A 115343-nucleotide genomic window follows, 5' to 3' on the forward strand; every position below is an offset into this window, starting at 1 on the left:
CCATGGATACGGACCACCACGCCGCGCAGGCTGGGCTCTTCCGGAATGAGCCGCAGCGAAATTTTACTGGCTCGCGTCAGTTGTTGCCAGTCGACGTAAAACGACTGACCGGAGGTGACAGCCAGTGCCTGTCTGTCTTCAATTAGTTGCTTAACCTGTTGCTCACCTTCTTCAAGCGCAAGTTTGGATGCGTGGTGATAGGTGTGCTTTTCCAGCTCGTTATCCTGACTGTCCAGCAGCCGGTATTCAATTGCATAATTGATAGGCTTATCAAGCACGGTTTGGCTGGCAAAAATGGCATTCGACAGTACTCGAATAGCCACAGTTCGTGACGTTGGGAATGTATAAATAAGCGGTCTATCTGGGCTCAGCCAGTGCACCACAGAGCGGGTTTCCTCTTCGCTGCGTGCAGCTATTCGCTCTGCCGAATTCAACCATACATATAGATGCAGTGCGACCCGATACCCCGCGGCCAGCAAAAGGATGATGAGCAGAACCTGGAGGATGCGTTTAATCCAATACATTCGGGCCTCCTTGCATCATTTCCTCAAGCGCTTCCAGGGTAATAAGCCGGTTACGCTGAGCAAGGTATACTGCAGCGGTTTTACCTGCTTGTTGTACTTGTAACCCAAGCAGCCCATTGTCGGTAAGCCGGATAGCCTGTAAATTGCATCGAGGCAAGTTCTGGCAGAGCGCATTTAACCAAGGCAAGTGCTGGGTTTTTGCATAGCGATCCAGGGTTATATCAAGCCTCTGTTTTTGCTCATCTGATAAGCTGACCCAGTCACCCGGGCCGGTCGCAGCGAGGCGTACTTGTAAGAATTTGGGTTGGGCGGATACTGCGAGTAATCTCTCCTGCAGTGCCTGCTCCGAGACGGCGTAGTGTTGCTTAAAGTCGGAGGCCAGCCAAAGAGTTGCCAGTTCACTGCCCGGGCTAAACAGGCGATAACCCGACTGCGGAGATGAGCCGATTTCCAGTCCTCGAGTAGCAATTTGACCCGCTACTTTCTCAACACTGATCCCAAGCCGTGCCATGGCTTTATGTAGGGCATTAATGGTTGAAGTATGACGAAAATCCGGCTGAGTGAACTGATAGGCGATAGCGCTGGGGCGGATCTGTGATGGTGCGCTGTGACTGCGTACCTGCAAACTTAAAACAGACATACTGGGGTTATGACGTACTGCGCTTTGATGTACCACATTATATAAAGTTCGTGTGTTAGTGGGAGACATCACGTTCGCTTCTTCGCTGGCATAGGGGTGAGCGCCGGCAATGAGCAGCGCCCTGGCACCACTGACCTGAAACAGATCCGTGGCAAATTGCAGGGTGTTACTTTCGAATAGTGGCCTCGGTACCTGAATGGTCAGCGGCTGTGTGGTATTGAGGTTAATGGCATAAAACCCCTGACCCTGTTGATAGTAGCCAATTTCAGGCAACGGGGTGATGACCACCAGGCGTTGAACACTGTTGATGATAAGTTGCAGGCGGTAGCCCACCATGTTGGCGAGTCGGTTTAGCTGTTCCAGTTGGTTCAGATCATCGTCCTCTAATGTTCTAGAGCGCAACTGATGGGACAGCCTGAAGAGGGGCTCAAGTACTTCATACTCCCATAACGCTGCTTCATTTTCTTCAAGCATACGAAAATGGCCGCTGCCTTTGGCACTGATGTGCTGTGAGAACTCGGTGACCAGGTCTTCGAGCGGCAGGTTGAGCCGCTCTACGGGATATTGTGGTGCATTTGCGTTACTCCTGGCGGTGTGCGAGAGCAGCGTAGAATAACTCAGGTTATCGAAAAAGGTCTCCAACATGGCACCCTGATAGCCTGGGTAGGGCAGGTTGTCTTCACTAAGTAGCCCAAACTGACTGCGGTCAAAACCCAATAACCGGGTGAGTTGACGTTGTGACAGTGAATCGGGTAGCTGATTGTAAATCCAAAACTGACTTTGTTCAGTAAACCGGGTAAGTCGGAGCTGGGGGCGTGTATACTGATTCACGGCACGCAGTTGTAATACCTGATCCATGCTCAGTGCCGCAATAAAGGCCTGGTAGTAGGCACTTTGCGGACGTGTTTGTTGGCTGGCAGCCGACGGTGTTACGCGGGTACCAAGTGCCAGGGCGTTGCTGCCTAGAATGGCAAAGAGTTGCCCTGCGGCATCGCCCGCTAAACGCTCACTGGTGGGGTATGGCACAGTTACTATGTGTTCGCGCACCGGCGATTTGGCGAGGGCAAACAAGCCCCTTGGATGCGTTGTCTGGGCGTCTTTAATCACTAAAGTGGCTGGATTATCAATAAGCACAAAGCCCAGCTCGGCGAGTACCTGTGCGGCACGGCGTTGGGTATCCGGATCCTGGCGGTTTTCATTCAATAAGCGAATGGCTCCCCGGAAGCGCTGCAATTGCTGCGCCTGCTGATAATGGCTGAGATTCAGTAAATCATACCGTGCTGTGTACAGATAACTCTTATATTCACTGACATGGTGACTCAGCGGTGCACTTTGGGCTTCATCCACAGAGACAGGCTGTGCCGGGCTCTGCACTAAAGAAGGCACAAACATAATAGCGAAACCAATGCCGAAGGCCAGCAGGCCACCGACCATTGAGGTCTGGAAGGTGGCACGTAGCACCAGACCGAGGGCGTTCTTCTGGAAAATTTTAAGTGCCAGCAAGGTTGATAGCATATAGCCAAAGGCAAATGTATCAGTGGCTTTGAGGGTAGGGAAGTAATCAACCACAAAGTAATTTAAAACCAGTTTATAGACGAAGCCGATGTTAAAAAACAACAATAGTAGCCGAGCACCTTCAAAATTAGCGTGCTTGAGCCGGGTAAAATTGAGCAATATCGCGCCGAGTGACAAAATCACTGTGGTTTCAATGAGCGTTGTTAGTAGCTTGCTGGGTTGCATCAATTGCAGTGCCAGTAGTGCCGGGAGCATAATGCCATTGAACTCCCAGCCATAGCGAATGTTAGCCCGGGAGGCCAGAAATGCGGTGATCACCAAAATGATATAGGCTTTTGGGGCAGCCAAAATGGAAGCGGCAACTGCTTCATACATGATGGCAAGGTTAGCGATACTGAAATTGGTAAACGGCATCAGCACAAAACGTACTAACACAAAGGTAATGGCCAGCTGGATCAGCGTGACGCGCATGCCATAACGAAAGCCGCCATTCCACATTACGTTAGCGGTGAGGGCGATGATCACCAGGCCCAGGCTGTATAGCTGTCCTGCGTAATCAAAAGTAACGTCCCATAACGCCAGTATCTGACCTATCTGAGGCCAGAACAAGGTGTCCATAAACACGCGAACGAGAATACTGATCAAAATAATGGCAAAGAAACGGTCCCGGCCAAACATCTCAGCGTAGCCCAGTCGTTCCATCACCACTTTGGCACTGAAGCGCATCAGCACGTAAACCACAATGGCCTCAATGATGATAACGACGGCTGAGACGGGGCTGACAATCAGCAGAGGTACCAGATAGCCGGGCACCACCAGACCGGTGAGTGGAAAGCCAAACCGCAAGTTCAGCATGCATACAACGGCAATCCCCACCCAAACAGTCGTTATGACAGACTGGCCGAGTCCGCTTCCATCCGGAAAAAGAGGTAACACCCACTCCATTACAGAATGTGCTCCTCGTTGGTGTCTTCACCGCTGTCTGGGGTTGCAGACGCGAGCTGGTCTAACAGCGCATGAGGATCCTCAAGCTGCTGCAATAAAGTGGTAATGTCGATGAACTCAAACAAGATCCCCGCAACAGAGAAAGGTTCGCCTATGGTACTGCTTACCTGACTGGCTGACAGCGAGCGAATATTCAAAATATAGGTATCGTTACCAAGGGTGGCGGGCAAAAATAGCTCGCCTTGTTGTAGGGTTAAATAGCGCAATTTGCCTTTTAGTTTTTCTTTTGACATCGGGGTGATTTTATCCAGCAGATCTAATGCTGTCATCTCGAACAGGGCCAGATGATGCTTTTTAGCCAATTGTTCCAGCGGCTGGTTAGTTTGAACTACCTGGCCAAACAAATTAAACAACACCGCGGCGGTTCGGATCTGATTGAACACTTGCTCGAGCGTGGATAATTTCTGTTCCATTTCGCCAATGGCTGATTTTACTTTCTGGCTGAGTGGTTTCTCCAGTGTCAGCGTTAGTGCCCGGGTTAATGGGCTCAGCGATGCCCGTTGCTGGTTTTGCAGCATTCTGTAATGGAACAATAGCTCGCCAATCTGGCTAGCAAACCGATTGACATTTTTAACAAAGGCCTTTTCATCAAATTGTTCGTTGGGTATCACTGTCATAGCCCAAAAGCCGCGGACATCTCCCGCATACATCAAAGGCACAACAAACTGGCGCTCCAGCTCCTGAAGGCCACTGAAAAAGGGTCGACCCGTTTGTACCGCACCAAACGCTTTGATGGCATCAGAGTAGGGAGGACGTTGGTAATCCCGGCGCTGTTCAACAATGTCTTCAATATGACAGTTAATGGCACGGATCTCTTCGAGTCGATGATCACCTTCAAGACGCGCCAGAAAAATTGAACGATTAAGGGCAAGTTGTTGATTAACGAGTGTAATTATGGCGTCCCAGGGAGTGCTCTCTGTGCTGAACGAGCGGGGCAGGTAGCGCCCCATCATACGTTGATGGACATTGGCAATAAGCTCTAGCAGCTCATTCTCCTCAAGCCATTTGCGCGAGAAGAACACCCACAACATAGTCATCACATTGATCACCAATAGTTGACCAATAGGCAGCAGGTAATGCAGCGATAACATTACCACATAGCTGCTCAGTAGGCCGACAACGGATAAGCTGACCGCGATAATGATGCTCAGGGTAAGCGTATTTTTTTGATAAATAATGAGTAGTAAGGCTAACAAGCTCAGTTGCAAAGCAATAGACTGCCATTGCGCCAAGCGGGTGACTAATTGCCCCTTCTCCAGGCTATCAGCGACATAGGCATGCAGATAAACCGGATTACTGACACCACGTAATTTAGGCGCGCGTAGCGGTACGCTGAAGCCTAACTGTTGCTGGGCGATTAACACGACTTTGCCTTCCAGCTGACTGGGTAGCACATCTCCTTCGAGTAATCGGGTACTCGAAAATTTGGGTAAGGCACTGAGGGAAAGCGCAAAGTTGATTAGTTTACCGATGTTAAGATGCTGCGGCCCATAGAGGCTTTCCCAAACATTCTGACATTGCCCTGCCGGTGCGCTGAGCACCATGTTGTAACCAAGCCAGGGTTGTACGGCTGGCAGGCAATAACGCGGATCGGCAAAGGGGAAGTACACGTTGGCAAAGGACATGCTGTGCTTAGAAGCAACATCAGACAGTACCACGATGGCAGCCACATCCTGTTTGAGCAATTGACTGATCAGATCGGATTGTTGCTGTTGTAAGTGCGCCGATTCGATCACTACAACCTCACTGCTTTGTTGCTCAAACAGTTGATTAAACTGACTATATACATAGGCGTTCAGGCGTGCGAAAGAGCCGTGTACGGCAATCACCAAAACCACCAAAAATAGGAGTAAAATCGACCAAAATGGCTTTTGCCGTTTGATCATAAAAACTTGTTGTTTGAGTGACACACGCCCCCCGAATTAGTATGGCTAATTAGTTGTAAGCAGAAAAATGCAGTGTCACCGTGATGTCACTGCTCGTTTGTAGCATGAGAAAATCCATCCCATGCATACCTTCTGCTTGCCATAACCCATTGTTGAGACTAAGAGGTTTTTGCCAGGAGATCAATGCAAGTTGATCCAGCATCAGGGTTGCTTCGCCTTCTTTCGGCGGTGCGTGTTTGAATGCCAGTTTGACTGCACGAGCAGGCAGCAGCTCCGGCCCCAAAGTTTGGCTGTCATCTGGCAGAGTAATATCATGCCGAAAAGTCTGCCAATCATAGCTTCCTGATCCAATCAGGTTGACTTCTTCGCTGGAAAACTCCAGGTTGTCTTCAGCGGTGACTATGGTCAGTTCGGCGCTGACAGCGCCAGCATTGTCGCCTTTTGCATACCCAAACAAGCTCATGTCATGGTAGGCTTCAAGCGTTGATTCTGCAGGTGTAATGGGCATCGTTCGCAGCGTTTGTTTAAAAGGCATACGCAGGGGACGATTGTTAAACTGGGTGCGTGACAGACACATGCCCTGTAAACCTCGCATCGCGCCCGTCAGACAAGGGGTGATGTCATCGCTCTCATGTTCCCAGCGCGTCACTTCATTGGTGTCGTTGTCATTGTCCCAGTCTTCAAAGTCCCCAAACCACATTAAATCTCGGCCCAGTGTCATCTGAGGAGCACCTGTACTGCTAATTTTACTGACAAAGGCACTGCTTGGTGCATGTTCCCGAAAATCAATAATGTGGTCGCCAGCAGAGAGCGTCAAAGTCACGGTTTCGACCTCTTGCGGGCTGGGTGCGTTCTGAAAATAGACATCGCCAAAACCTGGGCCTGGAACAATCGCGACCTCTGAGCCTGAGAACTCAGCAAGTCGGCGGATCAGGTAATCACTTAAAAACCCACCGACCAGTTTGGGTTGATAATCTTCCAGATAGACAGGATAGGCTTTGGCTGATTGTGTTTTCGGTGTCTGAGTAGGGTCGATACGAACGGAAACGGCGACCCCCAGCAAGGTTTCGTGGCGGTTTTGTTCAAAGACAAAATTCCCTAACCCAAGTAATGTGGGCACACCATTGTAAAGAGCAAAGCCCTGCGCAACATGCGGGTGGTGCGCGATCATGAGATCTGGATCACGACGGCTGACAAACTCAAATCGGTTATCAATGTAGCGAGTTGGAGCATAAGAATATTCATCTCCCCCATGCAACTGGACAATGGCATAATCACTGTTGTCTCTCGCTTGCTCGACGGCGGCTCTGAGCGTTGTACTGTCGGTCAGATCAGCAGCGCCCCCTTTATCGGCGGTGGCGATGTAAGTAATAAGGTGGTCATCTCCAGTGATTGAGGTGGCTGAAACCAGGCCCAATGTGGTGCTTCCTACGTCCACCAGACGGGGGGCATAGGCTTCAGTGGCATCATTACCGGCACCACTGTGGCTGAACCCGGCCTCCTCGACGAATTGTATGGTATCTTCCAGCCCTCGCTGCTGATAGTCAAATACGTGGTTATTACCCAGCGCAACATAGTCGATGCCAATTTCTGTCAGTCCTTGCAACGTTTCGGGCAAAGAGAAAAAAGCAAATTCTTTACTTGGGTGCACAGTCGTTGGTGTCGCCAGTACCGGAGATTCGAGATTCACGGACGCAAAATCGGCACTTGCCATAATGGGTTTCACGAATTGCGTTAAGGCAATGGCACTGCTTGCGGCATTGGAAGGCCGAATAATGGCGTCTTCTACGTCGGGTACCAGATTGCCCATGGTTGTTAAAGAGGGATCCATATAGCGACGACCAAACATAGTGTCCCCACCAAACATCAACTCACTGCTGGTGGCACTGACCTGCTTCAAACGCACGGCTAATGGGGTTTCTTGATAGTCACGGCTGTCAACGGTAATGACGGTCCGCTCATACCCTGACTTAGTCAGGGTCAATGTCACCATCCCAGCATCAAGCTCAGTCAGAGTCAGTTGGCCTTGTTCGTCAGTACGGTACTGTTTACCTGAGAGTTGTACGGTGACATCCGCCAGCACCGCGTCGTTCGCCCCCTGCAGTGCCAGGTTTAAACCTCGAGGCTGCGCTTGTTGTTCCTGTTGCTTTTGTTGCTCTTGTTGTTGTGCTTGTGTTGGGCCTGTCTCGTACGGGTCTTCCACCGAACAAGCACTCAGCAGGTATATGACTGGAACAAATGGAAGTAATTTGTAAATATTCAAGGTGGCCCCTTAACCTGTACGGCTTAATAACTAGGTCTTTAGTATTATAAATTGATTGTTAACCTTACTGCAATCGTTAACTATTAATATTACGGCCTTTAAAGCCTGCATTTTACTGCTTACTTTATAGGAGTAAGAGATTATTTTTATTATAGTTGTTCTAATCAAAATCTCTGTCCAAAATTGTTTACGTTTTGCTAGTCTGGGGTCTATTCTTAGAGTATGATCCCGGCAAAAGGTAGAAAACCGTTTTGAGGAACAAATGCGTTTAGAAATTCACTGTGCCGATCGGATCGGTATTGCGCAGGAAATTTTGAATATCCTGGTCAAGTACCGGGTTGACTTGAAAGGAATAGAAGTTGATTCCGTTAATTGCAGAATGTATGTGAGTTTCCCCCCCATAGAATTTGAACAGTTTCAGAAAATCATGCCTGAGATTCGACTGATAGATGGGGTAGAGGATGTCAGAACAACCGCTTTTCTGCCTTCTGAGCGTGAGCATAATGAGCTTAACACCTTATTAAGTGCGCTTCCCGATGGTGTGATTTCCATTGACGCAAAGGGGTGGGTGCGCCATTGCAACGATGCCGCTTGCCGTGACTTGAATCAGCCTGAGCCCGATATTATTGGCGCAAATATTAATAACCTGCTGAAAGGGTTTAATTTCACCCGCTGGTTGGAAGGCAAAGATGTGCTTGGCCAGACAACGCGAGTGGAAGTCGGCGGGGAAGACTTTATTGCCGATATCTTGCCGATTTCTGTACCGCAAGGCCCTGAGGGTGATGTGCTTGCCGGCGCAGTGATTAATATTAAATCACAAAGCCGCCTTGGTCAGCAGGTCAGTGCATTTCGTCGTTACGGTCAGGAAAGTTTTGCGGCGATCCACAGCCAAAGTACTGCTATGCGCCGTGTCGTGCGTGAAGCCCGTAAAATGGCTCAACTCGAAGCGCCGATATTAATTACCGGCGAAACCGGTACAGGTAAAGAGTTGCTGGCCCGCGCCTGCCATTATGCTTCTAATCGTTCATTAAAACCTTTCATCGCGCTGTCGTGTGCTTCACTGCCTGACGACGTTGCAGAGTCTGAACTGTTTGGGTATGCCGGTTATGAAGAAAACAGCGCGCCTAAACGTGGCGTTTTGGAGCAGGCAGACGGGGGAACTGTGTTCCTCGATGAAGTCGGGGAAATGTCAACTCAGTTGCAAACCAAATTACTACGCTTCTTGCAAGATGGTACATTCCGCAAAGTCGGCGATGAAAATGAAGTTAAGGTAAACGTGCGTATCATTGCGGCGACACAAAAGGACTTGCCTGCTATGGTTCAGGAAGGCAGTTTCCGTGAAGATCTCTATTATCGCATCAATGTGCTGACACTGGAGATTGCACCGCTACGAGATCGTAAAGCTGATATCAAGTCGCTTGCAGAGCACTTTATTCAGAAGTATGCGCAGCAAAGTGGTCATGCGACACCGGCTCTGGATGAGGAATGTTTGCAATTCCTGGAGCAATATCCCTGGCCTGGTAATGTCAGACAGCTCGAAAATGCCATTTATCGGGCTGTATCTATGCTGGACGACAACGAATTGCGCATTGAGCATTTGCAGCTTCCGACCTTTACCCATGACCTGGGCTATCTGGAGTCTGATTTTGAGGGGACGCTGGAGCAAGCTGTTAAACGGTTTGAAGCGACCTTATTAAGAAAGCTCTACCCGGCTTATCCCAGCTCGCGTCAGCTCGCTAAGCGCCTGGGTTTGAGTCACACCGCGGTAGCAAACAAGCTGCGGGAGTACGGGATTAACCGTAAAACTGTCAAGGTATAACAAAAGGGGATGTCAACATCCCCATTTTTTGTTGGATCTTGCGTATAGCTAGTACACCGCTTATTGCTTAGTCCCCATGTTTTTGGTTACGCCATCCAATTTAATATTTTCAATACCTTGCTCAGTAAATTCGACAGTGACGCTGAGGTTGTTGCGAACCAGGAAGTAATCTATGTCATTCAGGCGCAGCACATAGTCTCCTTTCACAGGACTTTTAAACTGCTTTTTGACGAGCTCAAGTTTATGATCACCAAGCTGCCAGCTGAACCCTTCAATAAAACCCGGGTTAAACTCCTGGATCCAGACTTTAGAATCATCTTTACTCAATGTGATAGCAATGGAATACGATTCTGGTAGCTGAGCCATATCATAGCTACGATCACCAATGCGAAACTTTTGTGCACCACTTTGCCAGCCGAAACCAAAGCTGAATTCTTTCTCTATACCGGTAGGGTAGGTCAGTTGCCCTGTACCGGGAAAATCAAAGTCAGCCCAGGCATGGCCAGCACTAAGAAAGATCAATAAATACGCAAGCTTGGTTATATATTTCATAAAGTTACACTCTTATAAGTCTTGCATAAAAGTTAATGCACAAATGCTTTTTTCGCAAGTTGTACACTCATAAGAGGGGGGAATTCTTACTTGTTCTGAAGCCCGGCTATGCTAGACTCGGGTTTTATGTCAACTGGTTGGACCAACAAAATGAATTTGTATTTTCGCCTACTATGGTTGTTCTGGCGGATCCGTCGGAATAAAGCGACACAACCCTTGCTCGATGTCATTGATATTAATTTCAGAGCTTTGCCCAGTGACTGTGATATCAATTTACACCTGACGAATTCCCGTTATCTGGCCATGATGGATCTGGCGCGTACCTGGATGACCGAACGCGTGGGATTGTTTGCAGCCATAATGAAACGTCGCTGGTTCCCGATTGTAAATGCGACAGCCATTACTTATATTCGTGATATCAAGCCATTACAAGAGTTTACGGTATCTACTAAGTTAGTCGGTTGGGATCACAAGTATTTTTATATAGAGCAAAGGTTTCACTCGGAGCGGGGGTTGCACGCCATTGCTTATGTCAGAGGCGTATTTAAAAGTCGCCAGGGCGTGATAAGCGTGGAAGAAATGCTGGAAGTTGCTGGATTTGACGGCGAAACACCTGTCTTACCAGAAGAAATAGTGCACTGGAAAGCCATGCTGGAGCAAAAGAAAGCACGTAACACTAAGGTAGCATAAAGGGCCTGTGTAGTGGCCCCTGGGGATTGAGAAAGTAACTCTGTGGAGTGCCCACACTCTGTGGGCACCTTAAACTGTTAAAACTTGTACTTCACACCAAACATTGCAACAATCGGGTCAAGCTCAACATCGGAAGTTAGTGCTTGCTTACCATCTGCGTAAACGGTTGCATCGGTATTGATGTCCATCTTAGAAACCATACCGTGCAGGCCCCACTTTTCATTCAGGTCGTAGTTGAAACCAACTTGCAGGGCTACGCCAAACGAGCTGTCCAGATCTACTTTAACATCGTCTGTGCCCAATACACCTTTAAGTGCAGCACTGGCTTCTTCGTCAAAGAATACGGTGTAGTTCAGACCAGCACCGATAAATGGGCGGAACTTGTCATTGGCACCAAAGAAGTGGTATTGCGCCAATAATGTTGGTGGTAAGTGCTTCACAGAAGCAATTTCTACGCCGCCTAATTGTGTACTAGGATTGCCTGGAATATAACCTTCACCTTCAACGGTATGAGAAAAAGGTGTGGCTGCAATTAGTTCAAAGACAATATTGTCATTGTACTGATAGTCAAATGTAATACCCAATTGTGTATCTGAGTCCGCTACCAGACCCGCTGTTTTGATTTCGTTGAGCGCTGAGCCTGTGTCACTTGGATTAACGTTAATCGCACCTACATTCACACTGAACTGAGCCTGAGCCAGTGGTGCAGTTAACATAAGTGTAGATAGGATAGCTGCAGTAAGTTTTTTCATTTTCATCTCCTGAACCTGTGCAAGGTAAATCTTTTTGTTGCAGCTATCATAGGGCGATGAGGCTTTTCAAAAGCTGTTCTAGATCAATATTCAAATTGCGAATTTTCAGAAAAAATTGAAAATTTGATTTAGATTAAGTTTTGCCAGCCAAAACGGGAGGCTATGTGCAAAAAACAGCCATTCAATCGGAACTTGCGTGTTGTGTCTGATCTGAATACTTTATGGTATCGAGGTGAATGACAAGCACATTTCTAAAATCTGGACCAAGCTTTTTAAACCGTTTGTACTGAAAGAGAGTGAAAGAGTGGTTGAACAGCTACTGTCTTTGTGATTGAAAGGTGCGAAATTTAAGAGTAGATGTTTGCATGAGGGGGCAATAAATGCCCCTTCAGATACGATTGAGCATTATTTCAGGTATGCGCCAGTAATACGCCCTTGATTATTTGGACTGTTAACACACTTATCAAAGATTACTTGTACTTTTCTGTCGGACAGCTGAGCGGCCATGAGTAGCGAGAAAATCGCATCATATTTTGGATGGTTGCCTTCAAGCAGATAACGAGAACCAGAACAACCAGTAGCTACCAAATCTACATAGGTTGCACCTGAAGTCATGCTATAAATGTGTAGGTTTTTTGGTACTGTAGGTGCCGTTGTGGCAGCGAATGTGCTAGAGGACAAAAATGTGGCGAGCGCAATAAGAGTTTTTTTCATAATAAATTCTTCCAATGAAATTATAATAATGTTCCTTTATTGTACCCGAACACTGCCATTAGGTAAATGGTGGTAGGGCAAGTTGTTATTTAATTATCCTGGATTAGTTCTGTGTCGCATCCCCCCAGGTGTTTTAATAGTTCATTGAGGTGGCTTTTGGTGGCGTCATTAAGCATGTCACGATTGAAACGTAAGGCCAGTTGGCATATTTTTGTGTCGACAAACCCTTCCACTGCAACAATGCGTACAGGCATCGCGTATAACGGCGCAATCAGTAAGTTACCGCCATCCAGATCAAAGACATCCAGCTCCAGCTCGTAGGTACTAAACAAGTGCATTTCTCGACTATAAGGCGATTGTAATAACATGCCGGATTGACTGATGTTTTTCACATGGCCGGATAAGGTTCGGCTGCCAGTGCGGATCCGAACGCTGTGTTCTGGCAGTCCAGATAATCGGATGGCTCCGCGTCGACTGATGGTGCTCCAGGATTTATGAACGGCTTCTTCGAGTTTATCAGCAGTAAAGGGCTTCATCATATATTGCGATACCCCATTTTGGATAGCGCATACAACATGCTCTCTGTCACTCAGTGAACTCATCATAATGAAGGGGGTTTTACTGTGTTTCTTTGACTTTCTGACCCGCTTAAGTAGCTCTTCACCATCCAGGTTGGGCATTTGCCAGTCTGCAATAATGATATCGATATGCCGGGCATCGAGTAATTCGAGCGCTTCTTTGCCATCTTCTGCGGTGTAAACATTTTCGGCACCGAGTCGGTTGACTAAGGTGGAGCGCACTAAATTTCTAACCAGCTGGCAGTCGTCGACGACCAAAAAACTGACATCCTGCATCACTAGTTCCTTATCTCGCAGCAATCATAACGAAAGGGGGAGTTCGTTAAACTAAGGTTAGATTATCAATTCTAACCCTCACATAGTTAGTTCTAGCACACACAGGGCAATTGACAACTCGTTATCGAAATTGACCAATTTATGGCGAGGTCATTGGGCTTTATTGAGTGCTTAGTAATGCGTTTTGTCACAAAACTGCCTTACAGACGACATGAACTGGTCACGCTCAGGCGATGTAATCGAAGTTAAACGAGTCACCATAGGGTACGCAGCGACCCGTCAGTGAATGACTGAACATCTGTTCAAGGTGCTTAAGATCAAAATACAGGAAATGTATGTTATGTCTTCCCACGCAATAAAGCCTTCAGCGAAACCCAATCCCAATACAGTCCAAACCTTGCGACGTCTGATCAATGCGCCATCAGTGACACCTAATGATGCAGGTACAATTGACTACCTCGCAGAGCGTTTGAACCATCAGGGCTTTGAATGTGAGCACCTCGATTGTAATGGAGTACGTAACTTGATTGCCTGGCGTGAATTTGGTCCGGGCCCTGTGATGGCCTTTGCGGGGCATGTTGACGTAGTTCCTGCAAATCCTCAGGGCTGGGTGGCGCACCCATTTGCAGCGGCTGTGATAGAGGACGTGATATACGGACGTGGGGCTGCTGACATGAAAGGGGGAGTTGCAGCCATGTTGAGTGCAACCGAGCGCTTGTGCCAGCAGGCTCAGCAGTGTCGGGGCACACTATTTTGGTTGATCACCTCAGATGAAGAGGGAGAAGCTGAGTATGGCTCAAAAGTGATGGCTGAATATCTGGCACACAAAGGCATAGTACTGGACGCTTGCCTCGTTGGAGAGCCAACCTCACATCAGCAAGTGGGCGATACCATTAAGAATGGGCGTCGTGGTGCTATCTCAGGGCGGGTACAGATCCGCGGTAAGGCTGGACATGTAGCCTATCCGGAGCAGACCATCAATGCGGCACATATCGCTGGCGAGTTGGTAAATGAACTGGCAAATATTAGCTGGTGGAAAGATGTGCGAGGCTCGCAAACCAGTTTGCAGGTAACCGGTCTGACGGTGCCGGATATCGTTGATAACCTGGTGCCGGCTAGCTGTGAGATCACATTCAATGTGCGTTACAGCCATGCCTATAAGAGTCAGGAGATTTATCAGGTCGTTGCGCAGGCACTGGCCCCCTGGCATGACAATGTCAGTGTGCAATGGGAACGTCCTTGCGAATCCTATTACACGGGCAGTCGTGAGTCAGCGTGTTTTCTCAACGTGGTTGAGCAGGCTATTTTACGTGTACGCGGTCAGTTTCCGGCACTGAGTACTGCGGGTGGCACATCTGATGGGCGCTTTTTTGCGTCGACTGACACGCAGGTCATCGAATGTGGTGTAAAGAATGATTCTATTCACCAGGTCAATGAACATGTGTCGGTGGCAGATCTCTACGCCATTGAAGAGATCTACGCGGCTATTTTGCACGATTACTTTGTCGCTTAAAGACACAATCAGTTCGTTGCTATTGCGCTAACTCACGGCGCAATTGTGCCTGCATTGCCCTTAATCCGCGTATTTTATCACGCGCTTCTTGCAATCGCTCAGGTGGCAATTGGTGTCTCACTCCTTTTTTGAGCAACGCCTCCAGTCGCGCTACCTTTTTATCAACAGCGGCAATATAGTCCTGCTTCATTTGTACAACCTGTGCAGATTGATGTGCCAGATAAGCCTGATGATCGGCCAGATCACCGTGGTAAGCTGGCGTAGGGGAGCTGGGAGATATAGGCGGAACATAGGGCTCGTTATCAATTACCTCGGGCAACGCGGAAACAGGCGGCACATCATCGGCGGCAATGTTGACAGGGGCTGGCTCGGCACTGATTGCTGGCAATGTAATATCTGTGGTCTTTTTGACAGGGGCCAAACGGTTTGTTTGCGAAGGAGGGGGGGTTGCCTGTTCGTGACTGAGCTGCAAAGGGGGCAGTGAGTACAGAGCCCAAAATGCGTAGCCCAGCCCCCCCAGGATCAAGACAAGCGCAACAGCCTGTGTCTGACGCATTAAAGTTTTACTCCGTGTTGTTGCTGCCATTGCTTAAACTTATTTTGGTAGGCGGTAATGGCATGTTCTGTGGTGAGAGACTCCAGTGCCTGATAGCGCACGGTCTCACTGTCTTCTGGGTAGTAGGCATATTGAGGTCGCTCAGTATAAACAATCGCCCAGCGTCCTGAAGGTGTACGTACCGGAGCGGTCACCTTACCAGGCTGACTACTAAAGGCCAGTTGTGCAAGCCAACGGTGCGTATGTTCTCGGGTAATGGTCGTCAAAGCAGCAGTGCCATCAGCGGCAAATTCATTTTCACGTTTGGCAGCCTTCAAAGCCGCTAATGGGCTTTTGCGCTGCGCCTGCTTGTAGAAAAGTTTTGCCTCATCCTGGCTGTTGAAGCGAAGAGCCAGCGCTGAAAGTTGATGCTTGTATTTGAAGTCATCACGGTGACGTTTGTAATAGCGCTGAATGTCAGTTGCAGAAATATTGGCTCTGATCTGCTCAAGATAGGCGCTACGTTCTCCATGCAGCTGTGCTTTGATCCCCATGAACGCCAGCATAGGTGGACGCAAAAGCTCTCCCTTTGCCAGAGTTTCCAGGCGCGTAAGTGTTAACCCTTGTGTTGCCAGCAAAGGTGCTGCAGCGTCTGTCAGCTCCGCATAATGGGCGCGCTCATTCAGCAGACGGGTGAGCAACTCAGTATCTCCTTGATGAAGACGAAAGCGATTTTGCATCGATTGGCTGGAAATGAGCTGGCTTAAAGTGATTCTGGGCATCTCAAGTAAGGTGATATTCGCCCAGTGTGTAAGTTGCTCCGTTTGATAGTGACCATCGGCTGGATAGGTGCCGAGTAGGTCAGATAACGCTGCTGTATCAAATGGCACTGTTGTCTGCTTTTTGGGAATAGATTTCAATGCCGGGAATTGGTGTGTGAGCAAGGTAACCATCAGGCGGCGGATATGGTAGTCGTTATCAAATCCAACGCTGGACTGTCGTACCAGAAGTTCGGGATTAAGCTGGCGTGCGGTTGCCAAAAGAAACTGGTTTTCGAGCAAGTGCTTGTTAAGCTTCGCGCTTGAAAGCGGACGGTCTTGCTGCTGATACAGAGACTGCATCAGAGCCAGTTCAGGTTTAGTAAGTTGGGTCAGTGATGCCCAACATGGCAGACTTAAACAGCCTGCCAGAAGTAATACAAGGTAATACATTAACGCGCTACCATCGCATGGTTCAGCATATGCACGACCATGGCAATTGCATGAGGGATAACCTGTCGTGCAGTTGTTACTCGATCATAGTGATCCTCTGAGTTCAGTACGATCCCACCTTGCGAATAGGAATAAGCACCGCCTTGCGTAAGCAGCGGCCGAATATCTTGATTGTTCGCGTCAGGTGCAGAAAAGCTATCCATAGCTTGTTTTACTAAGCTCAGATTATTGAGGTTTTCCTGGTCATAGTAGTCTTTCACCCAGGATTCCCAACCTGCATGGTTAAGGTCAGAGGTGGTCCAGGTATGATGGGGTTGCAACAGATCTGTGGTATGAAATACAAAACCTAGGATCTGTGGGTTACCATTTTGCAGGTAGTTTTGGTACCAGTACTGGCCAAGGTTATCGATAGGCTGGAATGGCATTTCTTCAAAGTCATCATACATGTTATAGGATGAGTGGCTGCCTATACGATAGTTCTTTTCGGTGATGCCATAGCTGTCATATTCGCTGTCGTCCGCACTGAACCAGCCCGTTTCACCGCCTTTGCCATCATCCAGGTAATCGCCTTTTAGCCAGGTGGCTGCCATATTGTCGATAGTGCCCCAAACCGTAAGTTTGTCATAATTATATCCACCAAAATCGTTACCATGGACATCAGCACCTTGAGTATGATTTTGGAAGTGCCAGTAACTGGTGTATTTGACAATACTTTTTGCAGCGCCCCATAGAGGAGCCTGTACACAGTCACCGGTAATGGCACCACAGAAGAAGGTATCTTCAAAGTCATCAACATCATAGGCAGCTTGTCCCATTACTTCGGCAAGCTGAGTCACACTCATACCGTGTGATTGAGCGTAGGCCTGAAGCTTAGCGAATTGAGTTGTTGAAGGGTTTTGCGCCATGTAATTAACTGCATCGATAACGATGCGCTTGTGTGTTTCCTGACTAAATGCCTGCACGCCATTGGCGGTCAGTGTCAGGGCAGAGAGTAATAATAGTTTTCTCATTGTAGTGTTATTCCATAGTTAGAATGTAAGCTCTATTCGAGCAACGGCAATTAAAGTGTGTTAAGGTTACGTTTTTATTAATTTTAGGTTAAATAAAATCTTATTGTCGCTGTCTTGTTGTACAGGTAGAGCTCAGGTATGATGGGGACTGAATTTAGGCACATATAAAAGCCACAATAACGATGAAAATTATAAAGTTACTTTCTGCTGTGCTGTTTTGCTTGTCACATCAGGCTTTTGCCGATGACCATTCAGGTGAGCCTGATGAAGATTTTCTTGAAGACAATGGACTAGAGTGGCAACTGAGTATCGGTGCTTTCTATGCTGATATGGTACTCCCTAAGTTGGTTGGCGCAGATAACTCTCCGGCGCCACCTACCTTGCGAGCTGACATAAAACTACAATATAAGAACTTTTATCTGGTTACTTACTCTGGAGACTTTTTTGGTGGCTCTGACATTGGGTACCAGTTGATTCAGAAAGACGAGTGGGGGCTGGATATCATCTATGGCAGCTATCAGCTGGCTTTCACAGAGACGGGGTACTTTGACACTAAAGATCCGGTCGTAAAAGAGTTGAAAGGGATCAGGGACAGGGATCCTGATCAATCACTTGGCATGGCCTATTATCGCTCTGTGGGTGAGTATTTGGCCGTGGCTGAACTGGTTTATGATGTATTTGGCGATACTAATGGCTGGGTGTTCCATCTTGAAGCGACGCGTAATTTCGAACTGCGTAATTGGGATTTATGGCTCAACTTTGGCGCAAACTATTACTCCAGTAATTTCAATAACTACTTCTATGGTGTGACAGAGGCTGAGCAGAACGATTACCTGACACCTTATGAGCCGGGAAGTGGGGCATCAGCCTTTGTTCAGGCTCAGCTAAGTTATCCGATTGCTGAGGACTGGGAGTTTAGTGCAGGTATGTCATTTTTGGTTGGCTCCAGTGAAGCTAAAGATAGCCCGCTGCTGGAATCGAATCACGCCAGAGTACTGTTTACTGGAGTGAAATATGTATTTTAGACTCGCTTCAGCTATGACTATCGGCGTGCTGTATATGGCTTCAACCGCGCAAGCCGCGACACCAGACGATAGGAAAGGGATATTACAAGCCGCACCAAACAAGTGTGTTGCGCTACATAAAGGAAGAACTTGCTACACTGATGTGACATTTTCAATCTCTGCACCGCAAGTAGGTGACTATTGCATTAGAGACAGTAACTCAAAGAAGATTTTGCAGTGCTGGGCTAATGTGAGCCATTTTGAATACATGCTGGCGTTTGGCTCTGCGGAAAGTGTCAGTTACGAGTTAATTTCTAAAACCAAGCGTGACGTATTGGCTGTAACCACCATAAATGTTAATTGGGTTCATAAAGTACGCAACAAGAAGCGTCGCTGGCAGCGTTTGTTTTAAGCCTCACAATGTGGCAGGCTAGCCGAAGCTAGCCTGCAGTTATCTGTTTTATTGGCACTGTTCGACTAAATTTCTTAGATGCGTGCCTATATCCTCACTTTTATTCTGACCTTGCTCAAGTAGCGTTTCTACTTGTTGTTGTAATTCACTCAGCTCATAATTTGCCAGCAGCGTTTTCAGGTAAGACATGGTGTCTGCGCCAGCTTGCAGTAAGCTTGGCAAACTTTCCATAGAGAGCTCCTGATCGGCCAGGCCAGTGATGGTATCCATTAAATCGGCCAGGTTGGCACTGTCCTGAAGTGCGCCTTCAACTTCAATCATGGCGCCCATAGGATCGCTATTCAGTTGCTTAGCGACACAGCTTGCCAGCGTCCCCGCTTCGGCTGACTGGCTCATTGCTGCCAGACCATGTGCGCGGATATCTTCAATTACCTGCTCCAACTCCTGATTATTTGCCAGGTATTGCTGTTCGATCTTAGCCTTAGAGTCACCAAGAAAATCACAGCCAGACAGTGTAACTAAGCCGATACCGAAAATTAAAAAACGCTTCATATAAGTATCCAAAATCAATCCAATTGACCTCAGTTTACTGCCTTACCAGGCGGTTGTCATTATTGCTGTTTAGCCTGATGCTAGGGACGTAAACGGGCTCTGGCCTGATTGCGATAATGTGCCAGCTCGACGACATTTGAAATGCCAAAGAGCTCTGATTTGATGATGTTGGCAAACACGTGGAGTGCCCGTTTCCATGCATTGCGCACGGCCAGCGTAAATTGTGCGCCTAAATGGAGTTTGAGAACTTCCAGTAAACTATTGCAGAAGGTCGTGATGTCGTTTACCGAGGGGGCAAGTGCAGCTATCAAAATACTTTGTTGGCGCAAAAAGCGAGTTAATTCTTGTTGCCTGGGTAAGTGAACTAGGCATTGTTGCATAAAGTCATTTAACCGATACTCAAGCGACAGCATATGCCGCTCTGACTCGGGCAAAGCCATTGTAACCCGATGCTGTTTTAGTTTGTTATAAAAGCTGACACAGAAGCAATGAAAATTGGGTTTCAGCGTCGTAAAAGACTGGTTTAATAGCTGGTACTGATAAGGTGAAATACTCATAATCGCTCCACATACGATTAGAGCGAGTCCATTTGCTCAAGCAATTGTGCAGACCCAACGACTTGGCCCGTCAAGACAGGTCATCAAGCTCTACAGTAACTTGGGTAAAAGTTGTTATGGGGCACGCTGAAAAAGTGATCAGCCGTACACCAGCTTTATCAGTATAGGTAGACATTATTCTGTAGCGCAAACTTTATCCTGAATATTGCACTATCAAAGAGACAGAAAAGCTACCAGTCGAGCACGATTGCATGACTGGTAGCCTGTTTTGATTTATTTAATCGGTGCGAGTAGTTTCGGATCGGTGACTAGTTGTCTGACACCATGGGCGTGATCTTCTTCGAATACGTTGTCTTCACACCACTGTGCCAGGCTATTGATATCAACTTTCGCACAAGCAGGTCTGACACTCCAGGTGACCTGAAGCGGTGAACATTGCTTATCGTTGTAGCTCGGCCCGGTTGTTGAGCCCAGGAACTCTACCGGTTTGCCTGTGGTTTGTGGGATATATTTCGCCTGATGATATCCATCGACTACGTTACCGTCATAGCTTAAATCATTAAAATCTAGCGCATCTTCATCGTTTACGACGAGGAAAACCTGAGTCTCAACGCGCAGGTCCGGGTTGGCACATTCATTACTTAAACAAGAGCCTAAGCCTTTACCAGGCGCAACGTCACACGAACTGTGTACCCAATGTACTTCTATGGTGTCACCTGGTTTTACGTTTTTACAGACTTTGCCTTTTGGTGCTCGTAATTCAGCCTCTGTCAGTCTGCTGGTGGCGTTACACTGGTAGCCACCATATTTACCATTGCCGGCGAAAACAGAAAAGTCTTTTGCCTTATGCTCTGCGTTTTTATGAAAGTGGATATTACATAAGTTCATTTCACTGGCAGGCGGGGCGAGTGAAAATACGCGTTTGTTCTCCCCATGCAACTGGTCGATATCGCGTGGGGTTTGCGGACCAAACCCTTCGCAGCTATTCGCGAGGGTGTTAAAGGAAAGTAGTGTTAGCGCTGTCATCGAGACGCCTATAAATGCCTTTTTCATGACTGGTTCTCCATCATTTTATATTAACTCGATGGGCCGCCAGTATAGATGTTTAACTTTTAAGAACAAGCTAAATGGTAAAATATTGTGAATGAGTAGTTTTTTATAAGTTAATATCGATGTTTTTGTTCGCTATTCTCGATTGTTTTTATTGTAATGGTAAATTATTTTCGATCTTGTCTGTGGGAATGGTCGGTGTTTATTGACTTGTGGTGTGCAAGATGTTTTTACGCCATAGCATTAGGCATTTTGGTTAAAGGGCCTATCTAAGGTTGCGTATTAATACAACTCTCTCTATAATACACGCCAGTTGATGCAGCCTTGGCTGCACGTTGACGCGGGATGGAGCAGCCTGGTAGCTCGTCGGGCTCATAACCCGAAGGTCGTCGGTTCAAATCCGGCTCCCGCAACCAAGCTTAAGAAATGTTGTCGTTTCTTACAGTTCGCGCATTCCTTGTAATGCGCGTTTTGCGTTTAAGCATTCGCTTAATTTAGGCTGATACAGCCCGCAACCAAGCTCGGCCACTGGCCACACAGTTTGTTTTTGGTGTGACGCCCCGCTTGGTTCGGGGCGTTGTTGTATCTGGAGCTAAGCAACTCAGCCCAGCCCAGAAGCAAACAGCTGAATCATTAGGGCTTTTAGGCCCTTTTTTTGTTTGTATGGAGGTAATTTGTGACAAAACTCGAGCAAGAATTAACGACTATGTTAGAGCCGGCTGTTGAAGCCTGTGGCTTCGAGTTGCTCGGTCTGGAAGTGATGCAAGCCGGTCGTCATTCGACACTGCGCATCTACATCGATCATGAAAATGGTATCAATGTAGATAATTGTGCAGATGTGAGTCGTCAGGTCAGTGCCATTCTGGATGTCGAGGACCCCATTACAAATGAATATAACCTGGAAGTGTCTTCACCTGGTGTAGACAGACCATTATTCAAACAAGCTCATTATGAGCAGGCAGTGGGCGAAGAAGTACGTTTGCGTACTAAGCTTCCACAAGAAGGTCGCCGTAATTTCAAAGGCGACTTGGTTGCAGTTAATGGCGATATGATCACGCTAACCGTCGATGGCCAGGAGCATCACCTTATGCTCAGCAACATCGAGCGCGCGAACATGATCGCAAAATTTTAAAAGTTAGGTGCGAAGGAAAAAAGGGCAAGCGAGGCAATAACTATGGCAAAAGAAATATTATTGGTTGCAGAAGCTGTTTCCAATGAAAAAGCAGTCCCAAGAGAAAAGATTTTTGAAGCATTAGAGTTCGCACTAGCGACGGCCACCAAAAAGAAACATGATGGTGAGATCGAAGTACGCGTATCTATTGACCGTAAAACGGGTGAGTATGACACTTTCCGTCGTTGGATGGTGGTCAACCCACAAGAAGATGGCTCACTGGAAAATCCGTACGCAGAAATCACTTTTGAAGCAGCACAGGTTGAAGAGCCTGACATTCAGCTGGGTGATTTTGTTGAAGAACAGATCGAATCGATTCAGTTCGACCGCATCACGACACAGATGGCAAAGCAAGTTATCGTTCAAAAAGTACGTGAAGCTGAGCGTGCATTGATTGTTGATGCTTACAAAGATCAGGAAGGTGAGCTGGTAACAGGTGTGGTGAAGAAAGCGTCACGCGATACTGTGGTACTGGATCTGGGTAATAACGCAGAAGCCGTGATTTACCGCGAAGATATGCTACCGCGTGAAAGTTTCCGCCCGGGCGACCGTGTCCGTGGTTTGCTTTATGCTGTTAAACCAGAAGCGCGTGGCGCGCAGCTGTTTGTAACACGCTCCAAGCCTGAAATGCTTATGGAGCTGTTCCGTATCGAAGTGCCAGAAATCGGCGAAGAGATGATCGAGCTCAAAGGTGCTGCGCGTGATCCGGGATCGCGTGCTAAAATTGCGGTAAAATCAAATGACAAACGCATCGACCCTGTCGGCGCGTGTGTGGGCATGCGCGGTGCGCGTGTTCAGGCTGTATCTACCGAGTTAGGTGGCGAACGTGTTGATATCGTATTGTATGATGACAATCCGGCTCAATTCGTGATCAATGCCATGGCACCTGCAGAAGTGGCATCCATTGTTATGGATGAAGATACGCGTACGATGGAAATCGCAGTAGAAGCTGACAACCTGGCACAAGCGATTGGCCGTAACGGTCAGAACGTACGTCTTGCCAGCCAGCTGACTGGCTGGGAATTGAACGTGATGACAGTTGAAGACATGGAGCGCAAGAGCGCAGAAGAGTCTGACAAACTGATTAATCTGTTCACTGAAGCATTGGACATCGACGACGATTTCGCAACCTTGTTGATTAACGAAGGATTCTCAACACTTGAAGAAGTGGCCTACGTTCCTGTAGCTGAGTTCCTGGAAATTAATGGTTTGGACGAAGACACAGTTGAAGAACTGCGTAAGCGTGCAAAAGATGCGTTGACTACCAAAGCGTTACGCGACGAAGAAAGCCTTGAAGGGGCAGAACCAGCTGACGATTTATTAAATCTGGAAGGTTTGGATCGCCACCTGGCGTTTGTAATGGCCAGCAAAGGGGTAATCACACTGGAAGACCTGGCTGAGCAAGGCATTGACGAATTAGTCGAGATCACTGAATTATCTGAGCAACAAGCGGGTGACTTTATCATGGCCGCACGTAATATTTGCTGGTTTAGTGAGCAATAGTAGTTTATTAACGGGAGGTAACGCATAATATGGCAGAAGTGAGCATAGAGAAACTAGCCGAAAACATTGGTACAACTGTTGATAAATTACTCCAGCAGTTGGCAGATGCAGGGATCACCAAAGCCACTGGCGACCATGTTACTGAAAACGAGAAAGCACAATTGCTGGACCATTTAAGTAAACAGCATGGCGGTACCGGTTCTGATGGACCGGAGCGTATGACTTTGCAACGTAAGAGCAAGAGCACGTTAAGTGTGACTGGCTCTCATGGCAAAGCAAAATCCGTTCAGGTCGAGGTACGTAAGAAGCGCACTTACGTTAAAAAGAGCGCAATCGAGCAGCAAAAAGAGCAGGAAAGACTCGCTGCAGAGGAAGCTGCGCGCAAAGAAGCAGAGTTGAAGGCTCAGCAAGAAGCTGAGCAAAAGGCCAAAGAAGAAGCCGAGCGTAAGGCACAAGAGGAAGCCGAGCGTAAGGCAAAAGAGGAAGCTGAGCGCAAGGCTAAAGATGAGGCAAAACGTGCAGCGCAAGCTGAACGTCAAGCGAAAGAACAGCAGAGTGAAGAAGTGGATAGCGCCCAACAAGAGAAAGAGAAACTAGAAGCAGAGCGTCTGCGCAAAGAAGCAGAAGCAGCTGCCCTACAGAAAGCAGAAGAAGAAGCCAAGCGTAAAGCTGAAGAAGCAAAGCGTTTAGCCGAAGAGAATGAAGCCCGCTGGAAAGCTGAAGAAGAAGAGCGTGCACGTCGCGAAGCTTCTGCAGATCACCACCTTACGACGTCGACTTATGCGCGTGAAGCAGAAGACGAGTCAGATGCACAGGAAGAAAAAAGTGCGCGTCGTAAGAAGAAGAAAAAGCCAGCTGAAAAAGTGGCTCAGCCAGCGCGTGGTAAAGGTAAAAAAGGCAAGTTGAAGGCGCCTACCTCACTACAGCATGGTTTTAAGAAGCCGGTAAGTGAAGTGAAGCAGGAAGTTCGTATCAGTGAAACCATCACTGTTGCAGAACTAGCATCACGCATGGCGGTGAAAGGCGTTGAAGTCGTTAAGACCATGATGAAGATGGGTGAAATGGTTACTATTAACCAGGTCATCGATCAGGAAACCGCGCAGGTTGTGGCTGAAGAAATGGGCCACAAAGTTGTTCTGGTTAAAGAAAACGAGCTGGAAGAAAAAGTACTGAGCGAGCGTAACGAAAGTGAAGCGCTTGAGCAACGTGCACCAGTTGTTACCGTTATGGGTCACGTTGACCACGGTAAAACTTCAACACTGGATTACATCCGTAAAGCGAAGGTTGCAGCAGGCGAGGCCGGTGGTATTACCCAGCACATTGGTGCATACCACGTTGAAACTGAAGGCGGCATGATCACTTTCCTGGATACACCAGGACACGCAGCGTTTACGTCAATGCGTGCACGTGGTGCTAAAGCAACAGATATTGTTGTTTTGGTTGTTGCGGCGGACGATGGTGTAATGCCACAAACCAAAGAAGCGGTACAGCACGCGAAAGCAGCTGAAGTGCCTCTAATCATCGCTGTAAACAAGATGGATAAAGAAGGCATTGACCCGGATCGTGTTAAGAACGAACTGGCTCAGTTGGACGTTATTCCTGAAGAGTGGGGCGGTGACACGCAGTTTGTTCATATCTCTGCGAAAACCGGTCTGGGCATCGATGACCTACTGGAAGCTATCCTGATGCAGTCTGAATTGCTTGAGCTGAAAGCAGCACATAAAGGCATGGCATCAGGTGTGGTGATTGAATCTCGCCTTGATAAAGGTCGTGGTCCGGTTGCCACTGTACTGGTTCAGTCAGGTGAACTTAACCAGGGTGATATCGTACTGTGTGGTCTGGAATACGGCCGTGTTCGTGCAATGAAAGACGAAAACGGAAAAGACATCACGACTGCTGGCCCTTCAATTCCGGTTGAAATCCTGGGTATGTCGGGTGTACCTGCTGCGGGTGACGAAGCAACTGTTGTTAAAGACGAGCGTAAAGCACGTGAAGTTGCATTGTACCGTCAGGGTAAATTCCGTGATGTGAAACTGGCGCGTCAGCAAAAAGCGAAGCTTGAAAACATGTTTACCAACATGACTGAAGGCGACGTATCAGAAGTGAACGTGGTACTGAAAGCAGACGTACAGGGTTCAATCGAAGCCATCTCTGACTCTTTGGTTAAACTGTCTACAGACGAAGTTAAAGTGAAGATCGTTGGTAGCGGCGTAGGTGGTATCACTGAAACTGACGCAACCCTGGCTGCGGCTTCTAACGCAATTATTGTTGGCTTTAACGTACGTGCTGATGCATCTGCACGTAAAGTGATTGAAGCTGAGAACTTGGATCTGCGTTACTACAGCGTAATCTACGATCTGATCGAAGAAGTGAAGCAGGCAATGTCAGGTATGCTGGCACCTGAGTTCAAGCAAGAGATCATCGGTCTGGCTGAAGTACGTGACGTGTTTAAGTCGCCTAAGATTGGTTCGGTTGCGGGTTGTATGGTTACTGAAGGTGTGGTTAAACGTAGCGCACCTATCCGCGTACTGCGTGACAATGTTGTTATTTACGAAGGTGAACTTGAATCACTGCGCCGCTTTAAAGATGATGTGGCAGAAGTTCGTAACGGCATGGAGTGTGGTATCGGCGTTAAGAACTATAATGACGTTAAGGTCGGTGACCAAATCGAGGTATTCGAAACCGTTGAAGTACAACGTTCGTTGTAAGTCAGTCGGGGTTCAACCTTGAAATGGGGGCGTAAGCCCCCATTTGTGTTTGTGTTTCCTCTAGTGGGCGATTGTATGCATTGCCCGTTTTAATGATTAAATTGAAGTGGTGAAAATGAGAGAATTTTCTCGTACTGATCGTGTTGCACAACAGATCCAGAAAGAAATTGCCGTGATTTTGCAGCGCGAAATTAAAGATCCGCGTTTAGGTATGGTCACTGTATCGGCTGTAGAAGTATCGCGCGATCTGTCTTACGCCAAGGTGTTTATTACGGTTCTTGGCGGCGATGACGACAAAACCAAAGAAAACCTGTCGATTCTGAATGAAGCCACAGGCTATATCCGTTCTTTGCTTGGCAAACGGATCCGCGCGCGGATAATGCCTGAACTGCGTTTTGTTCTGGATAACTCCCTGATGGAAGGGATGCGTATCTCTAATCTGGTTGATGAAGTGATCCGCAAAGACAATGAAAAGCGTGGTGACGAAGAGCTGCCAGATACCAAAAGCGACGACGGAGAAGCCTAATGGCACGTCGTAGTAAAGGCCGTCCGATTGACGGGATCGTGCTGCTCAACAAGCCTCAGGGGATCTCCTCGAATAAAGCGCTGCAACAAGCCAAAGGCATTTATTTTGCGCAAAAAGCCGGCCACACGGGTGCATTGGACCCACTGGCAACGGGTATGCTGCCAATCTGTTTTGGTGAAGCCACTAAGTTTACTCAGTTTCTGCTGGATACTGATAAAACTTACGTGGTGCGTGCCAAATTGGGCGAGCGCACAACGACCTCTGACTCTGATGGTGAAGTGGTCGAAACACGCCCTGTGCAGATCACGCGAGCACAGCTGGAGCAAGATGTCGCCAGCTTCCTGGGGGAGTCTGATCAGTATCCGTCGATGTATTCCGCGCTTAAGTATCAGGGTCAGCCCCTGTACAAGTATGCCCGAGAAGGTATCGAAGTACCGCGTAAGTGCCGCAAGATCAATGTTTATTCAATTACGTTAGATGAGTATGACGATCAGGCACAAGAGATCCAGATGACAGTGCATGTTTCTAAAGGCACCTATATTCGTACCATAGTGGACGACCTGGGCGAGAAGCTGGGGTGTGGGGCGCATGTCATTATGCTGCATCGCTCTGAAGTGGGCCATTATCCGAGTGATAAAATGATCACGCTTGAAGAGCTTGAAGAAAAGCTTCAGCAGGCCAAAGCAGAAGATTTGCCGCCGTCGACTTACATCGATGCATTGTTACTCCCTATGGACACTGCACTGGTTGATTTGCCAGCGGTAGAGATAACGGCCGAGCAAGGTGTAGCATTCAGTCATGGTCAGACCGTGGTGGTTGGTGAGCTACCTGAGGGTGTATTGAAAGTGGTTGCTGATGGTCGTTTTGTCGGGATTGGTGAGCGCAATCAGCATGGGCACCTCAAGGCCAAGCGGGCGCTATCCAGCGCACAATAAAATTTTTTGTCAGCGGGGGTAATTGCTGGTACAATGCCGCCCGCTTTGTCGCTTTGGCTGAATTAGTGATCGGCTGAAGCATTACTTAAACAATTGGAGTTTATTATGTCACTAAGCAATCAAGAAAAAGCAGAAATCGTAGCAAAATTCGCACGCGCAGAAGGCGACACTGGTTCTCCTGAAGTTCAGGTTGCACTGTTAACTGCTGATATCAACAAGCTACAAGGTCACTTCGCTAACCACAAGCATGACTTCCACTCACGTCGTGGTCTGCTACGTAAAGTAAGCCAGCGTCGTAACCTGCTTGATTACCTAAAAGGTAAGAGCGTAGAGCGTTACTCTGCACTAATCAAAGAGCTTGGCCTACGTCGCTAAGAACTTGATTATTTGTCGGATTTTTATCCGATAAGAAAAAAGGGGCTAAATCGCCCCTTTTTTTGTGGGTATATACTCAGTATACTTATGCCCGAGCCGCCATTCTGGGGGTTCAGCGCCAAGTCTGCAGCCAATTGTAGTGCTTAAGCGGATCATCTAGCTCTGTTTGGTTTAATCTTTTTTATCAAATGGTTATTAGTCTCTTTAGTCCCCTTAAGACTGTAATTGGTCGTTGTTGGCGCTTATATGTTATTTTTGTAAGGAAGATATTTGTGCAAGCAATTATTAAAGAATTCCAACTGGGTCAACACACAGTAACCCTAGAAACTGGTGCCATTGCGCGTCAGGCTGATGGTGCCGTTTTGGCCAGCATTGGCGACACCTCTGTACTTGTAACGGTTGTAGGTAAGCGTGAAGCTGCACCTGGTCAGGACTTTTTCCCTCTGACAGTTAACTATCAGGAAAAAATGTATGCGGCAGGCCGTATCCCTGGTGGCTTCCTGAAGCGTGAAGGTCGTCCTTCAGACAATGAAACACTGATCGCGCGTCTGATTGACCGTCCAATCCGTCCTTTATTCCCTGACGGCTTTGTGAACGAAGTACAAGTTATCGCGACAGTGGTTTCTTCAAACCCTGAAATTCAACCAGACATGGTTGCTATGATTGGTACTTCTGCGGCGCTAGCAATTTCTGGCGTGCCGTTCAATGGTCCAATCGGCGCCGTACGTGTTGGTTTCACTGATGGTCAGTACGTACTGAACCCGTCAGTGACTGAACTTGAGCAAAGTAAACTTGACCTGGTAGTTGCGGGTACCGAAGGTGCTGTACTGATGGTTGAGTCAGAAGCTGAAATTCTGACTGAAGAAGAAATGCTGGGTGCGGTTGTGTATGGTCATGAGCAATCACAGGCTATCATCCAGGCTGTGAACGAGTTTGCTGAAGAAGCAGGCAAGCCGGCTTGGGACTGGGTTGCACCAGAGAAAAACGTTGAACTGTCTGACAAAATCGCAGCAATCGCTGAGCAAAAAGTGGGTGACGCTTACCGCATCACTGATAAAGTGGCACGTAAAGACGCACTAAGCGAAGCAAAAGCAGAAGTTGTCGAGAAGCTGACGGCTGAGCTGGCTGAAGACGAAGCGCTGGACGAGCAGGAAGTGTCTAAGCTGTTTAGCTCACTTGAAAAGAAAATCGTACGTGGCCGCATCATTGCTGGTGAGAAGCGTATTGATGGTCGTGAACCAGACATGGTTCGTGCGCTTGACGTGATGACGGGCGTATTGCCACGTACACACGGTTCTGCAATCTTCACGCGTGGTGAAACGCAGGCTTTGGTTACTGCTACCTTAGGTACAGAACGCGATTCACAAATGATGGACAACCTGATTGGCACGCAGAAGCATCACTTCATGCTGCACTACAACTTCCCTCCATTCTGTGTGGGTGAGACAGGTTTCATCGGTTCGCCTAAGCGTCGTGAGATTGGTCACGGTAACTTGGCTAAGCGCGGTGTACAAGCGGTTATGCCAACGCTTGAAGAATTCCCGTACTCTGTGCGTGTGGTTTCTGAGATCACTGAATCAAACGGTTCATCTTCAATGGCGTCTGTATGTGGTACGTCACTGGCTCTGATGGATGCGGGTGTACCAATCAAGTCATCTGTTGCGGGTATCGCGATGGGTTTGGTTAAAGAAGGCGAAGACTTTGTTGTTCTATCTGACATCCTGGGTGACGAAGACCACCTGGGTGACATGGACTTTAAAGTAGCGGGTAACAGCGCGGGTGTAACTGCACTTCAGATGGATATCAAGATTGAAGGTATCACAAAAGAAATCATGCAGATCGCACTGCGTCAGGCAAAAGCAGCACGTCTGCATATCCTGAGCGTGATGGACCAGGCAATCGCCAGCCCATCTCAGGACCTGTCTGAGTTCGCACCACGTATCTACACTATGAACATTCCACCGAAGAAAATTGCTGATGTAATCGGTAAAGGTGGCGCGGTGATCCGTCAGCTAACTGAAGAAACGGATACAACCATCGAAATCGAAGACGATGGTACCATTAAGATTGCTGCAACTAATGGTAACAGTGCTAAAGAAGCGATTGCTCGTATCGAAGCGCTTACCGCTGAGTTGGAAGTAGGTACTATCTACACAGGTAAAGTAAACCGTATCGTAGACTTTGGTGCATTCGTAAACGTACTGCCTGGTAAAGATGGCCTGGTACACATTTCACAGATCAGCAAAGAGCGCGTAAACAACGTAGCTGATCACCTGTCTGTTGGCCAGGAAGTGAAAGTAAAAGTACTAGAAGTAGACCGTCAGGGTCGTGTGCGTCTGAGCATTAAAGAAGCACTAGAGTCAGATGCGGCACCTGCTGCTGAGTAATATCTGACAAAGAAACAATGAGTTTCGATGAAAGGGGCTGAATGGCCCCTTTTTTTATGCTTTAATATTTGCTCGACAGTAATAGCGACAAGCGGATCAGAAATTCGCAACATGCCCAAAAGGGGAAATAGATTGAGACTGTTATTATTACCTTTGCTATGTCTGAGCTTACTCGGGTGTCAGTCAACTCAGCAAGCGGCGGATATGCCCAACGTGACGGTGCCTTTTGCCGTGCCATTGGCAGCTAATTTTCGCAATGAAATAGCCATCGCCAGATACAGCGAGTTGTTACAAAACAAAACGCTGGATAATGACCAACAGGCGCAGCTGTTTTATAACCGGGGTATGCTTTATGACAGCCTGGGATTAACCACGCTGGCACGTATCGACTTTAATCGCGCAGTCAAACTCAAACCAGATTTGGCAGAGGTATACAATTTTCTTGGTATACATCATACACTTCGACAAGAGTATGGCACCGCCTACGAGATGTTTGATGCGGTGCTTGAGCTTAATACAGATCATGAATATGCCTATTTAAATAGGGGTATAGCCTTATATTACGGGGAACGTCCAGCACTGGCAGTAAACGATTTTGAGGCTTTTCTGGCGCGTTCTCCTCAAGATCCGTACCGGCTCATGTGGCTTTATCTGGCAGAATCTAAAGTCGACCCGGTTGCTGCAAAAGCAGCTCTGAAGCAGCACAGCCAGGCCTTGAATAATGATGAATGGGCAACACAATTGGTACAGCTTTATTTGAATGAGCTGTCTCAGCAGGCCTTTCTCGCGCAAGTTGGAGATGGCGTTAAGTCGCAACAGGAGTTTGCAGAGCGCCTGTGTGAAGCCTACTTTTATCTGGCTAAGCGTTATCAGGCTGAGGGTAAAACGGGAAAAGCCATTGAATATTTTAAACTGGCCCTTGCAACTAATGTCTACGAATTTGTAGAACATAAATACGCCCGTCTTGAACTGCAAATTATCGCCGATGAAATGAACCGGGCGGATGTAGGCTGATCTGATGCCTGCTTTGATGCTTCGCTATGTAGTGTTACTGGTCTGTAGCACACTCATAGCGGGCAGCGCCTTCAATCCCTGGCACTTTAACTCTCCCAACGCGCGTCAGGCACAGCTTTCTTTGCTTAAGCGCAGCCCACAGAGCTTTTTCCTTGATGTTCGACGAGCAGGCTTGCTGCTACCTGAGCTCTCTGATGGCACGGTACTGGCGTTACGCAAGTTGGATGAGCCCGCGGCGGCGTTTGAATGGGCAATTCGGCTGATCGAACAGGGGGACTTAGATACAGCGCTCCTGCTGGCCAGAGCGCATTGGGAGGCCACTACCTCGCAAGCGCATCTACGGTTATTGGAGTCCCTGACAACAGCGCATGCAGTGTCTGAGATAAACCTGTTGGCCTCTCATTTTGCGCTGCCTCGACCTTATTATACGCTGTCACGGGTTATGCAGGGCGCTTCTGCCAATGAGCTGGCATCGGATGATTTGCAACAACTGACTATCCGAACTGTGAATGAGCTTCACTGGGATGATGCAAAGTGCATACGTCGGGTGGCCATGTTGAGTGATTCCTGGCTGGGCTTTAAAAAGCTGCAACAGTTGAAAGCGCAATACCTTAGTGCCCCTTTACCTCATTCGGGTAGCTATTGTTTTGCAGATCCTGTGTATATGGGATCTGATCTACAATGTCACCTGAAAGCACAAAAATTTGCTTATTGCGACCTTGCTGGATTGCCCGGCAGCGAGTACTGGTCTGTTGCCGATCATCTTGTCCTGATGACAAAACGTGGCGATGCGAATGTCAGCCGTGGCGTAATGACATTAAACTTGAACAGCGATTATGCTGTGTTTGTCCATGAACTGATGCACTTCAGTGGCTTTGAGGATGAATACGCGATTGATGAGGCAAAAGCACAATGGTTATGCGCAACTCCTGGGCTTAAAGCACCTAACTTATACGTTGGTAATACACCACCTAAGGGGTGGTATCCCAGTCAGAGTTGTGAGGCCGGGTTACTATCTGCTTATAAGCCCCAGCAGGCTATGTCTAACATGCAATATCAGAGTCTGGCGTTGTCCAAACGATACAAGGAGCTCTGGCTATTGGCATTTCAGCAACAGCGCGATAAACCCACAGATTTTCAGCGGTTTATTCAGGTTAAATTAGCTGCCAAGGGTTAAAAGCCCAGTTTATTTATGAATTTAATCTGAATTGTTTGTAAATGTTGGCTAAAATGGCAGCGTATAGAGCGCGAAAGTCTAGACAACTCAAATACTAATCAAGTATAACTGGTAAGCGTTATGTGTGATAAAAACGTGCGCAAAATAAATCAGATAGTCTATGCATAACACTAGCTACACACTGCGCGCTGTTCCGTTTATTTACGGTTATTGAAGATAAAAGGTTTTCTTTATGACATTGCTTTGGATACCCTTGCTATCCTTATTAGGCAGTTTACTCTCATCATTAACAGGTAAACTATCCCGCAATCAATCGACTGCGGTAACTTTACTTGCGCCTGGATTGGCACTTGCGCTGGCTTGCTACATGGCACCCGGCGTGTTTGCCAATGAACAGCTGCGGACCACCATAGAGTGGATCCCGTTGTTGGGCTTAGAACTCTCATTCCGCTTGGATGGTTTGTCTTTATTGTTCGTATTCCTGATCCTGGGAATCGGCATTTTGGTGATCTTCTATGCGCGTTACTATTTAAGTAGTAACGACTCTATGCCTAAGCTCTATGCTTACTTAATGCTGTTTATGACGGCGATGCTGGGCATCGTGATGTCGAATAATATTCTGCAATTATGGCTGTTTTGGGAATTGACCAGTATCAGCTCGTTTTTGTTGATAAGTTATTGGTGGCACAAGTCTGAAGCCCGAAAAGGGGCTAAAATGGCGCTGGCGATAACTGGTGGTGGCGGATTGGCGCTGTTGGCTGGTTTATTACTCCTGGGTGACATTGTAGGTAGCTACGACTTGGATATCATCTTAGCCAGTCGCGAGCTTATCCAGGCGCACGATTTATATGAACTGGCGCTCATCCTGGTATTACTCGGTGCATTCACTAAATCTGCGCAGTTCCCATTTCACTTCTGGTTGCCTCATGCGATGGCCGCACCTACGCCAGTCAGTTCTTACTTACACTCGGCCACTATGGTGAAAGCAGGTATTTTCCTGCTGGCTCGTTTCTACCCTGCGCTGGCAGGTACGGAAATCTGGTTTATTCTGGTTGGCCTCACGGGTCTTGCAACTTTACTGGTCGGTGCTTATATCGCGCTGTTTAAGCATGATCTGAAGGGATTACTGGCATTCTCGACTATCAGTCATTTAGGTTTGATCACGCTGTTATTGGGCCTGGATACTGAATTGGCCACCGTTGCCGCCATATTCCATATCATTAACCATGCAACCTTTAAAGCCTCACTGTTTATGGCAACCGGTATCATAGATCATGAAACCGGCACGCGAGATATGCGTAAGCTCAATGGCATGTGGCGATTTATGCCGTACACAGCAACCCTGGCAATGGTTGCCGCGGCAGCAATGGCAGGGGTTCCTTTATTGAACGGCTTCTTGTCAAAAGAAATGTTCTTCGCTGAAACTTTACATCAGCAGTTGCTTGGCTCAATGTCTTGGTTGATCCCAATCCTGGCAACGATTGCGGGTGCCTTTTCAGTGGCATACTCGGCTCGTTTTATTCATGACGTGTTCTTCAATGGCGAACCCGTTGACTTACCAAAAGAGCCTCATGAAGCGCCACGTTACATGCGTGTGCCGATCGAGGTTTTGGTTGCGCTGTGTCTGATTGTGGGCATGTTCCCAGGCTTTATCGTCAGCGATATCCTAAATGTCGCGTCTGCTGCGGTATTAGGTGGCGAGCCACCGCAATTTAAGATTGCGATCTGGCATGGTTTCAATCTACCTCTGCTGATGAGCGGAATAGCCGTGTGCGGTGGCTTGCTAATTTATACGCAGCGCCGTTACTTGTTTGCATTCCAGGCATCGTTACCGCCTATTAATGCCAAAAAGGGTTTTGAGCATACCATGTCCAAGGTAGTTGGCTGGAGCCGCGCCCGCATTGATGCAATAGAAAATGGTTCCTTGCAGCGCTATTTGATGTTGATGTTAATGGTGGTGCTGTTGAGTGCCGGTTGGCCGCTATTTGAAATGAGCCAGTTGGTTGGCGAAAACAAACCAACCCCCATTGATGTTCACAATGCTATTGGTGCTGGTTTGTTGATGATAGGTGCAATCGGTACTGTGATCTGGCATCGCACTCGTATGGTTGCCTTGTTGATGATTTCGGTGGTGGGCCTGATGGTCGCCGTTGCGTTTACACGCTTCTCTGCACCAGATCTGGCGCTGACTCAGCTGACGGTTGAAGTGGTCACTATCATTCTGCTGATGCTTGCGCTGTTCTTCCTGCCGCAAAAAACGCCCAAAGAAAGCAGCTCTGTGCGTGTGTTACGCGATTTGGGTATCGCCTCTGCGATTGGCGTGATTGTGGGCAGTATTTGTTATGCCTTGATTACACGGCCATTGAATTCGATTTCCGATTTCTTCCTCGCGAATGCGAAGACCGGTGGTGGTGGTACCAACGTGGTCAATGTTATCCTGGTCGACTTCCGTGGTTTTGATACCTTAGGCGAGATTATCGTATTGGGTATTGCTGCGTTGGGCATTTATAAGTTGCTAATAAATCTGCCACTGTTTATGCCGGGCAGTGATTCAGAAGGCCGTCCATGGGCACGCGAACGTTACCCAATTTTGCTGGCATCTATTTCTCAGAGTTTGCTACCTCTGGCGTTAATGGTGTCGGTTTATATCTTCCTGCGCGGTCATAATTTACCTGGTGGTGGCTTCATTGCAGGCTTGGTTACTGCCATAGCCTTTATATTGCAGTACATCGCGCATGGGTCTAATTGGATCTCGGAGCGCTTTACGCTCAATTATCGGAAGATCATCGCGTCAGGTATTGCTATTGCGATGATTTCAGGCTTGGGCAGCTGGGCATTTGACCGTCCATTCCTGACCAGTTGGTTTGATTACTTTGATATACCAGTGATTGGAGAGATAGAGCTTGCCAGCGCATTGGTATTTGACTTGGGTGTATATATTACGGTTGTTGGCGCGACGTTGATGATCCTGGCGAGTCTGGGTAAGTTGACAGCCAATGCACCTAAAGAAGAGGTAAATATTTAATGGAGCTATTGTATTCATCTTGCGTGGGCCTGTTAGTGGCCTGCGGAGTGTTCCTGATTTTACGTGCCCGGACTTTTCCCGTAGTGCTGGGTCTCACTATGTTGTCTTACGCGGTAAACTTGTTTTTGTTTGCCTCAGGTCGATTGACCATGAATAAAGCCGCAGTGTTGGGTTATAGCGACGGTTATGCTGATCCTCTCCCTCAGGCGCTGGTGTTAACTGCGATTGTAATCGGATTTGCGATGACTGCATTCGTGGTCATTCTGGCTATCAGGGGTCGTGCGGACTTAGGCAATGACCATGTCAATGGTATCGAAGTGAATACGGCTACGCGCAACAGTGGTTCCCAGCGTAAGGAGCAGGGTAAAGCATGATACAGCATTTAACTTCCTTGCCAGTACTATTACCTATGCTGGCAGCTATCTTTATGTTGATGCCGCCTTGTGGCAAGAACCTACGAGCACGGCGCATTGTGTCTGTCGGTATGGGGGCGCTCACAACTGTGGCCTCGGTAATTTTATTGCTGATGACCCGCGAGCATGGCACTTCAGTCTATGCGATTGGTAACTGGTCTGCGCCGTTTGGTATTGTGCTGATTGCCGATCCGCTGTCAGCATTACTGGTTACTTTGACCTCTTTCCTTGGTCTGGTGTGTGGCTTATATAGCTGCGCTGGTGACGATGAACGTGGCAGTTTTTTCCACCCGCTTCTGCATTTCCTGATTTTGGGCGTCAATGGTGCGTTTTTGACCGGAGATGCGTTTAACTTGTTTGTCTTCTTTGAAGTCCTGTTGATTGCGTCATACTCTTTGCTGATGCACGGTGGTGATAAGCGCAATACACGTGCCGCTTTACAGTATGTGATCCTGAACCTGGTCGGCTCTTCGGTTTTCCTGATCGCGCTTGGGATCTTGTACGGCACTTTGGGCACATTAAATATGGCGGATATGGCGCAAAAAGTGACGTTGCTGCAAGGTGATGATGTCTATCTGGCCAAGATCGGTGGACTGTTGTTGTTGGTCGTATTTGCGCTTAAAGGTGCATTACTTCCTCTTCACTTGTGGCTCCCTAACACCTATTCTACGGCAATGCCTGTGGTGGCAGCATTGTTTGCCATTATGACCAAAGTGGGTGTGTACTCTATGATGCGTGTGTACACCCTGATTTTTGGCGAAGAAGCTGGTGAACTGAGCCACATGGCGCAAAACTGGCTTTGGTGGCTGGCGATTGCCACTATTGTGATGGGGGCAATAGGGGTATTGGCAAGCCAAGATTTAAGAAAAATGGTCGCCAACCTGGTAGTTGTGTCTGTTGGTACTTTGGTAGCATTGGTCGCAGTACAAACTGTGCAAAGTAGCGCGGCAGCGATTTATTATCTGGTGCATTCGACCTTGGTCAGTGCCGCACTGTTCCTGTTAGCAGACTTAATTGCCCGACAAAGAGGTAAGGTAGCGGATAGGATCACCGCTGGTCGCCCGGTTTCACAGCCGCTATTGCTTGGCGGTGCATTTTTGGTCGCTGCAGTTGCCGTGATCGGCATGCCGCCTTTATCCGGGTTTGTAGGTAAGGTCTGGATCCTGAGGTCAACCTTGGACACACCTTATGGCAACTGGTTCTGGTTAGTTTATTTGGTGGCAAGCCTCGCGATTTTGGTATCGGTTTCAAAAGCGGGTAGCACCGTATTTTGGCATCAGACAGGCAAAGGTGATAGCGAACAGGAGCGAGCACATCCGGCACAAGTTTGTGCTGTGATGCTGCTGGTATTGTGTACACCATTAATGGTGATTTTTGCAGGCCCATTGAGTGAATATGCACTGCTGGCAGCTCAGGAGTTACATGATTTCACAGGACTACTGCAAGACGTGTTGGGAGGAGTACGCTAAATGCGTTTGGAAGCAAAATATAGATGGTTGCCAACGCCGTTCCGCAGCCTAATGTTATTTATCGTGTGGTTATTGCTCAATAATACGGTTGCACCGGGACATTTGATTTTAGGCTCTATTCTTGCTGTCGCAATTCCGCTTGCTACTTTTCCATTTCGTACCAAACAGCCTTTGGTACTGAAACCGGGCAAGGCACTGCAATATTTGTTGCTGGTTTTGTATGACATCTTAATGGCAAATATCGAGGTAGCCATTAAAATCCTGGGACCAACCCGAAAGCTGAAGCCCGGGTTTGTCAAAGTGCCAATTGACTTAGCACAGTCGATGCCGATTACTATTTTAGCCAGCACCGTGTCTCTTACACCAGGCACTGTGAGTGCTGAGGTCTATCCTTGGCCTGAAGATATGGCGGAAGACGCTGAACCACAACAACGTTATTTGTTGATCCATGTGCTTGACCTGGACGATGAGGCGGAGTTGATCGACACGATTAAAACGCGTTATGAAAAACCTATTAAGGAGATCTTTGCATGTTAGAGACGGTGATTTTGATTGTCTTTGCGATGATCGGTGTGTCTTTGTTACTTAATTTGTGGCGACTGGTTGTTGGGCCTTCCATTCCAGATCGCATACTTGCCTTGGATACCATGTACATTAATACCATTGCCTTGATAGTGCTTTATGGAATGAATATGGGCACGTCGCTGTATTTTGAGGCGGCTTTGTTGATAGCCTTGCTTGGCTTTGTTAGCACTGTGGCCGTCTGTAAATATTTGCTGCGCGGCGATATCATTGAATAGGAGCACCGAATGATGGAATGGGTTATTTCAATACTATTATTGTTAGGCGGCAGCCTTATTTTGGTGGGGTCGATCGGTTTAGTAAAAATGCCCGATTTCTTTATGCGTTTGCATGGCCCAACAAAAGCAACCACTCTAGGTATGGCGTGTCTGCTATTTGCTGCCATGGCCTACTATGGGTTTTATGGCGAAGGTGTCAGTGTGAAAGAGATACTGATCTCGATGTTCTTGCTTATTACCGCCCCTATCAGTGGCTATATGTTGATTAAATCAGCTATTCACCATAGATTAGACAGTATTGAGTCGACTCGTGGTAAAGACAATATCGAGGAAGACTGAACCTCCTTTTAATATGAGCCGCTGTTGTACACAAGCAGCGGCTCATCTCGTCGAGTATCCATTCAATTGAAATCTCTGAGCTATAGTTCCTTTCCCGTCACATCGTTATAGCGTCTGTTGCGTGTGCAATGAATGCGCTATTCATATTCTACGTAAAAAAAATATCGGAATAGTGTAGTCATAATTACTTAAAGCTGTCATTTTAGAATACGCAAGAAAGCGTAACTTTTGCTAAAGTTACCCGAATAAACAACCGTTTGTGAGTGTTTTATATGCAGCATATGTCCATCAAGAAAAAGCTCATCCTGTTTGTGATTACTTTGGTTACAGCCCTTGTTGCCTTGCTGGTATCAACCATGTGGATGAACCTGCAAAAAGAAAATAAAGTACAAAGCGCACAGCTTCGAGAGCTGGCATACCAAGAGATCAGAACGGGCTTAACTGCACAGGGGCAATATTATGCTCAGCAGGTTGCCGCATTTATAAACTCGGCATATCGGGTGCCATATACTCTGGCTGGAGCATTGAAAGAAACTTCTGTCCGCGACCCGCTTGAACGCACCCACGTTCAGCATCTGGTAGCAGGTGCATTAAAACAAAATCAATTTGTATCTTCTATGTATGCTCAGTTTGAGCCAAATGGCTATGACCAACAAGATCAGGCCCACACGTCCGGCGCAAGCCACTCAGCTCCGGGGGACGGCACCCTGGAATTATACTTCACGCGAGATTCAAGTGGCATTACTCAACACCAAATCGAGTCAGCGGCCGACAAGTACTTAGATAAACGCAACGAGTTTGGTTTGAGGGAAGCCGAGTGGTATCTGTGCGCACGTGACAATGTTGCCCCCTGTATTATGGAACCCTATCTGTACGAAATTTCCCCAGGTAACAAAATGCTGATGACGTCATTAACGGTGCCGGTAGACATCAATGGGCGTTTTCAGGGATTGGTTGGTGTGGATGTGAATTTACCTGTTTTCCAGCAGTTAGTTGACGAGTTATCTGAATCTCTTTACCAAGGCCAGGCGAAAGTTACTTTACTCAGTAACTTAGGCTTGGTCGTGGGGGCTAGTCACTACGATAAACTAGCCAGACCCCTGAAAGAATCCATTAACTCAGGTGTGGCAGATAAACTGCTGAAATTACATCAGACCGGCGGGTTTAGTGAGATGGATGATATGCTTGCCATTGCAGTCCCTATTGAAATTGAGCTTGCCAATACAACCTGGTCTTTGGTGATTGAATTGCCCAAGGATGTTGCATTGGCCTCAGTAACCCAAATAGAACAGCAGATTGAAGCGTCGACTAATTCATTAGGGCGTTGGATGTTGCTGTTAGGAACATTGGTTGCTGCAGTTGCTTTGGGTCTGGCGCTTGTCTTGATTAATACTATTGTTGGACCATTAACTTATATTGAGGAACGGGTTGAAAGTTTGGCTTCCAGTGAGGGTGACTTGACTCATAAGCTTGAGGTAAGCCACCATGCTGAACTGATATCCCTTGCACATGGTTTTAATCGCTTCACCGAAAAACTAAGAAGCATGATTATTGACCTCAAAGAGTTAGCCGAGGAATCATATACTCAATCACATAAAACCACAGAAGCCGCGATCAATATTAAAAATAAGGTATCGAATCAGCATCTTGAAATAGACAGTGTCGTTACTGCCATCAACGAGTTAAGTGCGACGGCAACAGAAGTGGCCAGAGCATCAGAAAAAGCAGCTTTGAGTACAAATCATGCTGTTGAAACGGTCCAGAGTAGCGAGCGCAGTATCGTCAGAACGACTGAGACTGTGCAGGAAATTGCTGAGCAGGTTTTAGATGCCAAAAATGCATTCGGTAAAGTGTCTGAGCGCAGCGGTGACATCTCCAAAATTTTGGATGTGATCCGAGCGATTGCAGAGCAAACAAATTTATTGGCATTGAATGCTGCGATAGAAGCGGCCAGAGCTGGAGAACAAGGCCGTGGTTTTGCTGTGGTTGCTGATGAAGTCAGGGCGCTGGCCTCGAAAACACAAGCGTCAACAGATGACATCAGCAAGCTGATCGACAATCTTCAAAGTGAAGTGACTGGTTCAGAGCAGATCATTGAAAAAACGGTTAGTCAGGGTGAACAAGCGGTTTCATACTGCCAAGAATCTGCTGGGCTTATGAGTAGCTTAGTAGGTGAGTTAAGCAGCATATCAAATGAAGTAACACAAATCGCCACGGCAGCAGAAGAGCAAAGCATGGTGACTGAGGAAATCAGCACTAACACGACGGGTATATCTGATGCGGCGGCTGAGTTATCTGGTTTCGCGGATGAGGTAGAGCAAGCTGCGAGTGCAATGACTTACATCGTGGAGCAAAAACACAAGCAGTTGAACTTACTTAAAACCTAAGCCCATCCTCAATCTCTTTGTCCGTTTGAGTCAACTCTGGCAATTGCTGCCAGAGTTGACTATCATGACTGTAAATACATACAGTTGTTTTGAAGAATGAAACTTTATATTGCCGAAAAGCCCTCTCTGGGCAGAGCTATCGCAGATGTTTTACCTAAACCACACAAGAAACATGAAGGCTATATTGAGTTAGCCAATGGAGACTGTGTTACTTGGTGTATTGGACATTTGTTAGAACAAGCTGCGCCGGAAGACTATGATCCGAAATATAAGAAATGGCAAATGGCGCACTTACCCATTATACCGGAATTTTGGCAGTTCAAAGCAAAGCCCAAAACCAAAAAACAACTGAGTATTGTGAAGAAGCTTGTCAAACAAGCCGACAACCTGGTCCATGCGGGCGATCCAGACAGAGAAGGTCAGTTACTCGTTGATGAGGTACTTCAGGAGGCGAAGTTATCCGGGCGTAAAAAACAGTCGACTCAACGGCTACTAATCAGCGACTTAAACCCATCGGCGGTAAAAAAAGCGCTAAATCAGATGCGTGCCAATCACGAATTCGTTCCTTTAAGTGTGTCTGCTTTGGCAAGAGCCCGGGCAGATTGGCTGTATGGTATGAACCTGACAAGAGCTTATACATTGGTTGGACAAAAAGCGGGATTTCAAGGCGTGCTCTCGGTCGGTAGGGTACAAACGCCTGTCCTTGGGTTGGTTGTCAGACGCGACATGGAAATCGACAACTTTGTTTCTAAACCTTTTTTTGAGGTGCTGGCGCATGTTCGAAAAGATGATGGAAGTGAGTTCAGTGCGAAGTGGAAACCCAGTGAAGCTTGCCAGCCATATATGGATGAAGAAGGCCGCGTGCTGGTGAAAGGTTTGGCTGAGAATGTGGCGGCGAGGATCCATGCTCAAGATGCGCAAGTCAAGAAAATCGAAGCTAAGCCAAAAAAGCATAATCCTCCTTTGCCCTATAACTTGTCGGCATTACAAATAGCTGCGAATAAACGATTTGGTATGTCTGCAAAACAGGTATTGGATGTTTGTCAGGCGCTTTATGAAAAGCACAAACTGATCACTTACCCTCGCTCTGATAATCGATATTTACCGACAGGTCATTTTGCTGAAGCGCAACAGGTGTTGGGTGCTGCGTTAAATAATCAAGGGTTAACAGAAGAGAAAGTAGCCGACGCCAATCTCAGCCTGAAAAGTAAGTGTTGGAACGACGCTAAAGTTGAGGCACATCACGCTATCATTCCAACAGCAAAGAAATTAAAAACGGCTCAGTTAGGTCAATATGAGCTGCAAGTTTATCAGCTGATAAGTACCCAGTATCTGGCGCAGTTTTATCCAGCCTACCGATATACTGAGACTAGAGTAGAGTTAGAAATTGCCGGCGGTGTATTTGTAGCAAAAGCAGAACAAATCTTAGAGCTAGGCTTTAAGCGGTTATTTAAAGCAGAAGAAAAGAAACCAGCTGTTCTACCCCAATTAGAATTGGGTGAGTTATTACACTGTTTTAAAGGAGAAGTGGTTGAGAAGCACACCCAACCACCCAGTCATTTTACAGAAGCAACTTTGCTAAGTGCGATGACAGGTATCGCCCGGTTTGTCGCCAATGCTGAGATCAAAAAAGTGCTAAAAGAAACCGATGGACTGGGCACGGAAGCAACCCGAGCTGGGATCATCGACTTATTGTTCAAAAGAGGCTTTTTGCAACGCAATGGTAAGAGTATCCGTTCGACAGAGTTAGGAGTGGCTCTGATAAAGACGTTACCAGAAGATGTTTCTTTGCCTGACAGAACGGCTCTGTGGGAATCACAATTGGCAAAAATTGCGATGAAAGAGCAGCCTTACCAAACTTTTATGAGCCCTCTTGAAAAAGAAATTACAGGTTTTATTGAGCGCGCTTGCGTAAGCGACAGCACATTGTTCACTGGATTAAAAAGTAGCAGAACTGGGTCGAAACCTCCATTTTCTAAAAAAAGATCGAAGAAACGCACCTCGACGAAAAGTAGTCGTCGTAAATCGGCAGCGTAATCAGGTTTTAAGCTTGCCTTGCAATTTGTGAGGATGTCACCATATAGATAAGCAAATATCATAGCTGGTTTGAACATGGAAAATAAAATTTCACTTACTCCGGAAAATATCCAACAGGTGTTAGCATCCGGGGACCCAGAAAAACTCGTATTAATGACGTTCTTCAGTGCACAAGAACCCAACTGTCTTGCACAAGCTGATATTCTTGATGCGCTTGCTCAGCAATATCCGAATAACTTAGTGGTAGCGACTGTCGATTGTGATCAGCAGCAAATGCTCGCTTCTCAACTTGCGCAACAAGTCGGCCTTCAGGCGTTGCCGACATTGGTAATTCTAAAAGGGGGAGCTCCTGTCGATGTTCTTCCCGGCGCTAAAACACAGGAAGAGATTTCTAAGGCTCTCTCTGAGCATTTGCCTTCTCCAGAATTGATTTTACTTGATCAAGCTAAGCAAGCTCTGGCTAGTGGCGAGTTGAACGAGGCATTTGCTTTGGCTAAGCAAGCGTATGGCGTAGCAAAAGAAAACCCAAGGGTTTTGTTGGTATTTGCAGACATCTGTATTCAGATAAAGAAAGTAGATGAGGCTGAGGCGCTACTAGGATCTGTACCAGCGGAAGCTCGGGATGCGTATTTTACCAATTTAAGTTCTAAACTTGAGCAAGCAAAAGAAGCTCAGGAATCGCCCGAGCTTAGGCGACTGTTGGCTGAAGTCGAATCTGCGCCGGGCGATCTGTCTCTATTGTGCCAGTTAGCTCAGGCTCAGATCGATGCGGGTAAGAGTGCAGATGCGCTTGAAAGCTTGTTTGCTGTGTTAAGAAAAGACATGAACTTTGGAGAAGCCAAAAAAGGTTACCTGGACATTATTGCATCATTGCCAGAAGGTGATGAGGTAGCAATGCGCTACCGACGTAAACTTTACAGTCTTTTATACTAATAATTCTTACTTTTGAAAATGGCGCTAAAAAAAGCGCCATATTTTCTTGCGTCTCATCTGAAATGTACAATACTTAGATCCCCTAGTAATTGGTTTGTGTCAAATGGGTGAATATTTGATGACAAAACCAGCTGTTTTGATGTGTTTAGTACGCAATTTAACCAAAAGTGTTGTTTTTATCACTTTCCTTCGAAAAAAGGTTGCGTCGGGTTTCGATTTCCCTATAATGCGCATCCACCGACACGGAGCACAACGCTGAAAAGCAACGAGTTAAGTGAAGGGAAAGCCAAACGGAAAGCTTAATTAAGAAAAATTAAATTTTCTAGTTGACTTTAAAAGTGAAGCGGTTAATATGGCGCTCCACTTCGCAGCGAGGCTGCGGTAACTAACGAAGTTTAGTTACATAGTTCTTTAAAAATATGAAGCAATCATCTGTGTGGGCACTCGTACAGATTGAGTTCTAACAGCGAATTTCAGTTTACTGAATGACGCACAAAAATTTAGAGTCTCAACTGAACTGAGTGACTATAACAGTCAATTCGATTCGAAAGAATCAAAATCAGAATTCATTGAGCATGGTTTGAAGTTTACTTCAAACAAAAAACTTTTAATTGAAGAGTTTGATCATGGCTCAGATTGAACGCTGGCGGCAGGCCTAACACATGCAAGTCGAGCGGTAACATTTCTAGCTTGCTAGAAGATGACGAGCGGCGGACGGGTGAGTAATGCTTGGGAACATGCCTTGAGGTGGGGGACAACCATTGGAAACGATGGCTAATACCGCATAATGTCTACGGACCAAAGGGGGCTTCGGCTCTCGCCTTTAGATTGGCCCAAGTGGGATTAGCTAGTTGGTGAGGTAACGGCTCACCAAGGCGACGATCCCTAGCTGGTTTGAGAGGATGATCAGCCACACTGGAACTGAGACACGGTCCAGACTCCTACGGGAGGCAGCAGTGGGGAATATTGCACAATGGGCGCAAGCCTGATGCAGCCATGCCGCGTGTGTGAAGAAGGCCTTCGGGTTGTAAAGCACTTTCAGTCAGGAGGAAAGGTTAGTAGTTAATACCTGCTAGCTGTGACGTTACTGACAGAAGAAGCACCGGCTAACTCCGTGCCAGCAGCCGCGGTAATACGGAGGGTGCGAGCGTTAATCGGAATTACTGGGCGTAAAGCGTACGCAGGCGGTTTGTTAAGCGAGATGTGAAAGCCCCGGGCTTAACCTGGGAACTGCATTTCGAACTGGCAAACTAGAGTGTGATAGAGGGTGGTAGAATTTCAGGTGTAGCGGTGAAATGCGTAGAGATCTGAAGGAATACCGATGGCGAAGGCAGCCACCTGGGTCAACACTGACGCTCATGTACGAAAGCGTGGGGAGCAAACAGGATTAGATACCCTGGTAGTCCACGCCGTAAACGATGTCTACTAGGAGCTGGGGTCTTCGGACAACTTTTCCAAAGCTAACGCATTAAGTAGACCGCCTGGGGAGTACGGCCGCAAGGTTAAAACTCAAATGAATTGACGGGGGCCCGCACAAGCGGTGGAGCATGTGGTTTAATTCGATGCAACGCGAAGAACCTTACCTACACTTGACATACAGAGAACTTACCAGAGATGGTTTGGTGCCTTCGGGAACTCTGATACAGGTGCTGCATGGCTGTCGTCAGCTCGTGTTGTGAGATGTTGGGTTAAGTCCCGCAACGAGCGCAACCCTTATCCTTAGTTGCCAGCGATTCGGTCGGGAACTCTAAGGAGACTGCCGGTGATAAACCGGAGGAAGGTGGGGACGACGTCAAGTCATCATGGCCCTTACGTGTAGGGCTACACACGTGCTACAATGGCATATACAGAGTGCTGCGAACTAGCGATAGTAAGCGAATCACTTAAAGTATGTCGTAGTCCGGATTGGAGTCTGCAACTCGACTCCATGAAGTCGGAATCGCTAGTAATCGCGGATCAGAATGCCGCGGTGAATACGTTCCCGGGCCTTGTACACACCGCCCGTCACACCATGGGAGTGGGTTGCTCCAGAAGTGGATAGCTTAACCTTCGGGAGGGCGTTCACCACGGAGTGATTCATGACTGGGGTGAAGTCGTAACAAGGTAGCCCTAGGGGAACCTGGGGCTGGATCACCTCCTTATCGACTTAGAACTAATTTGTTCGAAGTGTCCACACAGATGATTGTTGCTTGGTAAGGTAACTTACTGAGTGATATTGCTCTTTAAAAATTTGGAAAGCTGATATTAAATTCTCGGAATGACAATGAAAATTGTTGTTCTATAGAGTTTTCGAAAGAAAAATGCCGATTAATCATTTAGTTGATTAATTAGCGTCTACTTTAGTATTACTTAACTTCTGGCGAAGTTAAAACTGTCTTTAGCAGTACAATTCAAAACTATTTTGGGTTGTATGGTTAAGTGACTAAGCGTACACGGTGGATGCCTTGGCAGTTGGAGGCGATGAAGGACGTACTAACTTGCGATAAGCCTAGTTGAGCCAGTAAGAGGCACTTGAGACTAGGATTTCCGAATGGGGAAACCCGGCCCTTTGGGTCATCATGCAGTGAATACATAGCTGTATGAAGCGAACGCGGAGAACTGAAACATCTAAGTACCCGTAGGAAAAGAAATCAACCGAGATTCCGAAAGTAGCGGCGAGCGAAATCGGATTAGCCCTTAAGCTTTAATGTAGTTAGTGGAACATTCTGGAAAGTATGACGATACAGGGTGACAGTCCCGTACACGACAACTTATTTAAAGTGAAATCGAGTAGGTCGGAGCACGTGAAACTTTGACTGAATATGGGGGGACCATCCTCCAAGGCTAAATACTCCCAACTGACCGATAGTGAACCAGTACCGTGAGGGAAAGGCGAAAAGAACCCCTGTGAGGGGAGTGAAATAGAACCTGAAACCGTGTACGTACAAGCAGTAGGAGCCCATCACTAAGTTACTTTGGTGAACTCCTAAGTAAGCACAATGTTTGAATTAGCGTTAACGTCGACCTAACTTGTTAGCCGACGGTCAACCGCCAAAATCAAGCAGAGGTAGCTTAGTGATGGGTGACTGCGTACCTTTTGTATAATGGGTCAGCGACTTATATTCTGTAGCAAGGTTAACCATTTAGGGGAGCCGTAGCGAAAGCGAGTCTTAACTGGGCGCTTAAGTTGCAGGGTATAGACCCGAAACCCGGTGATCTAGCCATGGGCAGGTTGAAGGTCAGGTAACACTGACTGGAGGACCGAACCCACTAACGTTGAAAAGTTAGGGGATGACCTGTGGCTAGGAGTGAAAGGCTAATCAAACCGGGAGATAGCTGGTTCTCCCCGAAATCTATTTAGGTAGAGCCTCGGACGAATACTTACGGGGGTAGAGCACTGTTAAGGCTAGGGGGTCATCCCGACTTACCAACCCTTTGCAAACTCCGAATACCGTAAAGTACTATCCGGGAGACACACGGTGGGTGCTAACGTCCATCGTGGAGAGGGAAACAACCCAGACCGTCAGCTAAGGTCCCAAAGTGTATGTTAAGTGGGAAACGATGTGGGAAGGCTAAAACAGCTAGGAGGTTGGCTTAGAAGCAGCCATCCTTTAAAGAAAGCGTAATAGCTCACTAGTCGAGTCGGCCTGCGCGGAAGATGTAACGGGGCTAAACATACCACCGAAGCTACGGCTGCGAACTTAGTTCGCGGGGTAGGGGAGCGTTCTGTAAGTGGCTGAAGGTGTGCCGGGAGGCATGCTGGACATATCAGAAGTGCGAATGCTGACATGAGTAACGATAATGCGGGTGAAAAACCCGCACGCCGGAAGACCAAGGGTTCCTATCCCATGTTAATCAGGGTAGGGTGAGTCGACCCCTAAGGCGAGGCTGAAGAGCGTAGTCGATGGGAAACGGGTTAATATTCCCGTACTTGGTATAAATGCGATGGGGGGACGGAGCAGGCTAGGCAAGCATGGCGTTGGTTGTCCATGTGAAAGGCTGTAGGCTGGTGACTTAGGAAAATCCGGGTCGCTAAGGCTGAGAGTCGAGACGAGCCACTACGGTGGTGAAGTTGTTGATGCCCTACTTCCAGGAAAAGCCTCTAAGCTTCAGTTTATATCGAATCGTACCCTAAACCGACACAGGTGGTCAGGTAGAGAATACTAAGGCGCTTGAGAGAACTCGGGTGAAGGAACTAGGCAAAATTGTACCGTAACTTCGGGAGAAGGTACGCTCTTACTTGTGAAGACTTCGCGTCGTAAGCAGGCGAGAGCCGCAGTGACCAGGTGGCTGGGACTGTTTATTAAAAACACAGCACTGTGCAAAATCGTAAGATGACGTATACGGTGTGACACCTGCCCGGTGCCGGAAGGTTAATTGATGGGGTTAGCTTAGGCGAAGCTCTTGATCGAAGCCCCGGTAAACGGCGGCCGTAACTATAACGGTCCTAAGGTAGCGAAATTCCTTGTCGGGTAAGTTCCGACCTGCACGAATGGTGTAACCATGGCCACGCTGTCTCCACCCGAGACTCAGTGAAATTGAAATCGCAGTGAAGATGCTGTGTACCCGCGGCTAGACGGAAAGACCCCGTGAACCTTTACTACAGCTTGGCACTGAACATTGACCCTACATGTGTAGGATAGGTGGGAGGCTTTGAAGCGCAGTCGCTAGATTGCGTGGAGCCGTCCTTGAAATACCACCCTTGTAGTGTTGATGTTCTAACTTAGGCCCCTAATCGGGGTTGAGGACAGTGCCTGGTGGGTAGTTTGACTGGGGCGGTCTCCTCCCAAAGAGTAACGGAGGAGCACGAAGGTTGGCTAAGTACGGTCGGACATCGTACGGTTAGTGTAATGGTAGAAGCCAGCTTAACTGCGAGACAGACACGTCGAGCAGGTACGAAAGTAGGTCATAGTGATCCGGTGGTTCTGAATGGAAGGGCCATCGCTCAACGGATAAAAGGTACTCCGGGGATAACAGGCTGATACCGCCCAAGAGTTCATATCGACGGCGGTGTTTGGCACCTCGATGTCGGCTCATCACATCCTGGGGCTGAAGTCGGTCCCAAGGGTATGGCTGTTCGCCATTTAAAGTGGTACGCGAGCTGGGTTTAGAACGTCGTGAGACAGTTCGGTCCCTATCTGCCGTGGGCGTTTGAGAATTGAGAGGGGCTGCTCCTAGTACGAGAGGACCGGAGTGGACGAACCGCTGGTGTTCGGGTTGTCATGCCAATGGCATTGCCCGGTAGCTACGTTCGGAATCGATAACCGCTGAAAGCATCTAAGCGGGAAGCGAGCCTCGAGATGAGTTCTCACTTTGACTTTAAGTTAACTGAAGGGCCGTTGAAGACTACAACGTTGATAGGCGAGATGTGGAAGTGGTGTGAGCCATTGAGCTAACTCGTACTAATTACCCGTGAGGCTTAACCATACAACGCCAAAGTGGTTTTGTTTGTTAGAAGTTAAGAATTAAAGTAGACGAAAGAATTTAATACGCTTTTCCAGATTTTAGTGAGATGTTGATAAACATCTTGCGCAACAGTTTATGCTTGGTAACCATAGCATTTTGGAACCACCTGACTCCATGCCGAACTCAGTAGTGAAACGAAATAGCGCCGATGATAGTGTGGGGTTTCCCATGTGAAAGTAGGACATTGCCAAGCTCCAAATAAAAGAAAGCCCGATTCGAAAGAGTCGGGCTTTTTTGTGTTTATGATTAAAATTAGCGTAGTAGTAGGCATTTTGGAACCACCTGACTGGAAGGCCAGCCCCGCCCATGCCGAACTCAGTAGTGAAACGAAATAGCCGAAGGGTCGGCCCCGGCCGATGATAGTGTGTGGGGCGGACGGCGAGTCTTTCCCATGTGAAAGTAGGACATCGCCAGGGCCTTATAAGAGAAACCCGTTGCAGTAATACAGCGGGTTTTTTGCTATGTGCGATTTAAAAAAGTTGTAGACAGAGCGGTGTTGTCTATTCCTCCATGAAGCTGGTATCTAGCAGTCTTTGGGGACACTTCCCTGTGGAGGGCTCCCGGCTCGGCGTCCATGCCTCGCGTTCATTGCGCTGCGAAGCGGTGCTTCGGTCACAATTCACCCATGTGAAAGTAGGACATTGCCAAGCTCCTAATTAGAGGTCGACGAAAGACATTCATCCATGAATATCATCGACATTCGTACTTCCATGTACGTCAAACCCGTTTCAGCAATGCAGCGGGTTTTTTGCTTTGTGCGATTTAAAAAGTTATATAACTTCCCAGTCACAAAGCCCATACCACCGTTATCCGGCACTTGATGCGGAAACTGCTCACAGGCCACGCGGAGAGTATAAATGGCAAATCACTGCCAAGCGACTAATTAAGTTATTTTCGCCCTGTGCGTCTATGTAACCACATATCCAGATGTCTCTTATGACGAAGCGCGCTGAAGCTTTCTTCAGGTTCAAGTAATACAGAGAAAATGGTTTAACTGCTAACAGGTCAAACAGTAAATTTGAAAAGCACTACGGCCTGGCGATCATGGCAAGACACTTCGTTAAATTATTTTAAACAAGACAATCAAGCATGCATTATCGGGGAAGCGCACAAGTGTAGTATTATCGATATCCACCCGGATGAGTTTTCACACTTGTGCATGTTTCGCCTGAGGTTGTTTCTGGATGTCTAATGGCAGCGAGCGGTTAAATACAGTAGTAAGTCATGCATGGAAGCATAGAAGTGGGCGTGCAATTCTCACTGTCACAGAAATGACTGGGAGGTGGCAAAGCACCACAGATCTGAGGTGTTACAAGTTCTGGTACTGTTTTTAAGTCTGCAGATAAGCTTTTGACCTGCTTTTTATTGAGTTTTAGCTTCATCGTTCTTTCCTTGCAAAGATTAATTATCGTTGTGATTAAAAAGTGTACAGTTGGTTTTCGCTTTTGGCAATGCTTTTTATCATTACGCCTGACATTCATTATAAGCAAGGCCGGTGATATCGATGATTCTCCACATACTCAATACAGCTCCCAGCGCCCCTTCAGAATTGCACTCTATTGGCCTTCGCTGGGTAATAACAGCGTAAGACCGTAATATCGATTATGAAACCGCTATCATAACGACTCTTTACTCTCCTGAGGTTAAATGGCTGGGCACATTGAGGGGCAATAATACGTCGCTTTTTAAGATGAGAGGATATGGCAATTAGTATTTCTGGCTGGTTTAAAGTGTAAATAAACCTGATAACCAGTTGCTCAATGATCAAATCCAGCTCAGATCACCAGCTGCGCTGGTGATCTTTAATTGCAGTATAAAGGCTAAAAAGGGGCCTGATGCATTGGCTTATAGGTTTTTGGGTATAGCGCAATGCCTGGTTTTTGGCGTTCAGGGGCTGTACTCTCTTCAATCGTAAATCATACCACTTTCCCTCACGGTGTCATATATCACAACAAGTCGAAGCCACATTTATCCTCTAGGATTTGGCTCCAAGGAAGATTAAAAGCTATTTGATTAATATAAAGAAATTAGCCAGTGCTGTGGTTTAGTCTCTTACTAGATACCTTGTAATGGTGATATCGGCAATGCGGCAATTTTCCGCCACATAAATATTGGCCTCATTCTTGCTTTTATTTCATCAAGTCAATTTTTTGGAGTCGGGTTATGGCAATTAGTTTTGATAAAGCGTTGGGGGTTCATCCTCACACTATGCTGATCCGCTCTCAGCGTGCTGAAATTTTAGCAAGTAACATAGCCAATGCAGATACCCCTGGATATAAAGCTAAGGATATCGACTTTGGCCAGGCTTTTAAAGCGGCAAAATCGGCACAGCTAAGCGGCAATAAGATGGTCAGAACCAATGAGAATCATCTTAGTGGTGGGACTCAGCTGAACAATGGTGTTGAACTATATCGCACGCCAAATCAAGCAGATACAGGCGATGGTAACTCAGTGGATATACAAGTGGAACGAAACTTGTATGTACAAAACGCATTAGAGTACCAAGCTAGTTTGAATTTTTTATCTGGTAAATTTAAAGGGCTGAAGAAAGCCCTGAGTGGTCAAGGTGGCTAATCATGAGTTTATATAATGTTTTTGATATAGCGGGCTCAGGCATGAGCGCCCAAAACGTCCGTTTGAATACGACCGCCAGTAATATTTCTAATGCAAACAGCATCAGTTCTAGTCAGGATAAGGTGTATAGAGCTAGGCACCCAGTTTTCGCCGCGGAGTTGAATAAGGCTGCGGCAGCTCATCCGAATACCATGGGGTCTTCGGTAGGGGTGAAAGTACTGGGGATCGTAGAAAGCGATAAACCACTGCAGGTTGAGTACAATCCCAACCATCCAAGTGCTGACAAAGACGGGTACATCTATAAGCCAAATGTGAATGTGGTTGAAGAGATGACAAACATGATCTCTGCATCGCGTTCGTACCAAACGAATGTTCAGGTAGCGGATGCCGCTAAGCAGATGCTTAGCAAAACCTTGCAACTTGGTCAGCGCTAAGTGGGAGTATAGCCAATGAGTAACGAAGTCAATTCAGCAACCTCGACCTATGTCGATTCATTGCGTTGGCCTGACAAGCAGGTTCCGACAGAAAAGAATGATGAGTTGAAGCAGGAGGATTTCTTTGCGTTATTGACTCAGCAGTTGTCTTATCAGGACCCGAGCAAACCGGCTGATAATGATCAGATGATTGCACAAATGACAAACTTCACCATGGCCGAGGGTATCTCTGACCTGAACACGAAGTTTGAATCATTGGCTGATTCTATGACCTCGAATTCTGCTTTGCAGGCGTCGACTTTGATCGGCAAGAAAGCCCTACTGGAATCAGACACAATTGAGCACGGCCCGGACATGCAGTCGCGGGGTTCTATTATTGTGACCGAGCCTGTAGAAAAACTGACGGTCAGTATTCTTAATGATAAAAACGAGCTGGTAAGAACCATAGATCTTAAAGATCAAAATGCTGGTGCAGTTCGCTTTGACTGGGATGGTAAAAACACTGATGGTGACATGTTACCGCCTGGAGATTACACAATAAAGGCTGAGGGCTCTGTAAACGGTAAGTTTACAGCCTTGCCTACAGCGACTTTCAGAAATATTGAAAGCGTCAATGTCAATGGTGCAAGCGGCATCGTTATCAACACTAAAGCGGGTGCCGTGCGGCTTACTGACGTCGCGGAATTAGCCTAATTAAAAAGATTTAACCTTAATCGCAAGAGGTGAGAGTATGAGTTTCAATATTGCATTAACTGGTTTAGCTGCGGCTCAGAAAGACCTGGATACCACAGCTAACAATATCGCTAACGTTAATACGACGGGCTTTAAAGAATCGCGTGCTGAATTTGCATCTGTGTATGCATCTTCCGTATTTAGCGCTGGTAAGACAAAAAATGGTGATGGTGTGCAAACCACTATGGTTGCGCAGCAGTTTCACCAAGGTTCTTTGAACTTTACGCAGAACTCGCTGGACCTGGCGATTACAGGTGAAGGTTACTTTGCGATGAGTGAAGAGCTGGGAGCTCAGGACTTCACTTACTCTCGTGCAGGGGCCTTTAAACTTAACAAAGACAACTTTATCGTTGATGCTCAGGGTAATTTCTTACAGGGTTTCCCTGTTGACCCAAGTACCGGTGACACGACCTCAATCAGTTTAAGTACATCATCAGCACTGCAAATCCCAGATGCTTCTGGTTCACCACGCGCAACCACCAGTGTGTATTCATCTTTCAACTTGGACTCGCGTGCTTCAGCGCCAACGTTGGCATTTGACCCAACAGAAAGTGCAACTTACAACAGTTCTACTTCAACAACGATTTACGATAGCTTGGGTGAACCGCATATTCTTCAGCTTTATTTTGTAAAAGAAGATCCTGCAACCAACCCCAATGAATGGCAAGTGTATGCAACGCTTAATGGTACACAGTTTAATACATCGGGAGCCAGTGGCGCACCACTTGAGCCGATAACTGAGTTTCAGTTTGACCAAAATGGTTTGCCATCCACGACAGGTAACCCGCAAGTTGCGAACACAGGCACAACTTTTAACTCGTTTGCAATCCCAGCGGGTGCAGGTGCTGGTTTATCAACTTTGCTTACAAACGGCGCAACATTCCCAAGTAACGTGGAACTGAATTGGCGCGATGAAGCAAACACGTCAAACAAACTACCTACACAGTTCGCCAGCCGTTTTGAGGTTAAAGCGCTTGAACAAGACGGCGCTACAACGGGCCGATTGGCGGGGATTGATATCGGCGGTGACGGTAAAATTGTCGCATCTTACAGTAATGGTGACTCAACCTATTTGGGTCAGGTTGCCATGGTGCGTTTTTCTAACTCTCAGGGGTTGCAGCAAGTGGGCAATACCGGATGGAAAAAGAGTTTAACATCAGGTGAGCCTATTGCGGGAGAGCCTGGTTCAGGAACACTGGGTTCAATCAACTCCTCAGCATTGGAGCAGTCCAATGTTAACTTAACAAACGAGCTGGTAGACCTGATAAGTGCGCAGCGAAACTTCCAGGCAAACTCGCGGGCACTGGAAGTCAACTCAACACTTCAGCAGAATATCCTGCAGATCCGATAATCAAATCCAATCACCTCTTGAGGCCGCATTTAGCGGCCTTTTCATTTTCTTGACGATCATCTTGGCATCTATATTGCTTTATTCAGTATAGATTGAACAATTTTTAGGTCGTTCCCATGGATAAAATGCTGTATGTCGCTATGTCAGGCGCCAAACAAAACCTGGTTGGTGTCGGGCTGAAGGCAAATAACCTGGCTAACGCCAATACTACCGGGTTTAAGGCTGACTTTGCACAGGCCCGTTCAATGCAGGCATTTGGCGAAGGGCTACCGACACGCGTGTTTGCGATGCAGGAGCGCCCAGGCACTATGATGACAGGTGGTGCCATTACTGAAACCGGCCGGGATCTGGACATTGCGGTAGATGAGAAATCCTGGATAAGTGTTGTAGATGCCGCAGGCGATGAGGCTTATACGAAAGTTGGCACACTGAACATCACGGCAGATGGTGCACTGGTTACCAGTCATGGTCGTCAAATAATTGGCGAAGGTGGGCCCATTATATTGCCTTTGCCAGTAGAGAAGGTGGTGTTCAGTGATGATGGCTCAATTCAGGTGCGCCCTCAGGGGGCACCTGCCAACTTTTTAGAAGTGGTCGACCGGTTAAAGATTATTAGCGCAGACAATAGCAAACTTGAAAAAGGCAATGATGGTTTGTTCAGACCAAAAGAGGAGTTGCTCGAAGACGGCGTATGTGGGTTTTGTGAAATTTCACCTACCGCCAAAGTCATGAGTGGCTATTTAGAAATGTCCAACGTGAACCCGGTTCACGAGATGGTAGACATGGTAAACCTTCAGCGTCAGTTTGAAATGCAGATGAAACTGATGAAAACAGCTGAAGAAATTGATGAGCGACACACTTCGCTCCTGCGTATCGTTTAAGAGAGTGAGGTATAGATTATGAACCCAGCATTATGGATCAGTAAAACCGGCCTAGATGCCCAGCAAACTGATATTTCGGTGATTTCGAATAACCTGGCGAATGCCAGTACTGTGGGCTATAAGAAAAGCCGCGCAATATTTGAAGACTTACTCTATCAGAATATTAACCAACCAGGCGGTCGTTCTTCTCAGGATACCGAGCTTCCATCAGGCTTGATGCTTGGCGCGGGCGCCAAGGTGGTGGCCAACCAGAAGAACTTTTCGCAAGGTAACATGCTGAGCACTGAAAACTCATTGGACTGGATGGTTCAGGGACCGGGTTTTTTCGAAATTCAGATGCCTGACGGCACCATTGCATACACGCGAAATGGCCAGTTTACCACTGATGAAGAAGGTAGGATCGTGACCTCTGGGGCAGGCTTTCCGGTGCAACCTGAAATGAATGTTCCGGATAATGCAAATTCCATCACCATTTCTCAGGATGGTGAGGTTTCTGTCAGTATTCAGGGTGAAGCTGCCAATACGGTTATCGGCCAGCTGGTAATAAGCGATTTCATTAACCCATCTGGTCTTGAACCGATTGGTCAGAACCTCTACACCGAAACTGCTGTCAGCGGAGCGCCAGTTCAGGGGAACCCGGGTGTTGAAGGGCTTGGTTCTATTGTGCAGGGGGCGCTGGAAACTTCGAACGTTAACGTTACCGAAGAGCTGGTCAATTTGATTGAAACACAACGGGTTTACGAGATGAACTCGAAAGTAATCAAGTCAGTTGATGAGATGCTTAGTTACATTAATCAGCAGCTTTAAAAGATTGGGGGTAGTATGGACAAGTTACGTACACTAGGCCTGTTTGCGGCAGGCTGTATAGCACTTAGTGGTTGTACAACAACGCAAAATAAAGATGTTAAGCGGGACGATCCTTACTACGCGCCCATGTATCCGGAAGCTGAAGCTGCGCCAGTCGTGCCAACAGGTTCGTTGTTCAACGCTTACGCCAACGATCTGTACTCAGATAAAAAGGCGCTTCGAACCGGGGATATCATTACGGTGGTGTTACGAGAGTCAACTCAGGCTTCAAAAGCGGCCAATTCTAAACTGGATAAAGATAGTGAAGTGAATGTTGATCCTATTCTGGGTTTAGGCGGCGCTGCGGTCAACTGGGGAAGCAAAAGTATTCAGTTAGATGCAGGCTCAAATTCTTCATTTCAGGGGGATGCGCAGGCCAACCAGTCGAATAGTCTTATTGGTAATATCTCGGTCAATGTGATGCGGGTGTTGCCAAATGGAAACCTGGTGATAAGAGGCGAGAAATGGCTGACACTGAATACCGGTGAAGAGTTTATCCGTCTCGAGGGGTTAGTCAGACCACAGGATGTCAACGCTGATAATACCGTGGAGTCAAACCGTATTGCCAATGCACGTATTCAGTACTCAGGTAAAGGTGATACGCAGGAAGTGCAGAGTGCAGGTTGGCTGACTAAGTTCTTTATGAGCGCCATAATGCCATTTTGAGGAAGCAAACTATGAAATTATTTAATGTGCTCGTGCTAACGATGGCACTTATTGGCAGCCAGTTTGCGCAAGCAGAGCGTATCAAAGACGTGACCATGGTTGAGGGAGTTCGTTCAAACCAACTGGTTGGTTATGGTTTGGTAGTGGGCTTACCCGGTACAGGGGAGCAAACTCGCTTTACAGAGCAAAGCTTCAAGGGCATGTTAAACAGCTTTGGTATTACTATGCCTGCCAACCTAAAGCCGAAGATCAAAAATGTGGCAGCCGTAGCCGTTCACGCAGAGTTACCAGCCTTCGTAAAGCCAGGTCAAACTATTGACGTCACGGTGTCATCTATTGGTAGTGCGGGCAGTTTGCGTGGCGGGACTTTACTGCAAACGTTTCTTAAAGGTGTAGATGGTAATGTCTATGCGATTGCTCAGGGCAGTATGATCGTGGGTGGTCTGGGTGCTGAAGGGCTAGATGGCAGCCGGGTTGTAATCAACACGCCAACAGTTGGTCGTATTCCAAATGGTGGTACAGTTGAACGTGCTGTCAGGAGCCCGTTTACCCAGGGAGATCATATTACCTTCAACCTGAATCGACCCGACTTCACAACCGCGAAGCGTCTGGCTGATACAATCAATGATCTGGTGGGCCCACAAAGCGCACAAGCAATGGATGCCGCATCCGTGCGAGTCATTGCACCTCGCGACCCTTCTCAACGCGTTGCTTACCTGTCGACTCTTGAAAACCTGGAGTTCACACCAGCGGATACCTCAGCCAAGATTATTGTTAATTCACGTACTGGTACCATAGTGATTGGCAAAGAAGTGAAACTGCAGCCTGCGGCAATAACACATGGCGGATTGACAGTGACCATTGCTGAACAAATGAATGTGTCTCAGCCGCAGCCTTTGACAGAGGGTGATACTGTGGTGACGCGTCAAAGCATTGTCGATGTTGACCAGGACGATTCGCGGGCGTTTGTATTTGACCCCGGTTCAAGCCTGGATGATTTGGTCCGTGCAATCAATGCAGTGGGTGCTGCTCCTGGCGATCTGATGGCGATACTGGAGGCATTGAAAGAAGCCGGTGCAATACATGGTCAATTAGTCGTCATTTAATGCTTCTTTTATAATCAATTAGTTAGCCCCATTTTATGGGGCTTTTTTTTGGCTCAATAATTGCATTGTAATTGGTTATGTATATTGATGTGATTTCGAGCAATGAATACTGATCCAACTCGCAACCAAAGTTTCTATGACTTAACTGATCTGAACTCGTTAAGACAGGATGCACTGAAAAGTACCGGAGACGCCAATGCCTCTGAAGAAGCGTTGCGTAAGGCGGCTCAACAGTTCGAGTCAATTTTCACTCAAATGATGTTGTCCAGCATGCGAAAGGCCAATGAGGTTCTGGAGGACAAAGATAGTCCGTTTAATTCCAGCAGCGTCAAATTTTATCGTGACATGCATGATCAGCAAATGTCTATGCAGCTCTCCAGCGAAGGGAGCTTGGGTCTCGCAGATCTGATTGTGCAGCAATTATCGCCTAACCGGGATGGGTATATGCCCAGCTCTGTACTGCGCACCGGTGCGGAGCTACAAAGCGACCGGATCGCCAATGGTGAAGCTGCACAGGTGAAAGCTGAGCAACAGCCTGAGGTGATGGAAAGTGCATCTAAAGATGTTCAATTCGATGATCCAGAGTCCTTCGTTAGCCAGCTCTGGGAGCATGCTAAGTCAGCAGCTGCCAAGATTGGTTTGAATCCAGCTGTCATGGTTGCTCAGGCTGCACTGGAAACAGGTTGGGGCAAGCACATCATTGCCCGCCAGGACGGTGAAAGCAGTTTAAACCTGTTTAACATAAAAGCCGATAAGCGTTGGCAGGGTGACAGCGCCAGTAAAATGACGCTGGAATTTGAGCAAGGTTTACCAGTGAAAAAGCAAGCGAGCTTCAGAGCGTATGATTCGCTGAAAGATAGCATCAATGATTATGTCGATTTCCTGCAGTCCAATCCTCGTTACCAAGAGGCTTTAACTAAGACAGATAATCCGGACCAATACCTGGATGCGCTGCAACAGGCAGGGTATGCAACCGATCCAGATTATGCAGAAAAAATTAAACGTGTGTTGGACAGAGGAGAATTTCAGTCCATGTTGTCAGCGTCAGTGCATCAGGGAGTAAATTAAGATGTCATTTAATCTTATGAATATTGGTACTTCCGGGGTCAGGGCCAGCTCTGAATTACTCCAGACGACCAGTAAAAACATCGCAAACCTGAATACCAAAGGTTATGTTCGCGAGCGGACTGAACACACCACTATGGTCAACAACCAGGTGGGACGTGGTGAAACCGTGCGCCTACTCAATGAGTTTGCTCAGAAGCAGCTTAATCGTGATCTTTCGAGTGAGGCTTACTACGAACAGTTTGTGACGGAAGCCACTCGGGTTGATACCTTGTTTGGTGAAGAGTCTAATAATCTGAATCAGAGCATCAACTCGTTGTTCAATAATATGCAGGAAGCGATGAATTTACCTTCCTCAACGGTTGCGCGCTCCCTGTTTTTGACGGATGCACAGAACTTAATTGATCAGATGGATCGATTATCAGGCATTGTGTTTGATCAGAGCAATATCGTAAATGAGCAATTGTCGATTTATTCTGATGAAGCCAATAACCTGATCCAGAAGATCAGTGACATGAACGCCCAAGTTGCGGCGCTCAATGGTAATAACAGCGATGGCAGCGGCAGCTCCTTGCTTAATCAACGAGATCAGGCCATCAGAGATCTGGCTGAATTGGTAGACATCGAAACCCTGGATGGCAAGAATGGTGAAAAACTCGTTTTTCTTGGCTCCGGGCAATCTTTGGTCATGGAAAATGGCAGTTTTAATCTCTTCTCAATGGATGGCGACCCCGATCCGAACCACAAAACGTTGACGCTGGATGTGACTGATGGTGCCGCTGTGGCGTTAGAGGTGGATCATGTCAGTCTTAGAGGAAAGATTGGCGGCCTGATGGCATTTCGTGATGATATTTTGGTGCCAGCACAGACTCAGCTTGGTCAAATCGGACTATCACTTGCCGATGCTTTTAACCAGCAAAACCAGCTGGGTATGGACCTGGATGGTAATCTTGGCGGTAACATATTCACGCTACCAACGGTCGGCGGATATCCGTATGAAAGCAATACCAGTACCGCACAGTTAACGGCTACGGTTGAGCCTGGTAAAGGTAAAGAAGTCCCGGCGACGGATTTCAGAGTCACTTATACCGCAGCAAACACCGTCGAAATTGCAGCGGTAGACAGTAAGGGCAATGTTCAGGGAACGCCCGTAACTGCAAACGTGATTGGCGGGGTGATAGATTCAAACTCCGTTGCGGCAGGTGTCGACATGTTTGGTTTGCAAATGAACCTGACAGGGACCGCTAATGTGGGTGACAGCTTCCTGGTTAAGCTTAACTCGGGAACTGCGGGGAATTTACAACTTGCAACTGATAGACCTGAAAGTTTAGCACTGGCTTCACCAATACGGACGGAGACTGCGGCCAGTAATGTGAGTACGGCAAACATTTCTGTAGGCTCTGTTACCAACACAGATCCTGCTACGAGTAACTTTACAGCGGCACCACCGAGCCTGACCAATGGCACAATCACACTGACTAAAACGGCAAACGCCAATGAATATCAGATTGTCGATGGCAATGGTACTAATACTTTTACCATTACACCGCCAGCTGAAAACTTGCTTGCCCAGGCGGGTGGTGCGTATGCCAGCTATGGCTTCGATTTTAATATTGAGGGGACGCCAGCGACGGGTGACACATTCACCATTGAGTTTAATACCGGCGGTTTTGATGATAACCGTAATGGCCTCGAGCTTAGTAAGTTACAAAGCGCGGAACTGGTGCGTCAGAACGTAGTGACGACTGCAACCGCAGATAATCTGAAAACCTTTAATGAAGCGTACGCCGGACTGGTAACGGAAATTGGTGTTGTGGCCAATCAGGCCAAAACCAATGGTGCGGCTTACGAAGCACTGGCAGCCCAATCTGAAGCTTGGTATGAATCTATGGCGGGCGTTAACCTGGATGAAGAAGCGGCAAACTTGCTGCGTTTTCAACAATCTTACTCAGCAGCGGCACAAGTACTTACTGCAGCAAGAACTGTGTTTGAAACCTTATTAAGTGCGGCGAGGTAATTATGCGTTTATCTCAAAATATGATGTATCAGAATAACCTGAACTCAATTCTCGATAGTCAGCAAGATGTGAATAAAGCCATGCAGCAGGTCAATACGCAAAAGCGTGTTTTGACTGCATCAGATGATCCTTCTGCAATGGCGCGGGCCTTATTGTACACAGATAGGATCCAGACCAATGAACAGTACACAAAAAATCTGACCATGCTTAAAGGTCGTCTGGATACACAAGAGGGTGTGCTGGATAACATTAAAGACTCATTAACGCGTGCTTTGACCCTGACCGTTCAGGCCGGTAATGGCTCTTTGGTTGATGTCGACAGAGCATCGTTGTCTGAAGAGCTAAGCGCTATCCAAACGGCAGTGCACGATTTGATGAATGCGAAAACGGAAGATGGCCGATACATTTTTTCCGGTTATCAGGATAACACAGAAGCCTATTCGTACAACAGTACACAACAGCGTTATCAATACAACGGTGATCAGGGGCAGCATAAAATTAAGGTTGCCGAAGGGGTTGAAATTAAATCCAGTGATAATGGGTTTGATGTTTTTGAGAGCGTACCAACACGGCTCAATGTGGCCTCCAATACTGCGACTGTGTCGGGGGGGGTCGTGAGCTCGGATGTGTATGTAACCAAACAGGGACCATTTGACCAATTTCATCAAGCCAATTATAACCCGGACCCAACAGCGCCAGCCGGCTCGAATACATTTAGTCTGGTACTTACAGCGGGAACACCTAATACCTATTCCTTACAGCAAGGTGCAACGGTATTGGCAACGGGTAGCTATGAAGAAAATCACATCGAGGTTGAAGGAATGGAGTTCAGCTTTACGGGGAATGCGCCCGCGCAGATTGACTTTGATCTTGAAGCACCAGAGCGAGATAACGTACTCAATATGCTGGATGACCTGGTTACGGCATTGAATGATACGACACTCAGTGAAAAAGATTATCGCCAGGTACTGGCTGATTCGATGATTGGTATAGATAACGCAAAAAACCGCGTTTCACAGACTCAGTCTGGTCTGGGGGGCAGGCTCAACACCGCAACGCGTATCACCGATGCGAATGCTGATCTGGATATTAACAATAAGATTGCAAAAGCAGAGCTGGTTGAGCTGGATATGGCCGAAGCCATTACCGATCTGACCAAACATGAAACTGCACTTCAGGCATCGCAGGCCACCTTTGGCCGGTTGTCTAATCTATCTCTACTCGACTACATCAGGTAATCCGTCCTGGAAGCGGCTTTTAGGGTTTACCCCTACCGCTTCCATTTTCCCTCTCTTTTATTCAATTTAGATTCTAACCTGCTCACTTTTATAGACTTTGTTGCAGTGCTTCAGATTTATCTGGGTAGTTTAGGGTGGCAATTTATTTCCCACTTTATGCCACTTTAGAAATTAAAAATCTTTAATAAACATATGGATGAGATTTTTTTAGAAAAATTTCTAAAGTATTTTTGCCGCTGCCCGATAACTTAAGTAACCAAGCCGGAGAGTGAAAACAAACCTCGAAGGCTATGAGAGAAAGTTTTAGAAGTTTGAGAGTGGGCACTTACAGAGTAAGCACTCAAAGAGTAAGCACTCAGATTATAGTGGGAGAATCACCATGGCACTTTATGTAAATACTAACGTAAGTTCATTGAATGCTCAAAGACAATTAAACAATTCAGGCAACTCGCTGGATGTTTCCTTCAAGCGTTTATCATCGGGCTTTCGTATCAACAGCGCTGCTGACGATGCAGCAGGTCTACAAATTTCAGACCGTTTGACTTCACAAATCAACGGTTTAAACCAAGGTAACCGAAACGCAAACGACGGTATCTCGCTAGCGCAAACCGCTGAAGGTGCGATGGACGAAGTTACCTCAATGTTCCAGCGTATTCGTACCCTGGCACAACAGGCATCAAACGGTTCAAACACAGACGAAGACCGTTTGGCAATCCAGGAAGAAATCCGTTCACTGTCTTCAGAAGTGAACCGGGTAGCAGCAGATACAACCTTTGGTGGTCAAAACCTACTGGACGGTTCTTACTCTGCAAACTTCCAGGTTGGTGCTGATGCAGTACAAACCATCGGCTTCAGTATGCAAAATGTTGCCGGTACGGCCAACGACATGCAGGCAAACGGCGGTTTCACACTATCAGGTATCGCAGGTATTGCAAGTGGCGTAACTGGTGTTGCACTGAGTGCGACTACAGCTACCATCAGTACAAACATTGGCACTGAAGCGGATGCAAAAGTATTCTCTAACGTATTCACTGAAACAGGTATTTCGGTATCATCTCAGGCAAATGCGCAGGCAGTACTAGCTGGTATGGATAACCTGATTGCGGTTGTTGATAAGAAACGTGCAGAATTAGGTGCGGTACAAAACCGCTTCCAGTCTACGATTCGTAACCAGTCGAACGTTTCTGAGAACCTGTCAGCTGCGAAATCACGTATCAAAGATACTGACTTTGCTCAGGAAACTGCAAGCTTGACTAAAATGCAGATTCTGCAACAGGCGAGCCAGACAATCCTGAGTCAGGCTAACCAGCGTCCTCAGGCTGCACTAAGTCTACTGGGATAAGTTAGGTAGGAAAACAGGTGCCCGGACTTGATGGGGTATTAGCCAGGGCACCCAATTGGATGATAAAGCGGAGGAGCTTAAATCCAATTACAGTTCATCAAAACAATGAACACGTTAATATTAGCACTTTCCGTGCCAATATTATGAAAAAATATTGACACCCACTCTCAAACTTCAAAAAAAGAGGCTGCCAGGCCTCTTTTTCTTTATATTTATTATTCAGATACGTGGGGTGGTTTGTGGTATAACACCGTTCAATACATCTGAAAGGCCCTTCCTTACAGGCATTACACTGATGTTAGCTTTATATAGAGTATAGTTCAGTTCACGATATTACGATTCCCTGGCACGACATTCACTTTGTCAAAATTTGTTGGCACACACTTTGCTTTATTCATTCCAGAAGAAATTTAGTTTGTACAAGCGGCATTGGATTGCCCCTTCACTGAGCCCCGGCCAGTGATAACAATTGCCTCCTTGTACGCCAATGAACAGCTCAATGCTGAGCATTTGTATAGAGAGAGTGAATCATGGCTTTATTTGTAAATACCAATGTCAGTTCCATTAATGCGCAACGACAACTACAAAATTCCGGTGTTGAGCTGGATACGTCCTTCAAACGCCTATCTTCTGGTCTGCGGATCAACAGTGCGGCAGACGATGCAGCAGGTTTGCAAATCTCGGACCGACTACAATCGCAGATCCTGGGTCTTAATCAGGGTAATCGAAATGCTAACGATGGTATTTCACTTGCCCAGACAGCGGAAGGGGCAATGGATGAAATTACCTCTATGTTCCAGCGGATCCGGACCTTGTCACAACAAGCAGCGAACGGCTCGAATACGGATGAGGACCGTCTGGCAATTCAGGAAGAAATTCGTCAGCTGGCGGCAGAAGTAAATCGGGTTGCAAGTGATACCACGTTTGGTGGTCAAAACCTGCTAGACGGCTCGTACTCGGCTAATTTCCAGGTAGGTGCCGATGCGGTACAAACCATTGGCTTTAGTATGCAGTATGTGGGTGCTACAACTAACTCTATGGCTGATAATGGTGGCTTTACCCTGTCAGGTGTGGCGGGTGTTGCTAGTGGAGTATCGGGCGCTGCACTGAGTGCGACGACAGCAACCATCAGTACAAATATTGGTACTGAAGCGGATGCCAAAGTGTTTTCAAACGTCTACACAGCAGCTGGTATATCAGTGTCATCGCAGGCCAATGCTCAGGCTGTTATGGCAGGTATGGATGCTCTGATTGCGGTTGTAGATAAAAAGCGGGCTGAGCTGGGTGCGGTACAAAACCGATTCCAGTCGACAATCCGAAACCAGGCCAATATTTCAGAGAACCTGGCTGCTGCAAAATCTCGGATCAAAGATGCGGACTTTGCGATGGAAACAGCTAAACTAACTAAAAACCAGATCCTACAGCAGGCCAGCCAGACTATACTAGGTCAGGCAAACCAGCGTCCGCAGGCGGCTCTGAGCCTATTACAGGGTTAATAACACAAAAAAAATAAAATAATTTGCAAATAAGGCTAAAGCTTTCGCTTTATCAGTCGATAGCGGACTTAGAGAACTATAAATCTAGGACTCTAAATCATCGCTGCTGGCAGGGTAGGGGTATCCCGTCTCAGCGAGTTATATTGATAAAGCGGAGGCTATTATGGCTTTATATGTAAATACCAATGTGAGTTCATTGAACGCACAGCGGCAATTAAATAAATCCTCAGGAGCGTTAGATACGTCTTTCCAACGCTTATCATCGGGTTTGCGCATTAACAGTGCAAAAGACGATGCTGCAGGTATGCAAATCACCAACCGTCTAAACGGTCAAATCAATGGTCTGAATCAAGGTATCCGAAACGCGAACGATGGTATCTCACTAGCGCAAACCGCAGAAGGTGCGCTGGACGAAACCACTCAGATGTTCCAACGGATCAGAACACTTGCGCAACAGGCATCTAACGGTTCAAACACCGATGAAGACAGACTGGCACTGCAAGAAGAAATTCGCTCTCTTTCACAGGAAGTAAACCGCGTTGCAGCTGACACCACCTTCGGTGGTCAGAACCTGCTTGACGGTACATACGACGCGAACTTCCAGGTAGGTGCCGACGCAGTACAAACCATCGGCTTTAGTATGCAAAACGTTGCTGCTACAACCAACGACCTGCAAGCCAACGGTGGGTTTACCTTGTCTGGTATTGCGGGAATTGCCAGTGGTGTAACCGGAGTGGCACTGAGTACCACCACAGAGACCATCAGTACGACGGTAGGCGCAGCTGCGGATGCTAAAGTGTTCTCCGATGTGTTCACTGAGGCGGGAATTTCGGTGTCTTCACAGGCCAATGCACAGGCAGTACTGGCTGGTATGGACAATCTGATTGCGGTTGTAGATAAAAAACGTGCGGAGCTGGGTGCGGTGCAAAACCGATTCCAGTCAACCATTCGTAACCAGTCAAATGTTGCGGAAAACCTGACTGCTGCACGTTCTCGTATTCAGGACACCGACTTTGCTGCAGAAACGGCGAGTTTGACCAAGATGCAGATCCTGCAACAGGCAAGTAGTTCAATCCTGAGTCAGGCTAACCAGCGTCCTCAGGTCGCCCTGTCGCTCTTAGGCTAATAACAGTGTAACGTCAAGTTTGCATGAGAAATCGCGAAACTTGGCGTATACTTACAGTTAGACTAGAGATTGGAGGTGTATTGTGAAAGAGATTCAGGCAACATTAGGGCTTGGTTCGAATAATGCGGTGCTCACTCCTGGTCAAATTAAGCCTGAGGAAAGTGCAGAGACGCTTCGGGCTGTGGAAAAGTTAACCAAGTTGGTTGATAACCCCTCAGTGCGGGCTCAGGACAAGCAAAAGGAAGAAGCTGACCCTGATGCACAGGACAAATTATTCGCCCAGGTGAAATCTGATCTGGCAAAGCTGAATGACTTTATACCGGTCACGGCAACTAATTTGTCGTTTGAGTTTGATGATAAAGGCAATCCGCCTTTCATCAGAGTCATCGACAAAGGCAATGATGAAGTGATCCGGGAAATTCCCTCAGAGGAATTTCGCGAAGTTGCTAAGGCTTTGGAGGAATTTGCCGATAAAGTATCAGGAAAAGGTTTGCTGTTTGACAGGACAGCATAAATGAAAGTGAATTGGAGGTAGCAAATGCCACTTATAACGTCTGCAGGCGTCGGCTCAGGTCTGGACTTGGAGAGTATTATTAAAGCATCGGTTGATGCCGAAAATATTCCCAAGATGCAGGCCTTCGTCAAGAAAGAAGAGTCTTTGAAAGTAGAGCTCTCTGCCTTGGGCGAGGTTAAGTCTGCTATCTCCAAACTCAATGACACAGTTAAAAAGCTAGCTGACCCTGAAAACTTCGGTAAAAGGGTCGCTAATATCACGCAGCCAACATCTGGTGACATCATCAGTGTGACGCCGACTTCAGAAATTTCAGTTGGTAACTTTGATATTGCCGTCAAACAATTGGCACAGGGGAGCCGTGCCGTTTCGGCAGATGGTGCTTACACGTCAATTGACGATGTTGTGAGTGCCACCGGAGGTACGTTAACGTTTGGCGCCGGGGCCGATAATAATTTCACGCTGGATGTGACAGCGGGTATGACGCTGGGTGAATTACGAGACGCGATAAACGCGTCTGAAACAAACTTTGGCGTGACAGCCAACATAGTAAACACCGGTACAGCAGCAGGGTCAAAGTTGATATTGACATCCAATGTTAGTGGTACAGGCAATGACCTTACCGTGACGAATGACAATGCAGAGCTGGATAAAGTATCGATTGGTACCACTGGCGGGATGACCATTGCCACAGACGATGCTGCGCGTAACTCAATCATCACGGTTGATGGTTTGGAAATACAAAGCGATACCAACACCTTTAAAGACGCGGTTCAGGACATGACTATCAAGGCGTTGGCAAAGAGTGAAGGGAACGATACCGATGGCTATGATACGGCGAGTCTCAATGTCGACTATGACAGAGACTCAGTGAATACGCTGATTGATGAGTTTATCTCGAACTATAACAACCTGATTGGGAATATCGGTTTTCAGACTCGGATTGGTAAACCGCTAAACGGCGATTCATCGATGCGGACGCTTAGTGACCAGTTGATTACTACCTTATCCACTAACCTAACCGATGCGGGTCCATTTGAAACCATATTCGATATCGGTTTAGGGGTAGACAATGATGGTTACCTTGAAAAATCGTCGTTAGTACGTAGTCTTAATGATGCAATGGATAGTAACTTCGATGATATTGGCACAGCGTTTGCAGGAGATAATGGTGTCGCCAAGCAGCTAGAGTCGTTGCTTGACAATTATGCAAGCTCGAGCGGTTTGATTAAAGATCGAGAAGATGGTTTGAACGGCCAGCTCAGCGATTTAGAAGACGATGTGGAGAATCACGAATTTCGCATGGCGTCTTTAGAAGAGAGATTACGAAAGCAGTATGCGGGGCTGGATGTATTGATTGCCCAGATGCAGCAAACGCAATCTTATTTGGGCGCTCAGCTCGCGAATTTGCCAGGGTTCACCAAGTCTAAGTAAGGAGCCATTATGTACAACGCAAGAGTTAAAAATTATCAGAAAGAAGCACTGAAAACGCGTGTAGCCGGTGCTGATCGGTACGAAATTATTCAAATGCTAATGGCTGGCGCAGTAGAGAAAATGGTACTAGCCAAAGTCTCAATTGAAAAGCGTCACCTGGAAGCAAAAGCAGAGCATATTTCAAAAGCCTCTGCGATTTTAGAAGCACTTCGTGGCTGCCTGGATTTTGAAGTAGGCGGAGAAGTGACCGAGAATTTATACGCTTTGTATTCTTACATGATAGACCGGCTACTGGATGCAAGCATTCAGAATGATCCAGCGATCATTGACGAAGTGTCAAATCTGTTAAAGGAAATTAAATCAGCCTGGGATGCTATCCCTGTCGACGTTCGTCAGCAGACATTGAATGACAATGGCGCTGATGCTAATGTCGGTTAACTTTGCGGATATAGAAGCATCTTTAGAAGCGGTAGATGCGGCTTGCCAGGCCGGCGAGCTTGAGGAGGCGCAGCGCCTTTTTAAACAGTTTGACGAACAACTCCGCTCAACATTAACAAGTGACATGCTAGCTGAATCAGAAACAATTCAGCAGGCAGCGTTGACGCTTTTTAACCATATCCAGACACTCACCGCCACACTACAGCAAAATAAAACGACAGTCGCAAAAGAGCTGTCGCAGTTTGTTGGTAACCAAAAAAAGATCAAAGCGTATAAAAGTACTTAATACGACATTGGCTGATGTATGAACAAAGACCCCATATCACAACAACTAGAGTCCCTCAGCGAAAAACTCTCCGAAACAACAGCGCACCAGGCTCGCGAGGCGAAATTCGCAGAAGAAGCTAACGTGCGTTTCAGCAAAAACCTGCAAAGTTTTGAGAAATACTATCCAGATATTGCTAAGGCCATTAACAATCACAGTGTTAGAGAGGAGTTTTGTCTCCATGTGACCACGTCAGGTCATGGTAACTTCGTCCCCAAAGACAGCGATGCGCCCATTTATTCTCAGTCGCCGATAGAGCAAACCACAGAGCAGGTTGAACGACAGCTTCGCAAGCCCGTTTTGAGCCTGACCGATTATACTGGGTACGGCGAACATCAGGAAGATGAGCGTTTGCATGTTCGCTACATGACTGAGCTGACGAAGCTCATGATCGATATCCGCGAACAAGGGGCTGCCCCGCTCAGCACCATGCCTGAGCATTTTCCCAGTGCCATTATTTTCGGCATTGGTCTGGGCTATCATGTGCCATTGTTGCTTGAGCGAACCCAGTTCGATTACATCTTTCTGATTGAACCTGATTTTGAGCAGTTTTTTGCCAGCCTGTTTTGTACTGACTGGTTCCAGATTATTGCCGATATCGATGAACAGGGTGGGTGTTTATTCTTCCATTTAGGGATAGATCACAGTTTATTTATTCAGGACGTAGAGAAAGTAGCCGAAGACGTAGGGGCATTTGCCCTGGTGCGTAGCTTTTGCTATCAACATACTCCAGGAAAAGAGCTTAATACACTGATAAAACAGTGGATTAAGGATTATTTTCGCTTCCAGTTTGGACATGGCTTTTATAATGACGCCGTGACAGGCCTGGCACATGGTATCCATCATATCCGTAATCAGGCTGCCTGGCTTACCAAAGAAGCCCAAGATCTGAACAAGGATACGCCTGTATTCATCATTGGTAATGGACCGTCACTGGACGAAGCTGAGGCGTTTATCAAGCGCAATCACAAAAAGGCCATTATTATTGCTGCGGGCACCTCTATTGCGACCCTGTACAAAAAGGGGATCCCGGTTGATTTTCATGTACTTGTCGAGCGGCCTTATTCCAACTACAAGATCTTTGGTGAAATAGTGCCACCGGAGGTGTATGCCAATACTAATTTGGTTGGTCTGAGCACGCTATACCCTGATACAAACCATAGATATAAATGGTCTGGCATTGCCGCAAAAGGCTCAGAAGCAGGCACGTCTCTGCTAGATATATTGGCCTTACAACATCTTTCTCAGACCTTACCTAAGATCCCATATAGTAACCCGGTCGTTGCAAATGCAGCGTTATCGTTCGTGTTATATCTGGGATTTCGTAACGTGTATCTGTTTGGAGTGGATAATGGCAAGGCGCCGGGTGGTGCACATCACAGCAAAGACAGCATCTACCGGGCACGAAATGACGACACCGAGGGGGAAGGCTTTTACCACCTCGAGATAGAAGGACACTCGTTACCTGGCAATTTTGGTGGCCATGTTCTGTCGAATGACCTGTTTATGATAGCCCATGCTCAGCTGGAAAAATTGCTGAGATATTATGATGTAACGACATGCCTCAATGTGGGGAGCGGTGCAAAAATTGATAAGGCGATGGCAGTACATGCAGAAGATCTGCTCGATATTGAAGGTCACTATGATATTGAAACCACGGTTGAGCAGATAAAAGCAGAGTGCTTTAGTACATTCCCGCTTGACGATGTTAGCGAAGAGGCCATTGCGCTGGATGGGCTAAAAGAACTGACCGAGCATATTTGCAGTATTGCTGCAGAGCCTGTTACAAGTCGCCAAGAAGCTGCTGATCAACTCAGACGTCAAGCGCGCTATTTGTACGCTTACAAGCAGTCGAAATGGGGCCACTTATTTCACGTAATTCGAGGGTCGTTGCTGTATTATCATTGCCCGTTGATAACGCTGTTATATACCTATGAAGACGAAGCATTTTGTCTTGAACAATATCAACGATTAAATCAGCTTTGGATGAACTATATCAAAGAAATCTATACACATTTTTGTGATCATTACACTGAGAAGTGTGATCTGGGACTGGAGTAACTCAAGTGTCGTATCAAGAAACAGAAGCGTTTTTTAATGACCTTTACGATGAGCTGTTTCCTATCCTCAGATCGATCACCGGTCCCGGGCTGAGGCAAAGCTACGATATTTTTGGTCGATACCTGCCTCTGGAGCGACTCTCAATTCCTTCCGGAACCGCGCTGTTTGACTGGCAGGTTCCGCAGGAGTGGCATTGTGATGAGGCATATTTACTCGGTCCAGATGGTGAGCGCATAGCGGATATGCACAGACTTAACCTGGAAGTTGTCAACTATTCTGAGCCGGTGGACACCACACTGTCTCTGGAAGAATTGCAATCTCATTTGTACAGTTTGCCTGAGTTACCCGAAGCCGTCCCTTATGTCACCAGTTACTATAAAAAGCGCTGGGGATTTTGTCTTAGCCAGACACGTCGTGATCAGCTCAAACCGGGTCAATATCGCGCGGTGATCAAGAGCCGCTTTGTAGACGGACACCTGGATATAGCTCAAACCGTCCTTGAAGGACAGTCAAAGCAGGAGGTGTTACTTAGCTCCTACCTGTGTCATCCCTCAATGGCGAACAATGAACTGAGTGGGCCACTGGTATTACTGGGCCTTTATCACAGGATAAAACAGTGGCCTAATCGCCGCTATACATATCGATTTATGCTGCACCCGGAAACCATAGGGAGCCTGGGGGTGCTGCATTTGATGCAGGAGCATTTTCGCCAAAACTTGGTGTCAGGATTGGTATTGAACTGTTTAGGGGGAGACCCTCTGGAGCTGGTGTTTAAACATAGCCGTAATGACAACGGGTTACTAGATAAACTCTTGTATCACCTGAGTGAACAAGGTCATGGCCATAGTAATATCCCTTTTAGTCCGCTCAGTGGCTCTGATGAGCGCCAGTATAATGCGCCCGGTTTCCAGTTCCCCGTATGCTGTGTGAGCCGCAGTTTTCATACTGGTTATAAGGAATATCACACCTCATTGGATAATAAATCGTATATGGGGATCAAACCACTGCTGGATAGCATTGATAAGCTTGAAAAGATTTTCCTGGCGTTTGAGCAAAGTGCGCGCTTTGAAAATACCCACCCCTACGGTGAGCCTAATCTGGGGAGTCGGGGCTTGTACCCGACGTTGAGCTTTTTCAGTGAAGAGCGGACTCGTCAGCTGGATGAGCTGAATCATATTAAGATGCTGCTGTGTTACAGCGATGGGCAACATGACACCATAGACATCGCGGGTAAGTACAATCAATCTGTCACGGAATTTGCAGGTGCAATCAGTAAACTGGAGGCGCATGGTTTGTTAAAAATGTTGCCACCCCAGAGTCAGTTGGAGGCGTAGTTATGGCAAATAATCAGGCAGTTGTAGTAGGCGGTGGCATTTGTGGCATGGTTGCGGCTGTGCTTTTAAAACAACGATTTGATCAGGTGGTACTGATTGAACAGGCCGACACTGTGGGGGGGTTGTTTTGCTCTGTTAAAGACAGCTCTGGCGCTGCCTATGATATGGGCTCACACATTCCCAACGCGACAGGTGTTGCGGAGCTGGATGACATTTTGTTTGCCGATGCGGATACTGACAGCTGGCATAAAATTGCCAGGTTGTGCTCAGGGAACTACTTTGCTGGTAGCTGGGACTTGAATAGCCCATTTCCGGATGCGTCAAAACTCCCACAAGATATCTACCAGAAGGGCTGCGGCGAGCTTATCAATCATACCGACTTGCCAGAGTCTGGCTTGATTTATGAGTATTGTGCCAATTCTTTGGGAATTGTGTTCACAGAAAGCATTGTCGTGCCGATATTACGCAAACTCTATGGTCAGGATGCTCCCCTGAAGCGTCTGACTATGGCAGCAGGGTTATTTGGCTTTACCCGCATTCTGGCGTTGCCAGCCGATGTCGCTGCAACCCTTAAGCAGCTACCGGCCTTCGATGCCAAGCTGGGGTATCAGCGAGAATCTGATTTTCAACAGCGCAAAGCACAGGATAACCTGAGTGAGGTAACGTACTATTACCCGACGACCGGAGAGGGGATTGGTTACTGGGTCACGCAGCTACAAAAACGTGTAGAGCAGGCTGGTGTTGAAATCATCACATCAGAACGCGTTGCACAGATAGTTCACCAGAACAACAAGGTAACGAGTCTGACCCTGGCGAATAGTGCGCGCACTTTGGCATGCGATTTTCTATTCTGGAGCGCGCCTCCTTTTATCGCACTGGGTGCGATGGGACTGACGCCAGCCAGAGGTCAGGTGACCTTGCGTACCGCACTTATTTTCCACCTCAACTTTGATCGGCCTTTGCTGGATAAAAAGTCACATTATTTGTGGGTCTGGGACGCGAACAGCGCTATTTTTCGATTGACTTTGTACCCTAATCTAACCGGGCAAAATCAACACCATCATTTATCCGCAGAAATACTATGCAGTCCTGATGAGGTGGCGTCCTTTTCAGAATCTGAGATCATCGAACAGCTAAAATCTATGGGCATCGTCGATCCGCACGCGCAATGTGTCAGTGGGCAGACTCAGGTCATTAACAACACCTTCCCCGTACCGACAACAGAATTCCAGGCTGTCAATCAGCAGAACTATGAGACCTTGACAGGATGCGTTGATAACGTCGTTGTCTCGGGTCGTTTTAGTGGTAAGTGCTGGCGTCAGGCAGAAGTATTGGTTGAGGCGTACGAGTCAATTATGCGGGCAACCGACGCAAATTAAGCGTCGGTTTTGTCCAGCCGGATGTGAAAATACGGTTCGACGTTACCACCAAAGCTCAATTTGAACCACCCCCGCTGTGGACTGTTGATCCCCTCTAAGTCTAACTTTGACACGCCTTTTTGGGCGAGTAGCGGAAAAGCCTGCCATAACACCGCGGTGCCAGTATGGCTGTCTCGCATTTCAGGGTGATTTGCACCATAAAAATAATAGGCCGTATCCCCCTGGAGTAAGTAGGTCGCAAAGCTGCCTATTTCCTGGTTACTGGTGTGTGCCTGATACATACAGAGCAGGCCCTGTTGTGCCAGGCTTTTGATTCTCACCGCGAGCGTATCCAGTTGGGCTGGGCTAATTTCAATGCCCTGGCGTGCCATGGTGAGGCCGTAATAATGGGCAAATAGTGTAAAGTCGTACGACTCACTGAGCGTCACCTGTTTCTTAATACCGTAGCGGATCTCCTGTCGCCTTGATACCGAGCTATTGTTATAGTTGTCTGAGTGCTCAAGTGCTGACAAAGGCGCGGCAAACTCATCTAACTCAAGCACGGACGTGTAGCGAGGCGTGACAGCATATTTAGGGCCATCGTTGTGGTAGTTAACCCATAAGAATGCGCGAATGTCCTGGATGGCCGGATGTAGCTTCAGGGTTACCTGAGCATAGCGCTCAGCAAGGTACTCAGCAATGTACTCTTGTGCAGCAAATAACTCCGAATGACGCTGGGCGCGATTCAGGTGATCTATATTGCGATGCATAATCCCGTCATGGATCACGTCATGATGACCGACGACGCGTTGTTCATGCTCATCCACGATCAGTAACACCGCGGCAATTTTCTCGTTGCCCTTACAGCAGTAATAAGCGTGGTATTTAACGTCCAGTAAAGCGATAAATTGGCTGTGAACAAACGGGGTACCATGGGGTGAAGTTGCAATGAAGCTGTCCCAGTTTTGGTCCAGCTCACACGGCTCAAGGCTAAACTTATTCTTCATGAGCGGGCTTTTTTAATACCATACTCCACGCTGCGTGGACGCCATCACTGCCATATTCACTGGATTGACCGTGACTGAGCGAGACAATATCAAATTTTGCGACGAGCTGGTGGATCAGCTCAGCGTCGAAAAAGTTAACATTGCCGACATCAGCAAACGGGCCCCAGGTGTAACCGGTTTTGGTATAGTGATCGACCGACTCTGGTGCTTTGGCGTAGTCAGAATGCTCAGTGCTGAACCAGTCTGTGATCAGTATGACACCACCGGGTTTGAGTCGGTCATACGCCTGTTCAAGATAGCGTTGAATACTGCTGGCCGGATTATGCACAGATGCGCCCCGGTCAACAATTAAGTCAAATTGTGCCTCAAAAGGCCAGGGTTGTGTAAAGTCGCCGACATATAAGTTATCAGCAATGTCACTGAACCGCTTTTTTAGTTCTCCGATGATAAAGTCACTGCCATCAATGCCATACACGTTTGGGCAATAACTCAAGAAAAATGGAAAATTTGCGCCAGCACCACATCCTACTTCCAGAATAGTAAATGTTTCATCGCCGTCTCTCAGGCGGGTATTACGCAACGCACCACTGACAACTTCACTCCATGGCCACACGGACATGTGCTGATTGCTGCGGTAGAGTTGATCCCAGTTTTGACAAAATGACATATGTAAATCCTTCGAAGTAACTATGCTGTGATTAAGCAAGGTTTGAGCCAGTATTGCAGGTGTGATGCGCAGTCTGTTTGGCTAGGTTTTGCGCGTGTGCGTAGCTTTGTGGAGTACCAATATCAATATAGTGGTCGTCTACTCGCCAGCCTTGCAGTTTGCCAACCATATTCGGCACTATATCGATACTCAGCTCATAATGCTGATTGGGTTTTAGGTCAGAAAAGTACCGCTCGTATACCGCGGGTCCAAATATAAACAGGGCACCACTGGCAAGATTTCCGGGTGGGTTTGCGACTTTCTCATGAAACTCCTGGATGACCTGATATTCGTCCAGCTGCACAATGCCGCAGCTTTGCGGTGTTGGTGTTTCAAACAGTAACAGAGTTGCATCGGTGTTTGCCTGGCGCTGGTGATGTGCTTCAAGCATGCCTTGTAGCGAGCTTTGACAATAGTTATCAGCATGGATCACCAGGCAAGTTTCTCCCTGCCAGAACCTTCGGTTAGCGACCAGCGTCCCGGCTGTACCCAGCAGTTCAGTTTCATAACTTAATGTGATGCGGGCATTGTGAGGGTGCGCAGCCACATAGGCTTCAACCTGCTCACTGAAATAGTGTGTATTGATCAGGATCTCTTCTACCCCTAGTTGAACTAGCTTGTTTATCCACAAGCCAAGCAGGGGCACATCATTAATGGGAACCAGGCACTTTGGCAGTGTGTTGGTAATGGGCTGAAGGCGGGTACCAAGACCAGCAGCGAGTAAAATGGCTTTCATATTAACTAAATGAGTCCTTGACGGCTTTTTCCAGTATTTGACAGGACAACGGGGTGTTGCCCAGAGATGCAACCTGACAAGCGGCTGCCAGACTCCCCAGATAGCAGGCTTGCCATATGTTGGCACCTGCAACCAGTGCTAAAGAGCTGGCTGCCAGCAGGCAGTCGCCAGCGCCCGCAGGGTCAACGGCGTTTGGGTTCAGTGCTGGCAGGCGATCATTTTCCCACTTTTGCAAGGGCAGATCGGGTTTATGCACCAGTATCCCTTCCTCAGCCAGCGTAATCACCAGATTCTGACTTTGTGTTTTCTCGATCAGTTTTTGGGCCAGGACCACCAGGCCATCATCGGTATTATTCAGTGCAACGCGCACTTCTCTTTCTGTCGGCGTTAGCAGGTCCATTCCACAATACCGTGAAATGTCACCCACCTGAGAGGAGGTCTGGCTGTCCGCGACCATACGAATGTTACGCTGCCGACACGCCGTACTTAAGCGTTCAACAAGCGGTTGAGGTAATACACCATAATTAAAATCGGAAAAGACCAGCAGATCTGTCGAATCCAGCTTTTGTTCTATGGCACTGTAAATTTGTTCCTGTAATTCACGGGCAATTTTGTGCTGCCTGACCTGATTAACACGCAGCAGTGTTTTGTTACCTGCCCGATATCTGGTTTTTAGTGGGGTAGGGCGGCTTGTGTCGGTAAAGAACAAGGGCTCGACCTGATAACCTGAGATATTCTCAGTGGCGTAGAAGGCCGTATTATCCTCACCCAGCACCGAAGCCAGTGTCACCTCTTTGGCACCCAGTGCTTTGATATGCCCGGCAGTGATGGCTGCCCCACCCAGAAACCTGTCTTTACGGTTAGGTGTCATCACTATGGTGGGGTCTTCCTGAGATAATCCGACGGCTGTACCTTGCACGTACTCATCGACAATGACCTCACCAATCACGAGTACCCGTAAGGCCCGCATACTTTCAAACAGGCTGACTAAGTCGGATTGTGTGATGCCATGACGCTGTGCAAATTGCTTGGCTTCCTGGTAGTCAAAGTTTCGTCCAACTGAGGTGGTGCGGCGAATATAATGGTCAGCATTGGTCTCAAATTCACCAGAGCCGAACACCAGTTTACCACCATATTGCTGCAGCGCGCTCAACTCGGCATTGTGCCGGGTTTCAAACTCTTTCCCTTTAACTACAATGGCCGGTTGGTGTTGCTCTACGACCTGCTCCGGCGGCTGATCGGTCAGAAAAGCCTCGTCAACACATTCAAGCGACTGCACAATTTCCAAACGGTGTTTTTCTTTTACCCGGCTTTTTACGGCCATTGCTGAATCAGTATTGATTGCGACAATGAGCTCATCACCGCAATCCCGGGCGAAATTGAGCAATCTGATGTGACCCGGATGGAGCACATCAAAATTGCCCTGTACTAACACGCGCTTTGGCTTATGAGTCATTTTTTCCATTGCCCGATACCGGTTTCAATACAAGTTTGCACAGAGGTAAAACTAAACTCAGAGAAGCGTGCAGAGTTTATCATGGTTGTGTTCAGAGGGCGCTTACCACTTGGGTCCAGCTCTGAAAAACGGATTTTCTGAAGCGGTGTACCACTTTGTAGTGCCGTGGCTATCATTTTAGCCAGGTCATAGCGACTGAAGGACTCTGGGTTGCAAAAGTTAAACACACCTTTAACGTTTTGCTCTACCAGGAAGTCGACAGCACGGACAATATCCTTGACGTCAGTCGGATTAAAAATCAAATCCGTGGCGGCTTTGACCGGATCCCCCGAGTTTATCTGGCCTGCGATATCATTGAGGATCGTTCCGTCAGCGCCAGGGCTACCAATGATTTTTGCCAGCCGTATGACAGTGGCCTGACCTTCAGTGAGTGACATCAAAGCCGTCTCTACACGGCGTTTTTGCTTGCCATACTCAGATACGGCAGGGGCTAGGCTATCATCGGTATAGCCTCCCTGATCACCGGTAAAAACATTGTCAGAAGAGACAAAGATAATCGGGATCTGCTGTTCATGGAGTTCGTTGATCAGGGCAAGTGTTGCGTCAACATTCACTTTGGCTGCTTTTTGGGGATCCGCGTTAATTGCACCAATGTTGGTGAGCGAAGCACAAATGATGGCTATATAGTGACACGACGAATTCAGTGTTAGATCGGCCAGCGTGTTTTCCTGAAGCTGAAACTGTTGCATGCCTGGTTGTGGATTACGGGCATAGGTGCCAATTGAATTCGGCCGTGTCTTTATGAAATGGCTAAACAAGTGGCTGCCCAGTAACCCGCTGGCACCAAATATAATTGGCGTTAATTGTTGATCTTTTGCCATATTGCCTCTGCAAGTTGAATGTCGGATAGTGCCGCACTAGCAGCGATTGGGCTGCTAAGATTATGCTGTTGCAATGCATCAAGAAACGCCTGAGCTTGCTCTTTAAATGCCCAGGACCAGGGAACCTGATACTGGGTTTTTTCGCTGATCTCACCGTTGCGCTGCAATTCGACCCGGGCAGGGACATTACGTAGCAGAGCGGGTGGCAAAGTAAGCTGCAACTGACCATGTTCAAACACAAATGTGCACTGTTCCTGCCAGTCTTTTTGCTCGACTTCACCCGTATGCAAAGTCACGAGCTGGCGGTCAGTCCGCATAACACACACATGGGCTTTTGCCGATACAAAGTTAAAGTACTCGACGCCCAAGTCACAGTCTAGAAAATACCTGAGTAAATTCAACAAGTGTGAGTGTACATTGACATAGCGCGCGAACAGCGGACGATGTTCATTAGTGAGCCAGTCAGGTGCAAAGTCGGCCTCATCAGGCATTTGCGGCCGCGCCTGTTGTGAGTGAATATAGCCACCGGCTTTGCAATAACTATCACCCATGTAGCAGTGTGCGTTGACCTGCAGTAATTCGCCTAACTCTTTAGTGTCGATCAGCTGTGAAAAAACGGCTTTTGCTTTTATTACACCGGCATCAAAGCGTTTCATGTAACCCACGCAGTAAACGAGCCCTCGGGCTTTGGCCAGTTCGACTAACGCACTGGCATCTTTACTGTTACCAGCCATGGGCTTTTCACTGAATACATGCTTCCCGGCGAGCAGACAATCTCTGACCACTTCTACGGTGTGAGCACGTGCTGTTACGACCACAACGGCATCAATGTCATCGTCTTCAAGCAGCGCATGATGATCGGCATAGGTGTGATTAAAACCAAACTTGCTGGCAACTTGTGCCAGCAATTCTGGGCGCAGATCCGCTATTCCGTGCAGTTCACAGTCAGTCAGTTGAGCATAGTTCTCAATATGCGCAACCTGGCCGATGAAACCGGCGCCAATGAAGCCCAGTTTTATTTTAGCGGATGAAGTCTGCATAGTTCTCTTTCGTGATGAGTACGACCTGAGGTGTCAAGGTTAAAAATGCACCGCCTTGTTCGAGATAATCCAGGTGCTTTCTGACAATGGCTTTGGCATGGATCCAGGCCAGTATCACGGTTAATTTTGGCATTGTGTCCATTAGCTTTTCGGTTGGCTCAACTAAAATGCTGTCGCCGGGTGAGTAGCGTCCAACTTTTTGTGCGTGGTCATCATAAATTTCTGTGATGTCAGCGCCAATGTCATATTGAGTTAACAGCATAGGGCCACTACGTGCCGCGCCATAAGCTGCGATGATACCAGGTTGGTGCTTAGCAATCAGGGCTTTGGCTTGCTCCTTCATGGTGTCAAAGCGCGCAACGAATGCATTCATTGTGGTCATGCTGTGCAAGTCACTGGCGTCCTCTTGTTTGACCATCTCAGCAACAGAAGGCTGAGTCGGGCGAGGGCCTGATTTGTGCTGAGCGAATCCGATAATGGAACCACCCTGGATCGACACATGCTCAACATGGATCACTTCCAGCCCTTCTGCGGCAAGAAAGTTGATCATAGGTTTAAGAGAATGGTTGCATAAATGTTCATGGAAGATGGTACCAATAAGCATCTTATCTATGATGTCTTTGAGATAGGATACTTCAAACACAAATAACCCATCGGCTGCCAGGGTTGTTGCAATTCCTTTGAGCAGGTCACGCATTTCGTCCGCATGTGCAAACACGTTAAAAGCGGTTACTAAAGAAGCCTGACCGTGCTGAGCAACGATTTTTTGGCCGTTTTCGGCAGTCATTAAGTCCGCGATTGTTTCGATCCCATTGCGGGTTGCCTGGGCTGCAATATCGCTGGCCGGATCAATGCCTAGTACTTTGAAGCCTTTTTCTTTAAAGCACTTTAAGAAGGTCCCGTCATTGCTGCCTACATCCAGCACGAAGGGCTTAGGAAGCGGACCATATTTGTCGAGGATCAGTTCTGAAACGTCTTTAAAGTGATCGATGATCCCCTGAGTCTGACCTGAATGGTAAGTGTAATCAGCCCACAGGTACTCAGGTGCAATCACATCTAATATTTGCACATGGCCGCAATCCTGACAGATATAGAGATCGACAGGAAACAGTGGGCAGGTATCTTTTTGTTGTGAGTCACTGTACTTTTCAGCAATCGGTGTTGGCTTGAAAGGGATAGCTTTGACCACGTTTTCGCTGAGGCATAATCGACAGTCATTTCTGTGATGAAAATACTGCTTTGCCAATTCACTCTGACTTTGGTTCATAAGGGTTCTCATTATTTTAAATCAGCTTTCATTGAATCTAAAAAGTAGGCTTCTACTTTTAGGAACGCTTCATAAATGATTTGCGCTGTTTCGATTGTATAATTTTCATTTAGATAGAGATTAAAAGAGGCATCTCTTGCTGCAATAGCGTTAGGTGTTTTTTTGTCCGGTATCAGGTGTTTTTTCGCCCAGGGCCACTGGGATACCACAAAACGGTAGTGTGGGTTTAGTTCAACCCCTTCTCCGAGCAGTGCATTACAGAACGCGTCTTTATCCAGAGTATGATCATCTGTGTTTAAATACACCGTCAGGAAAAAAGGCGAGGTGCCATCAATAAACGCCGCTGCTGTGCACAGTTGCGTGGAATTGATGAGTTCTATCATCCGTGAGCAGAATAGCGCTCTTTTTTTGATGGTGTCGTCTAACCTCATCAATGAGGCGATGCCGATGGCGCAAGAGAGCTCGTTGGTGTTCCAGTTAAGGGCGGGGAACATGTACGTTTCTGCATTGCGTTCCTGATAATCTTCACTGGCAAAATCTTTCCCTCTGTCGCCGTGGGCAAGGACTTTATAGTACAAGCTTTTATCTTGGGTATAAATAAGCCCGCCACTTCCCCCGGAAGCCAGACTTTTTCTGTACATGGTTGACAGTGCTGCAATATCGCCAAATGTGCCGAGTTTTTTCCCTTTGCAGTGTGCGCCGGGAGATTGTGAGCAATCCTCCAGTAACTTGATACCCCTTGCTTTTGCTTGTTCAGCAATCAGTTCGATATCTGCGGCAATGCCAGCGCAATGGACGAGCAAAATAGCGCTTGTTTCGGGTGTGATGACTTGTTCAATCTGAGCCCATGAGGTATTCAAACTACCTGGCTCAGTGTCTGCCAGAGATACCTTATAGCCGTTCAAAATTGCCGCATTCAAGGAGCCAGGATCTGTAATTGGCGACATGACGATATGGCTACCTTCAGGCAGCTCTAATGCAGCAAGTGCCACGAATAAGGCGCCTGTACCCGTTGCTACAGCAGCCGTAAAGCCACCGCCCATATACTCGCTGAATTTCTCACAGTAGCTATTTTCAAATGGGCCAAAGTAGCCCGGGTCAACATCAGAGTTAGAGTAATAGCTGACCGCTTCATTTAACGCGTTCACCTCTGCCTCACCAAAAGCGACACGCTTTGGCATTCCCTGGGTGATCAGTTTCTCACCCCCATGAATGGCTAGTATTTGTTTATTACGTTTCATCGTTCTTATTTTCTAAATAGGTATCTTGCAATGCTTGATAGAATTGCTTTAAAGCAGTTGGCTCTTGTGGTTGCGGTGACCATGGTGGTATCGCCACATCTTGCTCTTTGTCATAAGGGCCAGCATATATTTCATGGTAGATGGCGTACTCACTTGTGCAAAGTGGCAGATGCCAAATATCTCCATTGATACGCTGGATCAGTGATCGGTTTGGATTTTTACTGTTAGAGCTAAGATGCATGATGTCGATTACGGTGCCATCATCATCAAACAGGAAAGTGCTAAGCTCACCGTCAATTAAATGGATCGACTCACTCTTGCCGGGTGGATGTTTATGCACCGGAAATAATGCACCTTTCAATACCACAATGATCATTTCCTGAATAAGGCTGTTAGTGTCCTGATGCAGACAAAGTCGATAGTGATTGCTGCCCGATGATTGCGCCTTGAGCAATAGTTCTTTAATTTTTTCCTGGCCAATAGCTAAGTGAGGCGATGTATTGAATTCAGCAAGTTGACTCATATTGTTGACCGCTCCATATATGAGTATGGCGCAAGAGTTGCGTGCGACGAGGATGCAAATGCCTGTTTGACAACGTGTGACAACACACTGACATTCACCAGCGTGACATCATACTGACCAAAGTGGAAAACATGTATGCCATCAGAGCGATGTAACCGTGAACCAAACTGATGAAAATCACGCACTCGCTTGGTATGTCTGTGTAGCCGATACTCAGACGGGTTGCCTGATTTATCCACCAGGGTATAGTTTTCCAGGTTTTGTGCCAGATAGATTTCAGGCGCAAACATCTCTTCGAAATGGTGGATATAGGTGCAGCTCTCCAAAGCTACACCCAGGTGCAATATGTAGCACTGATCGCGTAGCGCTGAGTTTTCTATTATGCCGTATGGACTATGCACAGAGCATGGGCCAGGGTCCAGATGGTGGGCGGCTGTTATCTCGTAGGCATCTCGTCCTATTGCCGCTACTGAATGGGTAGGGTGAAGGCTTCGGTGAGTTGCGAATTGAGTACGAAATAACTCAGTCATAACACCGGTATGTGAGCGTGTCTTGTGCCAGTCAAATACCGGATTTTGCGGTGTGACAGTGCGCCAGCTCATGGTTGGCATGATGACGTTGCCGGTTTTGCAGTGTTCCACCAGGGTTTCACACAATGCAGCAGGGTCAACCTGATGTTGGGCAAGGGGCCTAAAAGCACTATGCACGATTAAAGTAGCGTTTTGTGTCACTCCCCCAGTGCGCAATGCCCGGGTAAGAAAGTCATAAAATTGCACTAGTTACTTCCTTCCAAACGGCTAATTTGAGTGTCAAAAGCAGTGGAGATAGACTCATAGGTCTCCTGCTCCAAAATAACCTGATGAAGGCCATTGTGTGCAAAAAACTGCTCGCGCTTACTGGTGCTTATCCCGGTTTTTTCCACATTGGATTTGCTGGTGGCAAAATGGCTTTCACTCACGGGCGTGAATCGAATAGAAGAACATCCAGGAATGAAGTAGTAAGCAAAACTGGGCCCGGATGAGGCGCTAAAGTTAATGTAGGCTGCATCGTAAAACGCGAGCCTTAACGCAAAATTGATTGAAGCGGCAGGCAGCTCAATCACTTTATCCGAAAACACTGGCTTTGAAGTACATTCAATCGTATCTCGCATCACCACTGGCAGGTATTTGTCGAAATCTAATTCTTCTATGAACGTTTGCCATGGTGCAGTATCTGAGTTTCTCTCTGGATGAGTCTGGGTATTGCGAAACGTGAAGGTCAGCAGCTTCTTGTTCTCGGCACCGTAACTTTGTATCAGGTTGTTCACTAGCTGTTTGGCAAACGCACTGATACTGAGTTCTGGCATGTTAGTTTCAATGTTGTCGTACTGCTGGAGTTTAGCCAGGCCAAAAGCAATACCTGTGTCGGTTGCCAGAAATTCATCCGGGAAAATGAATTTTTTATCGCCGAGTATATGTTTTGATTCCTGACGCGAGGTAAGCTCAGTGACCCCAACCACGGACCCCAGGCTTTCAAATATTGGTTTGACAATATTTCTGATCCGCCACGTATGTTCTTGTAGCGGGTAGTTACTGCAAAATGCCAGTTTATCGTCAGTGCTATATTTTGGGATGATCACAAAATGTATGTGCTTGAGGCCGAGGCGCTTGCGCTCTGCCTCAGCGACTGCGGTAAAGCTTAGCGCATCATAGCAAGGGAGGTTCAGTTTGGTATCGTAAACAACATACAGTGTGCTATCCGTATTGATTTGGGGAGATACCGCGTCAATACAGCTTTCTATCTGACAGCTAGCGATGTTGTAAAAGAATAGTTTTTCCAGCGGAAATCCCGCATCCAGCAAAGTGTTGGCAATATCGTCAACAAACATCGAACAGATAATCACTTTGTCAAAAGACGCAATGCCTGACGCCTGGATTTGCTTGATACTGACAGCCATTCTGTTTTTTGATAATTCACCGCCTCGCGTTGTAACAAGCGTCGCGTTGGGGAAAGTCCCCAACAGCTGTTCTGTAATACTGTTAACGCCGTACAGAATGACATTTTGTTTACCCATATTGTTAGAAATCGCTCCCTAAGTAGATAAAGTGATCACTATCCAGCGGCAGTCTGGCTTGCTCTTTTTGAATAGGTGCCTTTAGTTTAGGTCTGGCGGATTGTACAAATTTTTGATAGTTAACACGCCAATCCACGGCATTTTCATCAAGGTATTGCATTTGGATCGGGCTCTTATTTGCTGTTGAGTTTTCACCTTTTTCAGCAACAACAATAACATGCATTAATCCATTGATAGATTTACAGGCATCAATGTAATTGTAAGCTCCCCCTCTGGTGAAATCAGGCTTCCATTCGTATAAGTCAGTTTTAAACTTATAGACGCTATCAGATGCATCTCTTGCAACTGTCACGTAAACCTTGCAATCGCGGAATTCATTGATTGAGTAGTAACTGAAGAACCATTCGGGCGAATACATCAGGTAAGCACCGGCAACTGAACTGGCACACTCTATGTGTATGATCCTGCCACCAGGCTTGAGCAGGTGGGTGGTATTTTGTAAAAAGGAGACGGGGTTAAAGATATTATCCATACAGCTGCCGTTGTATATGGCATCAAATTTACCCACTAACTCGGCGCTCAATGGCTCATTCATATCTTGAATGATATCCGCCCCTTCATAATCAGAGCGATCCAGGCAATGGTAGTTGAGATTTGGCGACAGGGCACTGAGCAAGTCGTGATCATACAATGATTGATTGCCATGGCGTGTAGCGGAATCAAATTTTTCATCAGAGATCAGAGACTTTACCTTGCTGGTGTCTAGTTGATGATCTTCCATCAACTGCACAATATCATTCAACTCAACATTGACCGTTTGTTTTCCAATACACAGAAAATCACCCGCAAGTTCTTTGAACTGGTTTTCCAACAGCATCAGTTGAAAAGTTTGTCGATTTATACCCATAATTTATGCCTTAATTTTTGGAAGTGCATAGAGCACTGTTTCTACGAGCCCACCATCGTGCTGCCGTAAATAAAACTGGTAGACACCCGGCGCAATCGCTTCAACCTGTTGTTGCAAAGAGAAAATGTGCTCGGGTTGGTGGTACGCTGAAATTGCCAGCGCAGGCGTCTCTTTTGCAATGAGCGTTTCTGCGCCTGCCAGAGCAAGAGGCTCAAATGCTTCAATGTTCATTTTGATTAGTGTCGGGGTTGCATCAGCGAGCTCTGTATCTAAATTGGTAATATCCACGGCGACTTCTCCTGCATCGGTAAACAGCGATGCCCGCTCTTTGTTCGCAGAGAAATACAAGGTGCTGACTTTGTCACCAACGCCTTTGTTGATACATGTGACTTTGCCTGACTCCGAGGTGTTAGCAACCAGTCTTTCGAATGTCGAGGGATCCGGTTCAAAAGCGAACACTTGTTTAACACGCTCTGTGTATCTGGACAAATGCAGCAAGACACTGTCGCCATCATAAGAGCCGCAGTCGACGTATACTTCGGCAAAGGGCGTGAGATCGATTGCTCTTGGCTCATATAACTGCCAATCGACAATGGGATCGAAAACGGTGGGTACACCAAAGATACGATAGTTTAAACAGGCTTCTAAAACCTGCACTGAGGTTTCATCAACCAGGGTATCAGCAAGCTGCGTGATATCATCTACACCTGATTTGAGGATTTCCAGCATGTTTTTATGAAAGAAATGGGGCTCAAAGGTGTCAGGGTAAAGCGTTTGCAAATGCAAAAACGGGGTAACGGAGCGTGCTTTTGACTCCTGACAAAGCTTATAGGCATTCAGCGTTCTGTGAGTGGCGAGAATGACGTGTGCATTGCAAACGATTGGATCCGAAAAGGGCTGAACCAGATACTTACCCAACAAGCATTGTCCTTTTTTGGCTGGGTTCATATCAACTATGGTTACGTCGGATGCCCCCATAGCGTCTAAAATCTCTAATAATCTCACGCCTTCGTCTGCGGCACCTAAAATTACTACGGGTTCTGACTGTAGTTGTTTAAGGGTGACACAGTTTTTTCTTTGTTCAGCTCTGATAGCCTCAATGTCATTGTTTTTCAGGTATTGGCCGAATTGTGCCAAGTTTAAATAGTCTTGCATCAAATTACCTGCTTTTCCAAGTGTTTAGCCTGTCGATTCGGTTGTAAAAAGTGAATTCTGCGGATTGGCGAATCAGTAAGTTTCCTTCTTGTCTCTCTGTGAAGCTGTTTGAAGCCCAGCGGTCACAGTTTTCACAAAAAGGCACTTTACTCCAGTCACCATTTTCATGGTGTTTGCGGATTTCGTTTAACTTGTCGCCTTGCCATACGTTTTGAACGCCTTCTTCCACGGCATTACCCACCACTACGTCTTTAAATCCGTCCAGACAACAAATTGAGACATCACCATTGGTGTGTATTGTCATCGTCTCATACAACTCTGCGCATGGAATTCTATCTTCAGGGTTAATTTTAATATTGGGGAATTTACCGTTTTCGAAAATCTCACCCACCCGAACAAAATCCGCTATTTCGGTCCACTTTTCTATGAATTCTTGTTCTTCATGCTGATTTTCTGGTTGTTTTGTGAAAGAGACGCCTATTCTTGGTACTGCTGAGTCGCCACGTATGGCTAGTAACTGCAAGACGTGGTCCTGGATCTTTTCAAGCTTTTCGACGCCACGAATTTTGCTCAACGTTTCGTTCGTTGTTGAGTCAATACTGATGGTTATGCTGTCAACGCCGATTTCCACTAAATTGGTTGCGGTCTTTTTGTTGAGCAGCAGTGCATTGGTATTCATAGACAGCGTAAAGCCGCGACGTTTCATACTTCTCAGGTGCATCATGATGTCCCGACCCATAAGTGGTTCACTCCACAATCCAGGTCCGATGGTGGTTGTATGACCAACTATCTCATCAAGTATTTGCTTCGCGTCCGTTGCCTTCATTTGTTTTTTTATGATGGCATTAACTTTGGGATTATCGGTATCACCATGAACGACACACATCGGACATTTCAGATTGCAGTCCGAGCTCAGATCCATCAGAACACGTTTTGGATACTTGGTTAGCTTCGGTTTATTGGTACTCATAATGACCTCCCCGGTAATCAGCTGGCAATTTCGATCACGGCCCGGATAATTTTTTTGTTTTTCAGATCTTCCAGGGCTTCATTTACTTCATCCAATCGATACACTCGACTAAGCAGGGCTTCCAGGTCGACCTCATTATTCTGGTATAGTTTGATAAACTTAGGAATATCGACATCTGGCTTGGAGCCGCCACCCCAGCTACCTCGGATCGATTTACCTCTGTGGAATGCATGTGGTTCCAGTGCTATCTTTTCTTCAGCACGAGGGTGTGAGGCGAATATACACTGGCCTCCATTGTCCTTCACAGACTCAAAAGCTTGCTCTATGGTGCGTGTGGTACCACCTGCTTCAATACTGTAATCAACACCGACGTTGTTTGTCAGTTTAATGATTTCAGAGACCGGATCGCAGCTGCTGGCATCTATGGTGTGTGTGGCACCAAGCTGTTTGGCTATCTCAAGTTTTTGCGGGCTGACGTCCACGGCAATCAGCTTCGTAGGAGAAAAGAGTTTCGCTGCAAGTAACGCACTCATGCCGATCCCACCCATGCCAAAGATGGCGATGTGTTTTTCTGGTTCAGGCTTTAATTCGTTAAACACAATACCCATGCCTGTAGGGAGTGCACAGCCAAACAGGATCGCGATTTTTTCCGGAAAGTCAGCAGGAAGTTTCACCACTCGGTTTTCGGCAACGATGCTTTTTTCACTCAGGGTGGTGGCGCTGCCTGAATTGATGAGGTAACCATCATGCGGGTATTTTCCGCCAGGTGCATCAAGGCCATCGCCTTTGAGCCAGCCTATTACGACTTTATCTCCGGGTTGTACTTTGGACACTCCCTCTCCGACGCTTTCGACAATGCCTACGCCCTCATGACCGAGCAGATGAGGAAGGTACTTGTCTTCACCCCGGCCGCCGCTGACTTCCATTAATTGTGAATGACACAAGCCGCTGTATAGGATTTTGACCTGAACCTGACCTGTGGTTAATTCCGGAAGCGCAATGCCATCAACAATTTTTAAGGGCTGACCTGTTTCGAATAATATAGCTGCTTTCATTTAACTGTCTCTAAGTAGGTTCTGTAATTGATGTATTTTATGGTCAATTTGTTCAAAATAGCGTTGGCTCTTATTGAGTTGCTGTAACTGCATCTGCTGCAGTTTTGCTTCCTTTTCTTTTAAGCAAGAAATGTTCCAGGAAAACGCTCTGCGCATTTGTACATCGGGTAAAAATTCATTGAGCATGATCAGGCACCACTTGAGCAAGGTGAGCTCATAGATGGTTTTGAGTGTGGCAGGCTCTGATGCTTGCGCCTTAAATAATGGCGACTGCAAAAATTGTGGCAAATAGGAGAGTGCAACAGGCAATGCTGGCTGAGCAAAGAAGTCGCAAAGCAGTTTCCAGCTGCTGTCTGTGCCCGCATACTCAAAGTCAATAAAGTACATTTGGCCTGCACTTTTAAGTGCGTTGTGAAAGCCAAAATCGGAGGGCGAAACCACATCTTTAGGGCATGCTTGTTGCCAATCGATGCCAGGTGTCGCGCTAATGAGCTGGGTGCGGGTTTCTATTTGTGTCAGCAGTACATCCAGGTCCTGATTGCCTCTGTGCGCTTCAAATCGTGTCAGACGGTTCGTGATCAGATGAATAAAATCTGCCAAAAGGGCAGGGCTGTCTGTCGCTTCATTCAGTGCAGCACGGGCAATATTTGGCCCATTAATGGCCTGAATAAAATCATAGGCAGCGCTGATGTCATGCTGTGTGATTTGTTCAACAGCCTGGCCATCAATAAATTCATAAATGGCAGAAAGTGTTGCCGGGCAATAGTTCAGGGGTCGAGCGATCTGAGTAATGCCTGCTGCAGACAACTGACAGCTAAACTGATATTCATTGTGAAGTTTGTTGAGTGCTCGTGCGCCTGGTGCAAAGCACTTCAGGAAATATGGTTGGCCGCCCGCACTAAGCTTGTAGCCCTGATTATTTGCACCCTGAGGCAAGTCTGAGCAGTGCCAGTCTTCCTGACCCAAAGTGCAGCTAATAAAGTGTGTTAGTTCGACTGAGAACATAGCCAGGCATCCAGAGCTTGCCACTGGTTAATATACGCGCCGTCGTGGTCCGGGTGTTTATCTGGCGCAAACAAAACGCCCTGGCATTGGGCGGGAAAATCGCTGTGAGTCAGAATGCTGGGTAAATCATCGATAAATACGGCGCAGTCGAGTTGTGCAATACGCGCGATCTTTTGCTCTTTGGTCTCATTGAAGAAAACAGCTTCAGAACAAACAGGTGCATCAATTGAGCCGATAAACTTATGGCTTATGAGCCACTGGGTCGCCGCTTCATGAAAGTCGACCCGTTTTCCGATAATCGGGTATTTCGTTTTATGTGATACTATGGCCAGTTGGTGACCATGAGCTTGCAAGCGCTGCATCGCATCGAGTGCGCCTGGATACGGCTGTGCCTGAGTAATTTCTTTGCCGTAGACGATGCCTTGTAACTCAGTCCATCTGGCTTCGTTATCCTGGCTGATAAAGTATTGCTTGACCTCATTTTTACTTTGGCCAACCGACTCAGGTAACCAACCAAGCGCACAGCCGACGCGATAAAACACGCCGGTGTAGTCGGCAATGGTGTTATCAAAATCAATACCGATGATCACACTACACCTCGCTCTGATAAGGTATTCATAATATCAGTCACAGTCAGGCCTGCTTTCGCTCTGGCATCCGCGGTAGAGTGCACCTGATCGATAAAGCGGTCGGGGATCCCGAAACGGTGTACCCGTGGCCAGTTTACCTGTTCGCTAAAGTATTCCAAAACCGCACTACCGAAGCCACCATTGACATTGTGCTCTTCGAGTGTGATCACGTGGTCAAAACGTGTCATTGCGTCGTTGAGGTAATCCTGGTCCAGTGGCTTAACGGTGTGGAAGCTCACCAGCTCAGGTGACACACCACGTTCGTTTAAGGTGTGCACTAATTCCTGTGCCAGTGGCATAATGGTGCCGCTACTGAGTACGGCAATACGCTCACCGGGGCGCATCACATGCACCTTGCCAAAGGTAAGAGCAGGTTTACCCTCGTGTACTGCTGGCTCGTTCTTTTTACCGATCCTGAAGTAACAGGGCGCATTGAGCTTGATTAGCTGTGGCATCAGTTGCTCTAGTTCATAGGCATCAGCCGGGCAGATCACGTGCATATTTGGCAAGGCACGCATCAAAGCAATGTCTTCGAACGAGTGATGAGTCGGGCCCAGGTTGGCATACGATAAGCCAGAGCCGGTACCGACGATGATCACAGGTTGATTCTGATAGGCGATATCAATCTTGATCTGCTCAAAGTTCCGTGACGTGGTAAACGGGGTGATAGTATAAATAAAGGGTTTGTGGCCCATCATTGCGCTGCCTGCGGCCATAGAAGCCATATTGGCTTCGGCGATCCCGGCATTGATGGTACGATCTTCTGCAAACTCTTTTAACGGGTTAAACAACCGATTGCCGATATCTGCATAATAAAGCAGCAGGCTGTTGTCATCTTTGGCAAGCTCAGTCAGGACTCGTGCAAATGCGTTTCTCATGATAATCCCAGCTCCTGTTTCGCGTGCGCCACTTCTTGTTCTGTTGGAATACGGTAATGCCAGTTATTGTCGTTTTCCATAAATGACACACCTTTGCCTTTTATAGTATCCGCGACAATGCATACAGGTTGTTGGATGGATTTTGCGGCTTCCAAAGCCTGTACCAGCGCACTGAGATCATGACCGTCGACACGCATTGTATGCCAGCCGAATGCACGCCATTTCTCTTCCAGTGGCTCCAGATGCATAATTTCGGTACTTTCACCAGTACCTTGTAACTTGTTAAAATCGACAATGGCAACCAGGTTACTTAAGTGCTTGCCGGCCGCAAACATCGCCGCCTCCCAGACCGTACCTTCATTGATTTCGCCGTCGCCCATGAGCACATAAAAACGGTTATTGGCCCCCTGGAGCTGTTTACTGAGTGCCATACCTGTTGCCAGAGACAGCGCATGGCCCAGAGATCCTGAGACTGTTTCTACACCATCAGGGGCATGGATCCCCGGGTGCTCCTCAAATCGACTGCCGGTGCTGCCGTGCTGATATAAATCTTCAACAGGAAAGAACCCGCGGTAGGCCAAGCTTGTATATAAAGCGCTGGCGGCATGGCCTTTACCAAGTAAAAAATAGTCTCGCTCCGGATGCGTTGGCTGATCAGGGTATATGTTCATCACGTTCCAATATAAGGCTGTGAGAATATCTACACATGACAGGCAGCTACCCAGGTGAGGGGTTTTTGTTTTGTTTGAAACATCGCACAAAGTATGGCGAATTTGAGCTGAAATTAAATGGGTCATATTAATTTACTTTCTTACTTATTAATTGCTCAAAGTACTGCAAAGTCGACTTGGGCGTATCGTGAGCGCTTTGTCTTTTACAGGAGGCGAAGCAGTTGGAAAATGCCATGACTCGTTTATCAGGATTGTTAATCCGCAGATAATCGGACCATACTAACGCAAAGCACCCGTTGGTTGACATTGTGTCAGATAATACAGTTTGCATACTGCTTCTCCTCTTCAAGAAAAACGTCACTTATTTAGTGAGATTACTTTGGTTGGTATGAGTGAATCACTTTCACATGAGAGCCAAATCCATAGTATTCTCTGTCGTTAAACACTATCTGGTATTTATCACAAATATCAGTCCATGCTTTTTGTTGTCCAAACAAAGGTGAATTGTTGTTACAACTCCAATCGTCAAACATTAATACCGCACCTGCTGATAGCATATTGTTGGCTAATAAGTGCTCAAGTACTTGCATTGTGGATTCATACAAATCACAATCTAAGTGTACTAAGCTAAATTGCGTGCCAGAGGCAATAGTGGGTAGCGTTTCGTTAAACCAACCTTCGTAAGTTTGAAAGTTGTTAAAATCAAGCTGTGAGCGTATGGTATCGCTCAGCGTGTCCGCACTGATTGAAGCACAAGCACATTCACCCCATACACCCGCTTGCACTAGCGGAGACTCCAAATCAACTTCACTTTTAGAAACGGGCAGTCCTTCAAAACTATCGAACAAATGCAGTTTGCTATTTGTTCCGTAGTAATTATTACAATCGCGCATTGTTTTGCTGAGCATGTAACTAGACTGGCCAGTACCACATCCAAACTCTGCAATGTCACCTTTGATATCTCTCGAAATAACCAGTTCGGTATATTTCGCAAGCGTTCTAAAGGTTTCTTCTCTGAGCGACACATAAGGTTTGTAATCTGGCTCTTTATGGTCTGAGTAAACGTGGAAAATATTATCGTTTACGCTGGTTCCGTCCATCAGGTTTTGATGGGCAACTTCAATTTTGTCAGGTGAAATACCGAGTGACTCTAACTGTGGTCTTATTTGTTTTCTATACTGACTGGCAATGATTATTTTATCAAAGTCCAGCCCTTGGAGTTGCTCTGGTGCCATAATCTCAACACCAAACATCTCGGTATACCAAATAGACTCATTGTTATCGGAAAAAGCAACTACGTTTATATCACTCTGGGTTTTTAAGAGTTGATATGTATTGCTTCCGCCTTTTCCTGCTCCAAATATTACTACTTCCATTTTTTTGTCCTTACAGCTTATTGGGTAATTCACACAAGTTTGGTTTGTTCCGGTTAAGGAATAAACCAATAAAAATCGCCACTATATCCGTTGTCGCGGAAGAACTGCTTCCAGTCATCCACATGCATTATTGTTTTGGCGGTCAGAGCCCATTCCATCATGCGCTCTTTTTCTTCGTTGTTGCGATATGCATCAACGGTAATAAAAGATTTGCCACGGCTGACGCGCTCAATTTCACGCAGTGCCATGGCGCACTCATTTTCTTCCAGGTTATGAATGGTGTTGATTGACATCACGACGTCAAAGCTATTGTCTTCGTAGGGCAGGGCTTTGGCATTGCCTTGCGTCAGTAGATCTTTGACTTCTTCTTTGGCATGTTCCAGTGCGTATTCTGAAATATCCAGTCCGCGCAATGTCATACCTGGGATCAACTGTTGCAGGTCGTACAGCATAAAGCCTTTTGCACATCCCACGTCCAGCAGGCTGGAGCCTGAATCGAGGCCGAAGTGTGCTTTGAGATCCGGTACCACGGGTTGCCAGAAACGGGGTAAGTAACTAAAGCCACCATAACCATAGGTACGATCGCCATCAAAGAAGTCCTTGCCGTATTGTCTGGCAATTTCACGGTCCGCTTCGGTGATTACGTTGGCGCGGCCTTTGGTATCGCGCTTAGATTTAGGGTAATTTCTTAATAAATCGATTTCTTGTCCGGACATGGGGATCTCACGCTTTATGAATGTAGTCATGGGGTAATGTGCCAAGTTCGCTCTGGTACTGTTTCACCCAGGCGATGGTGCGCTCCAGGCCGTTTTCCAGCGAGACTTGATCCTGCCAGTTGAGTTCTGAGCGGACCTTGTTGCTGTCCAGCAGGTAAGCTGCATCTTTGCCGAGGCGGTCTTCTGTGACAGCGCAGACCTGCTCAAAGGGCACTTGCAGCATATCGCAGATAAGCTCAACTAATGCGCGAATGGTGATCATGCGCTCGGTCGAAATATGATACGTCTCGCCCAGTGTGCCGTGATTGCCTATTTTCAGTGTGGCATCTGACACATCATCGATATGAATAAATGAACGGGTAGAGTGACCGCCGCCATGCAGGGGTAATACCTTACCTAACAAGGCAAACAAAATGGTTCTTGGGATGATGCGATAAAGTTGTTGGCCTTCACCATACACATTCGCTGCACGGGTAAATAATACAGGGAATTTGTAGACATCAAAAAACGTATGCAAGCTCATATCTGCTGCAGCACGAGACACCGCATAAGGAGTGCTCGGTTGGTAGTTACGGTGCTCTTGGACCAGGCCTTCGCAGCTACCGTAGACCTCAGGCGTGGAGATATGCACGTACTTGTCGAGGTGATCTAGGTCCTTGAGCTGATTATGCAGCTTGATGGTCGAGACTGCGTTGGTCATAAACCAGTGTTCTGGATATTGCCAGCTTTGTCCCACCATGCTCTGTGCAGCAAAGTTATAGACAGTATTAACTTTATGGCGTTTGATGAGCGCCATAATGTCGTCCAGCTGGTGGTTCAGGTCGAGTTGATGAAAGTCTGGCTGGTTTGCCTGCCACTTGTAGGGCAATAGCGCGCTATGTGGTTCTGCTGAGCGGCTGACAGCCAGCACTGAATGTTCTTGTTTTAGTAAATGGGCGCAAAACGATGCGCCCGAAAAGGAGTTACTACCGAGTACAAGGATTGGCGCATTAGCCATGATTGAGCTCCTGATAAAGGGCTTTCATTAAAATATGTCCGATCACCACTTGGGTATCCTCAGAGATCTGCATGTCCTGGATCGCAAAGTGAAATGCCTGGTCGACCAGTGGCTTGGCTTTACCACCATCAAAACCGAGTATCCCGACGGTATGCATACCGAGCAAGTGAGCTTGCTCTATAGCACGAATGATATTGCCTGAATTGCCGCTACCTGAGAGCACCATCAGCACATCGTGCTTACTTGCTTTTACCTTAAGTTGATGGGCAAAAATGTTGTCGTAACCGATGTCATTGCCGAGGCAAGTTAACACTGAACTATTTGCTGCCAGCGCCTCAACTTTGAGGGCATCTCCTTGAGGGTGAACACCAAATGTAAAGTCGTTCGCAAGGTGGATGGCGTTGGCCGCAGACCCGCCATTACCACATAAATACAAGGTACCGCCTTTGGCTTTCATATCCAGTAAAGTACTGACCAGCTGTTTAATTTCATTGCCATCGAGCTGCGTCAGCACCTGACTCAGTGTATGCACATAGTCTTCGGTCAGGGCGACAATGGGATCCCGGCGAGGGATTGGGGCGACGATGCCTTGTTGCTTGCTCATAATACTTCCCGCTGCATCCATTTAAGGTTATAGAAGCGATCTTCATTTTTTAACTGGCCTGCGCGATACGCGGCGATCAGCTCTTCAATCGCAGTGGCGACATTTTTAGTTGGCTTAAAGCCGGTCTCAAGGAGTTTGTCTGAGTTGATGCGGTAACACCTTGGGTCGTTTGAAGGTGTCACTTCAATGTCGCACTCCACCTGAGCTTTTACCATGTTCGCGATATCCATGATGGAGATATTCTCAAAGCCTGCATTGAACACCCCACTGGTTTTCTCTGGGTGTTCCAGCATATAGATATACAGGTCAGTAATATCGTCAATATGGATGTTTGGCCTTACTTGCGCACCACCAAAAACGGTGATTTTGCTATTTTCAAGTGCCTGCATCGTCAACATATTGACGGACACATCCAGTCTTTGACGGGGCGATAAACCACACACGGTGGCAGGGCGAACAATTTGTACAGCCATATCGTCGGCATAGCTTAGTAGCACACGCTCGGCGACCATTTTGGTTTTGTTATATTCTGAGATGGGCTCTAAAGTTAAGTCTTCAGTGACCTGCTCTTCATCTTTCACACCGTAAACACTGCCTGAAGAGGCGTAAATGAATTGCTTGATACCGGCACGTTTCGCTTTGTCTGCCAGCTGCATTGTGGCCAGTGCGCTTACTTCCCAGGTCAGTTTAGGGTCCAGGTCTCCACAGGGGTCATTGGCAATCGAGGCCAGATGAATAATGCTGTGTACACCACCCAGTTCAATGTCTGAGGTATGACGCACGTCACCTTTAATCACAGTGAGGTTTTCGTGTTCAGGCAGGAAGTTACCGAACCATTGGGTGTCCAGCGCGATAACCTGGTAGCCTTTGGCGAGCAGCTTAGGTACTAATACCGTGCCCTTATATCCGGTGGCACCGGTCACTAAAACGGTTTTATTGCTCATTTTTCTCTCTTTTTGAATATTTTAATCACCCGGTATGACAATGCTAACGCAAATATCGTGCCTAAAATGCAGGTGTCAAAGACCTACTCTGTGCTAAACAGTTTTTTGTTCAACGTGCTTATTTATATCGGCAAGGTGGGGATGATTCTTTAATGTTTCTAACAACTCGCTGTAACCAAAGTCGAGGCGGTTATCCAATTGCTGATATATTGCCTTAATTGCGGTGTAGTCGTCCGGCTCGTCTAGTGTCAGCCGATAGTGGCTGTGGTCGTCGCCTGCACTGATGATGTGGCTATTCATGGTATTGAACTTTGCCATACCTAAAGTGACATGCTCTCTGTCTGGTGCGCTTGTTGCGAGCTGGTGTGTGCGCGCCAGCAATCGAAATGCGAATACACAGGTATCGAGACCGCGAGGAAAACCGCTATGTGGGCCGAGGCTGACCATATCTACGTCATGATTATGGTAGTAAGTGATGGCTTGACGAACCAAATCAGCATCAATGAGAGGACAGTCACTGGTCAGGCGTACAATGGCGGTATTGTCTTGTGCACCAAACTGACGGGCTGCCAGATAGTAGCGACTCAGTACATCTTCAGTACTGCCCCGAAAATACTTCACTCCAAGACGTTGACACAGAGCGACAATAGGGTGTTCGCTGCCATCGTCGGTCGTTGCTACGATCACATTTTCCGTCAAATCTTGAAGTCGCTCCAACATCACTTGCAGCACAGTGCTAGTACACAGTGGCAGCAGTACTTTGCCGGGTAGACGAGTAGAGGTCATTCTTGCCTGAATAATGATCTGAACTTTATTCATTGAAGTCATTGTTATCATTGTAATTGAGATCAATATAGCAAATGATTACACTCAAAGACAGAGACAAAGTGGCGTTGAAGCGCGCGAACCTATTGACTTTGGACAATGTTTATTCATTTTTTCAAAAAGGGCGCACTTTTTGCTTAACTTGATAGAGATGCCAGCGTAAAACAAGAAGGCGTACAGTGAATTTTCAGAAACAGATTACCATAGTAGGTGACCAAGTTGGCCATGACCAGCCCTGCTACATCATTGCAGAAATGTCTGCAAATCATGGCCAATCTTTAACCAAGGCCAAAGAGTTGGTTTATGCGGCAAAAGAAGCAGGAGCCAATGCGATTAAGCTGCAAACCTACACCGCAGATACCCTGACCATGGATTGTAAATTGCCACATTTTGAGGCTACGGGCCCATGGCAGGGGCAATATTTGTATGACCTCTATAAAGGGGCCTACATGCCCTGGGACTTTCATGCTGAGTTATTTGAGTTGGCTGAAAAAATTGGTATTACCTGCTTCTCATCCCCTTTTGACAAAACGGCCGTTGATTTGCTGGCTCAGCTGAATGCGCCGGCCTACAAAATTGCCTCGCCGGAGTTAATTGATCATCAACTTATCCGCGATGTGGCAGCAACCAACAAGCCTGTGATTATGTCGACAGGGGGAGCGACTTTGGTTGAGATTGCTGAAGCCGTAAAGGTGGCTGAGGAAGCGGGTATTAACGAGCTATGTTTGATGAAGTGCACCAGCACTTACCCTGCGCCCGCTGACAGCATTAATCTGCGTACCATTCCGCACATGCGAGAAGCTTTTGGTTGTCCTGTTGGCTTGTCTGATCATACCCTAGGCAATGACGTTCCATTGGCGTCGGTGGCTGTGGGCGCTTGCATGATTGAAAAGCACTTTGTGATGAGCAAAGAGGACGATACCGCTGACAGCTTTTTCTCAATGACACCTGATGAACTAGCAGCCCTGGTGCATGGCGTGCGGCAAATAGAAATGGCGATGGGGCAGGTTCATTACCCGAGTGAGGCGTCCAAAGCACGCCGCTGTGTTTACATCGTTAAAGACATTCAAGCAGGTGAGCGGATCACTGCAGAGCATGTGGCACAGATGCGTCCGGGTGGCGGCGAGATCATGCCCAAATCGTTACCAGATGTGATTGGCCGCACGGTAAATAAGGCGCTGATACGCGGGATGCAGTTGAGCTGGGGAGATATGCTATGAGCATACAGCGTGAAGCCGTAGTGGTTTTGTTAAAAGAGTTTTTCGAAGTGCGCGCTGTGGTTGTAAGCGAAGCGGACTTTGAGTCCTTCGACTTTATTGCCGCAGGGGTGCTGGACTCTTTCGAAGTATTGTCGATGATCATGCATATTGAAGCGCATTTTGGGTTGTCTGTCCCACCGGAATTGCTGCTTGAGTCAAGCAATGCACAAGTGGGTAATTTTGTTGATGCCATAGTGGCACTCGCATGATAGCAATTCGTGTGGATACGCGCTGTGGCCTGGGTCACTTTATGCGCATGAAGTGGCTGGCCAAAGCGCTGATTGAGCAACATCAGCAAGTGGTAATGCTGGTGGACGAAAACACGGTGCCCGCGCGCTTTTATCAAGATATGAATATCGTATTGGTTGAAGTACCGCAGCAGCCGGATCCGGTCAGTGACGCGCAGTTTGCACTGGATATTTTGGCGCATCGAGGTGATTTGGTCAGTCGCTGGGTGGTCGATGGATATGGTTTCGATGTGCGCTGGGAATCACGCATCCGGCAAAGTGGCGTGCCGTTGTTGGCAATGGATGACTTAGCCCGGGAGCACGTCGCCGATTTAGTGGTTGATGCTAAATGGCAGGGGTCACAAACCGCTGTGCGTTATGATGGAAAGCTGGCAGCACACAGCCAGACTTTACTGGGGCCGGATTACAGTATTTTGGCACCAGAATATCACTGTCCAGCGGCTCAAACGCGTGATGGCGGACTATTATTTTCGCTGGGTGGCGGCGGAGATTGGCATGTGCCAGCTGCATGGATAGACCGTTTACTTAAAACGCCTCCACAAGGGCTTGAAACCACAGCGATAAAAGTGGTGATTGGACCTAAAGCGACAGGCACTGAACAACTGCGCTCTTTGGCAGCACAACACCCACGGCTGACTTTAATTGAACAGGCAACTAGTCTCGCACAATATTATCAGCGCTGTGGCCTGTTTGTGGGGGCGCTCGGGACATCCCTATATGAACTGGCCGCAACACAAACGCCTGCGCTGAGTTTTAGTCTGGCCGATAATCAGAATAATGCCCAGGCAGATTTGGAAGCGCTGGGTCATTATCTCCATATTCCCAACCTGTTGACACATGCTACGCATAAAGTGGTTGAGTTGATCGCCTCGTTATTCAGTGCACATACTCGGGTGCAACAATTGTGTTCAGAGGCTTCTGTCATCGTGGATGGGATGGGGGCTAAACGTATCGCGTCTGTACTCTTAGGCAACGCTGTATCGGGTTTGACATTGGCGCGTAGCGCTTCGAGCGAGCCTGGAGTGAGCTGGGCGCTTGCAGATAACTTACACTTGTATCCTGTGATAGATAAACACATCAACAGCTACCTTAACGCACGTAATCGCAGCGACAATGCCTGGCGTATGACTATTACCGATCGCATTGATAAAGTTGATCATTATCGCTGGTGGTTCCGTCAAACACGTGACTCATTTGTGCTGTCGCAAGACGGTGAACCATTACTCTATGTTTGGCATCAATGTGCGGAAATAGCAGGGCAGACTTATCTGTTTGGTGGCTGGTTTGCAGCCAGTGATAAGGTGAATTTTGTGCATGCGCAACTGATCTTGCAATGGCAGCTATCACACACGGCTCAGGTTTATCCTGATGCAATTTGGGTGGCAGTGATCAACAAGCAAAACCGGTTTGTCAACTTGCTGAACGAGCGCGCCGGCTTTGTTGCGTTGACTGAAAATGAGCCCGGTCATGACGCCGCGCGGCTGCTTTTTCCCAATGCCAGTCCCGCAGACTTTAATTTTGTTGCCAAATATCCATAGAGGACAGATTGTGAGTAATATCTATCAAATTTTTGCACAGCATGTGCAGTCTCAGCCAGATAAAACCGCATTGGTGTTTGAGCAACAGACTTTGAGTTATCAGGCGCTGAATGCTCAGGTATTGAAGCTTTGCGTGCATTTTGATCGTTTAGGATTACGGCCTGGTCAACGGGTGGCGTTGTTTGCTCCGAATGGCCTTGAGTATCCGGTTGTGATGCTGGCGGCGGCCCGCCTGGGCCTGGCCATTGTGCCTTTGCCTATCAGTCTCAAAGGTGATGCGTTGTCGGTGGCGCTGAAGAAAACGCCGGTTGCGGCAGTGATCGCTTGGCCTTCTATTGGTCGAACTTTACTGGCAGACGCCGTCATTGACCCCACTAACTTAATCAGTTTGTCACAGCCTGTTGCGGATGAGCCCTGCTGGCACGACATTATGTCAGAGGAGTCGGTGGTGCAGTCGGTGAGTGCACCAGCGCAAAAGATTGATGTCAATGACCCCTATATACTAACCATGACATCCGGCTCCACAGGTCAGCCCAAACCGATAGTACTAAGCCAGCAATGTAAGATCAGCCGTGCCTATGACGCCACGATAAATTACTACGGGTTAACCCCAGACGAAGTCGTGCTGGTTGCGACGCCACTGTATCACTCACTTGCCCAGCGGGGGGTATTGATGCCCCTGATGTTAGGCGCAACCAGTGTGATCTTGCCTAAGTTTACGTTATCAAAGTGGCTCTGTGCTATTGAGACGCATCAAGTTAGTTTTCTGTTTGCGGTATCGGCTCAATTAGAGAGTTTGTTAAGCAGTGACGAAGAGGCTGATTTGAGTTCGTTGCGTTGTGTGGTGTCCTCCTCGGCGGTGCTGTCAGCTGAGTCCAAGCAGGCTTTGTTGCGCAAGTTACCCTGTCGTTTTCACGAGTGCTATGGTGCTTCTGAAGTGGGTGTGGTCAGTGATTTTTGTGTTAGTGAACGACGAGATAAAAACGGCGCCGTCGGTGAGGCTTTGCCGTTTGTGCAGGTTAAGATCCTGGATCAGCAGGGACATGCCGTGGATGAGGGGGAAGTGGGCGAAATTGCGTGTCAGACGATAACTGGCTTCAGCGGTTATCTGAAAATGCCTCAGCAAACTCAGGATGCATTTGATCCGCAGGGCTATTTTCTGACCGGCGACTTGGGTTATCTGGATGAAGATGGCTTCCTGTATTATGTTGGGCGAAAAAAAGAAGTGATCTCCAGTGGGGGGATCAATATTTTTCCTCAGGACATTGAGGCGGTTTTCAGAAAGCATCCGAAAGTGGTGGATTGTGTGGCTTTTGGTTGTGCAGACAGGCAGTTGGGTGAGTACATCAAAGTGGTCTATGAGCAACAGGATGACACGGATATCAGCCGTGAGTTAAGGCTACTGTGTTTGTCTGAGCTGACGGACTATCAGCAACCGCGCTCGCTCGAACGCATTAGTGCGCTGCCAAGAACGCCGATGGGGAAGGTTCTCAGAAATGATGTGAAAACACGTTTTTCAGAAGTGTGATCCGGGTGTCAGGCTCAAACCTGACACCAACTGTGTTGCTCATTCGAAGTGACTGCTGCTTCAAACAGCGCCATACTTGCCTGAGCCTGAGCGAATCCAAACACATACTCGTTCTTAGGGGCTGTGCCTGCCAGATGTGCAGATAAAGCCTGATGAATGTCAGTGTATAGATTTGCAAACGCTTCAACAAATCCGGTCGGATGACCTGGTTTCATTCGATTGTACCGGAACTGGTTGGCATACTGACACTGACCTGCACGGTCCAGTATCTCACGTCTACCATCACTAAACTGCAGCTGTAATTCATCTGGGTTGAGTTGTACCCAGGTAGCACTACCCGTTGTACCATAGACCCTAACCTGCAACCCATTTCGGTGGCCGATGGCGGTTTTTGACATCCACATGCTGCCGTGGATCCCGTCAGGGTATTTTAGGAGCATTTGCACATCGTCAATCAATCCCGGATAGTCTGAGTGATTGGCAAACTGAGCACAGGTTTCTGTGGGTTCCCGTTCCAGTAAATAGCTCGACAAGTGATGTAAATGGACGCCCAAGTCAAGGCAGATAGTAGGGACCTGATAGTCCTGAAGTCGCCACGCCTGAGGCTTGGCTGGTTTGCCTGCGATATCGGGCGGGCGCTTGAAGCCTTCCTGGGGCATCTCCAGGTGAATTTTTTGGATCTGACCTAACTTTCCCTGAGCAATTAGGTGCTTGAGTTCACGAACCATAGCATAGCCACTGTAGTTATAGGTTACAGCCAGGAAATGTTTAGCCGGGTCATACACAGTAGCCAATGCTTGTGTTTCAGAGGTACCACAGACCAGTGACTTTTCGCAAATGATCGGAATATTTTCATTCAGTAATGCCGTTAGCACCTCCAAGTGATGAGGCGTGGGCGTAAGCACCACCACGGCGTCCACCTGATTTTTTTCTTGTTTAATAAGCGTGCGCCAGTCGCTATAGGTCCGCTCAGGGGCAATGTCCCACTGCTGTGCGGTCGCTTCATTGGCGCTATGATCGCGACTGAAGGCACCTGCAACCACTTTGAAGCGATTGTCTAGTTGTGCAGCGGTAAAATGTACGTAGCCAACGGCCGAGTTCGTTCCTCCACCGATAAAGGCAAGGTTTAAAGGCTTAGTTGTCATGGGCTGCTACTCCTTCAGTGCTGTTTGAGTGTGTTGCCAGTCGCAGAGTAGCTGACTAAGGGTGTCAACGACCTGTTGTTGCTGTGGTGCTGTTAAAGACGGAAATAAGGGTAGAGTGATGGCACTGTGATAGTACGCTTCGCTGGCCGGGCAATAACCAGCCTTAAACCCTTGTTGTTGATAGTAAGGCTGCAAATAGATCGGGATATAGTGCACATGAGCAAAGACCCCTTTTGCTCTCAGCTGGGAGACCAGATACTGGTGTAATTGCCGGGTACTGTCAGCAATTCTGACGACATAGAGGTGATAGGCGCTGTATTGGTTTTCTGATTGAGCCAAAGGGGTTACGCCTTCCACCTGCGCAAACAGAGCGTCGTAGTGTTGTGCCAACTTGTTACGCGTGGCAACAAATTGATCAAGCTGCGCTAGTTGGCTCAAACCCAATGCAGCATGTAGATCGGTCATCCGATAATTGAATCCTAGTGCTTGCTGTTGATAATACCAGGGCCCATGACTTGGCTCGGTCAGCAGCGCCGGGTCTGCAGTAATACCATGACTACGCAATGAGCGCATACGCTGCGCAAGCGCCTCATTTTGTGTGACGGCCATTCCACCTTCTGCCGATGTAATGATTTTTACCGGATGGAAGCTGAATACACAAATATCCGAATAGTCGCAGTGGCCGACAGGATTACTCTGATAGCGTCCCCCGATGGCATGGGATGCATCTTCGATGATTTTAAAACCATACTGCCTGGCCAACTTCGCGATGGCTTCCATGTCACAAGACTGGCCTGCAAAGTGTACGGGGATAACCACATCGGGTAAGCGGTCGGTTTCCTGTGCGTGCCGTAACTTTTCTGCCAATGCAAGTACACACAGGTTGCCCGACGTCTCATCGATATCCACGAAGTCGACGGATGCGCCGCAATAGAGCGCACAGTTTGCCGAGGCAACAAAAGAATTTGGCACCGTCCAGACCAAACTGTTTTGTGTGACATCGAGTGCCATACAGGCAACGTGTAAAGCCGACGTGGCACTATTTACTGCCACGGCATGTGGCGCTTGGCAATATCTGGCGACGGCTTGTTCAAACTGAGGTACAACCGGTCCTTGGGTCAAAAAATCAGACTGCAACACCGCGACGACTGCGTCAATGTCCTGTTGTGCGATGTTCTGTTTGCCATAAGGGATCATGCTGTCCTCCTGGCGTATTAAGCTAATGCCTGAGCATTGAAAGCTTTTATTTCTTCTATAGAGAGATAGTCTGGATTACTGAGCGAATTATACTCAAAGCCTGGTGCGACAGCATGGCCTTGCTCGCCCAGGGCATTGGTATCGAAATCATTGCTACGGCTACTGAATTTGATACCGGGTGCAATTACAAAATGGTCACTAAATTCAAAGGTGTCAAAACAAAGGTCTTCGGGACACATCACTTCGTGCAATTTTTCTCCAGGGCGTATACCCACGATCTTATGCGGCAGTTGCGGTGCCATTGCAGTGGCAAGGTCAACAATACGAATCGAAGGTATCTTAGGTACGAAAATCTCACCCCCCATCATTCGTTCAAAATTCTTCAGTACAAAGTCGACACCTTGCTGGAGACTAATCCAAAACCGGGTCATGTCAGCATGGGTAATAGGGATATGGTCACACCCTTCATCGATAAAACGCTGAAATACGGGGACAACCGACCCTCGAGAGCATACCACATTGCCGTACCGGACAACTGAGAATAAGGTCTTATGACCACCGGCGATATTATTCGCAGCAACAAATAGCTTATCAGAAGCCAGTTTAGTTGCACCATATAGGTTAATTGGGTTTGCTGCTTTATCTGTTGACAGGGCGATCACTTTTTCAACATTGTTGTCCAGCGCTGCTTCAATGACGTTTTCAGCCCCATTGATATTGGTTTTGATACATTCCATGGGATTGTATTCAGCTGCTGGCACCTGCTTGAGTGCTGCCGCATGGATCACATAATCTACACCTTGCATCGCTCGATAAAGGCGGCTTTTGTCTCGGACGTCACCGATAAAGTAGCGCATACAGGGATCGTTGAATATCTGCTGCATCTCAAACTGCTTTAATTCATCACGAGAAAAAACAATAATTTTCTTTGGCTTGTATCGGGTTAAAAGCGTTTTGACATACTTTTTACCAAATGAGCCTGTGCCGCCTGTGATGAGAATAGTCTTATTGTCAAACATAAAAGTCCACCTAAAGGTGCATTGAATTCTTTACAGTATAGAAAAAGGTATGACTGTAACAAAATTCCCTTAAAAAGATAAAAAAGCGATTACTCAATACTTTATATCAGATATTGATAATTTGCAGTAAATATACATAGACTGCTATTCAATTTCTGACAATAGATGACTTTTTGAACACAAAGGGGTAGACTTAGAGGTAATAACACCTGATGGGGAGGCGTTATGCAGATAAATTCTCAAAGTACTAGTTTTTTTAACCGGGTTGATCAAACCAATAACAAGCTTAATCAACAGCTTGCAAGTGGTAAAAAGGTCAACTCAGCAGCCGATGATGCAGCAGCGTTGCAGATAATCAACCGTCTGACATCTCAGCAGGAAGGCTACAATCAGTCTATCCGCAATGCTTATGATGGTATTTCTTATTCGCAAACAACCGATTCTGCCTTGTCTGGCGTGAACGATGCTGTATCGCGGATCCGAGAGTTGTCACTTCAGTCTGGCAGTGGTGCGCTGACAGACAGTGACAGGCAAGCTTTGCAAGACGAAGTGTCGCAGCTTCAGTCGCAGATCTCAGATACCTTCGCTAATACAACGTTTGGGGGACAGGCACTGTTTGATGGTAATCAGACAAGCTTCCAGGTGGGGCCAGATGCAAATACAACGCAAGGTTTCACGGCGTCTGATGGCAGTTTCGCTAACCCGATCCTGAGTGTAGACATTTCGACTCAGGCTGGCGCACAAACGGCGATTGATGCGGCAGATCAAGTGTCGGAGGCGCTCAATACACAAAGGACTCAGCTGGGGGCGTTTGAAAACACACTCAATAGCACCATACGTGGCCTGGGAACACAAAGAGACAATATCGCAGAAAGTCAGAGTCGTATTCAGGATACTGACTACGCAAGTGCGGTTGCCGAACAAACGGCCAACGATATTTTATCTCAGGCGTCCATTGCATTGCGCGGACAGGCAAACCAGTCTGCTTCATCGGTGCTCGGGCTGTTGTAAGTCAAACGTTGGTTAGTACAGTGTTTTAAAAGAGCCGGCAATTTAATGCTGGCTTTTTTATTGTTTTTCGCGCCTCAGACACGTTGAGCTTAGCGTCGTCAGCATGCGGCTGTTTTTAAAATAGTACCAGGTTCCAGAACGCCATTGTTGCGACGTTATAGGTTATTCTGAGGCGTTCATCTCGTCCCTTATAAAAGTACGCCTCTCTGATTTTTCTAAATTTTAATCCTTAAGTATTGATTTGGCGCATAGGCAGCGGCGTTTTTTTGGCGTTGATGTCAAAAACTTGCCACTTAGGTATTGCATCCCCATGTCACTGACTTACAATCATTACTATTGATATATACGAAGAAGTTGGATCTTGCGGGCATGATTACGATCCTGGATAACAATAATAACAGAGCAGCCGGACTGGCAGCGGCATTGAGTTTCGTTGGACAGCCAGCACAGGTGATTGCGGAGTCGGAATTTTCCGCCGATCTGTTGAATAACCTACAAGAGCCAGTGGTTATCTTGGGGGCTCTGTCACAACTAAATCATGAGGCGTTGATCAAATCTTTGCCCGCAGTACCGTTTTTGCTGATTGGCGAAACTCTAAGGCCGCTACTATCGTTGGCAAACGTGATTGGTCTTATCACGGAGCCATTTAGTCAGGAAGTGACCATGCAGCTATTGCATGATTGTCAGCAATACCAGCGCATGTTGCCGGGTAAGTCGACTCAGCTGAATGATGCGAAATCGTTTGACGGCCTGGTGGGAGATACAAAAGCCGTCAAAGAAGTGCGTTTTTTGATTTCTCAGGTTGCGAAAACAGACGCCAATGTCCTGATCCTGGGCGAATCCGGAACCGGTAAAGAGGTGGTTGCGCGAAATGTGCACTTGCTATCCAACCGCAATGCAGGTCCCTTTGTGCCTGTTAACTGTGGCGCTATTCCCGGAGAGTTACTTGAGAGTGAGTTGTTCGGACATGAAAAAGGAGCCTTCACCGGTGCTATTTCTGCACGTAAAGGGCGTTTTGAATTAGCGCAAGGTGGTACATTATTCCTCGATGAAATCGGCGATATGCCTTTGCAAATGCAAGTTAAGTTGTTACGTGTCTTGCAGGAACGCAGTTATGAGCGTGTTGGTGGTACTAAGCCTATCCAGGCGGATGTACGAGTTATTGCTGCAACGCACCGTAATCTGGAAATCATGATTGAAGAAGGTAAATTCCGCGAAGATTTGTTTTACCGTTTAAATGTGTTTCCCATTGAAAACCCCTCCCTGCGTGAACGTGCTGATGATATTCCTTTGCTATTAAAAGAGTTATTACGTCGTGTTGCAGAGCAGGGCGGCAGCACGGTGAAGTTCACTGATCGCGCGATTGACAGTCTCAAAGCACATAGCTGGCCCGGGAATATTCGTGAGCTTGCAAACCTGGTGGAACGCATGGCGATTATGTTTCCTGAAAAAGTGGTCGATGTGACCGACTTGCCCAGTAAGTATCGTTATATCGAAGTGGAAGCCTATGAGCCGGAATATCCGGAAGAGCTGCTTGAAAAAGACGTCTTTAATGAGTTGTTCAGTGATGGCTTCAGTGACTTTGACGATGAAGAAGAAACACTCGATCAGGATAATATGGAACCGGGCCTGGGGTTACTGCCTGATGAGGGTATCGAGCTCAAAGAGTATCTGGCTGAGATGGAAATTAGTCTTATTACTCAGGCTCTTGAGCGTTACGACTATGTGGTTGCCAGAGCGGCTGAGATCCTCGGTGTGCGCCGTACAACCCTGGTCGAAAAAATGAAGAAGTACAATCTGAATCGCGATTAGAAAGAGTGACTAATTGCGTAATTACGGCACCCTGGAGGTGCCGTTTTTTATGGGGGCTAAAATGTGATGTGCCACACTTATGTGTTTGTTATAGTGTTTGTGAGCTAAACACAAAGAGCTTGGCTGCGGTTAAATGATAAGGCGCCTCACATCATAGCTTGCTAAGCTGCGCTTTAATATCCAGCGTCTTGTTTGCCTCTAATATGGGTGCCTTGCAAAAACAGTCATCATGATGATCATTGACCATGCCACAGGCCTGCATATGCGCATAGACTGTGGTGGGCCCAAGAAATTTGAAACCACGCTTTTTTAAATCTTTGGCAAATTGTGCGCTTATCTCTGTGGTTGCCTGATAGTCTTCGGGACTGTGAATGGTGTTTATGATTGGCGTAAAGTGGACAAATTGCCACTGATAGTAAGCAAAGCTGCCGAACTCCTGTTGAATTTCGATAAATCGTTTTGCGTTATTAATGGTTGCCTGGATCTTCAATTTATTGCGGATGATCCCGGGATTGTCCATCAGCCTGGTCACATCGTCCTCTGTCATTGCTGCAACTTTGTGCGGCTCAAACTGATGAAACGCCGCTCGATAGTTATCACGTTTTTTTAATATGGTATACCAACTGAGTCCAGCCTGAGCAGACTCCAGAGTAATAAACTCGAACAGTTTATCGTCATTCAGTACCGGCTTTCCCCATTCTTCGTCGTGATACGCAACGTAATCAGGCTTGCTTAAATCGACCCAGTGACAACGTGTGGTCATGATATTGTCCTTAATGTTGACAGTGATTAGAGTCAGTTTAGCGCATTATTAATCGCTGTACAAATAAACAGTGTCAAACTTTTGAAGGCATCCTTACGATTTTAATTTATTGAATATATTGAGTTTTAAAGTTGGCATGGAGATTGCTTTTTCTGTATATCTAGATTTATGAGAGCAACGTCATGGCATTAGCAAAAGTGATTAATCCACAATTTGTGCCAACCACTCAATACAACCCTTGCTTATTACAAGAAGCGTATATGGGTGAGTTGAGCGATTTGCGGCAACAGGCCAGTTGGCTGAGTCATCTGGTCGATACCATGCCAGCGGGTGTGGTGGTATTAGATGGGCAGGGTATGATAGCCAAAGCCAATCAGATAGCCATTGATATGCTGGGTGAGCCACTGGAGGGGGAGAAGTGGTTTAATATTATCCAGCGTTCTTTTTGTCCACAGCAGGATGATGGCCATGAAGTGTCTCTCAAAGACGGACGTCTGATCAAACTTGATATTACCGCCCTGACGCCGGAGCCCGGTCAACTGATCCTGATGACGGATCTGACAGAAACGCGACGCCTTCAGGCACGTGTTGCACATATGCAGCGTCTCAGTGCTTTGGGCAAAATGGTGGCGTCTTTGGCCCATCAGGTACGTACACCTTTGTCAGCAGCGATGCTGTATGGTGCAAACCTGGGCAGCAGCAAACTACCTGCACAGTCACGAGATAAATTTCACACTAAGCTGATGTCGCGCCTAAAAGACCTTGAAAATCAAGTTAACGATATGCTGCTGTTCGCAAAAAGTGGCGAACAGCAGGTCATTGAACGTGTGTCGATGCAACAGCTATTGAGTGAGGTCAAAGCCGGCGCAGATGCGATGGTGTCATTGCACAAAGCCGAATTGACAGTGACTTTACCTGAGCCGGATATTGAAATTCTGGGTAATAAAACGGCACTGGCAAGCGCTATTCAGAATCTGATCCATAACAGTGTGCAACACATTGGCGCAGGGGCCGAAATAGAGATTTGCGCCCAGCGTGATGCCGGAACAGACATTGTGCGCATCAGTGTGTCTGACAATGGCCCAGGTGTTGACCTGAGTCAGGCAAGCAAACTATTTGAACCTTTTTACACGACTAAGTCACAAGGCACAGGCCTGGGGTTAGCCGTTGTGAATTCTGTCGCCCACTCCCATAAAGGTCGGGTTGACGTTAGCAATAATGAAACCGGAGGCGCATGTTTTAGCATGTTATTGCCTATTACCAGCGAACATTCATCATTACAGGAGGCCGTATGAGCAACAAAATTTTAGTTGTCGAAGACGATGCCGGATTGCGCGAAGCACTTATCGACACACTTGAAATGTCGGGGTTTGAGTGCGTCGAGGCGGATAGTGCTGAACAGGCAGTGATATTGTTAAAACAACAAGTGTTTTCACTGCTTGTCAGTGACGTACAAATGGGCGCTATGAGTGGCTTAGACCTGCTCAGGACGGTGAAGCTAAATTACCCAGATTTACCTGTGCTGATGATGACGGCCTACGCCACCATAGACGATGCGGTTGAAGCGATGCGCCTTGGGGCGATTGACTACATGGCAAAACCTTTTGCGCCCGAAGTATTGCTGAATATGGTTAGCCGCTACATGCCTGAAAAAGCGAAAGAAACCGATGGTCCGGTAGTGGCAGATAGTAAAAGCCTGGAGTTACTTGAACTTGCCAAAAAAGTGGCGCGCTCAGATGCCAGTGTGATGGTGCTGGGTCCCAGTGGTTCTGGTAAAGAGGTTCTTGCGCGTTATATTCATGACCGTTCAGAACGTGCTGATCAGCCATTTGTGGCAATTAACTGTGCTGCCATTCCCGAAAATATGCTTGAGGCTACACTGTTTGGATATGAAAAAGGGGCTTTTACCGGTGCGATTACAGCTTGCCCAGGTAAGTTTGAACAGGCACAGAAAGGAACTATATTATTAGACGAAATCACTGAGATGGACCTGGGTCTGCAAGCTAAGCTGTTAAGGGTATTGCAGGAAAGAGAAGTCGAGCGGCTGGGTGGTCGTAAAACCATTGAATTGGATGTTCGGGTTCTGGCAACCAGTAACCGTGATCTTAAAGAAGCCGTGAATGACGGTGTTTTCCGGGAAGACTTGTATTACAGATTGAACGTCTTTCCATTGACTTGGTTGCCGTTGTCAGAGCGCAGCGGAGATATCGTCCCACTTGCAGCGCACTTGTTACAGCGTCACTGCGATAAAGCCGGTAAAGAGACTCCTGTATTGTCTCACTGTGCCAAAGACAAACTACTTAGCCACGCTTGGCCTGGTAACGTCAGAGAGTTAGATAATGTAGTTCAGCGGGCGCTTATTTTGCAGCAAGGGTCGGTCATTGCAGCAGACGATATTTTTATCGAGAATTTTGCGCCAATGCTCACAACCGCAACACAACCGTCACTTACGGAGCCTGCTGAATTTACCACAGGTGTTCTTGAACCGGCTGGCGAGATCACAGTGAACATGAACGAGGATGCAGAGGGGCTGAGCTACAAAGAAGAGCTGCAGGATAAGGAACATCAAATTATTCTCGATACGCTGAACCGTTGTAATGGCAAGCGCAAAGACGTTGCTGAGTTACTTGGGATCAGTCCCAGAACACTCAGATATAAGCTGGCCAGAATGCGCGATTTGGGTTTACCTGTGCCGGCCTAAGTATTTAACTAAGACATCCGGGCAACTACTTGCCCGGATTCATGACCTTCCTGTGACCGGTTTGTGTCACTGTCAAAAATTCGACCCTTAAAAACCTTTCATAACCTATTGTTTTAATTTAAGTTTAATTTGGCATGCTTTGTGCATTATTCATGTTATGTATAACTCACAAAGTGAGCCAGATCATGAAAATTCAATCTACCGGACTTTATCAGGAAATGCAGGCAATGGCCTCAGAGGCCGGCCGTGTCAGACCCCAGGACCCGAATAAATTGCCTGTCCAGGCAACGGCGGCAACCTCAAGTGCCCAGTTTGGCGATTTACTCAGTGATGCACTTAATACGGTTGCAGGACTACAGCGGGATGCCAAAGAGAAAGTGACCGCGGTTGAAATGGGTGACCGCAGCGTCTCTCTGGCGGAAGCAATGATAGCTAAAAACAAATCATCAGTGGCCTTTGATGCAACCATGCAGGTCAGAAATAAGCTCATAGAAGCATATAAAGACATCATGAGCATGCCGGTATAAACAGAGTTTAGTGGAGAGTAATCGTGGCTACCAATCAATCAACCGATCTGGCACTTGCTGATGGACAATCCGTTCCAGGAGCTGGTGCTGATGCAGATACGCAACAAGAGCAAAAATCAGGCTACTTTAGTGCTTTGAGCGGTGTTGATATGCTCCGCCAGATTACTTTGGTGATCGCACTTGCTATCTGTCTGGCAATCGCTATCTTCATCATTATCTGGGCACGTCAGCCAGATATGCGTCCGTTAGGTCAGTACCCAACCGAAGAGCTGGTTCAGACACTGGACTTTCTGGATGCACAGAAAATCGAGTATGACCTGGATGGCAATACCATCATGGTTGCAGAGTCTGACTATCAAGATATTAAGCTGAGAATGGCCCGTGACGGGTTCAGTCAGGCACCGAGCAGTGGTACTGATATCCTGATGCAGGATATGGGGTTTGGCGTGAGCCAACGTCTTGAACGTGAACGTCTTAAGCACAGCCGGGAACAACAGTTAGCGCGTACCATCGAAGAGCTGCAAGATATTAACCGTGCGAAAGTCCTGCTGGCGATTCCAAAAGAAAACGTATTCGCGCGACGTGAAAAGCAGCCGTCAGCGACAGTGGTGCTCACATTAAAACGTGGTCGTACACTGGATAGTGAAGAAGTTGATTCAATCGTTGATATTGTTGCTTCAGCGGTACAGGGCCTGACGCCGGCACGTGTTACTGTGACAGATCAGAATGGTCGTTTGCTTAATTCTGGCTCCCAAGACTCTCTGGCTGCACGCTCTCGTAAAGAATATGAAATCGAGCGTAAGCGTGAGCAGGAATATCTGGAAAAAATTGACAGCATCATGATCCCAGTAGTGGGGCTGGGTAAGTATACCGCTCAGGTTGATCTGACGATGGACTTCAGCGCGGTGGAAGAAACCCAAAAACGTTTCAACCCCGACTTACCCGCGGTGCGCAGTGAAACCACCTTTGAAGAAAATAATGTCGGTGGCCTGGCTGTAGGTATCCCAGGTGCACTTACTAATCAGCCACCGGTGAACTCCAATATTCCTGAAGTGGCAGGCCAGGGCAATGGTTCCGGCACGACACCGTCACGTGTCCACAAAGAGGCCACACGTAACTATGAACTGGATACCACCATTTCACACAAGCGTCAGCAAACTGGCGTGATCCGTCGCATCAGTGTTTCAGTGGCGGTGGACTACATGAATAAGCCAGATGCCGAAGGCAACATGGTAATGACTGCGCGCTCACAGGAAGAGCTCAACAACATACGTCGTTTATTGCAAGGTGGCGTAGGCTTCGATATGCAGCGTGGTGATGCGCTGGAAGTGGTGACCGTACCTTTTGTACGTGAAAATATTCTTGAAGAGAGTGACTTGCCACTGTGGGAGCAGGAATGGTTTATGAAAACCATCCGCCTGGTTATGGGCGCGCTGGTTATCATCGTACTAATACTGGCGGTTGTCAGACCTATGCTGAAGCGTCTGATTTATCCAGAGGATACGCTGGAAGATTATGATGAAGATGCGCTAACCTCAGGTGTAGACCTTGGCGACAGTACTTTAGATATGCTAAACAATGACTTTGATGAATCAGCAGTTGGCTTCTCTTCCGATGGTACATTACAATTGCCAGACTTACATGGCGATGAAGATTTGCTTAAAGCTGTTCGTGCACTGGTTGCTAACGAGCCAGAGCTGTCTTCTCAAGTAGTCAAAGCATGGTTAACTGAAGATGAGTGATGAAGAACAAAAACAACTGCCGCCGGCGTTTGATGTAGATAAACTGGATGGGGTCGACAAAGCCGCTATCCTGCTACTCAGCCTGACGGAAGAAGATGCCGCCCAGATCCTGAAGCATCTTGAACCGAAGCAGGTTCAGAAAGTGGGTATGGCGATGGCGGCACTCGATGACTTATCGCAGGCCAAGATCAGTGCGGTACATAATCTGTTTATCGAGCAGATCCAAAGTTTCAGTACCATAGGCTTCCAGTCAGAGGACTTTATTAAGAAGGCACTGACCGCCGCACTTGGTGAGGACAAAGCCGCCAGTCTGATCGATCAGATTGTGATGGGCTCTGGCGCCAAAGGTCTGGACTCTTTGAAATGGATGGATTCTAAGCAGGTGGCGAATATCATCCGTAACGAGCACCCGCAGATACAAACCATCGTACTGTCTTATCTCGAACCGGAGCAGTCAGCTGAAATATTGTCGCAGTTCCCTGAGAAAGTGCGGCTTGACTTGACAATGCGGATAGCAAATCTTGAAGAAGTTCAACCTGCGGCATTGCAAGAACTGAACGAAATCATGGAGAAACAATTCGCAGGTCAGGCTGGTGCGCAAGCTGCGAAAATGGGCGGCCTAAAAGCCGCTGCGGATATCATGAACTATCTGGATACCAACATCGAAGGTCAGCTCATGGATTCAATCCGTGAGCATGACGAAGAAATGTCTCAGCAAATTCAGGATCTGATGTTTGTCTTTGAGAACCTGATGGATGTAGAGGACAGAGGCATTCAGGCTATTCTGCGCGAAGTTCAGCAAGACGTCCTGATGAAAGCCATTAAGGGTGCCGACGATTCGCTGAAAGAGAAGATCATGAAGAACATGTCTAAGCGTGCAGCTGAAATGATGGCTGACGATCTGGAGGCAATGCCACCGGTACGGATCAGTGAAGTTGAAGCAGCGCAGAAAGAGATCCTGGCAACAGCCAGACGTCTTGCCGACTCGGGTGAAGTCATGCTCGGTGGTGGTGGTGGTGAGGAGTTCTTGTAAGCCATGGCTGAGAAGAAGTTATATCGTGGTAAGCCAGTGAGCTCAGAAGCACTGGATGAGCTGCTTGAAAACTGGCCAATCCCTAATGTGGATGAGGATCTGAGTAAGTACTCCGGACGTTCGACCGCCATGGGTACCCCA

Annotated in this window: 99 protein-coding genes, 1 tRNA gene and 3 rRNA genes (2 of these 103 only partly in view); 60 read left to right on the forward strand and 43 right to left on the reverse strand. The window is 47.3% G+C overall.

Annotation, left to right across the window (positions count from 1 at the left end; translation table 11 throughout):
- The 4 genes in view from CWC22_RS06085 to CWC22_RS06100 are tightly spaced (at most 49 nt apart) and all read right to left on the reverse strand, a layout consistent with a single transcriptional unit that may run on beyond the window.
- Positions 1–524: the 5' portion of a hypothetical protein gene (locus CWC22_RS06085; protein WP_138539361.1), read on the reverse strand. It extends 1774 nt beyond the left edge of the window; 524 of the gene's 2298 nt are visible here — the first part of the coding sequence; the start codon lies at positions 522–524; its stop codon lies beyond the left edge, outside the window.
- Complete coding sequence (locus CWC22_RS06090; protein ID WP_138539360.1) at positions 511–3624, reverse strand: poly-gamma-glutamate biosynthesis protein PgsC/CapC; 3114 nt, start codon at positions 3622–3624, stop codon at positions 511–513. Before CWC22_RS06090 ends, CWC22_RS06085 begins: the two co-directional genes overlap by 14 nt.
- The gene (locus CWC22_RS06095; RefSeq protein ID WP_138539359.1) at positions 3624–5570 is read right to left on the reverse strand and encodes a hypothetical protein; all 1947 of its coding nucleotides are present in this window, start codon (positions 5568–5570) and stop codon (positions 3624–3626) included. The genes CWC22_RS06090 and CWC22_RS06095 overlap by 1 nt, the downstream gene beginning before the upstream one ends.
- A gap of 49 nt (positions 5571–5619) precedes the next feature.
- A complete protein-coding gene (locus CWC22_RS06100; protein ID WP_138539358.1) occupies positions 5620–7833 on the reverse strand; it encodes a CapA family protein in 2214 nt (737 codons plus the stop codon).
- A 262-nt stretch (positions 7834–8095) separates the two neighbouring features.
- On the opposite strand from CWC22_RS06100, the gene tyrR reads away from it, so the two are divergent.
- Positions 8096–9652 carry a transcriptional regulator TyrR gene (gene tyrR, locus CWC22_RS06105; RefSeq protein ID WP_010385077.1) on the forward strand — a complete coding sequence of 519 codons (1557 nt, stop codon included), beginning with the start codon at positions 8096–8098 and terminating at the stop codon, positions 9650–9652.
- Between the two features lie 60 nt (positions 9653–9712).
- On the opposite strand, the gene CWC22_RS06110 is transcribed toward tyrR, so the two are convergent.
- Positions 9713–10204, reverse strand: a complete 492-nt coding sequence (locus CWC22_RS06110; protein WP_138539357.1) for a hypothetical protein — start codon at positions 10202–10204, stop codon at positions 9713–9715.
- A gap of 150 nt (positions 10205–10354) precedes the next feature.
- Between CWC22_RS06110 and CWC22_RS06115 the strand changes: the two genes are divergently transcribed.
- Positions 10355–10894, forward strand: coding sequence for a thioesterase family protein (locus tag CWC22_RS06115; protein ID WP_138539356.1), 540 nt, complete (start codon positions 10355–10357; stop codon positions 10892–10894).
- A 77-nt stretch (positions 10895–10971) separates the two neighbouring features.
- Here the strand turns inward: CWC22_RS06115 and CWC22_RS06120 are convergent, their stop codons facing one another.
- The 3 genes from CWC22_RS06120 to CWC22_RS06130 all read right to left on the reverse strand — a co-directional run bounded on the left by CWC22_RS06120 (position 10972) and on the right by CWC22_RS06130 (position 13214).
- Complete coding sequence (locus CWC22_RS06120) at positions 10972–11646, reverse strand: OmpW/AlkL family protein (protein ID WP_010385072.1); 675 nt, start codon at positions 11644–11646, stop codon at positions 10972–10974.
- A 405-nt stretch (positions 11647–12051) separates the two neighbouring features.
- Positions 12052–12360: a hypothetical protein gene (locus tag CWC22_RS06125; RefSeq protein WP_125562437.1), complete on the reverse strand. Its 309-nt coding sequence runs from the start codon at positions 12358–12360 to the stop codon at positions 12052–12054.
- An 89-nt stretch (positions 12361–12449) separates the two neighbouring features.
- The gene (locus CWC22_RS06130; RefSeq protein ID WP_138539355.1) at positions 12450–13214 is read right to left on the reverse strand and encodes a response regulator; all 765 of its coding nucleotides are present in this window, start codon (positions 13212–13214) and stop codon (positions 12450–12452) included.
- Positions 13215–13554: 340 nt separating this feature from the next.
- Here CWC22_RS06130 and dapE point away from each other — a divergent pair, with 340 nt between their 5' ends.
- Positions 13555–14727: a succinyl-diaminopimelate desuccinylase gene (dapE, locus tag CWC22_RS06135; protein WP_138539354.1), complete on the forward strand. Its 1173-nt coding sequence runs from the start codon at positions 13555–13557 to the stop codon at positions 14725–14727.
- A gap of 19 nt (positions 14728–14746) precedes the next feature.
- On the opposite strand, the gene CWC22_RS06140 is transcribed toward dapE, so the two are convergent.
- Genes CWC22_RS06140 through CWC22_RS06150 form a run of 3 tightly spaced genes read right to left on the reverse strand, consistent with a single transcriptional unit; the run spans position 14747 to position 17483 of the window.
- Positions 14747–15283: a hypothetical protein gene (locus CWC22_RS06140; protein ID WP_138539353.1), complete on the reverse strand. Its 537-nt coding sequence runs from the start codon at positions 15281–15283 to the stop codon at positions 14747–14749.
- Positions 15283–16473: a peptidyl-prolyl cis-trans isomerase gene (locus CWC22_RS06145; protein ID WP_138539352.1), complete on the reverse strand. Its 1191-nt coding sequence runs from the start codon at positions 16471–16473 to the stop codon at positions 15283–15285. The genes CWC22_RS06140 and CWC22_RS06145 overlap by 1 nt, the downstream gene beginning before the upstream one ends.
- Positions 16473–17483 (reverse strand): phospholipase, encoded by a 1011-nt coding sequence (locus tag CWC22_RS06150; protein ID WP_138539351.1) that lies wholly within the window; start codon positions 17481–17483, stop codon positions 16473–16475. Before CWC22_RS06150 ends, CWC22_RS06145 begins: the two co-directional genes overlap by 1 nt.
- Before the next feature lie 182 nt (positions 17484–17665).
- Between CWC22_RS06150 and CWC22_RS06155 the strand changes: the two genes are divergently transcribed.
- Both CWC22_RS06155 and CWC22_RS06160 read left to right on the forward strand, forming a co-directional pair.
- Positions 17666–18508 (forward strand): MipA/OmpV family protein, encoded by an 843-nt coding sequence (locus CWC22_RS06155; RefSeq protein WP_125562448.1) that lies wholly within the window; start codon positions 17666–17668, stop codon positions 18506–18508.
- The gene (locus CWC22_RS06160) at positions 18498–18899 is read left to right on the forward strand and encodes a DUF3019 domain-containing protein (RefSeq protein ID WP_138539350.1); all 402 of its coding nucleotides are present in this window, start codon (positions 18498–18500) and stop codon (positions 18897–18899) included. Before CWC22_RS06155 ends, CWC22_RS06160 begins: the two co-directional genes overlap by 11 nt.
- 48 nt (positions 18900–18947) lie before the next feature.
- Here CWC22_RS06160 and CWC22_RS06165 read toward each other — a convergent pair whose 3' ends face one another.
- The 3 genes from CWC22_RS06165 to CWC22_RS06175 form a co-directional block, all read right to left on the reverse strand.
- Complete coding sequence (locus tag CWC22_RS06165) at positions 18948–19451, reverse strand: hypothetical protein (protein WP_125562452.1); 504 nt, start codon at positions 19449–19451, stop codon at positions 18948–18950.
- 80 nt (positions 19452–19531) lie between these two features.
- The gene (locus CWC22_RS06170; protein WP_125562454.1) at positions 19532–20008 is read right to left on the reverse strand and encodes a globin; all 477 of its coding nucleotides are present in this window, start codon (positions 20006–20008) and stop codon (positions 19532–19534) included.
- Positions 20009–20281: 273 nt separating this feature from the next.
- On the reverse strand, positions 20282–21061 hold the full coding sequence (locus CWC22_RS06175) for a delta-class carbonic anhydrase (protein ID WP_138539349.1): 780 nt from the start codon (positions 21059–21061) through the stop codon (positions 20282–20284).
- Between the two features lie 336 nt (positions 21062–21397).
- On the opposite strand from CWC22_RS06175, the gene CWC22_RS06180 reads away from it, so the two are divergent.
- From CWC22_RS06180 to CWC22_RS06390, 43 genes are all read left to right on the forward strand, one after another.
- Positions 21398–21474: transfer RNA gene (locus CWC22_RS06180), tRNA-Met, on the forward strand.
- Positions 21475–21734: 260 nt separating this feature from the next.
- Positions 21735–22190 (forward strand): ribosome maturation factor RimP, encoded by a 456-nt coding sequence (gene rimP, locus CWC22_RS06185; protein WP_010385057.1) that lies wholly within the window; start codon positions 21735–21737, stop codon positions 22188–22190.
- Positions 22191–22232: 42 nt separating this feature from the next.
- A complete protein-coding gene (nusA, locus tag CWC22_RS06190) occupies positions 22233–23732 on the forward strand; it encodes a transcription termination factor NusA (RefSeq protein WP_010385056.1) in 1500 nt (499 codons plus the stop codon).
- Positions 23733–23761: 29 nt separating this feature from the next.
- Positions 23762–26440: a translation initiation factor IF-2 gene (infB, locus tag CWC22_RS06195; RefSeq protein ID WP_049865303.1), complete on the forward strand. Its 2679-nt coding sequence runs from the start codon at positions 23762–23764 to the stop codon at positions 26438–26440.
- Positions 26441–26555: 115 nt separating this feature from the next.
- On the forward strand, positions 26556–26966 hold the full coding sequence (gene rbfA / locus CWC22_RS06200; RefSeq protein ID WP_138539348.1) for a 30S ribosome-binding factor RbfA: 411 nt from the start codon (positions 26556–26558) through the stop codon (positions 26964–26966).
- Entirely contained in the window at positions 26966–27901 is a 936-nt protein-coding gene (truB, locus tag CWC22_RS06205; RefSeq protein ID WP_138539347.1) for a tRNA pseudouridine(55) synthase TruB, read from the forward strand. The genes rbfA and truB overlap by 1 nt, the downstream gene beginning before the upstream one ends.
- A gap of 105 nt (positions 27902–28006) precedes the next feature.
- Positions 28007–28276, forward strand: a complete 270-nt coding sequence (rpsO, locus tag CWC22_RS06210; protein WP_010385052.1) for a 30S ribosomal protein S15 — start codon at positions 28007–28009, stop codon at positions 28274–28276.
- A gap of 272 nt (positions 28277–28548) precedes the next feature.
- Entirely contained in the window at positions 28549–30663 is a 2115-nt protein-coding gene (gene pnp / locus CWC22_RS06215) for a polyribonucleotide nucleotidyltransferase (RefSeq protein ID WP_138539346.1), read from the forward strand.
- Positions 30664–30774: 111 nt separating this feature from the next.
- Positions 30775–31677 carry a lipoprotein NlpI gene (gene nlpI / locus CWC22_RS06220; RefSeq protein ID WP_125562464.1) on the forward strand — a complete coding sequence of 301 codons (903 nt, stop codon included), beginning with the start codon at positions 30775–30777 and terminating at the stop codon, positions 31675–31677.
- Positions 31678–31681: 4 nt separating this feature from the next.
- A complete protein-coding gene (locus CWC22_RS06225) occupies positions 31682–32854 on the forward strand; it encodes a hypothetical protein (RefSeq protein WP_138539345.1) in 1173 nt (390 codons plus the stop codon).
- 232 nt (positions 32855–33086) lie between these two features.
- The gene (locus CWC22_RS06230; protein ID WP_138539344.1) at positions 33087–35879 is read left to right on the forward strand and encodes a monovalent cation/H+ antiporter subunit A; all 2793 of its coding nucleotides are present in this window, start codon (positions 33087–33089) and stop codon (positions 35877–35879) included.
- Positions 35879–36253 carry a Na+/H+ antiporter subunit C gene (locus CWC22_RS06235; RefSeq protein ID WP_010385046.1) on the forward strand — a complete coding sequence of 125 codons (375 nt, stop codon included), beginning with the start codon at positions 35879–35881 and terminating at the stop codon, positions 36251–36253. The genes CWC22_RS06230 and CWC22_RS06235 overlap by 1 nt, the downstream gene beginning before the upstream one ends.
- Complete coding sequence (locus CWC22_RS06240) at positions 36250–37761, forward strand: monovalent cation/H+ antiporter subunit D (RefSeq protein WP_125562470.1); 1512 nt, start codon at positions 36250–36252, stop codon at positions 37759–37761. Before CWC22_RS06235 ends, CWC22_RS06240 begins: the two co-directional genes overlap by 4 nt.
- Complete coding sequence (locus CWC22_RS06245; RefSeq protein ID WP_138539343.1) at positions 37762–38298, forward strand: Na+/H+ antiporter subunit E; 537 nt, start codon at positions 37762–37764, stop codon at positions 38296–38298.
- Positions 38292–38561 carry a K+/H+ antiporter subunit F gene (locus CWC22_RS06250; RefSeq protein ID WP_010385043.1) on the forward strand — a complete coding sequence of 90 codons (270 nt, stop codon included), beginning with the start codon at positions 38292–38294 and terminating at the stop codon, positions 38559–38561. Before CWC22_RS06245 ends, CWC22_RS06250 begins: the two co-directional genes overlap by 7 nt.
- Positions 38562–38570: 9 nt before the next feature.
- Positions 38571–38900 (forward strand): Na+/H+ antiporter subunit G, encoded by a 330-nt coding sequence (locus tag CWC22_RS06255; protein ID WP_125562472.1) that lies wholly within the window; start codon positions 38571–38573, stop codon positions 38898–38900.
- A gap of 272 nt (positions 38901–39172) precedes the next feature.
- Complete coding sequence (locus tag CWC22_RS06260) at positions 39173–41287, forward strand: methyl-accepting chemotaxis protein (RefSeq protein WP_138539342.1); 2115 nt, start codon at positions 39173–39175, stop codon at positions 41285–41287.
- 96 nt (positions 41288–41383) lie between these two features.
- Positions 41384–43324: a DNA topoisomerase III gene (locus CWC22_RS06265; RefSeq protein ID WP_138539341.1), complete on the forward strand. Its 1941-nt coding sequence runs from the start codon at positions 41384–41386 to the stop codon at positions 43322–43324.
- Between the two features lie 75 nt (positions 43325–43399).
- Positions 43400–44257, forward strand: coding sequence for a tetratricopeptide repeat protein (locus CWC22_RS06270; RefSeq protein ID WP_138539340.1), 858 nt, complete (start codon positions 43400–43402; stop codon positions 44255–44257).
- A 608-nt stretch (positions 44258–44865) separates the two neighbouring features.
- Positions 44866–46398: ribosomal RNA gene (locus tag CWC22_RS06275) — 16S ribosomal RNA — on the forward strand.
- Between the two features lie 271 nt (positions 46399–46669).
- Positions 46670–49663 (forward strand): 23S ribosomal RNA (locus tag CWC22_RS06280).
- Between the two features lie 117 nt (positions 49664–49780).
- Positions 49781–49895, forward strand: a 5S ribosomal RNA gene (gene rrf, locus CWC22_RS06285).
- Together the 16S, 23S and 5S rRNA genes form the textbook arrangement of a ribosomal RNA operon.
- A gap of 1970 nt (positions 49896–51865) precedes the next feature.
- On the forward strand, positions 51866–52276 hold the full coding sequence (gene flgB, locus CWC22_RS06290; RefSeq protein ID WP_125563915.1) for a flagellar basal body rod protein FlgB: 411 nt from the start codon (positions 51866–51868) through the stop codon (positions 52274–52276).
- A gap of 2 nt (positions 52277–52278) precedes the next feature.
- The gene (gene flgC, locus CWC22_RS06295; RefSeq protein ID WP_054015564.1) at positions 52279–52710 is read left to right on the forward strand and encodes a flagellar basal body rod protein FlgC; all 432 of its coding nucleotides are present in this window, start codon (positions 52279–52281) and stop codon (positions 52708–52710) included.
- Positions 52711–52725: 15 nt separating this feature from the next.
- Positions 52726–53403, forward strand: coding sequence for a flagellar hook assembly protein FlgD (locus tag CWC22_RS06300; protein WP_058797709.1), 678 nt, complete (start codon positions 52726–52728; stop codon positions 53401–53403).
- Positions 53404–53440: 37 nt separating this feature from the next.
- Positions 53441–54793: a flagellar hook protein FlgE gene (gene flgE / locus CWC22_RS06305; protein ID WP_125563913.1), complete on the forward strand. Its 1353-nt coding sequence runs from the start codon at positions 53441–53443 to the stop codon at positions 54791–54793.
- A gap of 116 nt (positions 54794–54909) precedes the next feature.
- A complete protein-coding gene (locus CWC22_RS06310) occupies positions 54910–55674 on the forward strand; it encodes a flagellar basal body rod protein FlgF (protein WP_010385603.1) in 765 nt (254 codons plus the stop codon).
- A gap of 18 nt (positions 55675–55692) precedes the next feature.
- Positions 55693–56481, forward strand: a complete 789-nt coding sequence (flgG, locus tag CWC22_RS06315) for a flagellar basal-body rod protein FlgG (protein WP_010385605.1) — start codon at positions 55693–55695, stop codon at positions 56479–56481.
- A gap of 15 nt (positions 56482–56496) precedes the next feature.
- Positions 56497–57186: a flagellar basal body L-ring protein FlgH gene (gene flgH / locus CWC22_RS06320; RefSeq protein WP_125563909.1), complete on the forward strand. Its 690-nt coding sequence runs from the start codon at positions 56497–56499 to the stop codon at positions 57184–57186.
- 11 nt (positions 57187–57197) lie between these two features.
- The gene (locus CWC22_RS06325) at positions 57198–58292 is read left to right on the forward strand and encodes a flagellar basal body P-ring protein FlgI (RefSeq protein WP_125563907.1); all 1095 of its coding nucleotides are present in this window, start codon (positions 57198–57200) and stop codon (positions 58290–58292) included.
- 102 nt (positions 58293–58394) lie between these two features.
- Complete coding sequence (gene flgJ, locus CWC22_RS06330; RefSeq protein ID WP_138538129.1) at positions 58395–59360, forward strand: flagellar assembly peptidoglycan hydrolase FlgJ; 966 nt, start codon at positions 58395–58397, stop codon at positions 59358–59360.
- Position 59361: 1 nt separating this feature from the next.
- Positions 59362–61374 (forward strand): flagellar hook-associated protein FlgK, encoded by a 2013-nt coding sequence (flgK, locus tag CWC22_RS06335; protein WP_138538130.1) that lies wholly within the window; start codon positions 59362–59364, stop codon positions 61372–61374.
- 2 nt (positions 61375–61376) lie between these two features.
- The gene (gene flgL, locus CWC22_RS06340) at positions 61377–62612 is read left to right on the forward strand and encodes a flagellar hook-associated protein FlgL (protein ID WP_138538131.1); all 1236 of its coding nucleotides are present in this window, start codon (positions 61377–61379) and stop codon (positions 62610–62612) included.
- A gap of 379 nt (positions 62613–62991) precedes the next feature.
- Complete coding sequence (locus CWC22_RS06345) at positions 62992–63954, forward strand: flagellin (protein WP_138538132.1); 963 nt, start codon at positions 62992–62994, stop codon at positions 63952–63954.
- A gap of 530 nt (positions 63955–64484) precedes the next feature.
- Positions 64485–65450, forward strand: coding sequence for a flagellin (locus tag CWC22_RS06350; protein ID WP_010385617.1), 966 nt, complete (start codon positions 64485–64487; stop codon positions 65448–65450).
- A gap of 163 nt (positions 65451–65613) precedes the next feature.
- Positions 65614–66576, forward strand: a complete 963-nt coding sequence (locus CWC22_RS06355; RefSeq protein ID WP_138538133.1) for a flagellin — start codon at positions 65614–65616, stop codon at positions 66574–66576.
- An 82-nt stretch (positions 66577–66658) separates the two neighbouring features.
- On the forward strand, positions 66659–67090 hold the full coding sequence (locus tag CWC22_RS06360) for a flagellar protein FlaG (RefSeq protein WP_010385619.1): 432 nt from the start codon (positions 66659–66661) through the stop codon (positions 67088–67090).
- A gap of 24 nt (positions 67091–67114) precedes the next feature.
- Positions 67115–68521, forward strand: a complete 1407-nt coding sequence (gene fliD / locus CWC22_RS06365; RefSeq protein WP_138538134.1) for a flagellar filament capping protein FliD — start codon at positions 67115–67117, stop codon at positions 68519–68521.
- A gap of 9 nt (positions 68522–68530) precedes the next feature.
- Positions 68531–68959, forward strand: coding sequence for a flagellar export chaperone FliS (gene fliS / locus CWC22_RS06370; protein ID WP_010385621.1), 429 nt, complete (start codon positions 68531–68533; stop codon positions 68957–68959).
- Positions 68934–69245 (forward strand): hypothetical protein, encoded by a 312-nt coding sequence (locus CWC22_RS06375; protein ID WP_230090626.1) that lies wholly within the window; start codon positions 68934–68936, stop codon positions 69243–69245. The genes fliS and CWC22_RS06375 overlap by 26 nt, the downstream gene beginning before the upstream one ends.
- Positions 69246–69263: 18 nt before the next feature.
- Positions 69264–71345, forward strand: a complete 2082-nt coding sequence (locus CWC22_RS06380; RefSeq protein WP_138538135.1) for a 6-hydroxymethylpterin diphosphokinase MptE-like protein — start codon at positions 69264–69266, stop codon at positions 71343–71345.
- Between the two features lie 5 nt (positions 71346–71350).
- Complete coding sequence (locus tag CWC22_RS06385) at positions 71351–72679, forward strand: DUF4910 domain-containing protein (RefSeq protein ID WP_138538136.1); 1329 nt, start codon at positions 71351–71353, stop codon at positions 72677–72679.
- A 2-nt stretch (positions 72680–72681) separates the two neighbouring features.
- A complete protein-coding gene (locus CWC22_RS06390) occupies positions 72682–74058 on the forward strand; it encodes an FAD-dependent oxidoreductase (RefSeq protein WP_138538137.1) in 1377 nt (458 codons plus the stop codon).
- Here CWC22_RS06390 and CWC22_RS06395 read toward each other — a convergent pair.
- The 25 genes from CWC22_RS06395 to CWC22_RS06515 form a co-directional block, all read right to left on the reverse strand.
- Positions 74055–75044 (reverse strand): GNAT family N-acetyltransferase, encoded by a 990-nt coding sequence (locus CWC22_RS06395; RefSeq protein ID WP_138538138.1) that lies wholly within the window; start codon positions 75042–75044, stop codon positions 74055–74057. The genes CWC22_RS06390 and CWC22_RS06395 overlap by 4 nt on opposite strands.
- The gene (locus CWC22_RS06400; protein WP_138538139.1) at positions 75034–75711 is read right to left on the reverse strand and encodes a class I SAM-dependent methyltransferase; all 678 of its coding nucleotides are present in this window, start codon (positions 75709–75711) and stop codon (positions 75034–75036) included. The genes CWC22_RS06395 and CWC22_RS06400 overlap by 11 nt, the downstream gene beginning before the upstream one ends.
- Positions 75712–75742: 31 nt before the next feature.
- Positions 75743–76486: a nucleotidyltransferase family protein gene (locus CWC22_RS06405; protein WP_138538140.1), complete on the reverse strand. Its 744-nt coding sequence runs from the start codon at positions 76484–76486 to the stop codon at positions 75743–75745.
- Position 76487: 1 nt separating this feature from the next.
- A complete protein-coding gene (locus CWC22_RS06410; RefSeq protein ID WP_138538141.1) occupies positions 76488–77951 on the reverse strand; it encodes a PfkB family carbohydrate kinase in 1464 nt (487 codons plus the stop codon).
- Positions 77939–78823 carry an SDR family oxidoreductase gene (locus CWC22_RS06415; protein ID WP_138538142.1) on the reverse strand — a complete coding sequence of 295 codons (885 nt, stop codon included), beginning with the start codon at positions 78821–78823 and terminating at the stop codon, positions 77939–77941. The genes CWC22_RS06410 and CWC22_RS06415 overlap by 13 nt, the downstream gene beginning before the upstream one ends.
- Positions 78802–79863, reverse strand: coding sequence for a Gfo/Idh/MocA family protein (locus tag CWC22_RS06420; RefSeq protein WP_138538143.1), 1062 nt, complete (start codon positions 79861–79863; stop codon positions 78802–78804). The genes CWC22_RS06415 and CWC22_RS06420 overlap by 22 nt, the downstream gene beginning before the upstream one ends.
- Entirely contained in the window at positions 79844–81130 is a 1287-nt protein-coding gene (locus tag CWC22_RS06425) for a class I SAM-dependent methyltransferase (protein WP_138538144.1), read from the reverse strand. Before CWC22_RS06425 ends, CWC22_RS06420 begins: the two co-directional genes overlap by 20 nt.
- Before the next feature lie 11 nt (positions 81131–81141).
- Entirely contained in the window at positions 81142–82371 is a 1230-nt protein-coding gene (locus tag CWC22_RS06430; protein ID WP_138538145.1) for a DegT/DnrJ/EryC1/StrS family aminotransferase, read from the reverse strand.
- Entirely contained in the window at positions 82361–82894 is a 534-nt protein-coding gene (locus tag CWC22_RS06435) for a WbuC family cupin fold metalloprotein (protein ID WP_138538146.1), read from the reverse strand. The genes CWC22_RS06430 and CWC22_RS06435 overlap by 11 nt, the downstream gene beginning before the upstream one ends.
- Positions 82891–83670: an AAC(3) family N-acetyltransferase gene (locus CWC22_RS06440; RefSeq protein ID WP_138538147.1), complete on the reverse strand. Its 780-nt coding sequence runs from the start codon at positions 83668–83670 to the stop codon at positions 82891–82893. The genes CWC22_RS06435 and CWC22_RS06440 overlap by 4 nt, the downstream gene beginning before the upstream one ends.
- Positions 83670–84947, reverse strand: coding sequence for a hypothetical protein (locus CWC22_RS06445; protein ID WP_138538148.1), 1278 nt, complete (start codon positions 84945–84947; stop codon positions 83670–83672). Before CWC22_RS06445 ends, CWC22_RS06440 begins: the two co-directional genes overlap by 1 nt.
- 4 nt (positions 84948–84951) lie before the next feature.
- On the reverse strand, positions 84952–85854 hold the full coding sequence (locus tag CWC22_RS06450) for a class I SAM-dependent methyltransferase (RefSeq protein ID WP_138538149.1): 903 nt from the start codon (positions 85852–85854) through the stop codon (positions 84952–84954).
- Positions 85855–85857: 3 nt separating this feature from the next.
- Positions 85858–87009: an FkbM family methyltransferase gene (locus tag CWC22_RS06455; RefSeq protein ID WP_138538150.1), complete on the reverse strand. Its 1152-nt coding sequence runs from the start codon at positions 87007–87009 to the stop codon at positions 85858–85860.
- 4 nt (positions 87010–87013) lie between these two features.
- Positions 87014–87979: a radical SAM/SPASM domain-containing protein gene (locus CWC22_RS06460; protein WP_138538151.1), complete on the reverse strand. Its 966-nt coding sequence runs from the start codon at positions 87977–87979 to the stop codon at positions 87014–87016.
- Between the two features lie 17 nt (positions 87980–87996).
- Positions 87997–89034 (reverse strand): zinc-binding dehydrogenase, encoded by a 1038-nt coding sequence (locus CWC22_RS06465; protein ID WP_138538152.1) that lies wholly within the window; start codon positions 89032–89034, stop codon positions 87997–87999.
- Positions 89035–90039: a phosphotransferase gene (locus CWC22_RS06470; protein ID WP_230090627.1), complete on the reverse strand. Its 1005-nt coding sequence runs from the start codon at positions 90037–90039 to the stop codon at positions 89035–89037.
- Positions 90021–90629: an HAD family hydrolase gene (locus tag CWC22_RS06475; RefSeq protein WP_138538153.1), complete on the reverse strand. Its 609-nt coding sequence runs from the start codon at positions 90627–90629 to the stop codon at positions 90021–90023. The genes CWC22_RS06470 and CWC22_RS06475 overlap by 19 nt, the downstream gene beginning before the upstream one ends.
- Positions 90626–91546, reverse strand: a complete 921-nt coding sequence (locus CWC22_RS06480; protein ID WP_138538154.1) for a transketolase family protein — start codon at positions 91544–91546, stop codon at positions 90626–90628. Before CWC22_RS06480 ends, CWC22_RS06475 begins: the two co-directional genes overlap by 4 nt.
- On the reverse strand, positions 91543–92343 hold the full coding sequence (locus CWC22_RS06485; RefSeq protein ID WP_138538155.1) for a transketolase: 801 nt from the start codon (positions 92341–92343) through the stop codon (positions 91543–91545). The genes CWC22_RS06480 and CWC22_RS06485 overlap by 4 nt, the downstream gene beginning before the upstream one ends.
- Positions 92344–92591: 248 nt before the next feature.
- Positions 92592–93593: a TylF/MycF/NovP-related O-methyltransferase gene (locus CWC22_RS06490; protein ID WP_138538156.1), complete on the reverse strand. Its 1002-nt coding sequence runs from the start codon at positions 93591–93593 to the stop codon at positions 92592–92594.
- 53 nt (positions 93594–93646) lie between these two features.
- Complete coding sequence (locus CWC22_RS06495; RefSeq protein WP_230090628.1) at positions 93647–94339, reverse strand: class I SAM-dependent methyltransferase; 693 nt, start codon at positions 94337–94339, stop codon at positions 93647–93649.
- A complete protein-coding gene (locus CWC22_RS06500; RefSeq protein WP_138538157.1) occupies positions 94317–95306 on the reverse strand; it encodes a GDP-mannose 4,6-dehydratase in 990 nt (329 codons plus the stop codon). Before CWC22_RS06500 ends, CWC22_RS06495 begins: the two co-directional genes overlap by 23 nt.
- Entirely contained in the window at positions 95299–95910 is a 612-nt protein-coding gene (locus CWC22_RS06505; RefSeq protein WP_138538158.1) for an SIS domain-containing protein, read from the reverse strand. The genes CWC22_RS06500 and CWC22_RS06505 overlap by 8 nt, the downstream gene beginning before the upstream one ends.
- Positions 95907–96854 (reverse strand): NAD-dependent epimerase/dehydratase family protein, encoded by a 948-nt coding sequence (locus tag CWC22_RS06510; RefSeq protein WP_138538159.1) that lies wholly within the window; start codon positions 96852–96854, stop codon positions 95907–95909. Before CWC22_RS06510 ends, CWC22_RS06505 begins: the two co-directional genes overlap by 4 nt.
- A 93-nt stretch (positions 96855–96947) precedes the next feature.
- Positions 96948–97673, reverse strand: coding sequence for a cytidylyltransferase domain-containing protein (locus tag CWC22_RS06515; protein ID WP_138538181.1), 726 nt, complete (start codon positions 97671–97673; stop codon positions 96948–96950).
- 185 nt (positions 97674–97858) lie between these two features.
- Here CWC22_RS06515 and pseI point away from each other — a divergent pair, with 185 nt between their 5' ends.
- Genes pseI through CWC22_RS06535 form a run of 4 tightly spaced genes read left to right on the forward strand, consistent with a single transcriptional unit; the run spans position 97859 to position 102252 of the window.
- Positions 97859–98899 (forward strand): pseudaminic acid synthase, encoded by a 1041-nt coding sequence (gene pseI / locus CWC22_RS06520; RefSeq protein WP_138538160.1) that lies wholly within the window; start codon positions 97859–97861, stop codon positions 98897–98899.
- Positions 98896–99147, forward strand: coding sequence for a phosphopantetheine-binding protein (locus CWC22_RS06525; protein ID WP_138538161.1), 252 nt, complete (start codon positions 98896–98898; stop codon positions 99145–99147). Before pseI ends, CWC22_RS06525 begins: the two co-directional genes overlap by 4 nt.
- On the forward strand, positions 99144–100724 hold the full coding sequence (locus CWC22_RS06530) for a pseudaminic acid biosynthesis protein PseG (protein ID WP_138538162.1): 1581 nt from the start codon (positions 99144–99146) through the stop codon (positions 100722–100724). Before CWC22_RS06525 ends, CWC22_RS06530 begins: the two co-directional genes overlap by 4 nt.
- Positions 100725–100734: 10 nt before the next feature.
- Positions 100735–102252 (forward strand): class I adenylate-forming enzyme family protein, encoded by a 1518-nt coding sequence (locus CWC22_RS06535; protein WP_230090629.1) that lies wholly within the window; start codon positions 100735–100737, stop codon positions 102250–102252.
- A gap of 14 nt (positions 102253–102266) precedes the next feature.
- On the opposite strand, the gene CWC22_RS06540 is transcribed toward CWC22_RS06535, so the two are convergent.
- The 3 genes from CWC22_RS06540 to pseB are packed head-to-tail and all read right to left on the reverse strand — an operon-like array spanning position 102267 to position 105613.
- Positions 102267–103397, reverse strand: a complete 1131-nt coding sequence (locus CWC22_RS06540) for a Gfo/Idh/MocA family protein (protein WP_138538163.1) — start codon at positions 103395–103397, stop codon at positions 102267–102269.
- A gap of 6 nt (positions 103398–103403) precedes the next feature.
- Positions 103404–104594, reverse strand: coding sequence for a UDP-4-amino-4,6-dideoxy-N-acetyl-beta-L-altrosamine transaminase (gene pseC / locus CWC22_RS06545; RefSeq protein WP_138538164.1), 1191 nt, complete (start codon positions 104592–104594; stop codon positions 103404–103406).
- 17 nt (positions 104595–104611) lie between these two features.
- Positions 104612–105613: a UDP-N-acetylglucosamine 4,6-dehydratase (inverting) gene (gene pseB / locus CWC22_RS06550; RefSeq protein ID WP_138538165.1), complete on the reverse strand. Its 1002-nt coding sequence runs from the start codon at positions 105611–105613 to the stop codon at positions 104612–104614.
- Positions 105614–105838: 225 nt separating this feature from the next.
- On the opposite strand from pseB, the gene CWC22_RS06555 reads away from it, so the two are divergent.
- On the forward strand, positions 105839–106624 hold the full coding sequence (locus CWC22_RS06555) for a flagellin (RefSeq protein ID WP_125563834.1): 786 nt from the start codon (positions 105839–105841) through the stop codon (positions 106622–106624).
- 369 nt (positions 106625–106993) lie between these two features.
- Positions 106994–108436 carry a sigma-54 dependent transcriptional regulator gene (locus CWC22_RS06560; RefSeq protein WP_138538166.1) on the forward strand — a complete coding sequence of 481 codons (1443 nt, stop codon included), beginning with the start codon at positions 106994–106996 and terminating at the stop codon, positions 108434–108436.
- A gap of 151 nt (positions 108437–108587) precedes the next feature.
- On the opposite strand, the gene CWC22_RS06565 is transcribed toward CWC22_RS06560, so the two are convergent.
- Complete coding sequence (locus CWC22_RS06565; protein WP_138538167.1) at positions 108588–109199, reverse strand: DNA-3-methyladenine glycosylase I; 612 nt, start codon at positions 109197–109199, stop codon at positions 108588–108590.
- A 182-nt stretch (positions 109200–109381) separates the two neighbouring features.
- Here CWC22_RS06565 and CWC22_RS06570 point away from each other — a divergent pair, with 182 nt between their 5' ends.
- The 6 genes from CWC22_RS06570 to fliH form a co-directional block, all read left to right on the forward strand.
- The gene (locus CWC22_RS06570; protein ID WP_138538168.1) at positions 109382–110494 is read left to right on the forward strand and encodes a sensor histidine kinase; all 1113 of its coding nucleotides are present in this window, start codon (positions 109382–109384) and stop codon (positions 110492–110494) included.
- Positions 110491–111900, forward strand: coding sequence for a sigma-54-dependent transcriptional regulator (locus CWC22_RS06575; protein ID WP_138538169.1), 1410 nt, complete (start codon positions 110491–110493; stop codon positions 111898–111900). Before CWC22_RS06570 ends, CWC22_RS06575 begins: the two co-directional genes overlap by 4 nt.
- Before the next feature lie 185 nt (positions 111901–112085).
- Positions 112086–112427, forward strand: a complete 342-nt coding sequence (gene fliE, locus CWC22_RS06580) for a flagellar hook-basal body complex protein FliE (protein WP_010385672.1) — start codon at positions 112086–112088, stop codon at positions 112425–112427.
- Between the two features lie 20 nt (positions 112428–112447).
- Positions 112448–114169: a flagellar basal-body MS-ring/collar protein FliF gene (gene fliF / locus CWC22_RS06585; RefSeq protein ID WP_125563826.1), complete on the forward strand. Its 1722-nt coding sequence runs from the start codon at positions 112448–112450 to the stop codon at positions 114167–114169.
- Positions 114162–115202, forward strand: coding sequence for a flagellar motor switch protein FliG (gene fliG, locus CWC22_RS06590; RefSeq protein WP_010385674.1), 1041 nt, complete (start codon positions 114162–114164; stop codon positions 115200–115202). Before fliF ends, fliG begins: the two co-directional genes overlap by 8 nt.
- A 3-nt stretch (positions 115203–115205) precedes the next feature.
- Positions 115206–115343, forward strand: partial view of a flagellar assembly protein FliH gene (gene fliH / locus CWC22_RS06595; RefSeq protein ID WP_138538170.1) — the start only. Its footprint extends 678 nt past the window's final position; the window shows 138 of its 816 coding nt (coding positions 1–138); its start codon is at positions 115206–115208; its stop codon lies off the right edge, out of view.

Source organism: Pseudoalteromonas rubra, assembly GCF_005886805.2.
In the GTDB taxonomy this organism is placed as follows: domain Bacteria; phylum Pseudomonadota; class Gammaproteobacteria; order Enterobacterales; family Alteromonadaceae; genus Pseudoalteromonas; species Pseudoalteromonas rubra_D.

Bases quoted from the DNA above. Each gene is read 5' to 3' on its own strand.
- fliE (WP_010385672.1), top strand. From the start codon at position 112,086: ATGAAAATTCAATCTACCGGACTTTATCAGGAAATGCAGGCAATGGCC.
- CWC22_RS06430 (WP_138538145.1), bottom strand. From the start codon at position 82,371: ATGAAACGTAATAAACAAATACTAGCCATTCATGGGGGTGAGAAACTG.
- fliG (WP_010385674.1), top strand. From the start codon at position 114,162: ATGAGTGATGAAGAACAAAAACAACTGCCGCCGGCGTTTGATGTAGAT.
- CWC22_RS06470 (WP_230090627.1), bottom strand. From the start codon at position 90,039: ATGTTCTCAGTCGAACTAACACACTTTATTAGCTGCACTTTGGGTCAG.
- CWC22_RS06245 (WP_138539343.1), top strand. From the start codon at position 37,762: ATGCGTTTGGAAGCAAAATATAGATGGTTGCCAACGCCGTTCCGCAGC.
- flgC (WP_054015564.1), top strand. From the start codon at position 52,279: ATGAGTTTATATAATGTTTTTGATATAGCGGGCTCAGGCATGAGCGCC.
- nusA (WP_010385056.1), top strand. From the start codon at position 22,233: ATGGCAAAAGAAATATTATTGGTTGCAGAAGCTGTTTCCAATGAAAAA.
- CWC22_RS06510 (WP_138538159.1), bottom strand. From the start codon at position 96,854: ATGAGCAATAAAACCGTTTTAGTGACCGGTGCCACCGGATATAAGGGC.
- CWC22_RS06380 (WP_138538135.1), top strand. From the start codon at position 69,264: ATGAACAAAGACCCCATATCACAACAACTAGAGTCCCTCAGCGAAAAA.
- CWC22_RS06155 (WP_125562448.1), top strand. From the start codon at position 17,666: ATGAAAATTATAAAGTTACTTTCTGCTGTGCTGTTTTGCTTGTCACAT.
- CWC22_RS06355 (WP_138538133.1), top strand. From the start codon at position 65,614: ATGGCTTTATATGTAAATACCAATGTGAGTTCATTGAACGCACAGCGG.
- CWC22_RS06130 (WP_138539355.1), bottom strand. From the start codon at position 13,214: ATGCAGGATGTCAGTTTTTTGGTCGTCGACGACTGCCAGCTGGTTAGA.
- CWC22_RS06230 (WP_138539344.1), top strand. From the start codon at position 33,087: ATGACATTGCTTTGGATACCCTTGCTATCCTTATTAGGCAGTTTACTC.
- rbfA (WP_138539348.1), top strand. From the start codon at position 26,556: ATGAGAGAATTTTCTCGTACTGATCGTGTTGCACAACAGATCCAGAAA.
- flgK (WP_138538130.1), top strand. From the start codon at position 59,362: ATGTCATTTAATCTTATGAATATTGGTACTTCCGGGGTCAGGGCCAGC.
- CWC22_RS06445 (WP_138538148.1), bottom strand. From the start codon at position 84,947: ATGGGTAAACAAAATGTCATTCTGTACGGCGTTAACAGTATTACAGAA.
- CWC22_RS06435 (WP_138538146.1), bottom strand. From the start codon at position 82,894: ATGAGTCAACTTGCTGAATTCAATACATCGCCTCACTTAGCTATTGGC.
- CWC22_RS06160 (WP_138539350.1), top strand. From the start codon at position 18,498: ATGTATTTTAGACTCGCTTCAGCTATGACTATCGGCGTGCTGTATATG.
- CWC22_RS06485 (WP_138538155.1), bottom strand. From the start codon at position 92,343: ATGACCCATTTAATTTCAGCTCAAATTCGCCATACTTTGTGCGATGTT.
- CWC22_RS06505 (WP_138538158.1), bottom strand. From the start codon at position 95,910: ATGAGCAAGCAACAAGGCATCGTCGCCCCAATCCCTCGCCGGGATCCC.
- CWC22_RS06570 (WP_138538168.1), top strand. From the start codon at position 109,382: ATGGCATTAGCAAAAGTGATTAATCCACAATTTGTGCCAACCACTCAA.
- CWC22_RS06480 (WP_138538154.1), bottom strand. From the start codon at position 91,546: ATGAGAAACGCATTTGCACGAGTCCTGACTGAGCTTGCCAAAGATGAC.
- CWC22_RS06325 (WP_125563907.1), top strand. From the start codon at position 57,198: ATGAAATTATTTAATGTGCTCGTGCTAACGATGGCACTTATTGGCAGC.
- CWC22_RS06310 (WP_010385603.1), top strand. From the start codon at position 54,910: ATGGATAAAATGCTGTATGTCGCTATGTCAGGCGCCAAACAAAACCTG.
- CWC22_RS06170 (WP_125562454.1), bottom strand. From the start codon at position 20,008: ATGAGTATTTCACCTTATCAGTACCAGCTATTAAACCAGTCTTTTACG.
- CWC22_RS06375 (WP_230090626.1), top strand. From the start codon at position 68,934: ATGGCGCTGATGCTAATGTCGGTTAACTTTGCGGATATAGAAGCATCT.
- CWC22_RS06350 (WP_010385617.1), top strand. From the start codon at position 64,485: ATGGCTTTATTTGTAAATACCAATGTCAGTTCCATTAATGCGCAACGA.
- CWC22_RS06555 (WP_125563834.1), top strand. From the start codon at position 105,839: ATGCAGATAAATTCTCAAAGTACTAGTTTTTTTAACCGGGTTGATCAA.
- CWC22_RS06140 (WP_138539353.1), bottom strand. From the start codon at position 15,283: ATGCGTCAGACACAGGCTGTTGCGCTTGTCTTGATCCTGGGGGGGCTG.
- fliS (WP_010385621.1), top strand. From the start codon at position 68,531: ATGTACAACGCAAGAGTTAAAAATTATCAGAAAGAAGCACTGAAAACG.
- CWC22_RS06490 (WP_138538156.1), bottom strand. From the start codon at position 93,593: ATGGAAGTAGTAATATTTGGAGCAGGAAAAGGCGGAAGCAATACATAT.
- CWC22_RS06460 (WP_138538151.1), bottom strand. From the start codon at position 87,979: ATGAGTACCAATAAACCGAAGCTAACCAAGTATCCAAAACGTGTTCTG.
- flgH (WP_125563909.1), top strand. From the start codon at position 56,497: ATGGACAAGTTACGTACACTAGGCCTGTTTGCGGCAGGCTGTATAGCA.
- CWC22_RS06225 (WP_138539345.1), top strand. From the start codon at position 31,682: ATGCCTGCTTTGATGCTTCGCTATGTAGTGTTACTGGTCTGTAGCACA.
- flgE (WP_125563913.1), top strand. From the start codon at position 53,441: ATGAGTTTCAATATTGCATTAACTGGTTTAGCTGCGGCTCAGAAAGAC.
- CWC22_RS06410 (WP_138538141.1), bottom strand. From the start codon at position 77,951: ATGGAAAAAATGACTCATAAGCCAAAGCGCGTGTTAGTACAGGGCAAT.
- infB (WP_049865303.1), top strand. From the start codon at position 23,762: ATGGCAGAAGTGAGCATAGAGAAACTAGCCGAAAACATTGGTACAACT.
- CWC22_RS06125 (WP_125562437.1), bottom strand. From the start codon at position 12,360: ATGAAAAAAACTCTTATTGCGCTCGCCACATTTTTGTCCTCTAGCACA.
- CWC22_RS06165 (WP_125562452.1), bottom strand. From the start codon at position 19,451: ATGAAGCGTTTTTTAATTTTCGGTATCGGCTTAGTTACACTGTCTGGC.
- CWC22_RS06400 (WP_138538139.1), bottom strand. From the start codon at position 75,711: ATGTCATTTTGTCAAAACTGGGATCAACTCTACCGCAGCAATCAGCAC.
- CWC22_RS06525 (WP_138538161.1), top strand. From the start codon at position 98,896: ATGAGCATACAGCGTGAAGCCGTAGTGGTTTTGTTAAAAGAGTTTTTC.
- CWC22_RS06500 (WP_138538157.1), bottom strand. From the start codon at position 95,306: ATGGCTAATGCGCCAATCCTTGTACTCGGTAGTAACTCCTTTTCGGGC.
- CWC22_RS06450 (WP_138538149.1), bottom strand. From the start codon at position 85,854: ATGGGTATAAATCGACAAACTTTTCAACTGATGCTGTTGGAAAACCAG.
- flgG (WP_010385605.1), top strand. From the start codon at position 55,693: ATGAACCCAGCATTATGGATCAGTAAAACCGGCCTAGATGCCCAGCAA.
- CWC22_RS06260 (WP_138539342.1), top strand. From the start codon at position 39,173: ATGCAGCATATGTCCATCAAGAAAAAGCTCATCCTGTTTGTGATTACT.
- CWC22_RS06175 (WP_138539349.1), bottom strand. From the start codon at position 21,061: ATGAAAAAGGCATTTATAGGCGTCTCGATGACAGCGCTAACACTACTT.
- CWC22_RS06095 (WP_138539359.1), bottom strand. From the start codon at position 5,570: ATGATCAAACGGCAAAAGCCATTTTGGTCGATTTTACTCCTATTTTTG.
- CWC22_RS06415 (WP_138538142.1), bottom strand. From the start codon at position 78,823: ATGGCAAAAGATCAACAATTAACGCCAATTATATTTGGTGCCAGCGGG.
- flgB (WP_125563915.1), top strand. From the start codon at position 51,866: ATGGCAATTAGTTTTGATAAAGCGTTGGGGGTTCATCCTCACACTATG.
- flgL (WP_138538131.1), top strand. From the start codon at position 61,377: ATGCGTTTATCTCAAAATATGATGTATCAGAATAACCTGAACTCAATT.
- CWC22_RS06265 (WP_138539341.1), top strand. From the start codon at position 41,384: ATGAAACTTTATATTGCCGAAAAGCCCTCTCTGGGCAGAGCTATCGCA.
- dapE (WP_138539354.1), top strand. From the start codon at position 13,555: ATGTCTTCCCACGCAATAAAGCCTTCAGCGAAACCCAATCCCAATACA.
- CWC22_RS06090 (WP_138539360.1), bottom strand. From the start codon at position 3,624: ATGGAGTGGGTGTTACCTCTTTTTCCGGATGGAAGCGGACTCGGCCAG.
- CWC22_RS06515 (WP_138538181.1), bottom strand. From the start codon at position 97,673: ATGAATAAAGTTCAGATCATTATTCAGGCAAGAATGACCTCTACTCGT.
- CWC22_RS06270 (WP_138539340.1), top strand. From the start codon at position 43,400: ATGGAAAATAAAATTTCACTTACTCCGGAAAATATCCAACAGGTGTTA.
- pseC (WP_138538164.1), bottom strand. From the start codon at position 104,594: ATGATCCCTTATGGCAAACAGAACATCGCACAACAGGACATTGACGCA.
- CWC22_RS06235 (WP_010385046.1), top strand. From the start codon at position 35,879: ATGGAGCTATTGTATTCATCTTGCGTGGGCCTGTTAGTGGCCTGCGGA.
- CWC22_RS06120 (WP_010385072.1), bottom strand. From the start codon at position 11,646: ATGAAAAAACTTACTGCAGCTATCCTATCTACACTTATGTTAACTGCA.
- CWC22_RS06465 (WP_138538152.1), bottom strand. From the start codon at position 89,034: ATGAAAGCAGCTATATTATTCGAAACAGGTCAGCCCTTAAAAATTGTT.
- CWC22_RS06560 (WP_138538166.1), top strand. From the start codon at position 106,994: ATGATTACGATCCTGGATAACAATAATAACAGAGCAGCCGGACTGGCA.
- CWC22_RS06530 (WP_138538162.1), top strand. From the start codon at position 99,144: ATGATAGCAATTCGTGTGGATACGCGCTGTGGCCTGGGTCACTTTATG.
- CWC22_RS06405 (WP_138538140.1), bottom strand. From the start codon at position 76,486: ATGAAAGCCATTTTACTCGCTGCTGGTCTTGGTACCCGCCTTCAGCCC.
- rpsO (WP_010385052.1), top strand. From the start codon at position 28,007: ATGTCACTAAGCAATCAAGAAAAAGCAGAAATCGTAGCAAAATTCGCA.
- CWC22_RS06110 (WP_138539357.1), bottom strand. From the start codon at position 10,204: ATGAAATATATAACCAAGCTTGCGTATTTATTGATCTTTCTTAGTGCT.
- pseB (WP_138538165.1), bottom strand. From the start codon at position 105,613: ATGTTTGACAATAAGACTATTCTCATCACAGGCGGCACAGGCTCATTT.
- CWC22_RS06115 (WP_138539356.1), top strand. From the start codon at position 10,355: ATGAATTTGTATTTTCGCCTACTATGGTTGTTCTGGCGGATCCGTCGG.
- CWC22_RS06575 (WP_138538169.1), top strand. From the start codon at position 110,491: ATGAGCAACAAAATTTTAGTTGTCGAAGACGATGCCGGATTGCGCGAA.
- truB (WP_138539347.1), top strand. From the start codon at position 26,966: ATGGCACGTCGTAGTAAAGGCCGTCCGATTGACGGGATCGTGCTGCTC.
- CWC22_RS06250 (WP_010385043.1), top strand. From the start codon at position 38,292: ATGTTAGAGACGGTGATTTTGATTGTCTTTGCGATGATCGGTGTGTCT.
- flgJ (WP_138538129.1), top strand. From the start codon at position 58,395: ATGAATACTGATCCAACTCGCAACCAAAGTTTCTATGACTTAACTGAT.
- CWC22_RS06390 (WP_138538137.1), top strand. From the start codon at position 72,682: ATGGCAAATAATCAGGCAGTTGTAGTAGGCGGTGGCATTTGTGGCATG.
- fliD (WP_138538134.1), top strand. From the start codon at position 67,115: ATGCCACTTATAACGTCTGCAGGCGTCGGCTCAGGTCTGGACTTGGAG.
- nlpI (WP_125562464.1), top strand. From the start codon at position 30,775: ATGCCCAAAAGGGGAAATAGATTGAGACTGTTATTATTACCTTTGCTA.
- CWC22_RS06495 (WP_230090628.1), bottom strand. From the start codon at position 94,339: ATGACTACATTCATAAAGCGTGAGATCCCCATGTCCGGACAAGAAATC.
- CWC22_RS06255 (WP_125562472.1), top strand. From the start codon at position 38,571: ATGATGGAATGGGTTATTTCAATACTATTATTGTTAGGCGGCAGCCTT.
- CWC22_RS06420 (WP_138538143.1), bottom strand. From the start codon at position 79,863: ATGCAGACTTCATCCGCTAAAATAAAACTGGGCTTCATTGGCGCCGGT.
- CWC22_RS06425 (WP_138538144.1), bottom strand. From the start codon at position 81,130: ATGAACCAAAGTCAGAGTGAATTGGCAAAGCAGTATTTTCATCACAGA.
- tyrR (WP_010385077.1), top strand. From the start codon at position 8,096: ATGCGTTTAGAAATTCACTGTGCCGATCGGATCGGTATTGCGCAGGAA.
- CWC22_RS06240 (WP_125562470.1), top strand. From the start codon at position 36,250: ATGATACAGCATTTAACTTCCTTGCCAGTACTATTACCTATGCTGGCA.
- CWC22_RS06540 (WP_138538163.1), bottom strand. From the start codon at position 103,397: ATGACAACTAAGCCTTTAAACCTTGCCTTTATCGGTGGAGGAACGAAC.
- CWC22_RS06145 (WP_138539352.1), bottom strand. From the start codon at position 16,473: ATGTATTACCTTGTATTACTTCTGGCAGGCTGTTTAAGTCTGCCATGT.
- CWC22_RS06150 (WP_138539351.1), bottom strand. From the start codon at position 17,483: ATGAGAAAACTATTATTACTCTCTGCCCTGACACTGACCGCCAATGGC.
- CWC22_RS06300 (WP_058797709.1), top strand. From the start codon at position 52,726: ATGAGTAACGAAGTCAATTCAGCAACCTCGACCTATGTCGATTCATTG.
- CWC22_RS06565 (WP_138538167.1), bottom strand. From the start codon at position 109,199: ATGACCACACGTTGTCACTGGGTCGATTTAAGCAAGCCTGATTACGTT.
- CWC22_RS06345 (WP_138538132.1), top strand. From the start codon at position 62,992: ATGGCACTTTATGTAAATACTAACGTAAGTTCATTGAATGCTCAAAGA.
- CWC22_RS06455 (WP_138538150.1), bottom strand. From the start codon at position 87,009: ATGCAAGACTATTTAAACTTGGCACAATTCGGCCAATACCTGAAAAAC.
- CWC22_RS06395 (WP_138538138.1), bottom strand. From the start codon at position 75,044: ATGAAGAATAAGTTTAGCCTTGAGCCGTGTGAGCTGGACCAAAACTGG.